Origin of the sequence: Bradyrhizobium sp. 141, assembly GCF_023074055.1 — a bacterium.
Lineage (GTDB): Bacteria > Pseudomonadota > Alphaproteobacteria > Rhizobiales > Xanthobacteraceae > Bradyrhizobium.
In genome coordinates, this window is the sequence record NZ_JADPKR010000025.1 from 113,981 (window position 1) to 229,323 (window position 115,343).

Here is a 115,343-nt window from a genome sequence, read left to right on the forward strand (position 1 = left end):
GGGCTCGCCACCGTGACCTATCTGTTCGATGGCGCGATCATGCATCGCGACAGCGAGGGCAATGTCCAGGAGATCGCACCCGGCGCGATGAATTTGATGACGGCCGGGCGCGGCATCGCCCATTCCGAGCGCACGCCGGATGCACAGCGCGCCTCGGGCCAGAAGATGCTCGGCTTGCAGAGCTGGATCGCGCTGCCGGCGGGATCCGAAGAGATCGCGCCGTCATTCCAGCACTACGGCGCGGGCGATTTGCCGATGATCTCCGAACGCGATTTTACCGCGCGGGTGATCGCAGGCTCGTCCTTCGGCATCGCCTCGCCTGTCACGATGGTGTCGCCCTGGTTCTACACCGAGGTCACGGCGGTCGCGGGCGCGAGCGTACCGCTCGATCCCGATCATGAGGAGCGCGCGATTTACGTGGTGGAGGGCGAGGTCGAGATCGCGAACGAGCGCTATGAGGGGCCGCGGCTCCTGATCTTCCGGCCCGGCGACCGTATCACGGTGAAGGCGCTGAAGGCGACGCGGATGATGTTTCTCGGCGGCGATGCACTGGAGGGCCCGCGCCACATCTGGTGGAATTTCGTCTCCTCCAACAAGGAGCGGATCGAACAGGCCAAGCAGGACTGGAAAACCGGCCGCTTCGCCGCAGTTCCGCAGGAACATGAGTTCATTCCACTGCCGGAATAGGCTAATCCGGTTTCCGGCTGCGCCATCAGACGCGGCCGGATGTCCTGCCTGAAAGTCTTGCCTGAAAGCCTTGTCTGCGAAAGATTTGCCGATGACCACCATGCTCTCCAGCGACCTGCCCCTGACCAAGACCGGACGCGGCAAGGTGCGCGATATCTACGACGTCGACGGCGACCGCCTGCTGCTCGTCACCACCGACCGCATCAGCGCCTTCGACGTCGTGATGGGCGAGACCATTCCGATGAAGGGGGCGGTGCTGACCCAAATCAGCGCCTGGTGGTTCAACGAACTCGAAGGCGTGGTGCCGCATCACATGATCAGCGCCGACACCGACGCAATCATCGCCGCCGTGCCGGCCTTGAAACCGCACCGCGCCGAGATTCTCGGCCGTGCCATGCTGTGCAAGCGCACCACAGTATTCCCGATTGAGTGCGTGATCCGCGGCTATCTCTCGGGCTCTGCCTGGAAGGAGTACGCAGCTTCCGGCACGCTCGCCGGCGAGAAGCTGAAGGCCGGCCTCGTCGAGAGCGAGAAGCTGGAGCCTTCGATCTTCAGCCCGGCGACCAAGGCCGAGAGCGGCCATGACGAGAACATCACCATTGCGAAGATGCGCACCGTGGTCGGCGACGAGGTCGCCTACACGCTGGAGAGCATGACGCGCGCGATCTACACGCTCGGCGAGGAGCTGGCGCGCGAGCAGGGCATCATCATCGCCGACACCAAATTCGAGTTCGGCCGTGACAAGGACGGCCGCATCATCCTGATCGACGAGGTGATGACCCCGGATTCCTCGCGCTTCTGGGCGGCCAGTGCCTACAAGCCGGGCCAGCCGCAGGCGAGCTTCGACAAGCAACCGCTGCGCGACTATCTCGACGTCGAGCGCCGCGCCAGCCGCTGGAACGGCGACGCCCCGCCCCCGCCGCTGCCGGCGAGCGTGGTGGACGCAACCAGCAAGCGGTACCTGGAGGCGTATCGCCGCGTGACGGGGAAAGAGCTGAAGATTTAGGCGCGGCTGCTGCGTCTGGCTCCGTCATTGCGAGGAGCCCTTGCGACGAAGCAATCCAGACTGCCTCTGCGGATGGATTTCTGGATTGCTTCCGCCTTCGCCGAAGGCTTCGGCGGACAAGTCGCTTCGCTCGCAATGACGCGGAGGGACCGGTGCGTCTGTCCCCTATCCCCAATCCGGCTTTGTCGGCCCATCCGCCTGCCGCATATGATCGGCCGTTCACACGGGGCACACGCAGAAACTGTCAGATACTTCATAGTACCAAGAATCCAGTTGCGTTAAGCCCGCAGTCGTCTACGTCTCAGACTGACTTTTCAGGAGCGAGCGCAACGGCGTGACCGATCCAGCAATTATTTTCAGTCCGGCTGCTCGATTCAACCCGGCCGTCAAGCGTGCGCTGAATGACATATTGGGCGGCAGCGCTGCCAGCGTCCTGACCGTCACGTTCGGGCTGTCCTATTCGCTGCTGATATTCGCTGGCCCGCTGTCGCCCTATCTGTCCTACGGAATCGCGGCGACCTTCATCAGCTCCGCGGTGCTTGCCGCCGCCATCGCGCTCGGCAGCTCCCTGCCCTTCGCGATTGCCGCACCCGACAGCTCGACCGCCGCGGTGACGGGAATTTTGATGGCCTCGCTGGTCGAACGCATCGCGGCGGCCGATCCGTCGGCGCCGCTGCTCTCACCCGTCCTGACCACGCTCTGCTTGTCAACTGTGCTGACTGGCGTCGTCTTGTGCGGATTGGGCCTGACGCGGATGGGCCGGGCGATCCGCTACGTACCCTATCCCGTGGTAGGCGGCTTTCTCGGCGCCACCGGGCTCTTGATCGTCACGGGCGCGATCCGGGTGATCACCGACCATCCCGTGCAGCTCGCCACGCTGCCGCGCTTCGCCGACGGCGTCGCATTGTCGGAGCTGGGCGCGGCCTGCGCCATGGCGCTGGTGCTGTATCTGACCTGGCACCGCTCGCGCAGCCCGTTCGGACTGCCGGTCATCCTGGTCGGCGGCGTGCTCACGGCGCATCTGGCGTTCTGGATCTCCGGCATCTCGCCCGACGAAGCCCGCGCGCTCGGCTGGACGTTCCGGCCGCCGCCGGCTGCCTCCTTCATGGTGCCCTGGCACGCCGACGGTTTCATTCAATATCCCTGGTTCGCCGTACCGGACCTGCTCGGCAATCTCGTCGCCGTGATTTTCGTCACCGCATCCAGCACGCTGTTCAACACCACCGGCATCGAGGTGGCCGTGCATCGCGAGGCAAACCTGGAGCGCGAGCTGAACGTCACCGGCACGGCCAACATGCTGACCGGCGTGCTCGGCGGCTATTCCGGTTGCGTCTCGGTGAGCCGCACGATCCTCAATTTCTCCAGCGGCGGCCGCGGCCGCTTGTCCGGCCTCACCGCCTCGGCGTTGTCGCTGCTGATCCTCGCGATCGCGCCCCAACTGCTCGGCTACATCCCGAAATTCGTGCTTGGCGGATTGTTGCTCTATCTCGGCGCCGACCAGCTGCACAAATGGATCGTCGAATCGCGCAGGCGGCTTTCGGAGCTCGAATATCTCTCGCTGATCGCGATCATCGTCATCATCGTCACCTGGGGCTTCGTGCCGGGCATCCTGATCGGCGTGATCATCGGCTGCGCGACCTTTGCCTTCAGCGCGGCGCGGGTGGAGTCGATCAAGTACAGCTTCGACGGATCCGAATACCGCTCCTCGCTCGACCGCTCGCGTGACGACCAGGAGGTGCTGCTGGCCCATGGCGGCAACATCCAGGGGCTCAATCTGCAGAGCTATCTGTTCTTCGGCTCGGCCAACCGGCTCTACCAGCACGTCAAGCGACTGCTGCAGGCGCGCCCGGAGTGCCGCTATCTGCTGTTCGACTTCAAGCTCGTCACCGGCGTCGATTCGTCGGCGGCCTACAGCTTTGCCCAGATCAAGCGCAGCGCGGCCGATCTCGGCGTCGAGCTGATCCTGGTGCACCTGTCGGCCGCGACCGAGAAGGTGCTGCGCTCCAGCGATTTCGTCGGCGAGGGCGTCACCATCATCCCCGAACTCGATCATGCGCTGGAATGGTGCGAGAACGAGATCATCGCACAGCATCAGGGCCTGGTTCAGGAAGAAGCCAGTCTGCGCGGCTGGTTCACAGGGATACTCGACAGCGAGAACGATGCCGACCATCTGATCCGCCGCTGCCAGCGCATCGAGGTCGAGGCCGGCGAGATCATCGTGCAGTCCGGCGATCCCGCCGATTCCATGCATTTCATCCTGGACGGCCGCGTCGGCATTATGGTGCCCGCCGAAGACGATCGCACCACCCGCGTGCGCAGCCTCGGCCGTTACACCACGATCGGCGAGATGGGCCTGGTGTCGCATTCGCCGCGCAGCGCCACGATCCAGGCCGAGGTCGACAGCGTGCTCTACGTGCTCAACACGCATCAGTTCGACGCGATCCGGGACGAGGACCCCGCACTCAGCCACAAGCTACTGACGTATTTCGTGTCGGTGATGGCCGAGCGGCTGACATTCGCAAACCGCACCATCGCGGTGCTGCGGCGGTGATGGGCTCGTAGCCCGGATGGAGCGAAACGCAATCCGGGATCTCGCGATGAGCTGAGAAATCCTGATTTCGCGGAAATTGTCATGGGGCGGCGCTTTGCGCCGACCTTTGGCTCCAACTGGGCTGCGATCTCGACTCCATTGATCCAGATCAAACCGGGAGCCAACGATGAAAGAAAGCTGACCACCTCGGCTTGATACAACAACGAGGGAGATTGCCATGAGGCTGGTCGGCACCAAGCAAACGTTACTTTTTGCAGCCGTTCTGGGCTGCGGAATTTTCGGCTCGACCAACTGGTCAAACGACGCCGGCATCGCGTTCGGCGTTCCAAGCGCTGAAGCCAGGGTCGGCCGGCCGGCAACTCCCGCGAGCGTTGCCGGCGTCGCCCGTCGAACCACGCGACGCGCGGTCGTAGGGGGAGCGGCTGTAGGTGCGGCAGCTGCCGGCGCAGCATGCGTCCGCGTCTATGTGAACGGCGCCTACGTGTGCCGCTGATGCCATTCGCGCCGGCGAATTCAATCGCCGGCGCGCATCGCCGATCGCCGGGTTAGACCCCCGCCATCATCACGTATTTGATCTCGACATATTCTTCCATGCCGTGACGCGAGCCTTCGCGCCCCAGGCCGCTTTCCTTGACGCCGCCGAAGGGCGCGACTTCGGTGGTGATGAGGCCGGTGTTGACGCCGACCATGCCGGACTCCAGCGCCTCGGCGACGCGCCAGACACGGCCGAGATCACGGGAGTAGAAATATGACGCCAGGCCAAACGGCGAGGCGTTGCACATCGCAATGACGTCGGCCTCGTCCTTGAAGCGGATCACCGGCGCGAGCGGACCAAAGGTTTCCTCCTGCGACACCAGCGAGTCCGACTTGACGTCGGCCAGCACCGTCGGCTCGAAGAACGAGCGTCCGAGCTCGCTGCGCTTGCCGCCGGTGACGATTTTGGCGCCGCGCTTGACCGCATCCGCAATGTGGCGCTCGACCTTGTCGACCGCCTTCATGTTGATGAGCGGGCCCTGGGTGACGCCGCTCTCGGTGCCGTCGCCGATCTTCATCGCGGCGACCTTCTTCGACAGCTTCTGCACGAACTCGTCGTAGATCTTGTCCTGGGCGTAGAGGCGGTTGGCGCAGACGCAGGTCTGACCCATGTTGCGATATTTCGAGACGATTGCGCCTTCGACCGCGGCGTCGATGTCGGCGTCGTCGAACACCACGAAGGGCGCATTGCCGCCGAGCTCCAGGCCAAGCCGCTTCACGCCGACGGACGCCTGCTGATAGAGGATCTTGCCGACCGCGGTCGAGCCGGTGAAGCCGACGAAGCGCACCGCCGGATGCTCGCACAGCACCTTGCCGATCGGCGGCGCGTCACCCGTGATGATGTTGAGCACACCCTTGGGGATGCCGGCCTTCTCGGCGAGCACGGCCAGCGCCAGCGCCGACAGCGGCGTTTCATTGGCGGGCTTGAGCACGACGGTGCAGCCGGCCGCGAGCGCGGGTGAAACCTTTCGGGTGATCATCGAGTTCGGAAAATTCCACGGCGTGATGGCGCCGCAGACGCCGCTCGGCTGCTTGATCGCGAGCAGGCGCGCATCGGGCCGCTGCGTCGGGATGGTCTCGCCATAGACGCGGCGGGCTTCCTCCGCGAAGAACTCGATATAGGCGGCGCCGATGTCGACCTCGCCGAGCGCCTCCGAAAGCGGCTTGCCCTGCTCGGAGGTGAGGATCAGCGCGAGGTCTTCGCGATTGGCGATAATCAGTTCGAACCATTTGCGCAGGATGTTGGAGCGCTGCTTGGCGGTATGCTTGGCCCAGGCCGGGAACGCGCGCTCGGCGGCTTCGACCGCCTTGGTCGTATCATCAGCACCAAGCTGCGGAACTTTGGCGAGCTCCACGCCGGTCGCGGGATTGTTGACGGCGAAAACCGGCGAGCCGACCCAGGCGCCGTCGATGTAGCAGGCCTCTTTCAGCAGCGAAGGGTCCTTCAACCGGTCGCGCAGATTGGACGAGGCTTGCGTGGCGCGTGCGGCGGCGGTCGGTGTCATGGCGGACTCCCTGAGGGCGATCGGATCGGCCCGGAATATAGGGATAAGCAGCGCGCAATGCACCGCCCCGTAACGCACATCTGCTGGGGGGCTAAGTTGGGAGCGGCGAACTTATTGTTTGAGCATGATCTTTCCGGAAAACCGCTGCACACTTTTCCGGATCATGCTCTACGCCGCGCCGCTCATATAGGTCTCACGCCGGCCGATCATGCGCTCGGCCGCGGCCTTGGCGTCGGCCTTCGACGACGTTGCGCACGTCCGATATTCGAGATCGGGAACGTCGGACGGGTTGCGGCGGCCGAACCAGTTTTTCGAGCCGACCGGCAGCAGCGCCAGGGATTGCGCCAGATTGTCGACCGCACCGAAGGAATAGAGTGCGCCGGTGCCGGCGATGCGCACCTCGTAGATGCCGGGCGAAATCGGCGCCTCCAGATTCTCGCCCCGTCCGGGACGGGGATAGCGCTTCCATTCGCTCCAGGTCGAAATCATCTGAGATCCCCTCGCGGCCGTTCAGCAGCCGCCAATTTGCATCAAGTCTTAACGTCGGCCGCCGATTGGGCCGAGTGCTGAACGCCGCAACGCACAAAATGTTTCAGGTGCTTCAAACACGTGAAGCATATCGCCAGAGCCCATCCACGGTCACGGCGAAGTACGGCCTTCCACCGCAGATTGTGACGGAGTGTTGCCGTTCGGCCCGTCCGTCGTCCTGCGTGGAGCATGGACCGTCAAGTCACGACATCGCGACCACCGATGGCATCCGGACGCGCTTGCCGCGCGGGGCGTGCGGGAGGACAATCGATCACTTCCAACAATAATCAAACCGGAGGAAACACGCATGCAGAGCAAAGCTGAGATCGACGAGATCCTGCGCCAGAAGAGCGACGCCAAGGAGATTCCCGGCGTCGTCGCGATCGCCGCCAGCGGTAACGACGTGCTGTATCAGGGCGCGTTCGGCAAGCGCGACCTGTCCAAGCCCGATGCGATGACGGCGGATAGCGTGTTCTGGATCGCCTCGATGACGAAGGCGGTGACCTCGGCAGGCGCGATGCAGCTGGTCGAGCAGGGCAAGCTGTCGCTGGATGCGCCGATCGGCGAGGTGTTGCCAGATCTCGCCAACCCGCAGGTGCTCGAAGGCTTCGATGCCAAGGGCGAGGCGAAGCTGCGGCCGGCCAAGCGGCCGATCACGCTGCGCCAGCTCATGACCCACACCGCCGGCTTCTGCTACAACATGTGGAACGGCGATCTCGCGGTCTATCTCGACAAGAACGGCATTCCCGCCATCACCACTTGCCAGAACGCGGCGCTGAAGACGCCTGTCATGACCGACCCCGGCACGCGCTGGGAATACGGCACCAACATCGATTTCGTCGGCAAGGCTGTCGAAGCTGCCAGCGGCAAGCGGCTCGACGCTTACCTGCGCGACAATCTGTTCAACCCGCTCGGCATGAGCGACACGGCGTTCAAGATCACCGACGACATGCGCAAGCGCCTCGTCGGCATGCATGCGCGCGGCGAGGACGGCCAGCTCGCATCGATCCCGTTCGAGCTCGAGCAGGAGCCGGAATTCCACATGGGCGGGGGCGGCCTCTACGCGACGGCGGCCGACTACATCAAGTTCACCCAGATGATCCTCAACAAGGGCCGCGGCAACGGCAACCAGGTGCTGAAGGCCGAGACGGTCGCGACGATGGGACAAAATCACATCGGCGACCTCGCCATGGGCAAGATGACCACGGCGGCACCGATGTACACCAACGATGTCGACCTCTACCCGGAGCAGGTGAAGAAGTGGGGCCTCAGCTTCATGATCAACACCGCCAAGACCGCGGAAGGACGCAGCGCAGGCAGCCTCGCCTGGGCGGGCCTCGCCAATACCTATTATTGGATCGACCCGGCCCGCGACGTCACCGGCGTGATCCTGATGCAGCTATTGCCGTTCGCCGACGCGAAATGCCTGGAAGCGTTCGCGGGATTTGAGCGCGGGGTCTATGCCGGGCTCGATACGGGAAGCGGACAGAAGGCGGCGTGAGAAACTGACCGTCATGGCCGGGCTTGTCCCGGCCATCCACGTCTTACCGCGGCACGTAGAACGTGGATGCCCGGGACAAGCCCGGGCATGACGACCGAAGGCGACCGCGCCGACTGTCTTTGACGAAAGGACTTTGAATTGACTGATAAAGCGGACAGCTACGTTTGCGGCATCTCGGACGCGCCGCTGCTCGGCGACACCATCGGCCGCAGCCTCGACCAGGCCGCGCAGCGCTGGGGGACCCGCGAAGCGCTGGTCTCTCCCAGCCACGGCGTGAGATGGACATGGCGAGAATTCGCCGAGCGGGTCGATGCGCTCGCCGCCGGCTTTCTCGCGCTCGGCCTCGAGCGGGGGCAGCGGATCGGAATCTGGTCACTGAACCGGCCAGAATGGACGCTGACCCAGTTCGCCGCCGCCAAGGCCGGCCTGATCCTGGTGACGATCAATCCCGCCTATCGACTCAGCGAGCTGGAATTTGCGCTGAAGAAGGTCGGCTGCGCGGCGATCGTCACCGCGACCGCGTTCAAGACCAGCAACTACATGGAGATGCTCAACACGCTTTTGCCGGAGCTGTCAGCCGCCAAGCCAGGGCAGTTGCAGGCGGCACGGCTGCCGGCCCTGCGCAATGTCATCCAGATCGGCGGCCCGGCAGCATCAGGCACGATCCCGTTCGAAGAAGTCGCCCGCATCGGCCGAGCGGAGCATCACGAGCAACTCGCGGCGCTCGGCGCCGCCCTGCAATTCGACGACCCCGTCAACATCCAGTTCACCAGTGGCACGACGGGATCGCCCAAGGGGGTGACGCTGACCCATCACAACATCCTCAACAACGGCTATTTCACCGGACGCGCGATGCGCCTGACCGAGCAGGATCGCATCTGCATTCCCGTGCCGCTCTACCATTGCTTCGGCATGGTGATGGGGAATCTTGCTTCCGTCACACTCGGCACGACCATGGTTTATCCCGGCGAGGGGTTCGATCCACTCACGACGCTGCGTACGATCGAACAGGAGAAATGCACGGCGCTCTACGGCGTGCCGACCATGTTCATCGCCGAGCTCGATCATCCCGAATTCGCCAGCTTCGACCTGAAGTCACTGCGCACCGGCATCATGGCCGGCGCGCCCTGCCCGATCGAGGTGATGAAGCGCGTCAACACCGAGATGAACATGCGCGAGGTCACCATCGCCTATGGCATGACCGAGACCAGCCCGGTCAGCTTCCAGAGCGCGACGGACGACCCCCTGGAGCGCCGCGTCTCCACGGTCGGACGGATCCATCCGCATGTCGAGGTCAAGGTCGTCGATCTCGAGGGCAGGATCGTCAAGCGCGGCGAACGCGGCGAGCTGTGCACCCGCGGCTACAGCGTCATGCTGGGCTATTGGGAAGAGAGCGAGAAGACCGCCGACGTGCTCGATGCGAACGGCTGGATGCACACCGGCGACCTCGCCGTCATCGACGATGAGGGCTATTGCAACATCGTCGGCCGCATCAAGGACATGGTGATCCGCGGCGGCGAAAATCTCTATCCGCGCGAGATCGAGGAGTTTCTCTATCGTCACCCCAAGATCCAGGACGTGCAAATCTTCGGCGTGGCGGATAGCCGCTATGGCGAGGAGCTCTGCGCCTGGGTCCGCGTCCGATCGGGCGAGACGCTGACCGCAGAGGAGGTCCGCGCCTTCTGCGAGGGCCAGATCGCCCACAACAAGATCCCGCGCTACGTGGAGTTCGTTGACGAATTCCCGATGACGGTGACGGGAAAGATCCAGAAGTTCCTGATGCGCGATGCCGTGGAGCAGCGGCTGGGGCTGAAGGCGGCGAAGACGGCGTGAGCCTCGCTGTCATTGCGAGGAGCACTTGCGACGAAGCAATCCAGAATCTTTCCGGGGAGGGAGACTGGATTGCTTCGCTACGCTCGCAATGACGGCTGGGAGAGAGCGACGTCCTTAAACCGTCAGCCCGCGCTGCCCGGCGAGCTCCTTCAACGACACCAGCGGGCGGGCGCCGATGTGCTGAATCACTTCGGCGGCCGCAAGCGCGCCGAGCTCGCCACACTGCTTGTACGCAAGATTGCGCGCGAGGCCATACAGGAAGCCCGCGGCGAAGAGATCGCCGGCGCCGGTGGTGTCGATCACCTTGTCGACCGGGAAGGCCGGCGCAGCGACGGCATCTTCCGACGACACCACCATGCAGCCCTTCTCGCTGCGGGTGACGATTCCGAGATTGACGTCGTTGCGCAGCTGCTTCAGCGCGGTGTCGAAATCCGAGGTCATGTAGAGCGAGTGCAGCTCGGACTCGTTGGCGAACACGATGTCGACGGTGCCGTTGCGCATCAAGGCCAGGAACTCGTCGCGATAGCGATCGACGCAGAAGGAATCCGACAAGGTCAGCGCCACCTTGCGCTTGGCATCATGGGCGATCTTGGCCGCCTTGACGAAGGCCTCCTTGGCGTTCTTGGGGTCCCAGAGATAGCCTTCGAGATAGACGATTGCAGCGCCGGCGATTTCGGCCGGATCGATATCGGCGGGCGACAGATCCTGCGCCGCGCCGAGATAGGTGTTCATGGTGCGCTCGCCGTCATCCGTGACCAGGATGTAGGAGCAACCGGTGGCGGGACCGTCCGTCGCGGCGGGCGTGTTGAAGGCGACGCCGGCAGCGCGGATATCGTGGACGTAGAGCTTGCCGATCTGGTCGTCCTTGACCTTGCCGACATAGGCGGCACGTGCCCCCAGGCTGCCGATGCCGACGATGGTGTTGGCGGCCGAGCCGCCCGAGACTTCCGTGGCCGGACCCATGTCCTTGTAAATGGCCGCTGCCCGCGCCTCGTCGATCAGGGACATGCTGCCCTTGGTCATGCCGTGCTTGGCCAAAAAGGCCTCGTCGGTCCTGACCAGCACGTCGAACAGCGCGTTGCCGATGCCGAGAACGTCATATTTCACGTCAGCCATTCACCTTGATCCTGTTTGGCGGATTGCGATCCCTGCGGAAATCCGCTTCCTGTCGGCCTGAAATCTGGCTCGCGGCCTATCACGACCGGCCCCAAGCGGGCAAGCAACGGTATTATGTAAGTCCGATGATCCGCTCCTTCCTGACCGTCTCGACGGGAACGCTGGCCTCGCGGTTGCTGGGCTTTGCCCGCGATTCCCTGATCGCGGCGCTGCTCGGCACCGGCGCCGTGGCGGATGCGTTCCTGGCGGCCTTCCAGCTCGTCAATGTGGTGCGCCGCCTGCTCAGCGAGGGGGCGCTGAACGCGGCACTGATTCCGGCATGGCTGCGTGTCAGGGACCGCGATGGCGCGGCGGCCGCGGCGGCGTTCGCCGGACGCTTGCTCGGCACGGTCAGCGCCGCCCTGATCGCGATCTCGATCCTGATCGCATTGTCGATGCCGCTGATCATCACGGTCATCGCGCCCGGCTTTCTCGGCAGCGGCACGCTCGACCTTGCGGTTCAGAACGCGCGGCTGATGCTGCCTTATCTTGCCTTCGCCGGCCCCGTCACTGTGCTGATGGGCCTGCTGAACGCGAAAGGACGCTTTGCGCTCACGGCGTTCTCGCCGCTGCTGTTCAACATCGCCTTGATCGCCGCGATCGCTGTGCTCCTGGTCGGGCACACCGATGCGGCTTTCGCGGCGTGGGCGCTGGCGGCGACCGTCGGACTTGCCGGCCTGCTGCAACTCCTGATGCTGCTGTCGCAGCGAAGTGCGCGCCTCGCCACTCCCCTGCGCATGAGTTTCGACAAGGAGATGCGCCGCTTCTTCGCCAAGGCCATTCCCGGCATGATCGCAAGCTCGGGACCGCAATGGCTGATGGTGGCCGGTGCGATCATCGCATCCGCGACGCCGTCCGCTGTGTCCTGGCTCTATTTCGCCAACCGGCTGATCGAGCTGCCGCTCGGCATCGTCGGCGTCGCCATGGGCACGGTGCTGGTGCCCGAGTTGACGCGGGCCACCGCCAGCTCCGACCGCGAGGCGGTTGCGCATGCGGAATCGCGCGCGCTGGAGCTTGCGACGGGGCTGGCGCTGCCCGCCACGCTCGGCCTGATCGTGCTGGCCGAGCCGATCGTGCGGCTGCTGTTCGAGCATGGCGCGTTCGGCGCGGATGACAGCGCGGCGACCGCGCACGCGCTGATGTGGCTGGCGCTTGGCCTGCCCGCCCACGTGCTGATCAAGGCGCTGTCGCCGGCCTTCTATGCCCGCAGCGACACGATGACGCCGCTGCTCGCCACGGCCAAGGGCTTCGTGGTTGCGGTCGCGCTCGCGGTTCTCCTCGGCCATGTCTTCGGCACGAGCGGGATCGCCGCGAGCATCGCGGCCGGCGCCTGGAGCAGTGCGCTCTCATTGCTCCGCAAAGGCACGGCCGAGTTCGGCTTCTCGGTCGATGCCACCGCCCGCAAGCGGCTGCCGCGGATCGTGCTCGCCGCAGCCGCCATGGGCGCCCTGCTCTGGCTCACCGTGGGCCTCGTGCCTGCCGAGACCCATGGCTTCATCAAGTTCATCGTGCTGGGCGCGCAGATCGCGGCCGGAATCGCCGTCTACGGCCTGCTCCTGCAGATCCTCGGCGCGGCCTCGTGGCGCGAGGCGGTTAACGCGTTGAAACGGCCCACCTAGACCGCGAGCCCAGCGAAATACCCTTGACGGGGCAGCGCCGCTGTTGGAAACGACGGCCGAATACCTTCCAGGAAAGCTGACCATGGCATTCGTTGAACGGGTCTTTTCGGGCGTCCAGCCGACGGGCAATCTGCATCTCGGCAATTACCTCGGCGCGATCGTCAACTTCGTGAAGATGCAGGAAACCCACAACTGCATCTATTGCGTCGTCGACATGCACGCGATCACGCAAGGCGTCGACGTCTGGGGCGGCCCGGCCGAGCTCACCCGCAACACCCGCGAGGTCACCGCGGCGTTCATCGCCGCCGGCATCGATCCCAACAAGCACATCGTGTTCAACCAGAGCCAGGTCTCGGGCCATGCCGAGCTCGCCTGGATCTTCAACTGCGTCGCGCGCATGGGCTGGCTCGGCCGCATGACCCAGTTCAAGGAGAAGGCCGGCAAGGACCGCGAGAACGCGTCGGTCGGGCTGTTCGATTATCCCGTGCTGATGGCGGCCGACATTTTGCTCTACCGCGCAACTCACGTGCCCGTCGGCGAGGACCAGAAGCAGCATCTCGAGCTCTCGCGCGACATCGCGCAGAAATTCAACAACGACTTCGGTGACTCGATTCGCGCCCAGGGCGCCAATGACGGCCTGTTCTTCCCGCTGCCGGAACCCTTGATCACGGGCCCGGCGACGCGCGTGATGAGCTTGCGCGACGGCACCAAGAAGATGTCGAAGTCGGACGCGTCGGACAATTCGCGCATCAATCTGACCGACGACGCCGACACCATCGCGCAGAAGGTCCGCAAGGCGAAGACCGATCCGGAGCCGCTGCCATCAGAGGAGAAGGGCCTGGAAGCCCGCCCCGAAGCCGACAATCTCGTCGGCATCTTCGCCGCGCTCTCCGGCCGTTCCAAGGCCGACGTGCTGCGCGAATTCGGCGGCGGCCAGTTCTCCAGCTTCAAGAACGCGCTGGTCGAGCTGTGCGTCACCAAGCTCGCGCCGATCGCCGGCGAGATGAAGCGCCTCGTCGCCGACCCCGGCCATATCGACACGATCCTGAACGATGGCGCCGACCGTGCCCGCGCCATCGCCGACGAGACGATGAAGCTCTCCAAGGATATCGTCGGCTTCATCTACCGGCGCTAGAGACGGTCGCGCCGGCGCGCCAGTCGCATCTCCTCTCCCCAACGCTGCGGGAGTGTGGCAGCATGCCGTCCCTGCACATTCCGGGACATGCATGACCAGCAAGCGACTTTGCTTCGAGCCGGGTCACAAGCCCAAATGCCTCGTCATCGTCGATGACACCGCCGAATGGGATCGCGCGGTCTACTATGCCAGCCGCTGGGCGATCCGCGCCGGCGGCGGCGTGGTGATGCTGCGCATCATCGAGCCCAATCAGCAGAGTCAGGAATGGCTGGGGGTCGCCGACATCATGCGCGCGGAGGCGCAGGAAGCAGCGGAGGCCGCGCTCGACCGCGCCGCCGGCCGGGCCAACGGCATCGCCGCGATCACACCGGAACGGGTGATCCGCGAGGGCGCGCCGATGGAACAACTGCTCGCCGTGATCGACGAGGACCCCGACATCGCCATGCTGGTGCTCGCCGCCAATCCCGGCGCGGAAGGGCCGGGCCCCCTGGTTGCGCTGCTCGCGCATGCGGTGGGGACGTTCCCGATCCCGGTAACCATCATTTCCGGCGCGCTGAGCGACGGAAGCGTGGATTCGCTGTCGTAGGTATCCCGATCTGATAGGCGGCAATTGGGGCTCGTCATGCCCGGGCTTGTCCCGGGCATCCACGTTCTTCGCGGGACCAGGCAAGACGTGGATGGCCGGGTCAAGCCCGGCCATGACGCCGCGGAGATTTCAGCACCCTAACCCGCTGATATGACAACGAAACACCCTCCTCGCCCCTTGATCGTGCGTTCGCCGTCGCCATCTGCTAGTGGATAGGGCACGCGCCGGCCTTGAACCGGCGACGTCTGGAGAAAACCATGTTCATTCAAACCGAAGCCACCCCCAATCCCGCCACGCTGAAGTTCATTCCCGGCCGCGTCGTGGTCGACGGCAGCCCGATGGAATTTGCCAGCCGCGAATCGGCCACGCGCTCGCCGCTCGCCGAAAAGCTGTTCGAGGTACCCGGCGTCACCGGCGTGTTCTACGGATCGGACTTCATCACCGTGACCAAGGCGAACGGTGAATGGCAGCAGCTCAAGCCCGCGATCCTCGGTGCCATCATGGAGCACTACATGTCCGGCGCGCCACTGCTCGCCGACGGCGCGGCGCAAGGCGATGCCGATCTCGACGACGAGGACGAGTTCTTCGACGAGGCCGATGCCGAAACAGTCGACATGATCAAGGACCTGATCGAGACCCGTGTGCGGCCGGCGGTTGCCAATGACGGCGGCGACATCACCTTCCGCGGCTTCAAGGACGGCATCGTCTATCTCAACATGAAGGGCGCCTGCTCCGGCTGCCCGTCATCGACCGCGACGCTCCAGCACGGCATCCAGAACCTCTTGAAGCATTTCGTGCCCGACGTGGTCGAAGTCCGGCCGATGTAGGAGATGCCGTAGGGTGGGCAAAGCGAAGCGTGCCCACCGTTTCTTTCGGCGACAAAAGTGGCGGGCACGGCGCAAGAGCGCCTTTGCCCACCCTACGAAATGCGGCGCGATCAGGGGCTACGAATTGTGAATGACGAATGGCGGATAGACGGTTGGTTCGCTAGACTGCTCCCCATTCGCCACTCGCCATTCGCTTTTCCATGCTGATCCTCGCCATCGATACTGCGCTCGACGCCTGCTCCGTCGCCGTGCTGGACACCGACGCCGGCGAGCTCCTCGCGCAGGAGCAGCTTCTCATGAAGCGCGGCCACGCCGAGGCCCTGATGCCGATGATCGCGCGCGTCATGCAATCGGCCAATCTCGCCTTCACCTCGGTCGACCGCATCGCGGTCACCGTCGGACCCGGCAGTTTCACCGGCCTGCGCGTCGCAATTTCGGCGGCGCGCGGCCTTGCGCTCGCGGCCGAGCGACCGGCGATCGGCCTCACCACCTTGTCGGCCTATGCCGCCGCCATCGTCGGCCAGAGCAAATCGGCGCCCGTGATCTCGGCGATCGACGCGCGGCACGACCACGTCTATTTCCAGATCGTCGCCGGCGACGGCAGCCAGCTGGTGCGACCGAAGGTCGCCAGCATCGACGAGGCGATCGCGGCGTCGCAATTCGGCGCGCCGCACCTGGTCGGCAATGCCGCAGGAATCCTCGCCGAGCGCTGGCCGAAGGATATTCCGCAGCCGGTCGCGGTCGACGCGCAGGCCGCGCCTGACATCAGCTGGGTCGCATGGCTCGGCGCTGCGGCCGATCCGGCGACGAATCCGGCGCGACCGTTCTATCTGCGCGCGCCCGACGCCAAGCCGCCGGCCCAGCCGCCATTTGCAGCACAAGCCGCAACCTCATGATGAGATGGCTGTCGGAATGGTGGCACGGCGGCACCGCCGCCGTCGAGCCCGCATCCGCGCGCGATGCCGCGCGGTTGGCGCAGCTTCACGGCGCCTCCTTCGCGCGCGGCTGGGGCGAAGGCGAGTTCGAGAGTATGCTCAGCGAGCGCAACACGCTGGTGCATCGCTTGCGTCTCGGCCGCAGGACGATCGGCTTCGCGGTGTCGCGGATCGGCGCGGACGAGGCGGAAATCCTCTCGATCGCGGTGGACGAGGCCTATCGCGGCCGCGGCCTCTCCCGCACGCTACTGATGACCCATCTCGGCCACCTCGCAGGGCGCGGCGTGCGCACAATTTTTCTCGAAGTCGAGGAAAATAACCAGCCGGCGCGGCGGCTCTACGATCGAGCCGGATTCATGGTGGTCGGGCGCCGCGAACGCTACTATAAGCAGCCGGACGGGGAACATTTGAACGCCCTTCTGATGCGACGTGACTTGTCGTAACATCGGTGGCAGAAAGCGCCCCGCCAGGCAGACAAACCATGACCGTACTGAAACCTTCTTCCGCATCCAAGGCGTCCGGCATCGAGGCGCGCTGTGCCGCCACCGGCATGCGCATGACCGAGCAGCGCCGCGTCATCGCCCGCGTGCTCGCGGAGGCGATCGATCATCCCGATGTCGAGGAACTGTACCGGCGCTGCGTCGCCGTCGACGACAAGATCTCGATCTCGACCGTGTATCGTACCGTCAAGCTGTTCGAGGACGCCGGCATCATCGAGCGCCATGATTTCCGCGAGGGCCGCGCGCGCTACGAGCAGATGCGCGATAGCCATCACGACCACCTCATCAACCTGCGCGACGGCAAGGTGATCGAGTTCACCTCCGAAGAGATCGAGAAACTCCAGGCCGAAATCGCTCGCAAGCTTGGCTACAAGCTGGTGGATCACCGGCTCGAACTCTATTGCGTCCCACTCGACGACGACAAGCCGACGTCCTAGTTGGGCATGATCTCGTCGGAAAACCGCTCCACACTTTTCCGGATCATGCCTTAGTGCCCATCGACCTCATCATCTTCGATTGCGACGGCGTGCTCGTGGACAGCGAGGTCATTTCCTGTCGCGCGCATGCGGATGTGCTGACGAAGCACGGCTATCCGATCACGCCGGAGCAGGTGTTCGCGCGCTTCCTCGGCCGCTCGACGCGGCAGGCCAATCTCGAGATCGAATCCGAGCTCGGCCGCAAGCTGCCCGAGGCCTATCACGGCGAGCTGCAGGACGAGTTGTTCCGCGCGTTCGAGGCCGACCTCGAAGCGATCCGCGGCATTCATGACGCGCTCGATGTGGTGCCTCAACGCGTCTGCGTCGCCTCGAGCGGCTCGCATCAGCGCATGCGCGTCAGCCTGGGGAGCACCGGCCTCTACGAGCGCCTCGCGCCGAACATCTTCTCGGCCTCGCAGGTGAAGAACGGCAAGCCGGCACCGGACCTGTTCCTGTTCGCGGCGAACGAGATGGGTGTGCCGCCCCAGCGCTGCGTCGTGATCGAGGACAGCCTGGCCGGCATTGCCGGCGCGCGGGCGGCGGGAATGACCGTATTCGGCTTTTACGGGGGCAGCCATTGCCGCGACGGCTATGCCGAGACGCTGCGCGAGGCTGGCGCCGATCTGCTCTTTGCCGACATGCATCAGCTGCCGGAGCTGGTCCGGCGGGTCGAGGCGGACGCTTTGGCGGGCTGATTTCGGCTGATTGCCGTCATTCCGGGACACGCGCGCAGCGCGTGAACCCGGAATCCGGAGATTTTGGCGCGAGATTCCGGGTTCGTGCTGCGCGCGCCCCGGAATGACGGCGCAAATGTCCCATTCGCTGGATTTTCGCGCCTCCAGCCTATATCTGAAGGCCGTCCTCCATCTCAATTCCGGGTTCCATGACGCCGCCGCGCAAGCTGCACATCAAATCATATGGCTGCCAGATGAACGTCTACGATGCCCAGCGCATGGTGGACACGCTGGCTCCGGAAGGATTCGTGGAGACGGCCAGTGCCGAGGAGGCCGACCTCGTCATCCTCAATACCTGCCATATCCGCGAGAAAGCCTCGGAAAAAGTCTATTCCGAGCTCGGCCGCCTGCGCGTCGCCAAGGACGAGGCCGCGCGCGGGGGCCGCACCATGCAGATCGCGGTTGCGGGCTGCGTGGCGCAGGCTGAAGGTGAGGAAATCGTGCGCCGCGCGCCTGCCGTGGACGTCGTGGTGGGACCGCAGAGCTATCATCATCTGCCGGAGCTGTTGAAGCGCGCCGGCGACGAAGGCCGGGCAATCGAGACCGAGTTTCCGGCCGAGGACAAGTTCGGCTACCTGGCCCAGCCCAAGCCCGCAGCGATCCGCGCGCGCGGCATTTCCGCTTTTGTCACGGTGCAGGAAGGTTGCGACAAGTTCTGCACCTTCTGCGTGGTGCCCTACACGCGCGGCGCCGAAGTGTCGCGCCCTGTCGCGAAGATCGTCGATGACGTGAAGCGGCTTGCCGACAACGGCGTGCGCGAGCTCACGCTGATCGGGCAGAACGTCAACGCCTATCATGGCGAGGGACCGGACGGGAAAGCCTGGCCGCTCGGCAGACTGCTCGAGCATCTGACGACGATTCCCGGCATTGCGCGGCTGCGCTATTCGACCAGCCATCCCCGCGACGTCGACGACAGTCTGATTGCAGCCCATCGCGATCTCGGTGCCCTTATGCCGTTCGTGCACTTGCCGGTGCAGTCGGGGTCGGACCGCATTCTGGCGGCCATGAACCGGAAACATACCGCCGATGATTACCGGCGGGTCATCGACCGTTTCCGCACCGCGCGCCAAAACATTGCTTTTTCGTCGGATTTCATCGTCGGCTTCCCCGGGGAAAGCGAGCAAGATTTTCTCGCCACCCTCGCGCTTGTCACGCAAATCGGCTACGCTGCGGCTTATTCGTTCAAATACTCCGCCCGGCCGGGAACGCCGGCCGCGGACATGCAGGAGACGGTGTCCCCCGCCGAGATGGACCAGCGATTGGAGCGGCTCCAGGAACTGATCGACAGCCAGCAATCGGCCTTCAACAAGGCTGCGATTGGCTCAACGGTCGACGTGCTGTTCGAACGTCCGGCGCGCAAGGACGGCCAGATCGTCGGCCGCACCGCATTCCTCCAGCCCGCTCACGTGATGGCCTCGCCCGACATCATCGGACACATCCTGCCTGTCAGGATCGACAGCCTCGAGCGCTACAGTTTCCTCGGCGAGCTCGCCACACCGCGCACCGCGCGCGAGCCCGCTTTATCGCAAGCCAGTGGAGCCTGAACCCTTGCCAAAAAGCGCATCGGATTCGTCTTCTATCGCTCCCAGCCGCAAATTTGACCGCGACATGCAAGTTCCGCCCGAGACCCAGGTCGTCATCGACTTCGACGACAACCGCGCCGCTTCGGCGCTGGTCGGCCCCTACGGCCAGCATCTCGCGCAGATCGAGCGACGGCTCGGCGTCGTCGTCGATTCCAAGGGCAACCACATCACCATCGGCGGCACGCGCGACGGCTGCGACGCCGCACGCCGCGTGCTGGAGATGCTCTACGCGCAGGCCGTGAAGGGCCAGGATCTCGACCAGGGCGAGGTCGAAGGCGCGATCCGTGCCGTGATTGCCCAGGGCTCGCTGTTCGAGTTCGACGCCAAATCGGCCAAATCGGCCTTCGACAGCATCAATCTGCGCAAGCGCCCGGTGCGCGCCCGCACGGCCGCTCAGGACTCCTACATCCGCGCGCTCAAGCGCCACGAGCTGGTGTTCGGCATCGGCCCCGCCGGCACCGGCAAGACCTGGCTCGCGGTTGCGCATGCCGCGCAGCTGTTCGAGCGCAAGGAGGTCGACAAGATCATCCTGTCACGTCCGGCGGTGGAAGCCGGCGAGCGGCTCGGCTTCCTGCCCGGCGATCTCCGCGAAAAGGTCGATCCTTATCTTCGTCCGATCTACGACGCGCTCTACGACCTCATGGATGCGCGCATCGTCGAGCGCGCGCTCCAGACCGGCGAGATCGAGATCGCGCCGCTCGCCTTCATGCGCGGCCGCACCCTCACCAACGCAGCCATCATCCTGGACGAGGCGCAGAACACCACGTCGATGCAGATGAAGATGTTCCTGACGCGCCTCGGCGAGAACAGCCGCATGATCGTGACCGGCGATCCCTCGCAGATCGACCTGCCGAACGGCCAGACTTCGGGCCTGGCCGAAGCGACCCGCCTCCTGGGCGGCGTCGAGGGCATTGCCCAAGTTCATTTCAAAGCCGAGGACGTGATCCGCCACGAACTCGTGGCGCGGATCGTCGCCGCCTACGAAGGTTCGCCGCAGCGGCCGGCCGCCGGCCAATCCTGACGAGGCAACAGTCGGACCCCAGAGGGCGCGGACACGGGCCCTTTTCGTCCCAGACAACACAATGTCCCATCCCAACCTTCCCATGACCGAGGTCCTCGTCGTCGCCGATTGCTGGCAGCGCGAGCCCGATTCCGAAGCCGTGATCCAGCGCGCCGTTGCGGCCGCCGCCGAGAGTGTCGACGAAGACGTTGCCGACGCGGAAGTGGCCGTGATGCTGACCGATGATGCCGGCATCCGCACCCTCAACAGCAACTGGCGCGGCATCGACAAGCCGACCAACGTGCTGTCGTTTCCCGCGCTCCAGCCGGAGGGTGAGTGGAAGCCGGGCGATGCGCCGCGCATGCTCGGCGATATCGCGATCGCCTACGAGACCATGCGGCGCGAGGCCGACGAGGAACAAAAGCCGTTCGACCACCATTTGAGCCATCTCGCCGTGCACGGCTTCCTGCATCTGATCGGCTACGATCACGAGAACGAAGTCGACGCCGGGGAGATGGAAGCGCTGGAGACGCAGATCCTGGCTCACCTTGGAATTCCCGATCCCTATGCAGAGCGCGCAGGGACGCACTGAGATGCCGGATTCCGACCCAATTCAGGACAACCCGCGCCATACGGCCAACCTCCCCGCCGTGGTGACCCAAGGCGAAGTGATGCGCCCGACCGCGGAAGGATGGCTGCTGCGCGCCATCCGGACGCTGTTCGGCTGGAAGGCGGGATCGGTGCGCGACGACCTCCAGGTCGTGCTCGATGCGACGACGCCTGGCGACTCCGGCTTCTCCGCGGTCGAGCGCACCATGCTGCGCAACATCCTCGGACTGCACGAGCGCCGCATCGCCGACGTCATGGTGCATCGCGCCGACATCATCGCAGTGAAGCGCGACATCCCGCTCGGCGAGTTGATGGACCGCTTCGAAAGCGCCGGCCATTCGCGCCTCGTGGTCTACAACGAGACGCTCGACGATCCCGTCGGCATCGTCCACATCCGCGACCTGCTCGCCTTCATGACCGCGCGTGCCCGCGTGTCGGAAGCCACCAAGACCAAGCGCAAGAAGCCGCTGCCGGCCGGGCTCGACCTCCGCGCCGTCGATCTCGCGCTGCCTCTCGAGGATGCGCGCATCATCCGCAAGCTGCTCTACGTGCCGCCATCGATGCGGGCGATCGACCTGCTCGTGCAGATGCAGGCCACGCGCATCCATCTGGCGCTGGTGGTCGACGAATATGGCGGCAGTGACGGGCTGGTTTCGATCGAGGACATCGTCGAGCAGATCGTCGGCGAGATCGACGACGAGCACGACAGCGACGAGCCGCCCTCGATCGTACGCCTGCCCGACAACGCCTTCATCGCCGACGCTCGCGCCAGCCTCGACGACGTCCGCTCGGTGATCGGCGAGGATTTCGTCACCGGCGAAGCCGGCGAGGAGGTGGAGACGCTGGGCGGCTATCTCGTCAGCTTCGTCGGGCGTCTGCCGGTGCGCGGCGAGGTGATCTCGGGCCCCGGCAATTACGAGGTCGAGGTGCTCGATGCCGATCCGCGGCGCGTCAAGCGGCTGCGCATCGCGACGCGCAAAGAGCGTCCCGCCCCGCGCACCCAGCGCGAGAGCCGGCGTCGCGAGGCCGCGCCGGACAGCGGTCAATCGCCGGCCAATGACACGCCCAGCCCGCCGCCGAGCGACGGGACCGGCCAACAGTGAGTCCGTTCCAGCGACTTCGGCAGATTGCGCTTGCCATCATCCTCGCCTGGGGATGGAAGCGCGCCGTCATCGCCATGGCGGCCGGAGCACTGTCGGTGCTGGCACTGGCGCCGTTCAACCTCTTCCCGGTGCTGTTCATCACCTTCCCGGTGCTGGTCTGGCTGATCGACGGCACTGGGGCCGGACGATATCGCGGTGTCCCGGCCGCGGCGCTGACCGGCTACTGGTTCGGGCTCGGCTATTTCGTGCCCGGCCTCTACTGGATCGGCTACGCCTTCTTCGTCGATGCCGATGTGTTCGCCTGGCTGACGCCGTTCGCCGTGCTCGGCCTGCCGGCCTATCTGTCCATCTTCACGGCCATTGGCTTTGCGCTGGCACGCCTGCTCTGGACCAAGGACGCCACGCGGGTGCTTGCGCTCGCGGCAAGCCTCACCGTCAGCGAATGGTTGCGCGGCCACGCGCTGACCGGCTTTCCCTGGAACGCGTTCGGCTATGCGCTATCCGAGCCGCTGCCGCTGGCGCAGACGGCGTCGCTGATCGGCCTGTGGGGCATGACGTTCCTGACGGTTGCGATCTTCGCGAGCCCCGCCACGCTGATCGACCGCACGTCCGATCGTCGCCTGCCGTGGCGCGTGTCGGCGGCGGCAATTGCGCTCTTGCTTGGCATGAGCATCTTTGGCGCGATCCGCCTGTCGCTGCATCCGACCACGATGGTATCAGGCGCCAAGTTGCGCCTGATGCAGCCGAACCTGCAGCAGGACGCCAAATTCAACTACGCCGCCAAGACGGAGGTGATGAAAAAATACCTGGCGCTGTCGGACCGCGCCTCCGGCCCGCAATCGACCGGCGTGCGCGATGCCACGATCCTGATCTGGCCGGAATCCGCCTTTCCGTTCTTCCTGACCCGCGAAGCCGACGCGATGGCACAAATCGCCGAGCTATTGCCGAAAGGCACCGTGCTGATCACGGGTTCGGTCCGCGCGCCCGACCTGCCGCGGGGCACGCCGATCACGCGTGCCTATAATTCGATCTACGTCATCGATCACGACGGCAGCGTGCTCGCTGTGTACGACAAGTTGCATTTGGTGCCGTTCGGCGAATTTCTTCCTTACCAGGCGCTGATGGAGAAGCTCGGTTTCGAGCAACTGACGCGTGTGCGCGGCGGCTTCATTCCCGGCACGGTGCGGCATGCGCTGCCGGTACCCGGTGCACCGCCCGCGCTACCCCTGATCTGTTACGAAGCCATCTTTCCCGGCGAAGTGGCCGGACGCAATGAGCGTCCGGGCTGGATCGTGAACCTCACCAATGATGGTTGGTTCGGCATCTCGACCGGCCCCTATCAGCATCTGGAGCAGTCGCGGATGCGCGCGATCGAACTCGGATTGCCGCTGGTTCGCTCCGCCAATACCGGCGTTTCCGCAGTGATCGATCCGGTGGGCCGCACCGTCGCCAGCCTCGGTCTCGGCATCGAAGGCATTTTGGATGCAAGCCTGCCCGCCGCGATCCCGCCGACCATCTATGCGCGGGTGGGCGATGTGCCCGCCGCCATGCTCGTCGCGCTAGCCGTGGTTCTGGCCGTCCGGCGGCGTGTCGCCAAGCCGCATCGCTGATTGCAGCCTCGTCAGCAACGCGGCCGGAAACTTTTGACAACCGCAGTCCCACGGTTGACAGACTGCACGCGGGCTCCCCATTCTGCGCCGGCTGCAAAAGACAGTGGTGCGTTGCTAAATTTCTCCGCAATGTTTCCCAATAAGAGGGTTTGATTTGACGATGCTTGCACCTGAGGCATTCCTAAAGATTGCGCTGAGGGTGGTGTTTGGAGGGCTGAGGAAATGTCGAAAGCGCCCAACCCTGTTGACAAATATGTCGGCAGTCGCGTGCGTATGCGCCGCATCATGTTGGGCATGAGCCAGGAGAAGCTCGGTGAAGCTTTGGGCCTGACTTTCCAGCAGATCCAGAAGTACGAGAAGGGCACCAACCGGGTCGGCGCGAGCCGCATCCAGCAGATCGCCGAGATTCTCCAGGTACCCGTGTCGTTCCTGTTCGAAGGCGGTCCGAGCGGCGTGCCGGGTCCGAACGGCTTCAGCGAAGGTGCCTCGCCCTCTTACGTGTCGGACTTTCTCGCGACCTCCGAAGGACTTGCCTTGACCAAGGCGTTCACGCGAATCACCGACTCGAAGATGCGCCGCTCGATCGTCGATCTCGTCGAGCAGATCGCGGCTCGCGAAGGGCCCGACAAGCGCTGACGCGCCTTCTCAATGGCGATTTGAGACCGCGTCAAATCTGGCCTATGTCGTCATTTATGGCCGCGCCTTGATGCGCGTCCGCTTCGATGATGCGATTCAAAGGCACAGATGCGTCCATGGCCAGCTCCAATTGGTTCGATTCCCAAACTATTCTCGATGGCATCCGCCGCTGGGTGGAGGTCGAGACGCCGACGGAAGCGCCTGAACAGGTCAACAGGCTGGTCTCCATGGTCGCGGACCAATACCGCGATCTGCCCGTCACCCTGGAGCGCATCGCCGGCGTCGATGGCTGCGGCGATCATCTCCTGGCGCGGTCGAATTGGGGCCAGGACCGGCCGGGCATCCTGGTGCTGAGCCACCTCGATACCGTTCATCCCATGGGATTCATCGAGCGCCTGCCGTTCAAGGTCGAAGGCGACGTCGCGTTCGGTCCGGGCATCTACGACATGAAGGGCGGTGCCTACATCGCCCATCACGCCTTTCGCGCGCTGTGCGCGACGGCCGAACGCTCGCCGCTAGGCATCACGCATTTGTTCACCTCCGACGAGGAGATCGGCAGCCCCACCTCGCGCGCACTCATCGAGCAGGAAGGGCGCAACGCCAAATACGTGCTGGTGACTGAACCGGCGCGTGACGGCGGCAAGATCGTCACCGGACGTAAAGGCGTCGGACGCTTCCGCGTGCTCATCAAGGGCGTGCCGGCGCATGCCGGCTCCCGGCCCGAAGACGGCCGCAGCGCCGTCCGCGAGCTCGCCAACGTCATCCTGGCGCTGGAAGGGATGAACGACCTCGCGCGCGGCGTCAGCGTCAATGTCGGTGTGGTGCGCGGCGGCACGCGCCCCAACGTCACGCCGGAAGAGGCCTATGCCGAAGTCGATCTGCGCGTACTGAGCCTCAAGGACGCCGACGAGTTCGTCGGCAAGATCCTTGGGCTGACGTCGAAGACCGAAGGCGTCACCGTCGAGGTCACGGGCGGGCTCAATCGGCCGCCTTACGAGAAGAGCAATGCAGGCGCCTCACTCTACGAGCATGCGAAGACGGTTGCCGCCGAGATCGGCTTCGAGCTGATCGACACCCATACCGGCGGCGGCTCGGACGGCAATTTCACCGCCGCGCAGACCGCAACGCTCGACGGACTCGGCGTCGACGGCAAGGGCGCGCACACCCATTATGAGCAGCTCTATATCTCGTCGCTCGCACCGCGCGCGCGGCTGCTCCATCGCCTGTATCAGACGCTGCGATGAGCGAGCGCAAATCAGACCCCGATCGCGAGGACAGCGAGCGCGCCTTCTTCGGGCGCCGCAAGGGCCACAAGCTCAGGCAGCACCAGGCCGAGCTGGTGGATCATCTGCTGCCGCATCTTGCGCTCGACATCGACGGCGAAACGCCAGCGAACGCCCGCGAGATCTTTGACCCCGCAGCCGAAGATGTGCGGCTCGAGATCGGCTTCGGCGGCGGCGAGCATCTCGCGGCCGAGGCACAGAGCTTCGCCACGACGGGCTTCATCGGCTGCGAGCCTTATGTCAACGGCATGGCAAAGATCCTCGCGCAGATCGAGGCCGCCAACATCGGCAACATCCGCCTGTTCGCCGGCGATGCCGCCGAACTGCTGGCCTGGCTGCCGAAAGCATCCCTGTCTCGGATCGACCTGATCCATCCCGATCCCTGGCCGAAGCGGCGGCACTGGAAACGGCGCTTCGTTCAGGACAGGACGATCGCCGCGATGGCGCGCGTGCTGAAGCCGAACGGCGAATTCCGCTTCGTCTGCGACATCGACGATTACTGCGCCTGGACGCTGTCGCATCTTGCGCGTTCGCAGGATTTCGTCTGGCTTGCCGAACGCGCCGACGACTTCAGGCAGCCATGGGACGGCTACACCATGACGCGCTACGGCCGGAAGGCCGCACGCGAAGGACGTAAGGCCGCGTATTTGCGGTTCAGGCGAGTGTAGATTTCTTGTGCGCCCCACCCGCGATCGTCATGCCCGGGCTTGTCCCGGGCATCCACGGACTTTGCCTCGTGCACACAGAACGTGGATGGCCGGGACAGGCCCGGCCATGACGGCAAGACCTGAACTTGGCTAGATCGTCCGCCGGTTGCGCCAGAAATTCACGACGCGCTCGGCGGTCGTCGGCATCAGGCGCGTGAAGTTCACGCGGGCGGCCTCGATGTCGGCATCAGCAGGCGTGCGGTGCGGACCGTACCAGAGCAGGACGAGCGCGCGCACCGTGGGCCAGCCCAGATTCAGCACGCGGCCGATGATGAGAATCGGATCGTAGCGGTCGCCTGCGACCAGGCGATCGAGAACCGAAAGACGGACGCCGGACATCGCCGAGAGCGAAGCGATCGATTCCTCGTATTTGTGCGCCTTGGCAAAGCCCAGCAGCGCGCTCTCGCCGAGATGGCCCTCGCGATGCAAGGTGAGGACCGTGCGCTGTGCCCCTGAGAAATCGCGCCGCGGCCCCGGCGGCAGCGCGGCCTCCTCGATCGCCGCCATCGCGCGCTTGATCTCGACCTGGCGGGCGGGGTTGACCACGCTGGAGAGGCGCCGGCGGATGACGTCGAGCGTCCCATCGAGAAGCTCTTTCAGGTGCTCGCCCGAAAGGTCGCGGCGCTGACCGATCTTGAGTGTCAGCACACCGTCCTGCGCCGCGCGCTTGATCATCTCGGAATAGCTGCTCGGCGAGAACACCGCGCCGGCATTGCCCGCGGCGCGGCGCACCACGTCGCGATCGCCGCGCTCGACCAGCACGTCGGTGATCTCAGCCGACAATGCGGGCCGCTCCGTCATCGCCAGAAGATGGCCCTGGCCCTTCAGCCGCGCGATCTCGACCAGAGCGGAATCATCGAGCACGGGTGAGCGGCGCAGCACGGGGGCCGCCACCATGATCTCGTTTTCGCGCGCGAGTTGATTGACCAGGTGCGGCGGCGCGTTGTTCAGGCGCGAGAAGCGCTCGGCCAGGTCAACGCGCGAGGCAAGCTCCGCATGCGGCACGAGATCGATCAGAAGATTGTCGAAGAGATCGATGAGTTCGGGACGAAGGTTGGCGGAATCCTGGAAGAACAGTTCGGAGATGGCGCGCGCGATCTCGCCGCGTCGCCGCGGATCGCCGCGTTTGACGATATCGTCCAGTCCGGGAATGAGCGACGTGGCAACGGTCATGAAAACAACTCGATCAGGGCACGCCGCGGGTGCGCCCTTGGTCCAAGCCGCCCCACAATCAGGGAATTTAGCCCCCCGAGGTGAAAGAAGCGTTAGGCCCGGGACGCCGCGAATCGGGCGCAAAAAGCCCCATTTGACCCGCGATGGGCCTTGTCCGGGGAGACAGAAAGCGCTATATCAGCGCCAATTCATCTTCTCATACGATCCGCGTAGTGAGAGTGGGCCCGAAAGGACCCGCTCTTTTTTATTACCTGAACGCGGCTTGGCGGAAGATGCGGCCCGACGCGTGTCGGGAGAGTTCCGAAGCGGGCTTTGAAATCTTAACCAAGCCTTAACGCAAGCCTTATTCAAACGAGCGCCTTGACCCCTGATATGACCGAACCGAACCCTGGTTCCACCGATGCCGAATTGCTGGCCGAGCCGAGGCTCGTGGTCGAGCCGGGCGCGGCGGCACGGGTGTCCGCGGTCGCAGCGCCGGTGCTCGAGGGCATGGGCTACCGCCTGGTGCGGATCCGCATTTCCGGGGAAGCCGGCTGCACTGTGCAGATCATGGCCGAGCGGCCGGACGGCTCGATGCAGCTCGAGGATTGCGAGGCGATCTCGCGGGCGCTGTCGCCCGTGCTCGATGTCGCCGACCCCATCGATCGCGCCTATCGGCTGGAAATCTCCTCGCCGGGGATCGACCGGCCGCTGGTCCGCCGTTCCGATTTCGAGCGCTATTTTGGCCATCTGGTGAAGATCGACATGGCTGTTGCCCATGAAGGGCGCAAGCGGTTCCGCGGCAGGATCGGTCCCGTCGAAGGCGATCGCGTGCATCTGCATCGCGACGACGTCAAGGCGGCCGAGGATCCCGACGTGCTCCTGACGATGGAGGATATCGGCGAGGCCCGGCTGGTGCTGACCGACGAGCTGATTGCGGAATCGATGCGCCGCGGCAAGGCCGAGGAGCGCCAGATGCGCCGCGATCTCGGCCTTGAGCCGCCGCAGGCGCCGCACGCCAAGATCAGCGAAAAGACCACCAAGAACACCAAGCCGAAGAAGAAGCCGGCACCGACCAATACGAAGAAACATCGCCTGGCCGCCGAACGCGCGCGACGGGGCGAGATCGAGCCTGACGAAGGAGACTAGCCATGGCAGTCAGCGCCAATCGACTTGAATTGCTCCAGATCGCCGACGCCGTTGCGCGCGAGAAATCCATCGACCGCGGCATCGTCATCGCGGCGATGGAGGATGCCATCGCCAAGGCCGCGCGCGCACGTTACGGCAGCGAGACTGATGTTCATGCCGAGATCGACCCGAAGAAGGGCGAGCTGCGGCTGTCGCGCCACATGCTTGTGGTCGAGAAGGTCGAAAACCACTCCAACCAGATCTCGCTTGTGGATGCGCAGCGCGCCAATCCCGGCGCCCAGGTCGGCGACACCATCGCCGACACCCTGCCGCCGCTGGAATATGGCCGTATCGCCGCGCAATCGGCCAAGCAGGTCATCGTACAGAAGGTGCGCGAGGCCGAGCGCGATCGGCAATACCAGGAATTCAAGGACCGCATCGGCGACATCGTCAACGGCGTCGTCAAGCGCGTCGAATATGGCAGCGTGATCGTCGACCTCGGCCGCGGCGAAGCCATCATCCGCCGCGACGAGATGCTGCCGCGCGAAGTGTTCCGCAACGGCGACCGTGTCCGCGCCTACATCTTCGACGTCCGCCGCGAGACCCGCGGTCCGCAGATCTTCCTCTCCCGCACCCATCCGCAGTTCATGGCGAAGCTGTTCGCGCAGGAAGTGCCGGAAATCTATGACGGCATCGTCGAGATCAAGGCGGTCGCCCGCGATCCGGGCTCGCGCGCCAAAATCGGCGTGATTTCCCGCGATTCCTCGGTCGATCCGGTCGGCGCCTGCGTCGGCATGCGCGGCTCGCGCGTGCAGGCCGTGGTGAACGAATTGCAGGGCGAGAAGATCGACATCATCCCCTGGTCGCCCGACATCGCGACCTTCGTGGTCAACGCGTTGGCGCCGGCCGAAGTGTCCAAAGTCGTCATCGACGAAGACCGCGAGCGCATCGAGGTCGTCGTGCCTGATACCAACAACCAGCTCTCGCTGGCGATCGGCCGCCGCGGCCAGAACGTGCGTCTGGCCTCGCAGCTCACCGGCTGGGACATCGACATCCTGACCGAGCAGGAGGAATCGGAGCGCCGCCAGGCCGACTTCGAGAACTCCACCCGCGTCTTCATGGAATCGCTCAACGTCGACGAAGTGGTCGGCCAGCTGCTGGCGTCCGAAGGCTTCACCTCGGTCGAGGAACTCGCCATGGTGGACCTCAAGGAACTCGCCGGCATCGAGGGTTTCGACGAGGAGACCGCGCAGGAGCTCCAGAGCCGTGCCCGCGAATATCTCGAGCAGCAGGAAGCGGAGATCGAGGCCAGGCGCAAGGAGCTTGGTGTCGAGGACGCCGTCAAGGACGTGCCCGGCGTCACCTCCAAGATGCTGGTGAAGTTCGGCGAGAACGACATCAAGACGGTCGACGACCTCGCGGGCTGCGCCACCGACGATCTGGTCGGCTGGACCGAGCGCAAGGAAGGCGGCGAGCAGACCAAATTCCCAGGCGCCCTCGACGGCATCGATATTTCCCGTGACGATGCCGAAGCGATGATCATGCAGGCCCGCGTCAAGGCCGGCTGGATCACCGAGGCCGATCTCGCCAAGCCCGCAGAAGAGGCTGAGGCGACCGAAGATCAGCCGGCTTAAGGACGAAGGAGGATGTCGCCCGGATGCTCACCGATACTGACCCCGAACTCGACCATGGACCGCGGACCGAAAGGTCCGCGACCATGCGGATGTGCGCGGTCAGTCGGCAGGTCCGGCCGATCGACGAGCTGATCCGCTTCGTCATTTCGCCGCAAGGCGACGTGGTTCCAGATCTCAAGCGCAAGCTGCCCGGACGCGGCATGTGGCTCACAGCCTCCCGCGGGGTGGTTGCGGAAGCCGTGCGGCGTCACCAATTTAGCAAGACCTTCAAGCGCGAGCTGCGCATCCCCCAGACGCTTCCTGCCGACATCGAGGCGCTCCTGGTCCGGAGCGTGACGGAAGCCCTTGGGATCGCCGCCAAGGCCGGCCAGGTTGTGGCCGGCTTCGGCAAGGTCGAAAGCGCCCTTGGGGAAGGCACGGTCGAGGTCCTGATCCACGCCAGCGACGGGGCCGCGGACGGAATCCGCAAATTGGACATGCTGGCGCGTCAAAATACCGGAAATCGCGGCGCCAAGCCGCAGATTCCCGTCGTTACCGCACTGAAATCGTTAGAATTGGATTTGGCACTGACCCGGTCAAATGTGATACATGCTGCCGTGCTCGCGGGCCCGGCGAGCAAGTCATTCCTGTCACGTAGCCAGATGCTGGTCCGATACCGGATGGCGGACGCTGACAAGACTGCCGAAAAGCCCGGCCAGGATTTCTGAGAGACAACCACGACCCGATAGGACGGTGCGGCAACGCACAACGTTAACAAAGATCAGGATTAGGACTGCTGAATGGTTGATACCAAGACCCCTGACGACAAGAAGCTGAGCGTTCCGAGCAAGACGCTATCGCTCAAGCCGCGCGTCGAAACGGGCACTGTACGTCAGAGCTTCAGCCATGGCCGCAGCAAGCAGGTCGTGGTCGAGAAGCGCGGCAAGCGCCGCATCGACGGCAGCCCCGAGCCGCAGGCTCCGACGGTCGTTGCAAAGCCGACACCGGCCGCGCCCACGCCCGCTCCGTCGCGCCCTGCGCCGCCGCGCAACGCCGGCTCCGGCGTGGTGCTGCGCACGCTGACCGAGGACGAACGCTCCGCCCGCGCCAGCGCGCTGGCCGATGCCAAGGTTCGCGAAGTCGAAGAGCGCCGCGTGGCCGAGGAAGAGGCGCAGCGCCGCGCTGTTCGCGAAGCCGCCGAACGCGCCGACCGCGAGGCCGCCGAATCCCGCCGCAAGGCCGAGGAAGAACGTCACCGTCACGAGGACGAAGCCAAGCGCAAGGCCGAGACCGAAGCCAAGAAGCGTTTTGGCGAAGGCGAACAGCCGCAATCTGCGCCGCGCCCCGCGGCGGCAGCCCCGGCTGCCCCTGCACCGCGCCCCGGCGCGCCCACGGCGCGGCCTGGAACCGCGACGGGACGCCCGGGAACGACGACGGCACGCCCTGGAACCACCACGCAGCGGCCGGCCGGCGGACCGGTGGGTCGCGCGCCCGCGGTCGCGGCCGGACCGGACGAGGACGATGGTCCGCGCCAGATTCGTCGCGGTCCCGGCGGCGCCGCGCGTCCCGTGGTCGCCCCCAAGCCCACCCACAAGCCCGGCCCGCAGAAGGAGCGCGGCCGCCTGACGGTTGTCACGGCGCTCAATGCCGATGAGGTGCGCGAGCGTTCGATCGCCTCGTTCCGCCGCCGTACCCAGCGCCTGAAGGGCCACGCCTCGAACGAGCCGAAGGAAAAGCTCATCCGCGAGGTGGTCATTCCGGAAGCGATCACGATCCAGGAACTCGCCAACCGCATGGCCGAGCGCGCGGTCGACGTCATCCGCATGCTGATGAAGCAGGGCGCGATGCACAAGATCACCGACGTGATCGATGCCGACACTGCCCAGCTGATCGCCGAAGAGCTCGGCCACACCGTCAAGCGGGTTGCCGCCTCCGACGTTGAGGAAGGCCTGTTCGACGCCATCGACGATTCCACCGACACCGAGACACGCTCGCCTGTCGTGACCGTGATGGGTCACGTCGACCACGGCAAGACCTCGCTGCTCGACGCGCTCCGTCATGCCAACGTGGTCTCCGGCGAGGCCGGCGGCATCACCCAGCATATCGGCGCCTATCAGGTGGTGTCGCCCGAGAGCGGCAAGAAGATCACCTTCATCGACACGCCCGGCCACGCCGCGTTCACCGCGATGCGCGCCCGCGGCGCCAAGGTCACCGACATCGTCGTGCTGGTGGTCGCGGCCGATGACGGCGTGATGCCGCAGACGATCGAAGCCATCAACCACGCCAAGGCGGCGCGGGTGCCGATCATCGTTGCCATCAACAAGATCGACAAGCCCGACGCCAAGCCCGAGCGCGTGCGCACCGAGCTTCTCCAGCACGAGGTGCAAGTCGAATCGTTCGGCGGCGAAGTCGTCGACGTCGAAGTGTCCGCCAAGAACAAGACCAATCTCGACAAGCTGCTCGAGATGATCGCGCTCCAGGCCGACATTCTCGACCTCAAGACCAATTCGGAGCGTCCGGCCGAAGGCACCGTGATCGAGGCCAAGCTCGATCGCGGCCGCGGCCCGGTCGCGACCGTGCTGGTCCAGCGCGGCACGCTCCGGGTCGGCGACATCATCGTCGCAGGCGCCGAGATGGGCCGCGTCCGCGCGCTGATCTCGGATCAGGGCGAGACCGTGCAGGAAGCAGGTCCGTCGGTGCCGGTCGAAGTGCTCGGCTTCAACGGTCCGCCGGAAGCCGGCGATCGTCTCGCCGTGGTCGAGAACGAAGCCCGCGCCCGCCAGGTCACCAGCTATCGTGCGCACCAGAAGCGCGAGAACGCGGCTGCCTCGATCTCCGGCATGCGCGGCTCGCTCGAGCAGATGATGTCTCAATTGAAGACCGCGGGCCGCAAGGAATTCCCGCTGATCATCAAGGCCGACGTGCAGGGCTCGCTGGAAGCGATCCTCGGCTCGCTGGAGAAGCTCGGCACCGACGAAGTCGCAGCCCGCATCCTGCATGCCGGCGTCGGCGGCATCTCGGAATCCGACGTGACGCTGGCCGAAGGCTTCAACGCCGCGATCATCGGCTTCTCGGTTCGTGCCAACAAGGAGGCCGCTGCGGCCGCCAAGCGCAACGGCATCGAGATCCGCTACTACAACATCATCTACGATCTCGTGGACGACGTGAAGAAGGCGATGAGCGGCTTGCTCGCGCCGACCTTGCGCGAAACCATGCTCGGCAATGCCGCCATCCTGGAGATCTTCAACATCTCCAAGGTCGGCAAGGTCGCCGGCTGCCGTGTCACCGACGGCACCGTGGAACGCGGCGCCAATGTGCGCCTGATCCGCGACAACGTCGTCGTGCACGAAGGCAAGCTGTCGACGCTGAAGCGCTTCAAGGACGAAGTGAAGGAAGTCCAGTCCGGTCAGGAATGCGGCATGGCCTTCGAGAACTACCACGACATGCGTGCCGGTGACGTGATCGAGTGTTACCGCGTGGAGACGATCCAGCGCTCCCTGTAAGTCCAAATCTTACCGAAGCGCCCGGATCTTTTTGAGCTGAAATTGCGGGAGTGCGATGGCCGGATTTTTTCCGGCCATCCACCCCTCTTCGTTTCAACAGGACAAATGACAATGCCCGTGTCCCAAACACGGGCATGACGAGGTGATTTTCGAGAATGCCACGCCATCATCAGAAGAAGAGTTCCGCACCAGGCGGGGGCTCGCAACGCCAGTTGCGCGTCGGCGAGCAGGTTCGCCACGCGATGGCCGAGATTCTGGCGCAAGGCAATGTGCATGATGCGGATCTCGAAGGTCACATCATCACCGTGCCGGAGGTGCGGATGTCGCCCGACCTGAAGCTCGCGACCGTCTACGTGATGCCGCTCGGTGGCCGCGACACCGAGATCATCATCGCTGCGCTCGAACGCAACAAGAAGTTCTTGCGCGGCGAGGTCGCGCGGCGCGTTAACCTGAAATTTGCACCTGACCTTCGCTTCCGCGTCGACGAGCGATTCGACGAAGCGGAACGGATCGAGAAGCTTTTGCGAACACCTGCGGTGCAGAAGGACCTCGAACAGGACTTGGAACAGAATCCGGATACGGATCGGGAAGAAGAACAATGACGATGGACCCGGCTCACGGCACGATCGGCGGCGAAGAAGCCGATCAGCGCGACGTGCAGAAAAATAATTTTGCGGACGTCGGCGGCCATTCTCAGCCGCATCAGGAGCCGCGCCGCGTCAACAACGATCCGCGTGCCAATAACAAGCAGAAGGGCAACCAGGTTCGCCGCGACCGGCGCGACGTCCATGGCTGGGTCGTGCTCGACAAGCCGATCGGCATGACCTCGACGCAGGCGGTTGCGGTGCTCAAGCGCTTGTTCAACGCCAAGCGCGCCGGACACGCCGGCACGCTCGATCCGCTCGCCTCGGGCGGGCTGCCGATCGCGCTCGGGGAAGCCACTAAGACCGTTCCCTTCGTCATGGACGGCCGCAAGCGCTACCAGTTCACGGTGTGCTGGGGCGAGGAGCGCGACACCGACGACATCGAGGGCCGGGTCACCGCGACCTCGGACCAGCGTCCGACCCGGGAGGCCATCCAGGCCCTCCTGCCCCGCTTCACCGGGGTGATCGAGCAGATCCCGCCGCGCTATTCCGCGATCAAGATCCAGGGCGAGCGCGCCTATGACCTCGCCCGCGACGGCGAGGTCGTCGAACTGGCCGCCCGTCCGGTCGAGATTCACCATTTAACCCTTGTAGATCAACCGGATAACGACCGGGCCGTGTTCGAAGCCGAATGCGGCAAGGGCACCTATGTCCGCGCCCTCGCCCGCGATATGGGCCGGATTCTCGGCACTTTCGGCCATATCTGCGCGCTGCGGCGGACCCTGGTCGGCCCATTTGGCGAAAACGACATGATTCCACTGGATCAGCTGGAGGCTTTGTGCGATAGAGCCGCGTCCGGCGAGGGTAGCCTCGCGGACGCGCTTATGCCCGTTGAGACCGCGCTGGACGACATCCCGGCACTGGCCGTCACTCGGGCTGATGCGGCAAGGCTCCATCGGGGCCAGGCCGTTTTGTTGCGCGGACGGGATGCGCCCACTTGTAGCGGCACAGTCTATGTCACGGTGGCAGGCCGGCTTCTCGCGCTTGCTGAAGTCGGCAATGGCGAAATCATCCCCAAGCGTGTGTTCAACCTGACCGGCTTGACTGCCTCAACCGGTCGCAACGAGAGAAATTGACGATGTCGATTGCCGCAGAACGCAAAGCGGAAGTCATCAAGACGAATGCTAACAAGGCCGGCGACACCGGCTCGCCCGAGGTTCAGGTCGCGATCCTGTCGGAACGCATCAACAACCTCACCAACCATTTCAAGACCCACGTGAAGGACAACCATTCGCGTCGCGGCCTCTTGAAGCTGGTCTCGACCCGCCGCTCGCTGCTCGACTACCTCAAGAAGCGGGACGAAGCGCGGTACAAGGCGCTGCTCGAGAAGCACAACATTCGTCGCTAACAGTTCTTGCGCGCGCCAACGGCGCGCGTTTTCGCACGTGGCTTCGAACGAAAGCGCCTATTTTAAGCTTTTTGATCGAGGCTGCGCGCACGTCGGATGCGAGCCGTTGACGGCTGGCATCCGGGGCACGATCGGCGAAGACCGCGGTTCGGTGTTCGCATTCGTGCCGACTGAAAGTCCAGCAGCAATCCGGCGGCTGGGCACAACGGGCAAGGCGCCCGTATGACCCGAAAGGATGGACGCCATCCGAAATCCAAAAACCATGGCAGGATCGCAGGACGCTGATCACCCGCTTCGATCAGCGCCCCGCAATCTTGCGCATGGTTTTTGTTTTTCGAGAGCCGTCCCTTCTTTCGAGAACCCATGAAAGAAGACATCTATGTTCAATAAGCATTCAGTCGAGATCGACTGGGGCGGACGCCCTCTCAAGCTGGAAACCGGCAAGATCGCCCGCCAGGCCGACGGCGCCGTCGTCGCCACCTATGGCGAGACCGTGGTGCTCGCCACCGTCGTCGCGGCGAAGGCGCCGCGCGAAGGCGTCGACTTCCTGCCGCTGACCGTCGACTACCAGGAAAAGACCTACGCTGCGGGCCGCATTCCCGGCGGCTATTTCAAGCGCGAAGGACGTCCGACCGAGAAGGAGACGCTGGTCTCCCGCCTGATCGACCGTCCGATCCGTCCGCTGTTCGTCGACGGCTGGCGCAACGAGACCCAGGTGATCGTCACCGTGCTTTCGCATGATATGGAAAACGACCCCGACATCGTCGCGCTGGTGGCCTCGTCGGCGGCGCTGACCCTGTCGGGCGCACCGTTCAAGGGCCCGATCGGCGCGGCCCGCGTCGGCTTCGCCAATGACGAGTTCATCCTCAACCCGACGCTCGACGAAATGGTCGACACCCAGCTCGACCTCGTGGTCGCCGGCACTGCCGACGCCGTGCTGATGGTGGAATCGGAAGCCAAGGAACTGAACGAAGAGATCATGCTCGGCGCGGTGATGTTCGGTCACCGTCATTTCCAGCCGGTGATCAACGCGATCATCGAGCTCGCCGAGAAGGCCGCCAAGGAGCCGCGCGAAGTCACCACAATCGACAATTCCGCGCTCGAAAAGGAAATGCTCGGCATGGTCGAGCAGGAGCTGCGGGCCGCCTACGCCATTCCGGTCAAGCAGGATCGCTATGCCGCGGTCGGCAAGGTCAAGGAAAAGGTGATCGCCCATTACTTCCCCGAAGGGCAGGAGCCGAAATACGACAAGCTGCGCATCGGCGGCGTGTTCAAGGAGCTCGAAGCCAAGATCGTTCGCTGGAACATCCTCGACACCGGCAAGCGCATCGACGGTCGCGACAGCAAGACCGTGCGCAACATCGTCGCCGAAGTCGGCGTGCTGCCCCGCGCCCACGGCTCGGCGCTGTTCACCCGCGGCGAGACCCAGGCGATGGTCGTGACCACGCTCGGCACCGGCGAGGACGAGCAGTACATCGACGCGCTTTCGGGAACGTACAAAGAGACGTTCCTGCTGCACTACAATTTCCCTCCCTACTCGGTCGGTGAGACCGGTCGCCTCGGCGGCACCAAGCGCCGCGAGATCGGCCATGGCAAGCTGGCCTGGCGCGCGATCCACCCGGTGCTGCCGCCGCACCACGAATTCCCCTACACCACGCGCGTGGTGTCGGAGATCACCGAGTCGAACGGCTCGTCCTCGATGGCTTCGGTCTGCGGCGCTTCGCTCGCGTTGATGGATGCCGGCGTGCCGTTGAAGCGGCCGACCGCGGGCATCGCGATGGGCCTGATCCTCGAAGACAAGCGCTTCGCGGTTCTCTCGGACATCCTCGGCGACGAGGACCATCTCGGCGACATGGACTTCAAGGTCGCCGGCACCGAGCAGGGTATCACCTCGCTCCAGATGGACATCAAGATCGAGGGCATCACCGAAGAGATCATGAAGGTCGCGCTCGCCCAGGCCAAGGATGGACGTATCCACATCCTCGGCGAGATGGCCAAGGCGCTCACCAACGCCCGTGCCGAGCTCGGCGAATACGCGCCGCGCATCGAGACCTTCAAGATCGCCACCGACAAGATCCGCGAAGTGATCGGCACCGGCGGCAAGGTGATCCGCGAGATCGTCGAGAAGACCGGCGCCAAGGTCAACATCGAGGACGACGGCACCGTGAAGGTCGCCTCCAGCGACGGCGAGGCGATGAAGGCCGCGATCAAGTGGATCAAGTCGATCGCGTCCGATCCGGAAGTCGGCCAGATCTATGACGGCACCGTCGTCAAGGTGATGGAGTTCGGCGCCTTCGTGAACTTCTTCGGCTCCAAGGACGGCCTCGTCCACATCAGCCAGCTCGCTTCGGCGCGCGTGCAGAAGACCTCCGACGTCGTCAAGGAAGGCGACAAGGTCAAGGTCAAGCTGCTCGGCTTCGATGACCGCGGCAAGACCCGCCTGTCGATGAAGGTCGTCGACCAGACCACCGGCGAAGACCTCGAGGGCAAGGGCGGCGACGGCGAGAAGGCTCCCCGCGAAGCCGCTGGCGAGTAATCGCACCGCACATCAGACACACGAAGGGCGGCCTCTCGGCCGCCCTTTTTGTTTGTTTGTGCTCGCTCCGGCGATCTGCGCTCCCTCTCCCGCTTGCGGGAGAGGGTCGGGGAGAGGGTGTCTCCCCGGAGAGACTCCCGATGAGGAGACCCTCACCCGCGCCTCCGGCGCGACCTCTCCCGCAAGCGGGAGAGATGAAGTGCCTCAAACCGCGATGTCGTACCGGTCGAGGTTCATCACCTTGGTCCAGGCCTTGGCAAAATCCAGCACTAACTGCTGCTTGGAATCCGACGTGGCATAGACTTCCGCGTAGGCCCGGAGCTGCGAGTGCGCGCCGAAGATCAGGTCGACGCGCGTGCCGGTCCACTTCACCGCATTTGTCTTGCGGTCGCGGGCTTCGTAGGTGCCGTCAGCTGCCGGCGTCCACTGCGTGCCCATGTCGAGCAGGTTGACGAAGTAGTCGTTGCTCAGCGTGCCAACCTTCGCGGTGAGGACACCGTGCTTCGAACCATTCGCATTGGCGCCGAGCACGCGCAAGCCGCCGACCAGCGCCGTCATCTCGGGGCCGCTCAGCTTGAGAAGCTGGGCGCGATCGACGAGGGCTTCTTCCTGCTGCAGGAACTGATGCTTCTTGCCGACGTAGTTGCGGAAGCCATCGGCCCGCGGCTCGAGCGGCGCGAAGGACTCCGCGTCGGTCTGCTCCTGCGAAGCATCCATGCGGCCCGGCGTGAACGCAACCTTCACGTCGACGCCGGCATCCTTCGCGGCCTTCTCGACCGCGGCGGTGCCGCCAAGGACGATGAGATCCGCGAGCGAGACCTTCTTCGCGCCTGACGACGCGTTGAAGTCCTTCTGGATCGCTTCGAGCTTGCCGAGCACTTTCGAGAGCTGAGCCGGCTGGTTCACCTCCCAATCCTTCTGCGGGGCAAGGCGAATGCGCGCGCCATTGGCGCCGCCACGCTTGTCCGAGCCGCGGAACGTCGAGGCCGACGCCCAGGCGGTCGAGACCAGCTCCGAGACCGAGAGGCCCGAAGCCAGGATCTTGGTCTTCAGCGCAGCGATGTCCTGGTCGCTGACCAGCTCGTGGTTCAAGGCCGGAATCGGATCCTGCCAGATCAACGTCTCCTTCGGCACGAGCGGGCCGAGATAGCGCTGGATCGGACCCATGTCGCGATGGGTCAGCTTGAACCAGGCGCGGGCGAAGGCGTCCGCGAACTGAGCCGGATTCTCCAGGAAGCGACGCGAGATCTTCTCGTAGGCGGGATCGAGGCGCAGCGAGAGGTCGGTGGTCAGCATCGTCGGCCGATGCTTCTTCGACTTGTCGAAGGCGTCAGGAATGATCGCCTCGGCGCCCTTGGCCGTCCACTGCTGCGCACCGCCCGGGCTCTTCGTCAGCTCCCATTCGTACTTGAACAGGTTCTCGAAGAAGTTGTTGCTCCACTTCGTCGGCGTCGTCGTCCAAGTCACCTCGAGGCCGCTGGTGATGGAATCTCCAGAGTGGCCCGACGCGTGCTTGCTCTTCCAGCCGAGGCCCTGATCTTCCAGTGCGCCCGCTTCCGGCTCCGGGCCGACCAGCGAGGGATCACCCGCGCCATGGGTTTTGCCGAAGCTGTGACCGCCGGCGATCAGCGCGACGGTTTCCTCGTCGTTCATCGCCATGCGGGCGAAGGTCTCGCGGATGTCCTTTGCCGCGGCGACCGGATCCGGCTTGCCGTTCGGGCCTTCCGGATTGACGTAGATGAGGCCCATCTGCACCGCGCCGAGCGGCTCGGCGAGCTGACGCTCGCCGCTGTAGCGCTCATCGCCGAGCCAGGTGCCTTCGGGACCCCAATAGAGCTCTTCAGGCTCCCACACGTCGGCGCGGCCGCCGGCGAAGCCGAAGGTCTTGAAGCCCATCGATTCCAGCGCGACGTTGCCGGCCAGCACCATCAAATCGGCCCAGGAGATCTTGCGGCCGTATTTCTGCTTGATCGGCCACAGCAGACGGCGCGCCTTGTCGAGATTGGCATTGTCGGGCCAGCTGTTGAGCGGTGCGAAACGCTGCTGGCCGGCGCCGGCGCCGCCGCGGCCGTCGGTGGTGCGGTAGGTGCCCGCGCTGTGCCAGGCCATGCGGATCATCAGGCCACCATAATGACCGAAGTCGGCTGGCCACCACTCCTGCGAGTCGGTCATCAGAGCGGTGAGGTCCTTGATGACCGCGTTCAGGTCGAGCGTCTTGAATTCCTTGGCATAGTCGAAGTCCTTGCCCATCGGATCGGACAGGTTGGAATTCTTATGCAGCATCTCGATGCTGAGCTGCGTCGGCCACCAGTCGCGGTTCGCCGGCACGCGTTTTCCACCCGAAAACGGGCACTTCGAAGTGTCGTCCATGAATACCTCCTCTGGTGGCGTCGAACTCGCGCCTTTGACCAGGTAGAACCACTCTAAGCGTCGCGTCCTATCAGGTAAAGTTGACTTTAATGATCGCTGCGATAGGATTTTCTGATGATCAACGTGACGCTGCGCCAGCTCCGGTACTTCGATGCGCTGGCGCGTCATGGTCATTTCGGCCGCGCGGCCGAGTCCTGCTCCATCTCGCAACCGGCCTTGTCGATGCAGATCAAGGAGTTGGAGGAGACGCTCGGCGGCTTGCTGCTGGAGCGTAGCGCCCGGCAGGTGGCGCTGACCCGGTTCGGCGAGGAGCTCGCACAACGCGTCCGCGACATTTTGCGCTCGGTCGATGAGCTCGGCGATTTCGCCCGCGCCTCGCAGGATCGCTTCGCGGGCCGGCTGCGCATCGGCATGATTCCGACGATCGCGCCCTATCTCCTGCCCACGATCACCAAGAATCTCACGCGCCTGCATCCGGAGCTCGACATCCGCGTGCGCGAGACCATGACGCCGCGGCTGATCCAGGAGCTGGTGGAGGGACGGCTCGACACCGCCATCGTGGCGCTGCCGGTGTCAGAGCCCTCGCTGACCGAGGTCGCCCTGTTCGAGGAAAAATTCCTGCTGGTCCGGCCGGGCGCGGATGAGGGAACGCCGGCGCCGTCGCGCGAGATGATGCGGGAGATGCGGCTGTTGCTGCTCGAGGAGGGGCACTGCTTTCGCGATCAGGCGCTGTCGTTCTGCAACATGCAATCGGCGCCGCCGCGCGAGATGCTGGACGCCAATTCGCTGTCGACGCTGGTCCAGATGGTCAGCGCCGGCATCGGCGTCACCTTGATTCCGGAGATGGCGGTGCCGGTGGAGACGCGATCGGCTTCGGTCTCGCTCGCGCGCTTCCGCGACCCCGAGCCGTCCCGCACCATCGGCATGGTCTGGCGCAAGACCAGCCCCTTGGCCCGGCAGCTGCTGCAGATCTCCGAAGTGGTGTGCCTGTCGGCCGGCAAGGCGCCGCGTCCGGCCGCGTGCAATCACCGGACCTGAGCGCCGGATGTCGCATCCGCTCATTCGCCCCGCCCGCGCAGACGAATACGATGAGGTCGGCCGCGTCTGGATGGAGAGCTGGGTCTCGACCGGCCTCGGCGAGGCCAGCGACTTCCTGCTGGCAAATCTGCGCGCGCGCATCCGGCGCGAGATCGAGGACGGCTGGAGCCTGTTTGTCGCCGACGATCAAGGCACGATCGCCGCCATGCTGGCTCTGCATTTGCGGATGCTCTATCTCGACATGCTCTTCGTCGCGCCGGCCTATCAGGGCCGATCGCTCGGCCGGCAATTGCTCGCCTTCACCCGCACGCAAATGCCTGATGAGATGTACCTGCGTTGCGTCCGCGAGAACGAAAAAGCCTGGCGCTGGTACGAGCGCGCAGGTTTTGTGTTCGAGAAGGAAGAGATTGAGCCGTCGAATGGGTTCGTGATGAAGTACTATCGGTGGAAGCGGCAGCGACCGATTGGATAGACGGCGACCTCCGGGTGCAGCTTGCGGTTGTCACAGTCCCACCCTAGTGTGGGTCATCCGACGACCTCCTGTTTCTGATCCCCCTGGAATCCATGTTTCGATTTGCTGCCTCATTGCTCGTCCCATTGTCCCTTCTGGCTTCGGCATCAGCGCAAACTCCTCCCGCAACCTCCGCGTCTCCCGCAGCGGCCGCACCGGCAAAACCAGCTGCCAAGAAGGCCACGCCGAAGGCCAAACCGGTGGCGAAGCAGCCGGTCGCGGTCGAGAGCGGCCCCTGCAAGCTCGGCGTGATCTCGGTGATCGGCGAGCGCTACTCCGTCCAGAAATTCGGACTGACCATTTTCGAGAACGAGGAGGCCGAAATCCCCATCGACTGGGGTCTCGACGATCTCGTGTTTGCGCGGGTGAAAGCCGCAACGGGCGGCGATCCCGGCGTTCGCAGGATCGCCTACCCCAAGGGAGCCTTCGAACCCTTCTATCATCCGAAATCGCGATTCATTCCCGATCCTAACGAACGCCTGCCGGCGATCGTGCGCGGCATCACGCCGAACGTGAGCTGCGATCGCTATCTCGTTGCGACCACGTACAAGGGAGAATTGCCGGGCAGCCGCATGATGTTGAATGGCATCGGCACATTCAATCAAGGGCTCGGAAATCTGATCCGGCATTCGCACTTGTTCGCGAACATCTCGATCAACCTGATCGACGGCCGGAGCTACGAGGAGATCAAGCGCCCCTTTGTGAATTTCGGCGCGAACTTCGCCGCAAGTATGCGACTGACCGAAGACCCGCTTAACAAGCTCGACAATGACCAGTTCCCCAACCCGCCCGCGACGGCTTCGAGCAGCGCGATCCTGCGCGAGAAAACGCGGGCGCTCATCACCGACAGGCTCGATCGGGGGCTTCCCGGCTATCTGAAGCAAGACTGATACGCGCTCATTCGCGTCGACCAAGATGTTGACGACCGAACACTGCATCGGGCCAACCGTAGTGCGTTGCGATTTCGATACAGACACGCGATGAATGGGCCTCGCCCCGCCTCACGCCGATGGAAGGTCCCCCGCCATGATCAAGCTCTATTGGTCGCCCCGCTCGCGCTCGTTCACGACACTCTGGCTGATGGAAGAGAGCGGCCTTGCCTATGAGCGCGTGCTGACCGACATCTCGACCGGCGCGCAGAAGGCGCCGGAGTTTCTCAAGGTCAATCCGATGGGCAAGGTTCCGGCGCTCGCCGACGGCGACGTTGCACTCGGCGAAGCCGCCGCGATCTGCGCCTACATTGCCGACCGCTATCCCGAGACGAAGCTGGCGCCACTCGTGACCGATCCGCGCCGTGGGCGGTATCTGCAATGGCTGTTCTTTTCGCCGGGCTGCATCGAGCCCGCCATCATCCAGATCTTCACCAAGATCGAGATCCCGACCTCGACCGCCGCCTGGGGCAGCGCGACGCAGGTCTTCGACGTGCTGGAAGCCGCGCTCGCCAAGGGGCCCTGGATCCTCGGCGAGGAATTTTCGGCCGCCGACATCACGATCGGATCGGGCCTGAACTTCGCGGTGCGCCTGTTCAAGATGGTGCCGTCACGTCCCGCCTTCGATGCCTATCTCGCGCGCTGCATGGCGCGGCCGGCGTTCCAGCGTGCGGAAAAGGTCGCGGCGGGTTGAAGCAGCTCTCGTAGGGTGGGCAAAGGCGCCTTCGCCGTGCCCACCATCTGAAATCATTGAGAGACGGTGGGCACGTCGCTTGCGCTCCTTTGCCCACCCTACGGAATCTGCGAACGGTTCATTCCGCCTTCAGATCGTCGGGCCTCGGCATCAGGACGATGTTGTAGCCGGAATCGACATAGTGGATCTCGCCGGTCACGCCGCCGGACAGATCCGACAGCAGATACAGCGCCGAGCCGCCGAGCTCGTCGAGCGTGACGCCGCGGCGGAGCGGCGAATGCTTCTGCATGTAAGCGAACATCGCGCGCGCCTCGCCGATGCCCGAGCCGGCGAGCGTGCGGATGGGGCCTGCGGAGATTGCGTTGACGCGGATGCCGCGGGGTCCGAAATCGGAGGCGAGATAGCGCACCGAGGCTTCCAGCGCCGCCTTGGCCACGCCCATCACGTTGTAGTTCGGCATCGCGCGCTCCGAGGCCCCGAAGGTCAGCGTGATCATGCTGCCGCCCTCCGTCATCAGCTCTGCGGCGCGCTTTGCGACTTCCGTGAACGAGAAGCAGGAGATCACCATCGTGCGCGAGAAGTTCTCGCGGCTGGTGTCGGCGTAGCGGCCCTTCAGCTCGTTCTTGTCGGCAAAGCCGATGGCGTGGATCACGAAATCGAGCTTGCCCCACTTTTCGCGCAGCACATCGAAGGTGGCATCGACACTTGCGATGTCCTCGACATCGCAAGGCAGCACCAGATCGACCCCGAGCTGCTCGGCCAGCGGCTTGACGCGCTTGCCCAGCGCCTCGCCCTGGAAGGTGAAGGCAAGCTCGGCACCGTGGGCATGCAGCGTCTTCGCCATGCCCCAGGCGATCGAGTGATCATTAGCGATGCCCATGATCAGACCGCGCTTGCCTTTCATCAAACCTTCCATCTCGCGACTACCTTCCGCTTTCGTCATGCCCGGGCATAGCCGTCTGAAGGACGGCGTCGATTCGCTCGCCTATGACCCGGGCATCCACGCCCTTCAGCGCCTGAGGCTAAGACGTGGATGGCCGGGACATCTGGCGCGAAGACGCGCTTCGCGCTTTTGCCCGGCCATGACGAGAAATTACCAACACGTCCGCGAGGACGTCACGCATCCAGCCGGCTGAATACCAGCGTGGCGTTGGTGCCGCCGAAGCCGAAGGAGTTCGACAGCACGGTGCCGATCTTGACGTTGTCGATGCGCTTGCGCACGATCGGCATGTCGGCGAAAACAGGATCGAGCTCCTGGATGTGCGCGCTCTCGCAGATGAAGCCGTTATTCATCATCAGCAGCGAGTAGATCGCCTCCTGCACGCCGGTAGCGCCCAGCGAGTGGCCGGTCAGCGCCTTGGTGGCCGAGATCGGCGGGCACTTCTCGCCACTTCCGAACACCCGACGGAGCGCGTCGATCTCCGGGGGATCGCCGGCCGGCGTCGAGGTCGCGTGGGGATTGATGTAGTCCACCTTGGTCTTCACCGTCGACATTGCCATGCGCATGCAGCGCTCGGCGCCTTCACCCGATGGCGCGACCATGTCGTAGCCGTCCGAAGTCGCGCCGTAACCGACGATCTCGCCGTAAATGCGGGCGCCCCGCGCCTTGGCATGCTCGAGCTCTTCCAGCACCAGCACGCCGGCGCCGCCGGCGATGACGAAGCCGTCGCGGTTGACGTCGTAGGGACGCGAGGCCGTGGCAGGCGTGTCATTGTACTTCGAGGACATCGCGCCCATGGCGTCGAACAGCACCGACAGCGACCAGTCCAATTCTTCACAGCCACCGGCGAAGATGACGTCCTGCTTGCCGATCTGGATCGTCTCATAGGCATTGCCGACGCAATGATTCGACGTCGCGCAGGCCGAGGAGATCGAGTAGTTCACGCCCTTGATCTTGAACCAGGTCGCAAGCGTCGCGGAGGCCGTGGACGACATCGCCTTCGGCACTGCAAACGGTCCGACGCGCTTCGGTCCCTTGGTGCGGGTGATGTCGGCGGCTTCGACGATGGTGCGGGCGGACGGGCCGCCGGAGCCCATGATGATGCCGGTGCGGATGTTGGAGACTTCGTCAGGCGACAGACCGGAATCCTGAATCGCCTGCTCCATCGCAACATGATTCCACGCCGCGCCCTGACCGAGGAAACGCATGGCGCGGCGGTCGACCACCGTCGCGGGATCGAGCGTCGGCGCGCCTTGCACCTGCGAACGAAACCCTAGCTCGGCATGTTTCTCAGCCCGAGAAATGCCCGACTTCGCCTCGTGAAGGCTCGCAAGCACTTCCTGGGTGTTGTTTCCGATCGACGAGACGATGCCCATCCCGGTGACCACAACCCGCCTCATGACAGCCTCGCCCTGCTCGTTGTCTTGCTCGTTCTCTTCGTGGTGATGCGCTCAGCCCAGGCTCGTGCCCTGCTTGAACAGGCCGACCTTCAGGTCCTTGGCGCGATAGATAATCTGGTCATCGACCGAAAGCCATCCGTCGGCAATCCCGAGCACCAGCTTTGAACGCATCACGCGCTTGATATCGATGTTGTACACAACCTTGCGCGCCTCGGGCAGCACCTGGCCGCTGAACTTTAATTCGTTCAGACCAAGCGCGCGCCCCCGACCTTCGCCCCCGGTCCAACCCAGATAAAAGCCGACCATTTGCCACAGCGCATCGAGGCCGAGGCAGCCGGGCATCACCGGATCGTTCTTGAAGTGGCAGCCGAAGAACCAGAGGTCGGGCTTCACGTCGAGCTCGGCGCGCACCACGCCCTTGCCAAACTCCCCGCCGGTCTCGCTGATTTCCGTGATGCGATCGAACATCAGCATCGGCGGCAGCGGCAGCTGGGCATTGCCCGGGCCGAACATCTCGCCACGGGCGCATGCCAGCAGATCTTCGTATTCGTAACCGTTGCGCCTGTTCAGCATGCACGAGCCTCTGTTTGAATTCCGATTGAGCGGCGTTCTTTGGCGAAAATGGGCCCCGTCTCGGTCGGAGAGCAACGCCAATGCCATAGTCAGGCGCGACTCCCGCATGCCCCGGATGGACTGCCGACCGGGCCTCCATGCCCGGCTGCGCCAAAAATTGGCTAAGCGGAACCGCGCGCTCTCTAACACAGGCCATTTCGGGTGGCAAAGCGCATCCATGAAGGTAAAATGACGCGATCCCGGCCCGGTTCCAAGTCTGATTAGAACCCCTCTAGTTGCGAGAAACTTGCATCTGCATCTTTCTGTTCTTATATTGCAGATAGATATTGTTCACGCGTGCCCGAAATCTGGAAATGAGCGAGAATATAACGCCCCGTCACGACGACGACGTCCATTCCGCAGCCCTGCTGTCCGGCCGCCAGCCGGCTTTGACCGGCTGCCCCTGGCATGACGTCAACGAAATGCTCCAGTCCGCCGGGCTGCGTCCGACGCGCCAGCGCATGGCGCTCGGTTGGCTGTTGTTCGGCAAGGGCGCACGGCACCTCACGGCTGAAATGCTCTACGAGGAAGCAACACTGGCCAAGGTTCCGGTGTCGTTGGCGACCGTCTACAACACCCTGAACCAGCTCACCGATGCCGGTCTGCTCCGCCAGGTCAGCGTCGACGGCACCAAGACCTATTTCGACACTAACGTCACCACCCACCATCATTACTACCTCGAGAACAGCCACGAGCTGGTCGACATTGAGGATCCGCATCTGGCGCTGTCCAAGATGCCGGAGGTGCCCGAGGGTTATGAGATCGCGCGCATCGACATGGTCGTGCGCCTGCGCAAAAAGCGCTGAGATTTCTCTAAGCTGAGAAGATCGTCATGGCCGGGCTTGTCCCGGCCATCCACGTTTTTGGAGCAGGCGAGAAGCGCGTGGATGCCCGGGACAAGCCCGGGCATGACGGTGGGGCGAACGCTTCGCCCGCCTCCGGCTCAATTCACCTGCTCGTCCGAATACACGCCCCAGAGGCGCTCCTGCTGGATCCAGCCGTCGAAGCCGTTGCCGGTGACGCGGCACCAGTTTGCAGTGCACTTCTTCACCTGGGTGACGACGCCGGCCTGGAGCTTTGCTGCAACGGCGCTGTCGAGATCGGCACGATCGTAGATCGGGGCGAGCTCGTCCTTGTGCTTCATGGTGACGACCGCGGTGCGGCGGCCCGACAGCAGCGAGTGATAGACCCAGCCCTCGGCGCCCTCGGAATCGCGCACCCGGCGCCAATTCTCGAACTCGGCGGTGATTTCGACCGGCAGACCGGCACGGGTGTAGACCCAAGCCACGTCATTGTCCTTGGTCGGGCCGGCGCGAACATTGACGTGATCCGATTTGAGGCTGACGTAACGCGGCACCGGCAGGCCGCTGGTGGTCTGCGGGGTATTGTCCTTGGCCGATTGCGAGGGGCCGACCGAGGCGCTCCACCAGGTGCAGACAAGCGCCATCACCGAACAAAAACGCCCCAACGCCATCAACCCGTCTCCTGTCGAGGACCCGGCCTTGCCGGACCCTCACCCCAAAATTCCAAACCCTGCCGCGTAGATCCCGACCCGCCCCACGCGGGTGTTCCCCAAGCCTGGCCCGTGGTTCTTGTCTTGGCCCGGCCTTCTGCTAGAGAGGACGGGCACTTGAACAACCAGTTTGCCCCGATTTTCCGGCCGGAAATCTCGGGAGAGCTTGGAGGAAACGCCGGGGACGGACACGGCAAGGGCAGTGTCGAACAACCGGGTTAATGAGGCCTCAACGGCCGGCCTTTGGCGACAGAGGCGGTCTGCGACGCCTCATGAGAGCAGGACATGTCGGTGAAGAAAAAGCCCCTCGTCGTGGTGACGCGCAAGCTGCCGGATTCGATCGAGACGCGGATGCGCGAATTGTTCGACGCGCGGATCAATCTCGAGGACACGCCGATGTCCGCCGAACAGATCGCGGAAGCCGCGCGCACCGCCGACGTGCTGGTTCCGACCGTCACCGACCATATCAGCGCCGACATCGTCAACCAGCCCGACTGCAAGCTGCGCCTGATCGCCAATTTCGGTAACGGTGTCGACAATATCGACGTCGAAGCCGCGCACGCCCGCGGCATCACCGTCACCAACACGCCGAAAGTTCTGACCGAGGACACCGCCGACATGACCATGGCGCTGATCCTCGCCGTGCCCAGGCGGATGATCGAAGGCGCCTCGATCCTGACCGAAGGAAAACCCTGGCCCGGCTGGTCGCCGACCTGGATGCTCGGCCACCGCATCGGCGGCAAGCGGCTCGGCATCATCGGCATGGGCCGCATCGGCCAGGCGGTCGCGCGCCGCGCCCGCGCCTTCGGCCTGCAGATCCACTATCACAACCGCCGTCCCGTGGCGCCAAAGATCGCCGAAGAGCTTGGCGCGACCTATTGGGAAAGCCTCGACCAGATGCTGGCGCGGATGGACATCATCTCGGTGAACTGTCCGCATACGCCGGCGACCTATCATCTGCTCTCGGCGCGCCGGCTGAAGCTGATCCGGAAAGACGCCTATATCGTCAACACCGCGCGCGGCGAGGTCACCGACGAGGACACGCTGATCAAGCTGATCGAAGGCGGCGAGATCGGCGGCGCCGGGCTCGACGTCTACGAGCACGAGCCCGCGGTCAATCCAAAACTGGTGCGGCTCGCCAAGGCCGGCAAGGTGACGCTGCTGCCGCATATGGGCTCGGCCACGATCGAAGGCCGCGTCGAGATGGGCGAGAAGGTGATCATCAACATCCGCACCTTCCTCGACGCGCACAAGCCGCCGGATCGCGTGCTGCCGAGCATGCTCTGAAGACTTAAGACTAGCCGCGTCCCAAGCTCTCCGTCCTCATCCTGAGGAGCCGCGAAGCGGCGTCTCGAAGGATGGCCACAGGCGATATCCGGGCTTTCATGGTTCGAGACGCGCATTCCGCGCTCCTCACCATGAGGATCCACTATCTGCGCGTTTCGCGCTTGCGCCAGTCGGCGACGAAATCGATGAAGGCGCGCAGCGCGGGCGGCGTCTGGCGTCGGCTCGGGTAGTACAGGAACGGGCCCGGGAACGGTTCGCACCAATCCTCCATCAAGCTGACCAGCGTGCCGGACTTCAGGGCATCGCCGACATAGCCATCGAGCGTCGCCCAGATGCCGACGCCGTCGAGCGCGGCGCGCATGGCAAGGTTCATGTTAGTCGAGATCAGTTTTGCGGGCGGATCGACCTTCACGACCTGGCCGGCCTTCTCGAACTCCCAATCGTGCATGACGCCGCTCGAATAGCGGGCGCGGATGCAATCGTGGTCGAGTAAGTCCTTCGGATGAAGCGGCTTGGCGCGGCGCGCGACGTAATCGGGCGAAGCCACCACCACGTAGCTCTGCGGTCCACTCAGCGGGATCGCCACCATATCCTGCGCGAGATGTTCGCCATAGCGCACGCCGGCATCGAAGCCGGCACTGACGATGTCGACGAAGCCGCTTTCAGAGACGATGTCGAGGTCGACCTGTGGATAGACGCTAAGAAACGGCCCGACCATCGGCGCCAGCACGAGATCGACCGCCGGCGGCGGCGCATTGATGCGCAGGCGGCCCGAAGCGACCTCGCGCAGGCCCCGCACCTGATCGAGCGCATCGCCGACATCGCGCAGCGCCGGCGCCACCCGCGACAGCAGCAGCTCGCCCGCCTCGGTCAGGGCAACGCTGCGGGTGGTGCGGTTCATCAGGCGGACGCCGAGGCGCTCCTCCAGGTCTCGCAGCCGCTGGCTAAGGCTCGACACAGACACACGAATTTCGACCGCGGCACGCCGGAAATTGCGGGTGCGGGCGACGGCCACGAAGACATCGAGATCGCGCAGGTCGGGCTCAGTCATTGTTCGCCAGTGTGAACAAGCCGTCCTAGATTGTCCAGCTTATCGGCGCAATCGGGCCGGTGCATATCTGGCCTGGTCACGCGGCGCAATCAGCCGCCTTTTCGAGGAGAGCCATCATGGAACAGCGCAAACTTGGTTCAACCGGCCCTACCGTCTCCGCCCTCGGCCTCGGCTGCATGGGTATGTCGGAGGTCTATGGCCCCGCGGATCGCGACGAGAGCATCGCCACGGTCCATGCGGCAGTCGACGCCGGTATCACGTTGCTCGACACCGGCGACTTCTACGCGATGGGTCACAACGAGATGCTGGTTCGCGAGGCGCTGAAGGATTTCTCGCGCGACAAGGTGCAGATCAGCGTCAAGTACGGCGCGCTGCGTGGTCCCGCCGGCGAGTTCGCCGGAATGGACACCAGGCCAACCGCGACCAAGAACTTCCTCGCCTATTCGATGCAGCGGCTCGGCACCGACTATATCGACATCTATCGCCCCGCGCGGCTCGACCCCAGCGTTCCCATCGAGGAGACCATTGGCGGCCTCGCCGATCTCGTGAAGGCCGGCTACATCAGGCATATCGGCCTGTCCGAGGTCGGCTCCGACACCATCCGCCGCGCGCATGCCGTGCATCCGATCGCCGATCTCCAGATCGAATATTCGCTGATCGAGCGCGGCATCGAGCGCGATATCCTCAAGACCTGCCGCGAGCTCGGCATCGGCATCACGGCTTACGGCGTGCTCGCGCGCGGACTGATCAGCGGCCACTGGACCAAGGACAGCGGCAAAGCCGGCAGAGACCACCGGCTGATGACGCCGCGTTTCCAGGGCGCGAACCTCGATGCCAATCTCGCGCTCGTCGAATCGCTTCGCACGGTTGCGAACGACGTTGGAGCAACGCCGGCGCAGGTCGCGATCGCCTGGGTGGCGGCGCAGGGCAAGGAGATCGTGCCGCTGGTCGGGGCGAGAACTCGCAATCGTCTCACCGAGGCGTTCGGCGCGACCAGGTTCACGCTGACACAGGCCCATCTCGCTGCGCTGGCAAAAGCCTTCCCGCCGGATGTGGCTTCCGGCACGCGCTACGCCGCCGAGCAGATGGCGCATCTCGACAGCGAGAAACCGGCCGCGGCGTAACCGCGGCAATCAGGCGCGATGGGCGCTGAGGTCGGTGACCACGGGCCCATCGCCGTTGAGCGGGTTGGCCGGATCGCGCGAATAGCGCAACGTCTCGAAGCGCATCGCGCGCGCATCGATCATCAGGAGGCGGCCGACCAGGCCGTCGCCGAAACCGACGATCTCGCGGATTGCCTCCAGTGCCATCATCGAGCCGAGCACGCCCGCCAACGCGCCCATGACGCCGGCTTCCGCGCAGGCCGGTACGGTGCCGGGCGGCGGCGCCTCCGGAAACAGGCAGCGATAGGTCGGATTGAATTCGCCCTGCTCGTTCGTCTCATGCGCGCGGATGGTGGTCAGCGAGCCGTCGAAGGTGCCGAGCGCGGCGGTAATCAGCGGCCTCTTCGCGAAGAAGCAGGCGTCCGAGACCAGATAGCGTGTCGAGAAATTGTCGGAGCCGTCGAGCACGAGATCGTAGTCGCCGATCAGGCTGAGCGCATTGTCGGCATTCAGCCAGGTGGCATGGCCGACGAAACGGACATGCGGATTGAGCGCCGCGATCCGCTCGGCGGCGCTCTCGACCTTGTGCCGGCCGATGTCGGGCGTCGTGTGGATCACCTGGCGCTGCAGGTTGGACAGCGACACCACGTCGTCGTCGACCACACCGAGCGTGCCGATGCCGGCGGCGGCCAGATACATCAGAGCGGGCGCGCCGAGCCCGCCGGCGCCGATCACCAGCGCGGAGGCCTGCTTCAGCGCGGCCTGGCCGGGACCACCGACATCGCGCAGCACGATATGACGGGCATAACGTTCGAGTTCGTCCGGGCTCAGCATCGTCGTCCGTTCCTCTCAACCCTCATGGTGAGGAGCGCGGAACGCGCGTCTCGAACCATGAAGGCCCCGTTCTCGCCTGTGGCATCCTTCGAGACGCGGCCTTCGGCCGCTCCTCAGGATGAGGACCTGGGTGCCTGGCTCGGCTCTTGGCCTGAACCACCGCTACATTGTTCGCGACCAACGAGATGTGCTTCAATGGCATTGCGTTCAATGGGCTGGTTGGATTTGTCATGAGATCGATGCTTGCGGCAACCTTGATGTTTGCGGCTGCCACAGGCGCGAACGCCCAGATGACGGCGCCACAAATCCCCGGCTCCACCCCGAAAACGGTTCAGACCGTTCCGGTCAAGCCTCCCGCAATGCAGACGCCATCGGCGACGGCCGATGCCATGGCAAAAGCAGAGCGACTGTCGCTGCAGTCCGACCTCGCCTGGGTCGGCCGGTATAATGGCGCCATCACCGGCGACGTCAGCGAACGCATGGTCAACGCCATCAAGGAATACCAGAAGGCCAAGGGCGGCAAGCCGACCGGCGTGCTCAATCCGCAGGAGCGCGCCGCGCTCGCCGAGGCGGCGCGAAAGAAGCAGGACAGCGTCGGCTGGAAGATCGTGACGGAGCCGACCAGTGGCGCCCGGCTTGGCATCCCCTCAAAACTGGTGCCGCAGCAGGCGAGCGACGCCAACGGCTCGAAATGGACCTCGCCGACTGGAACCGTGCAGGTGCTGCTCAGCCGCCGCAAGGAGGCGAACCCGACCGCGGCGAAACTCGCGGAGCTGGAGAAGGAGCCGTCCGGGCGCAAGGTCGACTACACCGTGGTGAAGCCGGACTTCTTCGTGCTGTCGGGCTTGCAGGGTCTGAAGAAGTTTTACGTCCGCGGCAGCTTCAAGGGCGACGAGGTCCGCACCATCACGATCCTCTACGACCAGGCGACCGAGAACACGGTCGAGCCGGTCGTGATCGCGATGTCGAGCGCCTTCAATGCATTTCCGCCTGGGCCGCAGGTCGGGCCGCCGCCGCGCAAGACCGTCGAGTACGGCACCGGAATCGTCGTCAGCGACGATGGCGCAATTGTTGCTGACCGCCTCGTCACCGACGGCTGCCTCGCGATCACGATCGCCGGCCATGGCAGTGCCGACCGTGTCACTGATGACAAGGAGCGCGGTCTCGCGCTGTTACACATCTACGGCGCACGCGGCCTGAAGCCGTTCAGCCTTGCTGGCGGCGTGGCAAAGACGAACGTGGATGTCGTCGGCATCGCCGATCCGCAGAACCAGGGCGGCTCGGGCGGCGTGTCGATCGTCAAGGCCGCACTGACGCCAGTCCCGAGCAGCCAGTCCATGCTGTCCCCGCCGCCGGCAGTTGGGCTTTCCGGTGGTCCGGCGATCGACGGCGACGGCAGGTTCGCCGGCATTGCGCTGTTGAAGCCAGCAATGGTGGCGGGACCCGCGACATCAGTGCCGGCGTCGCAGGCCGTGATGGTGTCCGCGGACGCGGTGCGTGATTTCCTGAAGGCGAACGATGTCGCGGCGAATGGCACGTCGACGGACGCGAAAGCCGCTGTCGTCCGCGTGATCTGCGTGCGGAAGTAAGGCAGCCAAAATCACCAGGCTCTCGTATCCCGGACGCGGCTATGAATGCCGCTCCGCTGAGCCGGGGCACCAGATCAACTAAGCCGCGAGCATCGTCACACGTACCACTACGGGTCCAGTAATGGTACGGATTCGCTGGCATTCCCTGTTCCGCCATCATCGCTACTGCTGATTCGGACTCCGCGATCCCCCTTTGGATCGGGCCGGCACGTCCTGAGCGAGAAGAGCTCAGCATCGAGATCGATGCACGTTCGCGTGGCGTATTCCTGACCCAGGCACTCCAAAGGATTGATCTTCAAATGCACACGATCGTACTGGCCACCCAAAAGGGTGGCAGCGGGAAGAGCACGCTGGCCATCGGCCTCGCGCTCGCAGCCAAGCAAGCCGGCTTCACCGTCCGCCTGATCGAGACCGACCCGCAGGGCACCCTGTCCAACTGGCAGCGGCGCCGCACCGCCGATGATCTCGTCGTCGAGCCGATCTACCATGCCGCCGACATCGCGCCGCGCCTGAAGATGCTGGCCGACAGCGGCCTCGAGCTCGCGATCGTCGACACTGCCGCCGGCCTCAGCGCCGCGACCACCGCGGCGATCCGTCATTCCGATCTCTGCCTGATCCCGGCCCGCCCGAGCGTCGCCGACATCGAGGCGACCGCCTCGACACTCAGCGTCGCGCGCGCCTGGAAGCGGCCCTACAGCTTCGTGCTCAACCAGACGCCGATCCGCGGCCAGCGCATCGACAACGCCGCCAACACCCTCGCCGAAGAAGCCGCGCGCGATCTCACGGACGTGCTCGCGCGCCCGCTGATCGTGATGCGCAACGATCACCAGGACTCGCTCGCGAGCGGCCTTGCCGTGAGCGAATTCGCGCCGAACGGCAAGTCGGCGGACGAGATCCGCGGCCTCTGGCGCTGGATCGAAGCCCGGCTCGAGCTCGCTGCGACAACCGGTGTCCTGATCGGCCAAGTGATGTCAGCTGCGGACGGCATGCTGCATGCCGGCGCCGAGCTTTCGGTGGACGAGACCACCACGCTGGCGTCCTGAGCGGGACGATCGCTCAGACGGCAGTTGGCCCTTCACCATCCGGAAGGGCCCCAGCGACGAAGCAATCCGGCTACCAGCTCGGCCGGATTGCTTCGCTGCGCGTTTTGCGGAATGCTCTATCCACCCGTCATTGCGAGGAGCCCTTGCGACGAAGCAATCCAGAATTCCTCCGCGGAAAGATTCTGGATTGCTTCGCTGCGCTCGCAATGACGGAGCAACATCTTGCGGTCCGGCGCTCCATCCGGGCTACGGCGCTACGTCACTTCTGACATTTCGGGCACCAGAACGTCGAACGTCCGTTCTGGGTGAAACGCTTGATCGTGCCGCCGCAGCGCGGCGTAGTGCACTTCTGGCCTTCGCGATCATAGACCTTGAAGGAATGCTGGAAATAACCGAGCTCGCCCGAGGTCTGGCGATGGTCGCGCAATGACGAGCCTCCGGCCTTGATGGCGTCGTTCAGCACGGTGTGGATCGCACTGACTAATCGCTTGGCATGATCGGTCGGCGCGCCGCCGGCAACGCCTTTGCGCTGTCCGGCCTTGGTCGCGAGCGTCGCGGCGATCCGGCGCGGCGACAGATGCGAGCGATGCAGGGCTTCGCAGACATAGATGTTGCCGAGCCCGGCGACCACGCGCTGGTCGAGCAGCGCCGCCTTCAGGCTCGTGGTCTTGCCGGCGCAGGAGCGCGCCAGCATCGCGGCATCGAACTCGTTGCCGAGCGGCTCGGGGCCGAGCCCACGCAGCAGCGGCTCTTCTTCAAGCGCGCTGCGTGCGATCACTTTCATGTAACCGAAGCGGCGCGGATCGTTGAAGACGATGTCGGCGCCGGAGGACATCCGAAACAGCACGTGGTCGTGCGCGGAATCCTTGGCCTTCGGATAGTGAAACTCGCCGGGCTGCACATCGTTGTCCGGCTTGATGACACGGAACGAGCCCGACATGCCCAGATGCATCAAGAGCACGTCGCCGGAGGCGAGGTCCGCCATGAGATATTTTGCACGGCGGCCGAGACCCGTGACGACCTGGCCCTTGAGCCGGGCCACGAAATCCGGCTGGAACGGAAAGCGCAGGTCGGGCCGGCGGGCCTCCGCATTGAGGATTTTCGCACCCTCCATGACAGGCTGAAGGCCGCGGCGGACGGTCTCGACTTCGGGCAATTCAGGCATGGTCAGGCATTCACCTTATGAGGGCGGTGTGATAGCGCCATTGCGGCGGGCGCGCTATGGTCCGCCCAGTGGAGTAGAGTAATGGATCGGCCGGGCGAAACCACGCATTTTGGCTTCAGGGACGTCCCCCTCGGGGACAAGCAGACGCTGGTGAACGACGTGTTTCGCAGCGTGGCCTCGCGCTATGATCTGATGAACGATTTGATGTCCGGTGGCCTGCACCGGGTCTGGAAGGACATCATGATCACCGCGCTCGACCCGCCCAGGAGCGACCGGCCGTTCGCGTTGCTCGACGTGGCCGGCGGCACCGGCGACATCTCGTTCCGCGCCGCCAAGGCGGCAGGTACAGGCTTCCATGCCACCGTCTGCGACATCAACACCGACATGCTCGCGGTCGGCCGCGAGCGCGCCGTCAAGCGGCATCTCGAAACCCGGGTCGATTTCGTCGAAGGCAATGCCGAAGCGCTTGGCTTCGCCGATCGCCGCTTCGATGCCTATACGATCGCTTTCGGCATTCGCAACGTGCCCCGGATCGATCTGGCGCTGCACGAGGCCTATCGCGTGTTGAAGCCCGGCAGCCGCTTCCTCTGCCTGGAATTCTCCAGCGTCGAGATGCCCGGGCTCGATCGTCTCTATGACCTGTTCTCGTTCAAGGTGATCCCGCCGCTCGGCCGCATGATCACGGGCGATGCCGAATCCTATCAATATCTCGTCGAATCGATCCGCAAGTTTCCAAAACCCAACGCCTTCGCCGACATGATCCGCGACGCCGGCTTTGCCCGCGTCAGCTGGCAGACATTGTCCGGCGGCATCGTCGCACTGCATTCGGGCTGGCGTTTGTGATCTCTGCCTTTAACCACATTGCGCGCCTGATCCGCGCCGCGTTCGTGTTTGCCCGCGAGGGCGTGTTCGGCTCGGTCGATCCGAGCCTGGTGCCGCCGCCGGGACAGCTCGCGCTGAAGCTGGCGCGCCTCGTCGAACGCCGCGGCACCAAGCACGGCCCGCGGATCTCGCGCGCGCTGACCCGGATGGGCCCCGCCTATCTCAAGCTGGGGCAGTTCCTGGCGACGCGCCCCGACGTCGTCGGCGTCATCATGGCGCGCGACCTCGAAAGCCTCCAGGACCGCCTGCCGCCGTTTCCGCAGGACGAAGCCGAGGCCGCAATCGCGACCTCGCTGGAGCGGCCGCTGAAGGACGTCTTCGTGAGCTTCGGGCCTCCCGTCGCGGCCGCCTCGATCGCGCAGGTGCATCGCGGCGAAGTCTTGCGCGACGGGATCCGCACGTCAGTGGCGGTCAAGGTGCTCAGGCCGAACGTGGCCGCGCGCTTCCGCCGCGATCTCTCCGACTTCTTCTTCGTCGCACACAAGGCCGAGACCTATTCGGCGGAAGCGCGGCGGCTGCGCCTCATCGAGGTCATCAACACCATGTCGCGCTCGGTCGCCATGGAGATGGACCTGCGGCTGGAGGCGGCTGCGCTGTCGGAGATGGCGGAGAATACGCGCGACGACCCTGACTTCCGCGTGCCGACCGTTGACTGGGACCGCACCACGCACAACGTGCTGACGATGGAGTGGATCGACGGCATCGCGTTGAACGACCACAAGCGCCTGGCGGAGACGCAGGTCGACCTGCCCGATCTTGGCCGTAAGGTGATCCAGAGCTTTTTGCGGCACGCGCTGCGCGACGGTTTCTTCCATGCCGACATGCATCCGGGCAATCTGTTCCTCGACGACGCCGGCCGTCTCGTCGCGGTCGATTTCGGCATCATGGGCCGGCTCGGCATGAAGGAGCGGCGCTTCCTCGCCGAAATCCTGCTCGGCTTCATCACCCGCGATTATCGCCGCGTCGCCGAGGTGCATTTCGAGGCGGGCTACGTGCCCGCGCATCACTCGGTCGAGAATTTCGCGCAAGCCATCCGCGCCATCGGCGAGCCGATTCACAACCGCACGGCGGAAGAGATCTCGATGGCGCGGCTGCTGACGCTGCTGCTCGAGGTCACCGGCCTGTTCGACATGACGACGCGGCCCGAGCTGATCCTGCTCCAGAAGACCATGGTGGTGGTCGAAGGCGTGGCGCGCGGCTTCGATCCCAAGCTCGACATCTGGAAGATCGCCGACCCCGTGGTGCGCGAATGGATCGAGCGCAATCTCGGCCCGCTCGGCCGGGTGCAGGGGGCGCTCGCCGGGACCGGAGACATCGCGCGCGTGCTGATGCGCCTGCCGGAGATCGCCGAGCGATCGGTGAAGGTGCTCGAGCAGCTCGAGACCATGACGCGGGAGGGCATCAGGCTGTCGCCGGAGAGCATCGCCGCGATGGGACGGAGCGAGGGCCGCAAGAACCGCTGGCGCACCGTCGCGCTCTGGATCATCGCCGCGACCTTCATCGGCATCCTGATCGCCGTCCGGAATCTATGATTGCACTGCAATCATACGAATGATAGCATCGCTATCATTCCGTGCTGGAGGGCGCCATGGCAAGCCTGACCATCCGCAAGCTCGACGATAACGTCAAAACCTATCTGCGACTGCGCTCGGCCAAGAACCGCAGGTCGGTCGAGGAGGAGGTCCGGGTCATCCTGCGGGAGCTGATCGAGGGCCGCGAGGAGCCGCTGACGCCGTTTTCGGCCCCGCCAGTCGCGTCCAACGCCCTTACGCCCCAGCGCACCGGCGCCCTTCCCGAGGCCAGTGTCACCCTGATCATCGGCGGCGGCATCGCCGCCTACAAATCGCTCGACCTGATCCGCCGGCTGAAGGAACGCCGCATCGAGGTCCGCTGCGTCCTGACCAAGGCGGCGCAGCAATTCGTCACGCCGCTGGCCGTGAGCGCACTGTCGCATGAGCGCGTCTATACCGACCTGTTCGACCCCCAGAGCGAGTTCGACGCCGGCCATATTCGCCTCGCGCGCGATTGCGACCTGATCGTGGTGGCGCCCGCGACCGCCGATCTGATGGCCAAGATGGCGAACGGCCATGCCGACGATCTCGCCAGCGCCATCCTGCTCGCGACCAACCGCAAGGTGCTGCTGGCGCCGGCTATGAACCCGCTGATGTGGAACAATACGGCGACGCGCCGCAACGTCGGCTTGCTCCAGCGTGACGGCGTGGTGCTGATCGGGCCCAATTCCGGCGAGATGGCCGAAGCCGGCGAGTCCGGAACCGGCCGCATGTCGGAGGCGATCGAGATCGCCAACGCCGCCGAGCGGCTGCTGCGGCCGCCGGTGCCGAAGCCGCTTGCCGGCAAGCGCGTGCTGATCACCGCAGGTCCCACGCACGAGCCGATCGATCCGGTGCGCTATATCGCCAACCGCTCCTCCGGCAAGCAGGGCTTTGCCATTGCCGCCGCCGCGCAGGCAGCCGGCGCCGAGGTGATACTGGTGAGCGGTCCCGTCGATCTCGGCGATCCCCAGGGCGTGACGGTGAAGCATGTGGAATCGGCGCGGCAGATGCTGGAGCAGGTGCAGGCTGCGCTGCCCGCCGACATCGCGATCTTTGCCGCCGCCGTCGCCGACTGGCGCGTTGCCAATGAAGGCGAGCAGAAGCTGAAGAAGACCTCGGCCGGCATGCCGCCGCTTCAGCTGGTCGAGAACCCCGACATCCTCGCCACCATCTCGAAGCTGACCGACAAGCGCCCGCCGCTGGTGATCGGCTTTGCCGCCGAGACCGAGCACCTCATCGACAACGCCAAGTCAAAACTCGCGCGCAAGGGCTGCGACTGGATCGTCGCCAACGACGTCTCGCCGGCGACCGGCGTGATGGGCGGCGACCGCAACACGGTGCATTTGATCAGCCGCAAGGACGACGAGAAGGACGGCGAGATTGCAGTTGATTCCTGGCCGGTGATGACCAAGGAACAGGTCGCCATCGAACTGGTCGCGCATGTCGCAAGAAGCGTGACCGACAAATCCCGGGAGCCGGCAACTTGAGCACAAAGGTCACTGTCGAACTGCAACGCCTCGCCCATGCCGACGGCCTGCCAATGCCGGCCTATCAGACCGCGGAGGCCGCCGGCCTCGACCTGATGGCGGCGGTTCCTGACAACGAGCCCGTCACGCTCGCGCCCGGCCAATATGCGCTGGTGCCGACGGGGCTCGCGATCGCCTTGCCGCCCGGCCACGAGGCCCAGGTGCGGCCGCGCTCGGGGCTTGCGGCCAAGCACGGCGTCACCGTGCTGAATTCGCCCGGCACGATCGACGCGGACTACCGCGGCGAGATCAAGGTGATCCTGATCAATCACGGCCAAGCCGCCTTCGTGATCAAGCGCGGCGAGCGAATCGCCCAGATGGTGATCGCGCCCGTGGTGCAGGCCGCCCTGGTTCCCGTGACCACCTTGTCGACGACCGATCGCGGCGCCGGCGGCTTCGGCTCGACCGGCCGCTAGCTGAGCTGCGAGTTGGATGCACCTCTCTCGCTTGCGGGAGAGGTCGCGGAGCGAAGCGACGCAGGTGAGGGTTCTCTCCTCTAGGGGAATGTCCCGCTGTGGAGACACCCTCTCCCCGACCCTCCCCGCAAGCGGGGGAGGGAGCGCACCTTCATCGCGGCGCGCGCGCAGCGCTAACGCACGGCAGTTCCAGCCGAATCATCCCGAAGAACGACGTGAACTGGAACATCGCGCCCGCATTTTTGGGGAGCCGCGTTTACGTTCACGATCTGGACTCTTACCGGCGGAGTCACGGTGAGGGTATTGTCTTTTGATTCGCGCGCGACGGGGGTCGTCGCGCGCAAATCCGTGCGATCTTGGGGCAACTATGTCAGGCGTGATCGTGTCGATGCGTCGGACGCTGCTGTCGTGCACATCGCTCGTGCGCAACGGCTTGTTGGGAGGCGCTCTTGCAGCGCTGCTGCCGGCTGCGCCGGCCGAGGCCGCCGACCTCATCGACACCCTCTCCATCATGCTGGATTTCAACCGGCAGGAACTCGCGGTGCTCGCCACCGCGCTGGCCCTGCTCGGCTTCTCTGTGATGGCCGCGATCCTGTTGATGCGCACGCGCGTGCGCACGGCCAAGAACGAGGCGCGGCTGCGCGCCCGAATCGGGGAACTCCAGCTCCAGGCCGACCGTTTCGGCGCGCTGCTGTTCGCCGAGCCGCAGATTCTGATCTCCTGGCCGGCCGGCGACAACCGCGCGCAAATCTCGGGCGACCTCTCCATGGTGCTGCCGCGCGACTCTTCCCCGCAGCGCGTGCTCGCATTCGGAACCTGGCTGCCGCCGGAACCTGCGCTGCAGATGGATCATGCGGTCGATGCGCTGCGCGACCGCGGCGACGGGTTCCAACTGACGCTGACCACCGCGCATGGCCACACGCTGGAGGCCATCGGCCGCGCCATCGGCGGCCAGGCCATTGTCCGGATTCGCGAACTCTCTGGGCTCCGCCGCGATCTGGCCGAGACCAATCTGCGCTACAACGCGCTCTCCGACGAGACCGAGATGCTGCGCGGCTTTGCCGCCGCCGCACCCTGGCCGATCTGGGCCAAGGGCGAGAACGGCGCGCTGACCTACGCCAACCCGGCCTATGTCCGTGCCACCGAGGCGAACAACGTCACCGACGCGCAGGAGCGCAAGCTCGAGCTGCTCGACAGCGCCGACCGCACCGCGATGGAGCGGGGACTGAAGGACGCGGCCAATTTCAACGCGCGGCTGCCGATCGTGATCAGCGGCGAGCGCCGAATCTACGACGTGCGCGCCGTCAATGTCGGCAGCGGCAGCGTCGGCGTCGCCATCGATGCCAGCGAGGCGGATGCGCTCAGCTCGGCGCTGGTGCGGATGGCGGAGGCGCATCGCCGCACGCTCGACCAGCTCTCCTCCGGCGTTGCCGTGTTCGACGGCCAGCGGCGCCTTGCGTTCTACAACGATTCCTATCGCCGGCTGTGGGACCTCGACCGCAACTTCCTCGACGCCAATCCTGATGATTCCAGCGTGCTCGACCAGCTCCGCGCCGCGCGCAAGCTGCCGGAGCAGCCGGACTTCCGCGCCTGGAAGTCCAAGTTGCACGAGGCCTATCGCGCGGTCGAGACCACCAAGGACACCTGGTACCTGCCCGACGGCCGCGCGCTCTCGGTCGTCACCACGCCGAATCCGGAAGGCGGCGTCACCTATCTGTTCGACGACGTCACCGAGAGCCTTGAGCTCGCCCGCCGCTTCGACGGCATGATCCGCGTCCAGCGCGAGACGCTGGACAGCCTCGCCGAGGGCGTCGCCGTGTTCGGCAGCAACGGCAAGGCGCAACTGTTCAACCCGGCCTTCGTCCGGATGTGGAAGCTGTCGAGCGATGCCATGCGCGACGAGCCGCATATCCAGACCGTCGAAGGCTGGTGCCACCAGCTGTTCGACGACCCCGCGGTCTGGCGCCAGATCCGCGAGGCCGTCACCTCGATCGAGAGCCGCGCCGACGTTCCGCTGAAGCTGGAACGCAAGGACGGCAGCGTGCTCGACGGCATGATCCGGCCGCTGCATGACGGCGCGACCATGCTGACGTTCCAGGACATCACCGACACCGAGAACGTCGAGCGTGCGCTGCGCGAACGCAACGAGGCGCTGGAGGCCGCGGACCAGATGAAGGTGGATTTCGTCCACCACGTCTCCTACGAGCTGCGCTCGCCGCTCACCACCATCATCGGCTTCGCGCACTTCCTCAGCGATCCCTCGACCGGGCCGCTGACGCCGAAGCAGGCCGAATATCTCGACTACGTCACCAAATCGACCAATGCGTTGCTGGCGCTGACCAACAACATCCTCGATCTCGCCACCATCGACGCCGGCGCCATGAAGCTGGAACTCGGCCCGGTCGACGTCAGCAAGACCATCGAGCTTGCCGCCGAGGGCATTCAGGACCGGCTTGCCACCGACCGCATCCGCCTCAAGGTCGAGATCGCGCCCGATATCGGCAGCTTCATCGGCGACGAGAAGCGCGTGGTGCAGGTGCTCTATAACCTCCTCGCCAATGCCGTCGGGTTTTCTCCACAGGATTCCACCGTCGGCATCAGCGCGCGGCGCACCGAGCGCAGCGTGGTCTTCACAGTGACAGATTCGGGACCTGGAATACCTGCCGACATGAAGGACAAGGTGTTCAACTGGTTCGAAAGCCGCTCGCAGGGCTCGCGTCACCGCGGCGCCGGGCTCGGCCTGTCGCTGGTGCGCTCCTTCGTCGAGCTGCATGGCGGCAAGGTGCGGGTGGATTCGATCGTCGGCCGGGGCACGGTCGTGATCTGCGATTTCCCGACCGACCAGGCGGCGCATCGCGACGCCGCCGAATGACCGAACCCGTCACATTCTCCGTCGCGCTTCACAACGAGACGGCCACCGCACAATTGATGGCCGACCTCGCGCTGCTGGTCGGCCCCGGCGACGTCATCACCCTCACCGGCGATCTCGGCGCCGGCAAGACCGCGGCGGCGCGGAGCCTGATCCGCTATCTCGCCGGCGACGATGCGCTGGAAGTGCCGAGCCCGACCTTCACGCTGGTGCAGAGCTATGAGCTGCCGCCTTTCCCGGTGCTGCACGCCGATCTCTACCGCGTCGAGGACGAGCGCGAGCTCGAGGAGATCGGGCTGTCGCCACTGCCCGATGCCACCCTCGTCCTGATCGAGTGGCCGGAGCGTGCGCCGTCGGCAATGCCTCAAGACCGCATCGACATCGCGCTGACGCACCGTCCGGCGCTGGGCTCGAACGCACGCGCGGCCGACATCACCGGCTACGGCAAGGGTGCCGCGCAAGTCGCGCGGCTGAAGGCGCTGCGCGAATTCCTCGACGCCTCCGGTTACATGAATGCGACGCGCAAGCGCATGGCCGGCGACGCTTCGACCCGCTCCTATGCACGCCTCCTGCGCGGCGACGAGATCGTCATCCTCATGAACTTTCCGCAGCGGCCCGATGGTGCTGCGATGTACAACGGAAAGTCCTACAGCGCGGCGGTGCATCTCGCCGAGAATGTCAAACCCTTCGTCGCCATCGACGAAGGCCTGCGCGCCCAGGGCATCTCGGCGCCCGCGATCCATCATTCCGATCTCGACCATGGCTTTCTGATCACCGAGGATTTCGGCAGCGAAGGCGTGATCGAAGGCGATCCGGCGCGGCCGATTGCCGAGCGCTACGAAGCTGCGACCGACGTGCTGGCCACGCTGCACGCCAAGACGCTGCCGGACACCCTGCCGCTGGCGGGCCAGAGCTATGATATCCCGGTCTTCGACATCGACGCGCTCTTGATCGAAATCGGCCTGATGCCGGAATGGTATCTGCCCGACCGCAACGCGCCGCTGAGCGAAGCGGCCCGCGCGGAATTTTTCGCGATGTGGCGCGAGCTGCTGAGGAAGCCGCTGGCGGCGCCGAAGACGTGGGTCATCCGCGATTACCACTCGCCCAATCTGATCTGGCTTGCCGATCGCAGCGGCATCGCGCGCGTCGGCGTGATCGATTTCCAGGACACGGTGCTCGGACCGCAATCCTACGATGTCGTCTCGCTGCTCCAGGACGCCCGCATCGACGTGCCCGAGACGGTCGAGCTGACGCTGCTTTCGCGCTACATCAAAGCACGCCGCGCGAACGATGCAGGCTTCGACGCCGCCGGCTTCGCCGAGCTTTACGCCCTCATGTCGGCGCAGCGGAACACGCGCCTGCTCGGCACCTTCGCCCGCCTCAACCGCCGCGACGGCAAACCGCATTATTTGCGTCACCAGCCGCGGATCTGGACCTATCTTCAGCGCTCGCTGGCGCATCCGGCGCTGAACTCCTTGCGCGACTGGTATCTCGCCAACGTCCCACCGCCGCAGGCCTGATTTGGGCCCGATTTACCGGCTGTTAGCCAAGACGTCGGTATTCTGGCGGCGAGACAGCCGGATCATTACGGGGCTGGAGCGGGCACATGGCGGTAAAGACGGACCAGCGCGGCAACAGCCGGGTTGTTTTCGAGCGCGGGATTTCGGCCCAGATGATGGGGATCGACGGCACCTGGCGGCGCGACTGCACCATGGAGGACGTCTCCGAAACTGGCGCCAAGCTGACCATCGACGGCTCGGTGGAAGGGCTGCATCTGAAAGAGTTCTTTCTGCTGCTGTCGTCCACCGGCTTGGCCTACCGGCGCTGCGAGCTTGCCTGGGTCAATGGCGACCAGATCGGCGTCAACTTCCTCAAGCTCGGCGACAGGAAGAAAAAGGCGCGTTCCACAGCCGTCGGGGCATGATGGCAACACCCGTCGTACAACCGTCACGGCGGCTGTTTAAGGCGGTTGAGATGCGGTGCGGCTGATCGAACCTCGTGTTAGGATTGCTGCGAACGCGAAAGGTCTGAGAAAGCGAAGGATGTCCGTCAAACCGACCAAAGCCATGGTGCTCGCCGCAGGGTTCGGCCTGCGCATGCGTCCGCTGACGGACAAGATGCCGAAGCCGATGGTGCCGGTGGCCGGCCAGCCGCTGCTCGACCATGTGCTCGACAAGCTCGGCCAGGCCGGCGTGGCCGAGGCCGTGGTCAACGTGCATTACCTGCCCGACCAGATCATCGATCACACCGCATCGCGCCAGCATCCGCGCGTGACCATCTCCGACGAACGCGACCAGGTGCTGGGCACCGGCGGCGGCGTGGTCAAGGCGCTGCCTCTGCTCGGCGATGCGCCGTTCTTCCACATCAATTCCGATACGCTGTGGATCGATGGCGTGCGATCGAACCTGACGCGGCTCGCTGAAAACTTCGACCCTGAGCGCATGGACATTCTGCTCCTGATGGCGCCGACCGCGACCAGCATCGGCTATAGCGGCCGCGGTGATTACGGCATGCTGCCCGACGGCGCCCTGCGCAAGCGCAAGGAAAAAGAGGTCGTTCCGTTCGTCTATGCCGGCGCGGCGATCCTGTCGCCGTCGATCTTCGAAGGCGCACCGGCGGGCGAATTCTCGCTGACAAAGATGTTCGACCGCGCCAACGAGCAGGAGCGGCTGTTCGGCCTCCGCCTCGACGGCGTCTGGATGCATGTCGGCACGCCTGATGCGGTGCATGCGGCGGAAGAGGCGTTTCTGGAGAGCGTGGCGTAGGGCGGCCCCAAACTCGGTGCCGTAGGGTGGGCAAAGGCGCACTTGCGCCGTGCCCACCATCTCTCTCGATCGCAAAAAAGCGTGGGCACGCTTCGCTTTGCCCACCCTACGGCACCTGTCCTGGTCTCGCGAACAGCGGGGACGACTTCTTCCCAGCCCATGACCATTTGAGCCCACCTCCCTATATTGGCGCCTGATTCCCGAATCAGGCAGCTCATGCGCGTTTTCAGCGTTCCCATCTCGGTTCCGTTCCTGCGCACGGTCGTCGCGGCCCTGCTCGAGGGACGGCTGGTCGAGGGATTCGAGGCGCGCAAGGAACCGGCGCGGCTGGCGGACGCCACGCTGTACCTGCCGACCCGCCGCGCGATGCGCGTCGTCCGCGAGATCTTCCTCGAGGAGATGAAGGCCGACGCCGTGGTGCTGCCGCGCATCGTCGCGCTCGGCGACATCGACGAGGACGAGCTCGCTTTCGCCGACGAAGCCGAGCAATTTTCCGGCGCGACGCCGCTCGACATTCCGCCGCGGCTCGGAGAGCTCGAACGGCGGCTGACGCTGGCGCAGCTGGTCGCCGCCTGGGCCAAGGGCCCGGTGCTGGCGCCGCTGGTGGTCGGCGGCCCCGCTTCCACGCTTGCTCTCGCCGGCGACCTCGCACGCCTGATCGACGACATGGTCACGCGCGGCGTCGACTGGAATGCGCTCGACGGCCTCGTGCCTGATAACCTCGACCGCTATTGGCAGCACTCGCTCGAATTTTTGCGCATCGCGCGCATCGCCTGGCCGGCTCATCTCGCCGAAATCAAACGCATCGAGCCGGCGGCGCGGCGCGATCTCCTGATCGCGGCGGAAGCCAAACGCCTGACTGCGCATCCCAATGGCCCCGTGATCGCGGCGGGCTCGACCGGCTCGATGCCCGCAACGGCGAAATTCCTGCACGCTGTCGCATCGCTGCCGCATGGCGCCGTGGTGCTGCCGGGGCTCGACACCGACCTCGACGACGATGCTTGGCGGAGCATCGGCGGCATTCGCGATGCGCTCGGCAAATTCGCGGAGCACCCGGCCTCGAACCATCCGCAATATGCCATGAATGCGCTGCTGGATCGGTTCGGCATCAAACGCAGCGACGTCGACATCCTTCAGCCGCCGGCAGAACGCGGCCGCGATCTGCTCGCCTCGGAATCGATGCGGCCCTCGGCCAAGACGGAAGTCTGGCACGACCGGTTGAAGCAGCCGGATGTCGCCACCAAGATCGCGGGCGGCATGACGAACCTTGCGGTCGTCGAAGCCCCTAATCCTGAAATGGAAGCCCTCGCGATCGCCATCGCAATGCGCGAGGCGCGGCATCTCGACAAGTCGGCGGCGCTGGTGACGCCCGATCGTGCGCTGGCGCGACGGGTGATGGCTGCGCTGACGCGATGGGATCTCGCGTTCGACGATTCCGGCGGCGACGTGCTGATGGAAACCTCGGCCGGTGTTTTTGCCCGGCTCACCGCGGAGGCCGCGACCAACGGGCTGGAGCCACCGACGCTGCTGGCGATGCTGAAGCATCCGCTGTGCCGGCTCGGCCGGCTGCCCGGCGCGTGGAAGGCGGCGATCGAGGGACTCGAGCTCGCGGTCTTGCGCGGCACACGGCCACCCGCAGGCACGGCCGGCCTGTTGCGTGAATTCAACCGCTTCCGCGACGAGCTAGCAAAGCTGTGGCGCAGCGAACCATCCGCACTGCATCGCGCCGAGCCGCGTGCGCGGTTGAAAGCGGAAGACCTCGACCTCATCCAGGCGCTGATCGATGCTCTGCAAAGATCATTGGCGCCGATCGAAAGCTTGGCGTCATCGAAGCCGTATGACTTCGCCGAGCTGGCGCATCGCCACCGCGAGATCATGATCGAGCTGTCGCGCGACGAGCAAGGCATTCCACTGGCCTTCGAGGAGCGCGAAGGCCTCGCGCTCGCCAGTGCCTTCGACGATCTCCTGCGCGGCGGTACGACCAGCGGATTGATGGTGCCGCTGCCCGACTATCCTGATGTGTTCCAGACCGCGTTCGGCGATCGCGCGGTACGGCGGCGGGATAAGCCCGGCGCGCGGCTCCAGATCTACGGTCCGCTGGAATCGCGCCTGATGCAGGCCGACCGCATCATCATCGGTGGCCTGATCGAAGGCGTCTGGCCGCCAGCACCACGGATCGACCCCTGGCTCAGCCGGCCGATGCGGCACGAGCTCGGTCTCGATCTGCCGGAGCGGCGCATCGGCCTCTCCGCCCACGATTTTGCCCAGCTGCTCGGCGGTGACGAGGTGATCCTCACCCATTCCGCCAAGGCCGGCGGCGCGCCGGCGGTGGCTTCGCGCTTCCTGCACCGGCTGGAGGCGGTTGCCGGCGACGATCATTGGAAGGCGGCCGTTCGCGCCGGCGAGAAATACGTGCAATTCGCCGGCGCCCTCGACCAGCCCGCCGAAGTCAGGCCGATCAAGCAGCCCGAGCCGCGGCCGCCGCGCGCGGTGCGACCGCTCAAAATGTCCGTCACCGCGATCGAGGACTGGCTGCGCGATCCCTACACGATCTACGCCAAGCACATTTTGCGGCTCGACGCACTCGATCCCGTCGACATGCCGCTGTCAGCCGCCGACCGCGGCTCGGCCATCCACGATGCACTCGGCGAATTCACCGAAACCTACGCCACGCGTCTGCCGGACGATCCCGCCCGCGTTCTGCGCGCGATCGGTGAAAAGTATTTTGAGCCGCTGATGGAGCGCCCCGAGGCGCGAGCGCTGTGGTGGCCGCGCTTCCAGCGCATCGCGCGCTGGTTCGGCGAATGGGAGACCGTGCGCCGCGAGGCGATCGAGGCGATTGCCGCGGAGACCCGCGGCGAGATCTCGATCCGGCTCGACAATGCGCGCACTTTCTATCTGTCCGCGCGCGCCGACCGCATCGAGCGCCGCAACGGCGGCGGCTATGCCATTCTCGACTACAAGACCGGACAGCCGCCGACCGGCAAGCAGGTCCGCATGGGCCTGTCGCCGCAGCTGACGCTGGAGGCCGCGATCCTGCGCGAAGGCGGCTTTCCCGATATCGATGCCGGCTCCTCCGTGAGCCAGCTCGTTTATGTCCGTCTCAGCGGCAACAATCCGCCGGGCGAGGAGCGCATCCTCGAGCTCAAATTCAAGCAGGGCGACGAGCCGCAGCCGCCGGATACGGCGGCCGCAGAAGCGCGGACAAAGCTGGAGGCGCTGATCCGTGCGTTCGAGGACGAGAATCAGCCGTACACCTCGCTGAACCTGCCGATGTGGACGAACCGCTACGGCGCCTATGACGACCTCGCCCGGATCAAGGAATGGTCCGCGGCCGGCGGATTGGGGATCGAGGAATGGTGAAGGCACCGCGCCCCATCCCCGACGAGGTGCGCGCGCGGCAGGCGCGTGCGTCCGATCCGACCGCGTCGGCCTTCGTGTCGGCCAATGCCGGCTCGGGCAAGACACATGTGCTGGTGCAGCGCGTGATCCGCCTGCTGCTATCAGGCGTGCCGCCGGAAAAGATCCTCTGCATCACCTTCACCAAGGCCGCCGCCGCCAACATGGCCGAGCGCGTGTTCACCACGCTTGGTCATTGGGTGACGCTCGACGACACCGCGCTCGACGCGGCGATCAAGGCCGTCGGCATTCCGTATCCTGATCGAACGTTGCGCCGCAACGCGCGAAAACTGTTCGCCTGCGCGCTGGAGACGCCGGGCGGGCTGAAGGTGCAGACCATCCACGCGCTGTGCACCCGCCTGCTCCAGCAGTTTCCGTTCGAGGCCAACGTGCCGGCGCGCTTCGCCGTGATCGACGAGCGCGACCAGACCGACATGATGGAGCGCGCCAACCTGAAGGTGCTGCTGGAGGCCGCGCGTGACCCGGAAAGCCTCACCGGCCGCGCGCTGTTGACGGCGATGGCCAGCGCCGCCGACGTCACCTTCAAGGAGGTCGTGCGCGAGGCGTGTCTCAGCCGCGATCACTTCATGGCCTGGACCGACGAGGCTGGCAATGCCGGGGCGGCGGTCGAACAGATGGCAGCTGTGCTGGGCGTCGATGCGGGCGACCGGATCGAGGACGTCGAGACCGAGATTCTCGACGGCCCGTTCCTGCCGCGGTCGCGCTGGGACGATATCGCCTTTGCGCTGGAAGACGGCAGCAAATCCGACAACGACCAGGCCGGCCGGCTGCGCGAAGCAAAAGTCTTTTCCGGCAGCGCGCAGGTCGATGCCTATCTCTGCGTCTTCCTCACCGACGAGAAGCTGCCGCGCAAGGCGGTGCTGACCAAGAAGTTTTGCGATCACAACCCGTCCGTCGCCCGCCTTTTCGAAAACGAGGCGCAGCGGCTCGGTGAGCTGATCGAGAAGCGCCGCGCTGTGACCATGCGCGATCGCACCGCGGCCCTGCTGCACATCGCAACCGCTGCCGCCCAGAACTATCGCCGCGAGAAGCAGGAGCGCGGGCTGCTCGATTATGACGACCTCATCGACAAGACGCTGGCGATGCTGAACCGCGTCGCCTCGGGCTGGGTGCATTACAAGCTCGACCGCGGCGTCGATCACGTCCTGATCGACGAGGCCCAGGACACCAGTCCGCGACAATGGGACATCGTCGCCCACATCATCTCGGAGTTCACGGCCGGAGAAGGCGCGCGCGAAGGGCTGAACCGCACCATCTTCGCCGTGGGCGACGAGAAGCAATCGATCTTCTCGTTCCAGGGCGCTGACCCGCGCGAATTCGATACGCGCAAGCGCGAGTTGGACCGCAAGTTCAAATCTGCCGGGCTGAAGTTCGACCCGGTCGCGTTCACCTATTCGTTCCGATCCGGCGCCGCGATCCTGCACTCGGTCGACCACGTCTTCCGCGATCCCCAGATCTACAAGAGCATCCATTCGATTGACATCGGCCACCCCTTGCACAATTCCCTCAGCGATGCCGGTCCAAGCGTCGTCGAGCTCTGGGATCTCGCGGAAGCCGACGACCGACAGGAGATCGAGGGCTGGCGCGCGCCGTTTGACGGCGTCGCCGTCACCAGCCCCGAGGTCAAGCTCGCACGCCGCATCCAGGCCGAGATCAAACGGCTGGTCGAGAGCGGCACGCTGACCGGGCACGAAGGCGAACGTCGTCCGCTACGCTATGGCGACATGCTGATCCTGGTGCGCCGGCGCGGCAACGCCTTCGACGCGGTGATCCAGGCGCTGAAGCACGCTGGCGTCCCGGTCGCCGGCGCCGACCGGCTCAAGCTCACCGAGCATATCGCGATCATCGATCTGATGAACCTTGCGGACGCGCTGCTGCTGCCGCAGGACGATCTCGCGCTCGCGGTGGCGCTGAAAAGCCCGCTGTTCGGGCTCGATGACGACGATCTGTTCCAGCTCGCCTTTGACCGCAAAGGATCGCTGCGCCGCGCGCTGGGCGACCATGCGGGCACAAGCGAGATATTCGCGACCGCATTGCGCCGTCTCGAGGCCTGCGAGATTCGTGCCCGCCACGAAACTCCGTTCGCCTTCTACGCTTGGCTGCTCGGCGGCGACGGCGGTCGCGCGCGCATCCTGCGCCGGCTCGGCCACGAGGCCAACGACGCGCTCGACGAGTTCCTGGAGCTGGCGCTGAACTACGAGCGCAAGGCGCCGGCCTCGCTGCAGGGTTTCATGGCCTGGCTGCGCTCGGCCGATACCGAGGTGAAGCGCGACATGGAGATCTCGCGCGACGAGGTGCGGGTGATGACCGTGCACGGCGCCAAGGGCCTGGAAGCTTCCGTGGTGTTCATGGTCGACACCACCTCCTCGCCTGCGGATTCGCAGCGACTTCAACTGATCCACGTCCCGCGCGGCAATGGCAGCGAGGTCGTGGTCTGGGCCGGGCGCAAGGCGGACGATCCCAAGCCGGTCGCCGAGGCGCGCACCGCGATGCTCGAGGAGACCGAGGATGAGTATCGCCGCCTGCTCTACGTTGCGATGACGCGCGCGGCGGATCGGCTGATCGTGGGGGGCTGTCTGCCGGGCAACAGGAAGGCGGTCCGCAAGTTGAGCTGGTATGACCTGATCGACACCGGCCTCGCTGGCGCGGGCCTGGACAAGCAGGTCATCGAGACGCCGCTCGGCAAGGTGACGCGATTCGCCCGGCCGGAGGATGCCACAGCGCTCGGCACGCCCGCGACGTCCGTGGACCAGACCGTCGCCCTGCCCGATTGGTTGCGGGCGCCGGCCCCGCACGAGACCGCCGACGACGATCCGGTGCGTCCCTCCGGCCAGCCGGCTGAGGAGGGACGCGCGGTGCGATCAGGCGAATCGGTCCAGTCCCGCGCCCTCGCATTGCAGCGCGGCACGCTGGTGCATCGGCTGCTGCAATCCCTGCCCGACATCGCCGTTGAGCGGCGTCACGAGGCCGCGCTCGGCTTCATGGCCCGCAACGCCGCGGACTGGCCGGAGGCCGACCGCACCGCTTTGGCCGACAAAGCGCTCGCCTTGATCACCGAACCGCGTTTTGCGCCGGTCTTCGCTGCCGGCAGCCGGGCCGAGGTCGCCATTGTCGGCAAGTTGGAGCGGCCGGGCCGCACGCCGGCGCTGGTGTCGGGGCAGATCGACCGGCTGGTCGTGCGTCCGGATGAGGTTTTGATCGTGGATTTCAAGACCAACCAGGCGGCACCCAAAAGCGCGGCTGAGGCGCCTGCCGCCTATGTCCGGCAGCTCGCGCTGTACCGGGCGGTGCTGTCGCGGCTTTATCCCCAAAAGCCGGTCAGGGCCGTCCTGCTCTGGACCGAGGCCCTTGAATATATGGAGATTTCAGCCCCCGCGCTGGACGCGGCGCTGGCATCCCTTCATCTCGGTGTGAGCGTCCTTGACCCGGCAAGGAGCCGTTCATAGGTTGACCGCATGATCCCGGGCGCGATTCCAGGTCGCGCCGATTCTTTCAACGAGTGAGGTACTCCAATGGCGGTTAGCAAGGTTTCCGACGCCGATTTCGAAGCCGAAGTGCTCAAGGCGAACGGCCCCGTGGTCGTCGATTTCTGGGCCGAATGGTGCGGCCCCTGCCGCATGATCGCACCCGCCCTCGACGAGATCGCCGGCGCGATGGGCGACAAGGTCAAGATCGTGAAGCTCAATGTCGACGAGAGCCCGAAGACCGCTTCGAAGTATGGCGTGATGTCGATCCCGACCCTGATGATCTTCAAGGGCGGCGAGATGGCCTCCCGTCAGGTCGGCGCCGCGCCGAAGGCGAAGCTGCAGCAGTGGATCACCTCCGCAGTCTGATCGGCGCCGCATCCAGTTATTTTTCGACAACGGCCGGCGAAATGCCGGCCGTTTGCGTTGATGGGACGTGTTCAGCGTATGACGAGTCCCGCCCTTGCCAGCCCCTCCCGCGAAGCGCGCCCGAAGATCAACCTCTCTCGTCGCGATGGAGGCGCGTTCGGTCGACGAGATCCCGCGCGGCAAGGAGTGGCAATACGAGCCGAAATGGGATGGCTTCCGCTGCCTGCTGTCGCGCAACGGCAGCGACGTCGATCTGCGCTCCAAATCCGGCGAGGATCTCGCGCGCTATTTTCCCGAGATCGTCGCGGCCGCCTTGAAGCTGAAGGCGGATCGCTTCTCGCTCGACGGCGAGATCGTCGTGCCTCAAGGCAAGAGCTTTTCCTTCGACGCGCTCCTGCAACGCATTCATCCGGCGGCGAGCCGCGTGAAGAGACTCTCGGAGGAGACACCGGCGCTGTACCTCGTCTTCGACCTGCTCGCGACGTCCCGGGCGAAAGGTCTGGCTGAGAAGACGCTGAGCGAACGACGGCCGGCGCTGGAAGCTTTTGCGAAGGCCAATCTCAAGGGCAGCATCTTCCGTCTCTCACCGTCGACAGCGAGTTACGCCACGGCCCAAAAATGGCTGGCGCAATCCGGCGGCGGCTCGGACGGCGTCATCGCCAAGCGCGTCGACCTGCCCTATCAGGCCGGAAATCGCGACGGCATGCAGAAGATCAAGAAATTCCGCAGCGCCGATTGCGTGGTCGGCGGCTTCCGCTATGCCACCAACAAGATCGCGGGCCGGAAGGTCGTCGGCTCGCTGCTGCTCGGACTCTATGACGATAGCGGCTTGCTGCACCATGTCGGCTTCTCCTCGGCGATCAAGGCCGAACAGAAACCGGCATTGACCGACCGCCTGGAGGCGCTGATCGGCGAGCCAGGCTTCACCGGGAACGCGCCGGGCGGACCGAGCCGGTGGTCCACGGAGCGTTCGGCGAAATGGTGCCCGCTGAAGCCGAAGCTCGTGATCGAGGTCTGCTACGATCATTTCAGCGGCGAACGTTTTCGCCACGGCACCTCGATCCTGCGCTGGCGCCCCGACAAGGCACCGCGGCAATGCACCTTCGAGCAGCTGAAGCAGAAGGTGGCGGATCCGATGAAGCTGTTGAAGTGAATTGCTACCCGAGCCATCCTGTCGCAATCGCCTGCGCCAGTTCCGGCTGACGGTTGCGCCGCGCCAGCGCGGCCATGGCCTCGTGATCATAGGCGACGTGGCGGAACGTCACTTGCCAGGCTCCATTCGTCAGCTCGAGGAGTGCATAACGCGCGTGCGGCGTACCTGCCTCCACCACATGCGGATATGGATGCTTGTCGCGAAAGCCGGGGCTGCCGACGCTGCCGGGATTGACGATCAGCCGGCCGTCGCGCAGGCGCACGGCACGGGCGAGATGGGTGTGGGCGCAGAGGATCAGGGACTGCATGATGCCTTGGGCGAATTGCTCGATCCTGTCGAGCGACGACAGCGCCACCGCACCGTCGGGATGCACGGTGTCGAGCCAGTAGACTTCGTCGTTGTCGGGCGTCGCGTGGCAGAGGAAAACCTGCCCGCGGAAGATCCGCGTCATCGGCTGTGCCCGCAGCCAGCCGAGTTGCGCAGTATCGAGTTGCGCATGGGCAGGACGATCCCACGAGCCCATCTTCTCCGGCGGACGGTCGAGCAGATAGCGGTCGTGATTGCCGAGCACGTGCACAGCGTCGAGCTGCATCAGGATCTCGATGGTACGGCGCGCATCGAGCGGGCCGCTCAGCATGTCGCCGAGATTGACGATGTCGGCGATGCCTTGCGCACGGATGTCGGCGAGCACAGCTTCCAGCGCGAGATGGTTTCCGTGGACGTCGGCAATCGCAGCAAAACGCATTGTTGTATCCCCACTCTCGTGCCCCGGACGCGGCGCAGCGCGTCTCCCGCGGTGCGCTGCAGAGCCGGGGCCCATCTCGCCGCACTAGGCCGTGTCGCCTTCTGGGTCCCGGCTCTGCGCAGCAACGCTAAGGGCGTTGCAGCGCGTCCGGGACACGCGAGCTCTCATGCAGGAGGCGTGCCGTTCAGCCCCAGCACATGGCCGGCGAGATACAGCGAGCCGGTGATCAGGATGCGCGGCGGCACCTCGTAGGCGAGCTTCGCCAAGGCGCGCAGCGCGGCTTCGACGCCCGAGACGGTCTCGACGCGCATGCCGAGGCTGCGCGCGGCGTCGGCGAGGCGGTCGACCGGCATCGCGTTCTCGGTATCAGGGATCGGCACCGCGATGATGTGACGGGTGAGGCCGGCGAAATTGGCGAGAAAGCCCTGCGCATCCTTGTTGGCCATCATGCCTGCGATAACGACCAGCGGCCGCGACACCCGCTCCTCGAGGTCGCCAAGCGCGGCAGCCGCGACGCGGCCGCCTTCGGCATTGTGGCCGCCGTCGAGCCAGATCTCAGAGCCCTGCGGCCCGAGAGCAAGCAGCTCGCCGGAGGTGATGCGCTGCATCCGCGCCGGCCATTCCGCGCCGACGATACCGGCCTCGAACGCTGCCTGATTGATCTTGAAGCTCGGAACGGCGCGCAGCGTCGCGATTGCAAGGCCGGCATTGTCGAACTGGTGGCGACCGAACAGGCGTGGTGCTGGCAGATCCATCAGGCCGCGATCGTCCGAATAGACCAGACGTCCGCGCTCGACATTGACGTGCCAGCTCTCGTTCGCGGCAAACAGCGGCGCGCGCATGCGCCTGGCCTGCGCCTCGATCACGGCCATCGCCTCGCTCGTCTGCTCTGCGCAAACCACGGGCACGCCGCGCTTGATGATCGCCGCCTTCTCGCCGGCGATCGACGTCAACGTATCGCCAAGGAAGTCCATGTGATCCATGCTGATCGGCGTGATCACGCAAGCCGCCGGCGCGTCGACCACATTGGTCGAATCGAGCCGGCCGCCGAGCCCGACTTCGAGCAGCACCACGTCGGCCGGGTTCTGTGCGAACAGAAGGAACGCGGCCGCCGTCTTCAGCTCGAACAATGTCGCGGCTTCGCCGGCATTGACACGTTCGACCTCTTCGAGTGCCGCACGCAACTCGTCGTCGCCGACGAGCACGCCGCCGCCGACGCGGCCGAGCCGGAAGCATTCGTTGATGCGGACGAGATAAGGCGAGGTATAGGCGTGGACGCGCAAGCCTGAGGCTTCCAGCGTCGCGCGCAGATAAGCGAGCGTCGAGCCCTTGCCGTTGGTGCCGGCGATGTGGATCACCGGCGGCAGCTTGCTTTCAGGGTGCCCGAGCCGCTCGAGCAGACGGTGCATCCGCTCCAGCCCGAGATCGATGCGTTTCTGATGCAGGGCCGACAGCCGCCCGATCAGTTCGCCGAGCGGCGGCTTCTCGCTGTCGGAGGACGCGTTCACGCGTGGGGCGCAGCCGGCGCCGTCTCAGCGGCCGATACGATCTGGGCCGGGCTCGTGACGGCCTGCGTCGGCTTCGATGCGCCTTCCTGTGCCGGCGCCTTGGTCAATAGACGGCAGAGCCGCGCCAGGGTCGGGCGCAGCTCGTGGCGATGCACGACCATGTCGACCATGCCGTGCTCCTTGAGATACTCGGCACGCTGGAAACCTTCCGGGAGCTTTTCACGGATGGTCTGCTCGATGACGCGCGCGCCGGCAAAGCCGATCAGCGCGCCGGGCTCGGCGATCTGCACGTCGCCCAGCATCGCGTAGGACGCGGTGACGCCGCCCGTGGTCGGGTTGGTCAGCACGACGATGTAGGGCTGCTTCGCCTCGCGCAGCATCTGCACCGCGACCGTGGTGCGCGGCATCTGCATCAGCGACAGGATACCCTCCTGCATGCGCGCGCCGCCGGATGCGGCGAACACGATGAACGGTGACTTCTTCTCGACCGCAAGCTCGAGCCCGCGCACGATGGCTTCGCCCGCGGCCATGCCGAGCGAGCCGCCCATGAAATCGAAATCCTGCACGGCGACGACGGCGGCGGAGCCTTCGAGCTTGCCGTAGCCGACCTTGATCGCGTCGTTGAGATTGGTCCGCGCCCGCGCATCCTTGATGCGGTCGACGTATTTCTTTTCATCGCGGAACTTGAGCGGGTCGGGCGTCACTTCGGGCAGCGCGACGTCGAACCATGTCTCGTTGTCGAAGATCGACTTCAGGCGCGCCACCGCGCCCATGCGCATGTGGTAGTTCGAGCCGGGGATGACGAACTGGTTGGCCTCGACGTCCTTGTAAAACACCAGCTGCCCGGAATCCGGGCACTTGATCCACAGATTCTCCGGCGTCTCCCGCCGCAGCATGTTGCGGATCTTCGGCCGGACCACATTGGTAAGCCAGTTCATGGTTTGCTCCGATGTGCGAACCCGCCTTGCGGATCGCCTGAAGGGATATATGGCGGCCGGGCCTCCGCCCGGCAAGCCGCCGTGTCGTCCGCGTTAGAGCATGATCCGGAAAAGTGTGAAGCGGTTTTCCGACAAGATCATGCTCAAACTAAAGAGCTAAAGCGGAATTATGGCCTATTCCGCCGCCTGCTGCGCGCCCTTGACGCCCTGGGCCAGGGCCGCGGTCAGCTCAGCCACTGCGTTAACGGTTTTGCCGGTCGCCCGTCCCTCGGCATCAAGGCTGTTCTTGAGCGCATCGACCAGCGCCGTGCCGACGACGGCACCATTGGCATGGGAGGCAATGGCGCGTGCCGTCTCCGGCGTGCGGATGCCGAAGCCGACGCAGACCGGCAGCTTGGTGTGCCGCTTGATGCGGGCCACAGCCTCGCTCACGGCGGTGGTATCAGCAGCGGCCGCGCCGGTGATGCCGGTGATCGAGACGTAGTAGACGAAGCCCGAGGTGTTGGCGAGCACGGCGGGCAAACGCTTGTCGTCGGTGGTCGGCGTCGCCAGGCGGATGAAGTTGAGGCCGGCCTTCATCGCGGGCAGGCAGAGCTCGTTGTCCTCTTCCGGCGGCAGATCGACGATGATCAGACCGTCGACGCCGGCGCTCTTCGCATCGACCAGGAATTTGTCGACGCCGTAGATGTAGATCGGGTTGTAGTAGCCCATCAGCACGATGGGCGTTGCGTTGTCGTCCTTGCGGAAGCCACGCACCAGCTCCAGCGTCTTCTTCAGCGTCATGCCGGCCTTGAGCGCGCGCAGCCCCGCGGCCTGGATCGACGGGCCGTCGGCCATCGGGTCGGTGAAGGGCATGCCGATCTCGATCACGTCGGCGCCGGATTTCGGCAGCGCCTTGATGATTTCGAGCGAGGTCGCGGGATCGGGATCACCGGCCATCAGGAAGGTCACGAAGGCCGAGCGGCCCTGCTTCGCAAGCTCGGCAAAACGGGTGTCGATACGCGTGGTCACTTCTTGCCCCTCAGGATGTCGCCGACCTGCGGGACGTCCTTGTCGCCGCGGCCGGAGAGGTTGACGACCATCAGGTGATCCCTCGGCCGCTTCGGTGCGAGCTCCATCACCTTGGCGATGGCGTGCGCGGGCTCGAGCGCGGGAATGATGCCTTCGAGCTTTGACAGCAGCTGGAACGCGGCGAGCGCCTCGTCATCGGTTGCTGAGAGATAATTCACGCGGCCGACCTCGTGCAGCCAGGAATGCTCAGGGCCGATGCCGGGATAATCGAGACCGGCAGAGATCGAATGCGCGTCCTGAATCTGGCCGTCGGCGTCCATCAGGAGATAGGTGCGATTGCCGTGGAGCACGCCGGGACGGCCGCCTGCGATCGACGCCGCATGCAGTTGCGTCAGGCCGTGACCTGCGGCTTCGACGCCAAAGATTTCGACCGAGGGATCATCGAGGAACGGATGGAACAGGCCCATCGCATTCGAGCCGCCGCCGATGCAGGCGACCAGCGAATCCGGCAGGCGGCCTTCGATCTCCTGCATCTGCGCCTTGGTCTCGTTGCCGATGATCGACTGGAAGTCGCGCACCAGCGTCGGATAGGGGTGCGGTCCCGCCACCGTGCCGATGCAGTAGAACGTGTTGTGCACGTTGGTGACCCAATCACGCAGCGCCTCGTTCATGGCGTCCTTCAGCGTGCGCGTGCCCGATTGCACCGGCATCACCTTGGCACCCAGCATCTCCATGCGGATAACGTTGGGCTGCTGCCGCTCGACGTCGACGGCGCCCATATAGACCACGCATTCGAGACCGAAGCGCGCGCACAGCGTCGCGGTGGCGACACCGTGCTGGCCCGCACCGGTCTCGGCGATGATGCGCTTCTTGCCCATGCGCCGCGCCAACATGATCTGGCCGAGCACGTTGTTCACCTTGTGCGAGCCGGTGTGGTTGAGCTCTTCGCGCTTGAGGTAGATCTTGGCGCCGCCGAGATGCTCGGTGAGGCGCTCGGCGAAATAGAGTGGCGACGGCCGGCCGACATAGTTCTTGAGATAGCCGTTCATCTCGGCCTGGAACGCCGGATCGGCCTTGGCCTCGGTGTAGGCCTTGTCCAGGTCGAGGATCAACGGCATCAGGGTTTCCGCGACGAAGCGGCCGCCGAAATTGCCGAAATGGCCGCGGTCGTCGGGGCCGCTGCGATAGGAATTTGGCTTGGCGATGTTCATCTGACGCTCAACTCTTGACTTGCATCTTGGGTGGCGCGCGCGGCGCGGATGAAGGCCTTGATCATTTCGGGATCCTTGACGCCGGGCGTGCTCTCGACACCCGAGGACACGTCGACGCCGCCGGCGCGGGTGACACGGAGCGCCTCGGCGAGGTTGTCGGCGTGAAGCCCGCCCGAGACCATGTAGGGCAGCGTCAGATCAAGCTTTTCGAGCAGGTGCCAGTCGAAGGGCTCCCCGAGGCCGCCGGGCCGCGTCGCGTCCTTCGGCGCGCGCGCATCGAACAGGATGCGATCGGCGACCGCGGCATAGCCGGGCAGCACGGCGAGATCGGCAGACGTTGCGACCGGGACCGCCTTCATCACCGGGCGGCCGAACCGCTGCTTGATGTCGCGCAGCCGTGCCACGCTCTCCTTGCCATGGAGCTGGAAAATGTCCGGCGACAGCGCGTCCATGATGTTGTCGAGCGTCGCATCGTCGGCATCGACGGTGAGCGCCACCTTGAGCGCGCGCCCCTTCACCTCGCGGCCGAGGTCACGGCCGAGCTCCAGGGACAGGTGTCGCGGCGACGGCGCAAAGAACACGAACCCCACCATGTCAGCGCCGGCGTCGAGCGCGATTTCAAGCGTCTCGCGCGTGGACAGGCCGCAGATCTTGACGAGCAGGGACATGGTCTCAAAGCAAATGGAGGCCGCCAGGCGCGGCCGGAAAACGGGGCTTTCGGTTGCGGCCGCTTCTACAACGTCGCGCGCTGCTTGTCTCGCCCGATGGGCCCGTAAAGGCCGACCCCCGAGGGGACCGGGAGGCGGTGGGACTCGGGCCTTGCCGCAGCCATTTGGGCCCGCAGGTCGGCCAGCTCTCCCCTGGCCGCCCGTGCCTCCGCCTCGTGGCGGCGCGCCGCGCGCCGCCAGCGCCGCTGGCCGACCCAGACGGCAGAGCCGCCCGCGAAGACCCCGAGGGCGGCGACCAGTATCAGGAGCAGGAACAGCGGCAGCGTGACCGACAATGACGGGTCGTTCGCAATGAAGGGATCGAACGAGACTGTGATGAAGTGCCGGTTGGCCACCGCGAAGGCCACCAGGATCAGGCCCAGCGGAATCACGATCAGCGCGGTCAGGAACTTTCGCATCTCGCTTCGCTCGCCTTGAATCGAGTTTCCGGCCGCATCTCGCGCGACCGCAGGAAACCCTGACGCTAGACTCAGTCTGGCGCGCCGGGATCCGGATGGTCGCGGTTCAGCCGCTCGCGCATTTCCTTGCCGGTCTTGAAGAACGGAACGCTCTTCTGATCGACGGGCACATGAGCGCCGGTACGCGGATTGCGCCCGGCGCGTGCAGGGCGATGCTTGACCGAGAAGGCACCGAAGCCGCGCAGCTCGACGCGATCACCGCGCGCGAGGGCCGCTACGATCTCTTCGAGAATCGCATTCACAATGTTCTCGACATCCCGCTGGTACAGATGCGGGTTGTGCTCGGCGATACGCTGAACAAGTTCGGATTTGATCATCGAGAGATAGGACCCGGAAGCGTGCGGATGACCATTTCCGTGAAAATACCTTGATCTGTCAAGACGCTAAATCAAGGTTGAGCGTCGTGAAAATGCGTGACAAATGCCAAAAAAGCGGGCTGCCCCGACGCCCGTCAGACGGGAAAACCCTGAGGCGCTCGCCCAGTTCCCTCAGTTTGAGGCGGCCGGCTGCCACAGGGCCAGCATTCCATCCATTCCGAACCGATCGACCGCCTGCGCAACGCCGGTTTGCCCAATTTGATGCGCAATCGAGCCCAAACCGAGCGCTTCCAGCGTGATGGCTGCCGCACTCTTGAGGAACGGCAGATCGCCAAAGCGCGGCTCGAGCTTGTAATCGCGCACAGAGAGCCCCTTCTTGACGCCCTTCTGCTCGACCAGCCAGGTCACCGCGGCCTTCTCGTCGCCGATCTGATCGATCAGCTTGAGGTCGATTGCCTGGCGCCCCGTGAAGACGCGGCCGTCGGCCACTTTCTCGAGCTGCGTGTCATCCATGCCACGCCGTTCCTTCACCAGCCCCCTGAACCAGGCGTAGGAATCCTTCACCAGCGCGTCGAGCGCGGCGCGCGCCTCGGGGCTGGTGGGCTCGAAACCGTTGGGCGCGGCCTTCAGCGGCGACGACTTCACCTCCTCGACCTTGACGCCGATGGTCTTCAGGAGCTCCGAGACGTTGGGATATTGGAACAGCACACCGATCGACCCGACCAGCGAGCTCTGCTGGGCAATGATGTGGTCGCTGGCAATCGCCGTAATGTAGCCGCCGGAGGCAGCCAGGCCCTCGACGACCACGACGAGCGGCTTCTTCGCCTTCAACCGGACGAGCGAATCGTAGAGCTGCTCGGAGCCGGCAGTGGTGCCGCCCGGCGAGTTGATGTGAACGATGACCGCGGCGGCCTGCGAATTCTCCAGCCGCTCCAGCGCCTGCGTGCGATCGGAATCGCTGCGGATCAGGCCCTCGATGTGGACCCGCGCGATCGAGCCAGCGGATGCGAACGTGCCGCGCGCGCCTGGCGTCGCAATCAGCGCAAAGCTTGCGATCGCCGCGATCGCGATCAGCGCGGCCATGACGCGCCAGAACGTCAGCTTGCGACGGATCCGGCGACGATCGACGATGATGTCCGAATCGAGCGACATCGAGATATCTCCAAATGAAAGGCCGGGCGCGTTGTGCCGTCACGGCGTGACCAACGGCTTATCTGGATACATCAATTGCGGCGCAATTTGAAGACAACAAGGCTGTGACTGCGTAGCCCGGATGGAGCGAAGCGTAATCCGGGGAAGTCGATCCGCGAGGTGAGAATCCCGGATTTTCGCTTCGCTCCATCCGGGCTACAGGCGGCAACTACGAGCAACACACAAAAAAGCCCCGGCTCACGCCGGGGCTTTGATGTCAGCGAAACGCAGGTTTCGCTTACTTGCTGTCGCGGTTCTTGAGCGCGGTGCCCAGGATGTCGCCGAGCGTCGCCCCCGAATCGGAGGAGCCGTACTGCGCGATGGCTTCCTTCTCCTCGGCGACTTCGAGCGCCTTGATCGACACCTGGACCTTGCGGGCCTTCTTGTCGAACTGGATCACGCGGGCATCGACCTTCTCACCGACGGCAAAGCGTTCGGCGCGCTGGTCGTTGCGGTCACGGGCGAGCTCCGAGCGCTTGATGAAGGTCGAGAAGTCGGTACCGGTGATCTTCACCTCGATACCGCTTTCCTTCACTTCGAGCACTTCGCAGGTCACGACCGCGCCCTTCTTGACATCGCCCGGCTCGGCGAAGGGGTCGCCTTCGAGCTGCTTGATGCCGAGCGAGATGCGCTCCTTCTCGACGTCCACATCGAGCACCACGGCCTTCACCATGTCGCCCTTCTTGTAGTTGTCGATCACCTGCTCGCCCGGAAGCTTCCAGTCGAGGTCGGAGAGATGGACCATGCCGTCGACGTCGCCCTCGAGGCCCAGGAACAGGCCGAACTCGGTCTTGTTCTTGACCTCGCCCTCGACCGTCGAACCGGTCGGGTGACCTTCGACGAAGACCTCCCAGGGGTTGCGCATGGTCTGCTTGAGGCCGAGCGAGATGCGGCGCTTGACGGAATCGACTTCCAGCACCTGCACGTCGACTTCCTGCGAGGTCGAGACGATCTTGCCGGGGTGCATGTTCTTCTTGGTCCACGACATCTCGGAGACGTGGATCAGGCCTTCGATGCCCGGCTCGAGCTCGACGAACGCACCGTAGTCGGTGATGTTGGTGACGCGGCCGGTGAAGCGGGCACCCAGCGGGTACTTGGCTTCGATGCCCTGCCACGGATCGTCCAGCAGCTGCTTCATGCCCAGCGAGATGCGGTGCGTCTCGTGGTTGATCTTGATGATCTTGACCTTCACGGTCTGGCCGATCGAGAGCACCTCGGTCGGATGGTTGACGCGGCGCCACGCGATGTCGGTGACGTGGAGCAGGCCGTCGATGCCGCCGAGATCAACGAACGCACCGTAATCGGTGATGTTCTTGACCACGCCGTCGATGACCTGACCCTCTTCGAGGTTCTGCACCAGCTCCTGACGCTGCTCGGCGCGGGTCTCTTCCAGCACGGTGCGGCGGGACACGACGATGTTGCCGCGGCGGCGGTCCATCTTGAGGATCTGGAACGGCTGCGAGTTGTTCATCAGCGGCGCAACGTCGCGGATCGGACGGATGTCGACCTGCGAGCGCGGCAGGAAGGCCACGGCACCGTCGAGATCGACGGTGAAGCCGCCCTTGACCTGGTTGAAGATGACGCCGTTGACCTTCTCGTTGCTCTGGAACGCCTTCTCGAGCTTGCCCCAGCTCTCTTCACGGCGCGCCTTGTCGCGCGACAGCACGGCTTCGCCGAGGGCGTTCTCGATGCGATCGAGGAACACTTCAACCTCGTCGCCGACCTTCAGTTCACTGTCACGGCCGGGGCCGGAAAATTCGCGCAGGGCGACGCGGCCCTCGGTCTTCAGGCCGACGTCGATGACGGCCATGTCCTTTTCAATTGCAACCACCTTGCCCTTGACGACGGAGCTTTCCTGCAGGTTGCCGCCTGCGAAGGACTCGTCGAGCATCGCGGCGAAATCGTCGCGCGACGGGCTATAGGTATCAGCAGAAGTCGAAGCCATTTGTTCTCCAGTTGCGGATGTCGTGCCGGCCGTTGGGTTCATGGGCGCATCGCACACGCAGTGTCGGAAGGTCCGCAAAACCTTCGAGCGACCGCTCGGTGCTCCGGCCTTGGAGGCGGAGCAGCGGAAGCGGGCCGGCAGAGGCCCGCGCGTTCGATACGTGGAAAATCTTTGTCCGGAGCCTGGATCGCGCCGGTCCCGAACAGGGAGCTGACGTATCGACCTCAAAGAGCGGGAGCGGGCGCTTCCTCCAATGACGGCGGCGGCTTAACCCCGCGACCGGCCCGCTCGGACAGCCTCGATAATGTCGATGGCGGCCCGGACGCCGCCTTCTATATCCAGTTGGGAGTTATCTAGCAAGTAAGCATCCGGGGCCGGTTTCAAAGGCGCGATCGGGCGGTTCTTGTCGCGTTCGTCGCGCTGGATGATATCGGCGAGCACGGCGGCCTCGTCCGCCTCTTCCCCCCTCGCCTTGGCCTCCATGGTCCGGCGGCGGGCGCGGACCTTGGGGTCGGCGACGACGAAGATCTTTACGTCGGCGTCCGGGCAGATCACGGTTCCAATGTCCCGGCCATCAAGCACGGCGCCGGGCGGATCGGCGGCGAATTGCCGCTGGAAATTGACCAGGACCTCGCGAACCCTGGGGATCGCCGAGACAATCGAGGCGCCCTCACCGGCCTTCTGGGTCTTCAGGGCGGGATTGCCGAACTTCTCGGGATCGAGCTCCAAGGCGGCCTGCACCGCAGCCGCCTCGTCGTTGAGATCCTGCCCGGACTGCATCAGCGCATAGGCCACCGCGCGATAGATCACGCCGGTATCGAGATGACGATAGCCGTAATGGTGCGCAAGACGCTTGCCGAGCGTCCCCTTGCCCGAGGCCGCGGGCCCGTCGATGGCGATGATCATGAAAACTCGGCCCCTAGCGAACGCATCATCGGAATGAAGTCCGGAAAGCTGGTGGCGATGAAGGCGGTGTCGTCGACGCTCACGGGCTGGTCGGAGGCGCAGCCCATCACCAGCGCGGACATCGCGATGCGATGGTCCATGTGGGTGGCGACGAGGCCGCCGCCGGGAACGTGGCCACGGCCTTCGACGATGAGATCGTCGCCGGACACCTCGACCTTCACACCGTTGACGCGCAGCATGTCGGCGGTTGCCTCCAGGCGGTCGGATTCCTTGACGCGCAGTTCGTGCAAGCCGCGCATGATGGTGGTGCCTTCGGCGAAGGACGCCGCCACCGCCAGCACCAGATATTCGTCGATCATCGAGGGCGCACGCTCCGGCGGCACCTCGACGCCGCGCAGTTTCGAGGCCCGCACGCGCAGCTGCGCCATCGGCTCGCCGGTGTCCCCGCGCACCTCGCTTTCCTCGATGGAAGCGCCCATCTCGCGTAGCGTGGTGAACAGGCCGGTGCGCAGCGGATTGGTCATGACGTCGGACAGGACGACGTCGGAGCCCTCGACGATCAGCGCTGCGACCACCGGGAAAGCGGCCGAGGAGGGATCGGCGGGCACCACCACGGTGGCGCCGTGCAGCTCGGGTTGGCCCTTGAGCGTGATACGGCGGCCATGCACGCCCTCCCGCGCGGAGGAGATGTCGGCGCCAAAATGCTTCAGCATCAATTCGGTATGGTCGCGGCTGGCTTCGGTCTCGATGACGGTCGTGGTGCCGGGTGCGGCGAGGCCCGCCAGCAGCACCGCCGACTTGATCTGGGCCGAGGCGACCGGGGTCGTGTAGGTGATCGGCAGCGGATCGCGCGCGCCCTGGAGGGTCAGCGGCAGCCGACCGCCCTCACCACCAGAAATGACCTTCGCGCCCATCTTTTCGAGCGGATCGAGGATCCGGCGCATCGGGCGGCTGCGCAGCGAGGCATCGCCGTCGAACACCGCCGAGATCGGGCAGCCAGCCACGGCACCCATCACCAGCCGGCAGCCGGTGCCGGAGTTGCCGAAATCCAGAGGCGCCTTGGGTGGGGCGAAGCCCGCGACGCCGACGCCGTTTAGCTTCCAGGCGAAATCACCGGTGCGCTCGACCTTGGCGCCCAGCGCCTGCATGGATTTGGCGGTGTTGAGGACGTCCTCGCCCTCCAGAAGACCCGAAATCTTGGTCTCGCCGACCGCGAGCGCACCCAGGATGAGGGCCCGGTGAGAGATCGACTTGTCCCCGGGCACCCGTACTTTCCCGGTCAGGGGACCGCTGGCGCGAGACTGAAGCGGCCTCGGTTGGTCGGAATGAGTCAAGATTGTGTCCTTGGATGAGCCCTGAGGGGACTGCGGCGCAGGTACCACATGGTCCGGGCCCCGTCACGGGCATGTCGTTCTCCCGTAATGCGCTATTGACAGCGGGCCGCCAACTAGCCAAGTGAAACACCGCTTTTCAGACATTCCCAGGATTCCTGCCGTGGCCAAGTCCGAACTCGGAACTAAACGTATTTGCCCGACCACGGGCAAGAAGTTCTATGACCTCAACAAGAATCCGGTGATCTCGCCCTATACCGGCGAAGTGGTGCCGATCGCCCCGGTGGCGCCCGCGCGCGTGCCCCGCGGCGCCGAAGCCCGGCACACGGCGACGGCGGACGCCACGCCGGAGCCGGCGGAGGTCGAAGAGGTCTCGCTCGAGGAGGCCGACGCCGAGGAGAACACCGGCAAGGTCAAGGCTGCCGTGCCCGAATCCGAGGACGACATCGAGGCCGACGAGACCATTGACGACGACGATGACGATGATTCGACCTTCATCGCCGACGACGAAGAGGGCGACGAGGACGTGACCGACATCATTGGTGATGTCGGCGGTGATGAAGAGACTTGAGATCAGCCCTGATCTGTGAAAAAGGGTGCACCGCGCGAGTCACCAGGGCTCGCCGGTTGGGGTGAACCACCAGGGTTCATCCCGCGAGGACTAAGGGGCCATAGCTCAGCTGGGAGAGCGCTTGCATGGCATGCAAGAGGTCGGCGGTTCGATCCCGCCTGGCTCCACCAGCCTTCGCTGGCTTCGCCAGCTACGGCTCGGCAAGCCCTCTCGTAGCGAAGGCTGCCGCGGCGTAGCCCGGAGGGCGAAGCCGGGCTTCATCAGATCAAGAGCGGATGTAAGCTCTCCCTCTACAGTTGGGGGAGCATTCCGTGAAATACGTCTACATTCTTGAGAGCCTCGATTCCCTCCACTTCTATGTCGGGATTACCGACGACGTGCGCGCCCGATTGACGAAGCACAATGCTGGCGAGGTAGCTCACACCTCGAAATACGGACCTTGGCGTCTTAAGACTTATATTGCGTTCAGCAACGAGAAGCAGGCAATCGCGTTCGAAAGGTACCTAAAGTCAGCGTCCGGCCGCGCGTTCGCCAAGAAGCGGCTCTAACCGCCCCTACTCCCCAATCACCGCATTCAGCCGGTCCCGCAGCGCGACGATCTCGTCCTTCATCGCAACCAGTTCCGGCACCGAGCAGTCCGAGGCCGCCAGGATCGACTGCGGCACATTGCGGGCTTTTTCCTTCAAGGCGTGTCCCTGCGCCGTCAGCGCGATCAGGACCTGACGCTCATCCTCGCTCGAGCGGGTGCGCCTCACGAGATGGGCGGCCTCCAGCCGCTTGAGCAGCGGCGTCAGCGTGCCCGAATCCAGGAACAATCTTTCGCCGATGTCCTTGACCGGGACGTCGTCGCGCTCCCACAGCACCAGCATGACGAGATATTGGGGATAGGTCAGGCCGAGCCGGTCCAAAAGCGGCTTGTAGACGCGGTTGAACGCATGCGCGGCCGAATAGACCGCAAAGCAGATCTGGTTGTCGAGCCGCAGCGGCGCGTCCGCTGCAGATGATTTTCGAGGCATGGAGAATCTCTCGGGTTTGTCTCATTCTGGGGCCGCGCGCGGCCACATTCAATTGCGAACAATTAAATGTGAGACTTTGCAATTTCAATTGCGCACAATCTAATTGTCTGCGATATGGATTGCACCCCATCGAAACCCAGGGAGACGACAATGTCCGTGAACGTCCTCTACAAGACCAGCGCCAAGGCCACCGGCGGCCGCGACGGCCATGCTGCAACCCTTGACGGCGCGCTCGACGTCAAGCTGACCACGCCGAAGGAGCTCGGCGGCGGAGGCGGCGCCGGTAACAATCCCGAGCAGCTGTTCGCGGCCGGCTATGCCGCCTGCTTCATCGGCGCGATGAAGTTCGTGGCCTCGCAGGGCGGTCCCAAGGTTCCGGCCGACGCCTCCGTGACCTCGACCGTCGGCATCGGTCCGCGCTCGGAGGGCGGCTTCGGTCTCGACATCGATCTCGCCGTCTCGCTGCCGGGCCTTGCCCGCACTGAAGCCGAGGCGCTGGTCGAGAAGGCGCACCAAGTGTGCCCCTATTCCAACGCCACGCGCGGCAATGTCGACGTTCGCCTGACGGTCGTCTGATCGGAACGGCGGATTGGCTGGCCCGGGATCCCCCTCGGGCCGGCCGCTTCCGTTTGTTTTACCACGCCGCGGGATTGACCGGCGGCGGCGCATACGGCCCTACGCGCGGGGCCATTGCTGGCATGCACGAACCTCGCTAGGCCTGTGATCGAACATCGACACAGGGAAGCGAAAGCATGAGTTCGGAAGCCGCCACAGGTGCCATGAGCGGACTGCGCGTCATCGATCTCACGCGCGTGCTCGGCGGTCCTTACTGCACTCAGATCCTCGCCGACCATGGCGCCGACGTGATCAAGATCGAGCCGCCTGCGGGCGACGAGGTGCGCGAATGGGGCCCTCCCTTCCACGAGGAGGACGCGGCCTATTTCATCGGCATCAACCGCAACAAGCGCTCGATCGGTCTCGACCTCGCCTCCGAGGGCGGCCGGATTGTGCTGCTGAAGATGCTGGAGATCGCCGACGTCCTGATCGAGAATTTCAAGCCGGGCACGCTGGAGAAATGGGGCATCGGCAGCGAGGTGCTGCGCGAGAAATTCCCGCGCCTCGTGCACTGCCGGATCTGCGGCTTCGGCGCCGACGGTCCGCGCGGCGGCAATCCCGGCTATGACGCCATCATCCAGGCCATGACCGGCATGATCGCCGCGACCGGCTCGCCCGAGAGCGGGCCGATGCGGATCGGCGTGCCCTTGGTCGACATCACCACCGGACTCTATGCGGCGATCGGCATCCTGATGGCACTGTCGGAGCGGCAGCGCTCCGGCAAGGGCCAGTTCCTGGAGACGACGCTGTACGAGACCGGTCTTGCCATCATGCATCCGCACACCGCGAATTATTTCATGCATGGCAAGCCGCCGTCGCTCACCGGCAACGAGCACCCGAACCTCGTGCCCTACGCGATCTTCCCGACCAAGACCGACGACATCTTCATCGGCGTCGGCAATGACGGCACCTTCCGCAAGCTCGCCAAGGAGATCGGCAAGCCCGAGCTCGGCACCGATCCGCGCTTTGCCCGCAACAAGGACCGCATCGCCAACCGCGAGGCGCTGCGTGCCGAGCTCGCCGCCGTGTTCAGCCAGCACGAGGCCGAGCCGCTGTGCAATCGCCTGCTTGCCGCGGGCCTGCCTGCAGGGCCCGTGCAGAAGATCGATCAGGCGTTGACCAACCCGCACACGATCGCGCGCGGGGATATTATCGAGAAGGACTGGTACAAGGGCGTCGCGTCGCCGATCCGGCTGGACCGCAGCAAGCCGAGCCTGCGCCGGCTACCGCCGAAATTCAGTCAGCACTCCCAGGAAGTGCTGCGCGAGTTCGGCTACTCCAAGGCCGAGATCGACGCGATGGTCGAAAAGGGCACGGTCTGCGGCCCCGAGCGCAAGCGCTAGGGCGAGAACTAGATCGAGCGTCAACGGTGGTGCGCTCCCTCTCCCGCTAGCGGGAGAGGGTTGGGGAGAGGGTGTCTCCACAACGGGACAATTCCCTAGAGGAAAGAACCCTCACCCGCGCCTTCGGAGCGACCTCTCCCGCAAGCGGGAGAGGTTTTCGAATGCGTGGCCCGAGCTTTCCACATCTGAGCAATGCCGCACTGCGGCGCGGGCACGTCAGTGCACTGCGAACGGCGGAGGCTGTCCCTTCGCCTTCGCCTATTTTCCGGCTTCCCTTTTGCAGCGCTTGCCGCTTTCGTTTCGGCCGCTTACACAGTCATGTGAACGTCATATGGCACTGCTAGCGCAAGCGCTTCTTTAGTGACGGGCAAGGGAGGTTTTCTTGATGGCTCTTCGACATTTTGGTGCGGCTGCCGCTGTTGCGGTCACGGTTGGCCTGACGGCCTCGCCGGCCTTCGCTGTGACGGAAATCCAGTGGTGGCATGCGATGACCGGCGCGAACAACGACGTCATCGTCAAGCTTGCCAACGACTTCAACACGTCGCAGAGCGACTACAAGGTGATCCCGACCTACAAGGGCAATTACGCCGACACGATGAATGCGGGCATCGCCGCGTTCCGCGCCGGCAACGCCCCGCACATCATGCAGGTGTTCGAGGTCGGCACCGCCACCATGATGGCTGCGACCGGCGCCGTGAAGCCCGTTTACAAGCTCATGGCCGACGCGGGCGAAAAGTTCGATCCCAAGATCTACCTGCCCGCCATCACCGGCTACTACTCGACCTCCAAGGGCGAGATGCTGTCGTTCCCCTTCAACTCGTCCTCGACCGTGATGTGGGTCAATCTCGACGAGCTGAAGAAGGCCAATGTCGAGGTCCCCAAGACCTGGCCCGAAACGTTCGAGGCGGCCAAGAAGCTCCATGACAACGGTCATGCGACCTGCGGCTTCTCCAACTCGTGGGTGACCTGGGTCAATCTCGAGCAGCTCTCCGCCTGGCACAACGTGCCGCTCGCCAGCAAGGCCAACGGCCTCGACGGCTTCGACACTGTGCTGGAGTTCAACGGACCGCTCCAGGTCAAGCACCTCGAGAAGCTGGTCGAGCTCCAGAAGGACAAGACCTACGATTACGCCGGCCGCACCAACACCGGAGAAGGCCGCTTCACCTCGGGCGAATGCCCGCTCTACCTGACCTCGTCGGCCTTCTTCGGCAACGTCAAGGCGCAGGCCAAGTTCAACTTCACCGCCGTGCCGATGCCCTATTATCCCGACGCAAAGGGCGCGCCGCAGAACTCGATCATCGGCGGCGCTTCGCTCTGGGTCATGGGCGGCAAGCCGGCCGAGGAATACAAGGGCGTCGCAAAATTCCTGACCTTCCTCTCGGACACCGATCGCCAGGTCTACATCCACAAGGCCTCGGGCTACCTGCCGATCACCAAGGCGGCCTATGAGAAGGCCAAGGCGGAAGGCTTCTACAAGGATCAGCCCTATCTCGAGACCCCGCTGCTCGAGCTGACCAACAAGGAGCCGACCGAGAACTCTCGCGGCCTGCGCCTTGGCAACATGGTTCAGCTCCGCGACGTCTGGTCGGAAGAGATCGAGCAGGCGCTCGCCGGCAAGAAGACCGCCAAGCAGGCGCTGGACGCGGCCGTCGAACGCGGCAACACGATGCTGCGCCAGTTCGAAAAGACCGCCGTCAAGTGAGGCGATCAGCGGCAGGCCGCTAACCCGGCCTGCCGCTCTGGGGCATCATGCAAAAGCAAGCCATTTTCCAATCGAAGCTATTGCCTTACGCGCTGGTTGCGCCGCAGCTCGCGATCGTCCTGATTTTCTTCTACTGGCCGGCCCTGCAGGCCGTGATCCAGTCCTTCCTGCTCCAGGATGCGTTCGGCCTTTCGACGAGCTTCGTCTGGTTCGACAATTATCTCGAGCTGCTGAAGGACCGCGCCTATTTCGAGGCGATCGTGCGGACCTTCTTCTTCTCGTTCGCCATCGCTGTGTCGTCGCTGTCGTTTGCGCTGCTGCTTGCCGTGATGGCGGACAAGCCGCTGCGCGGTTCGATGCTCTACCGGACGCTGCTGATCTGGCCCTATGCGGTGGCACCGCCGGTCGTCGGCGTGCTCTGGATCTTCATGCTGCATCCCTCGCTGGGTGTGCTCTCGCGATACTTGCGCGCCCTCGGCATCGACTGGAATCCGATGCTCGACGGTGACCAGGCCGCTGCGCTGATCATCCTCGCCGCCGCCTGGAAGCAGATCTCCTACAATTTCCTGTTCTTCCTCGCCGGCCTGCAAAGCATCCCGCGAAGCGTGCTCGAGGCCGCCGCGATCGACGGCGCGCGCCCCATGCGGCGGTTCTGGACCGTGACGTTTCCGCTGCTGTCGCCGACCATCTTCTTCCTGCTGGTCGTCAACATCGTCTACGCCTTCTTCGACACGTTCGGCATCATCGACACCATGACCCGCGGCGGTCCCGGCACGTCGACGGTCACGCTGGTCTACAAGGTCTATTCCGACGGCCTGCTCGGCGGCAATCTCGGCAGCTCGGCGGCGCAATCGGTGATCCTGATGATCATGGTGATCGTGCTGACCGGAATCCAGTTCCGCTTCGTCGAACGCAAGGTGACCTACTGATGGTCGAGGAAGAGGGCTTCCGGCGCTACGTCGCCCACATCATCCTCTGGATCGGGATCGCGATCGTCGCGTTCCCCGTCTACATCGCGATCGTCGCCTCGACCCAGGACAACGCGCTGATCGCCAACGGGCAAATGTCGCTGCTGCCCGGCGGGCATTTCCTCCAAACCTATTACCAGACCATCTTTGTCGGCACGAGCGGCTCGACCCGCGAGCCGGTCGGCAACATGATGCTGAACTCGCTGGTGATGGCGCTGCTGATCGCGGTCGGCAAGATCGCGATCTCGATCATTTCGGCCTATGCGATCGTGTATTTCCGATTTCCGTTCCGGATGCCGATCTTCTGGATCATCTTCATCACTTTGATGCTGCCGGTCGAAGTCCGCATCTATCCGACCTACAAGATCGTCGCCGATCTGCACATGCTCGACAGCTATGCCGGCCTGTCGCTGCCGCTGATCGCCTCGGCCACCGCGACGCTGCTGTTCCGCCAGTTCTTCATGACCGTGCCGGACGAGTTACTGGAAGCCTCGCGCATCGACGGCGCCGGTCCCTTCCGCTTCTTCTGGGATACGCTGCTGCCGCTGTCGCGCACCAACATGGCCGCGCTGTTCGTGATCCTGTTCATCCTCGGCTGGAATCAATATCTCTGGCCGCTGCTGATCACCACGCGCGACGACATGCAGACCATCCAGATCGGCATCCGCAAGATGATCACCACCACCGACGCGTTGACCGAATGGCCGATCGTGATGGCGACCGCCGTGCTCGCGATGCTGCCGCCGGTCTTCGTCGTCGTCGTCATGCAGAAATTGTTCGTGCGCGGCCTGGTCGAGACGGAGAAGTAGAGAGTTATGGCGAACGTCACCCTGCGCAGCGTCCGCAAGACTTATCCCGGCGGCTTCGAGGCCATCAAGGGCGTCGACGTCGATGTCGGCGACGGACAATTCTGCGTGCTGGTCGGCCCCTCCGGCTGCGGCAAGTCCACGCTGCTGCGCATGGTCGCGGGGCTCGAAACGGTCACTGGCGGCGAGATCGACATCGGCGGCCGGATCGTCAACCAGGTCGAACCCGCCGATCGCGACATCGCGATGGTGTTCCAGAACTACGCGCTCTATCCGCATATGAGCGTCTACAACAACATGGCCTACGGCCTGCGCAACCGCGGCATGGCGGAAGCCGAGATCAAGTCCCGCGTCGAGGAAGCCGCGCGCGTGCTCGAATTGTCGCCGATGCTGGAGCGCAAGCCGCGCCAGCTCTCGGGCGGCCAGCGCCAGCGCGTCGCCATGGGCCGCGCCATCGTGCGCCAGCCGAAGGTGTTCCTGTTCGACGAGCCGCTCTCGAACCTCGACGCCAAGCTGCGCATCGCGATGCGCGTCGAGATCCGCAAATTGCAGCGCCGGCTCAACACCACGTCGATCTACGTCACCCACGATCAGCTCGAGGCGATGACGCTCGCCGACATTCTCGTCGTGATGAATGGCGGCCAGGTCGAGCAGGTCGGCAATCCCCTGGCGATCTACGAAAAGCCGGCGACCACCTTCGTCGCCTCCTTCATCGGCGCACCGCCGATGAATTTGATGTCGACACGCCCCGAGGAGATCAAATCACAGCTCGGGGGCAGTGCGTCTGACGTTGGCATCCTCGGCATCCGCCCGGAGGATTTCGTCATCACCGACCAGACCCCGGCCGGCGGCGTCGCTTTGCCGCTGACCGTGGAAGCGATCGAGCGCGTCGGCGCCGAAACCTTCGTCTACGGCTCGCGTGAGCAGGAAGAGCAGCGCGTCGCCGCCACGCCCGGCGAGCTGCCGCCCGGCGAGATCATCGTCCGCATTCCCGGAACCGAGGCCCCCGCCATCGGCGCGAAAATCCGGGTCGCGGCGGTGCGGGCAAAGCTGCATCTGTTCAGCGGTGACGGGCGGACGCGGATCGAAGCCTGAGGGTTCCTAGGCCTCGCAACTCAAAAAATGCGAAAACAACCCCATGCACAGTAGAAGGGCCTTGTTTTCGTTGGGATAAATCGCGCCCCAAATTCGTCATGCCCGGGCTTGTCCCGGGCATCCACGTTCTTCGTGCGTAAGAAAGATCGTGGATGGCCGGGACAAGCCCGGCCATGACGATGTGGAAGCGATTGGATGAAAGCAAATCGGATCACATGTGGGAATGACGCCTGTGCAGTCTCCCGCTACCTGCTTGAACCAACATGGGAACATGCCCATATTGCTGACCAAGGGGTGCCGCTTGCGGGCCCTGATGCACCAAAGTCGCTTCGAGAGGACTTTGTAAACTATGTCTCGTGTTCCAACGCTCTCCAGTCCGTTCCTTCTGGGCTTCGACGAGATCGAGCGCGTGCTCGATCGGGTCGTCAAAGGCGCCGACGGTTATCCTCCCTACAATATCGAGAGGTGCGGCGGCGCGGACGGCCAGCCCGAGCGCTTACGAATCACGCTGGCGGTCGCAGGATTCACGCGCGACCAACTCGATGTAACCATTGAGGAAAACCAGCTCGTGATCCGCGGGCGGCAGCAGGACGACAAGTCCCGGCAATACATCCATCGCGGCATCGCCGCGCGCCACTTCCAGCGCACCTTCGTGCTGGCGGAGGGGATGCTGGTGCTGGGTGCGGATCTGAAGAACGGGCTGTTGTCGGTCGATCTTGCCCGGCCTGAACCGGAGAGGATCGTTAAGACAATCGCTATCAATGAGCACGAATAATGGAACGAGTAGCGGACTCGACCGCTTAGTGTTCCAGAGGAGTCGAGACCATGAGTGAAGGTCACGTTGCGTTCGAATACGAAGCCAAGAATGTCTCGCCCGAGACGCTGGCAACCCTCGGCGAAGGTCATATCGCCTATGTGAAGCAGATCCGTTCCGAGGATGTGCCGGGCCTGTTTCCCGAAGCGCCGAAAATCGCGCCGGGCCTCAAGCTCTTCGCGCTCCACGCCGCCGACGGCACGCCGATCATGCTGACCGACAGCCGCGAAGCCGCGATCGCCAACGCCTGGAGCAACGAGCTGCAAGCGGTGAGCGTGCACTGAGGACGCGCACGTCGCACGAATAGGGTTTTGGCGGGCATGCCTTCGCAGGAAGGCGTGCCCGTTTTCATTTTGGGCGATGATGTTGCCGCGCCGTCATTGCGAGGAGCGAAGCGACGAAGCAATCCAGAATGCCTTCGCGGATGGATTCACCACTGTCTCGCACATCACTTCACAAATCCGAGCCCTTCACGCGCCGTGTCCACGGCCCATTTGTCGGTCGGCGGCAGTGCGAGCACGCTGTTGAAGTCGGCGCGCGCATGCTTGGCATCGGACATCATCATGTAGAGAAGGCCGCGATTGACCAGGACATCCTGGTTGTTGGGATCGAGCCGAAGCGCCTCGTTGTAGTCGGCGAGCGCGCGATCGTGCTGTCCGAGGTCGCGAAACACGCCGGCGCGATCGGTATAGACCTGCGAATCTCGCGGCTGTAGCCGAATCGCTTCGTCGAAATCGGCAAGGGCCCGTTTATCGTCGCCCTTCCTGTGCAGGACAACGGCGCGAACGCGATAGGCCTTCTGGAAAGACGGCGTGATTCTCGTGACGTCATCCAACTCCCGGATGGTGCCGTCGGTGTCATCCTTGTTCAGGAACACAATGGCCCGGCAATAATGGCCGCCGGCACTTCCGGGCTCGAGACGAACGGCGCTGTCGCAGTCTTCCAGGGCTGCATCGATCTCGCCCTTGTTGAGACGAATGTTGCTTCGCAGTTCGTAGGGCCAGGCAGCGGCTGGATTCCGCTGCATCGCCTCGGTGTAATCGGCGGCGGCGCGATCGGCGGCGCCCTTCACCGCATAGACCTGCCCGCGCATCATGAGCGCACGGTAGGCCTGCTTGGGGCTGCGTTCGATGGCCTCGGTGAAGCCGGCGATCGCGAGATCGAAATCGCGGTGGTTAAAATATTCCTCGGCGCGCGAGGTGTAGGGCGCGCCATAGTCGGGATCGAGGCGGATGGCCTCGTTGTAGTCGGCCATCGCGCGATCGCGGTCGCCTTTGGCGGAATAGGCGCGGCCGCGGCAATGATAGGCACGCCCGAAGTTCGGGTCGATCCGGATCGCAGCGCTGCAATCGTCGAAGGCGCGATTCCAGTCCCGCTTGAGATAGTAGGCTTCTCCCCGCAGCTCGTAAGCCGCCGCATTCGCCGGCTCCGCCGCGATGATCGCGGTCTTCTCAGCGATGACGCGATCGTTGGATGCCTCGTCAGCATGCGCCACGGCCGTCACAGCGATCGTGACCGAGCAAAGCAGACCGAAAACCCGGCCGATCGAACCGCAAATCATGTGTTGAAAATTCCTGCGCCGAATCCCTGCCGGACGCGTGCGGAATCCGATCGACAGCGCCCGGCCGTGAAATTAAGTCGCAGACGTTGCGGGGTGGGTTCGAACGGGCGGGAGGCCTTACGCCGCGGTCGCCGGCGGCAGGGCCAGCACCGAATAGATCGCCTGGGCATCGCGCGAGGCGCGGAGTTTTTTGGCGATGTCCTGGTCGCGCAGGAGGCGGGCGATGCGGGCGAGCGCCTTGAGGTGATCGGCGCCGGCGCCTTCGGGGGCGAGCAGCAGGAAGACCAGATCGACCGGTTGGCCGTCCATCGATTCGAAATCGATCGGGCGGTCGAGCCGTGCGAACAGGCCAAAGATCTTTTCGAGCTTGGGCAGCTTGCCGTGCGGAATGGCAACGCCGTAGCCGACCGCTGTGGTGCCGAGCTTCTCCCGCTGCAGCAGCACCTCGAACACGGAGCGCTCGTTCTGGCCGGTCAGCTCGGCGGCCTTGGCCGCAAGCTCCTGCAAGGCCTGCTTCTTGCTGTTGACCTTCAATGCCGGGAGAATCGCCTCGGGTGCGACCAGATCGGTAATCGGCATGGAGGCTTTCCGAGGTGAATTAAACCGTCAGGTTCCGATTTGGCCAGCTTGATAGACCAAGCTGAGCCGGCGTCAATAACATGAAGCAGGAGGGGGACTTAGCCAAGGTCCTGCCAAGTCCAGATGTGGGGGGCTTCTACTCCAACGCAATCCCGGTGCCAACTCCCGCGTGCGGCTTTGCCACGGTCATTGTTAAGGGCCGGGATCGTACGGACCCCCGCCTCGGCCTAGCCGCCCGCCTTGCCGTCCACCTTGGCCCCCGGCGGATCGATCCAGCCCACATTGCCGTCCGCCCGGCGGTAAATGATGTTCACCCGGCCCGACGAGCCATGCTGGAAGACCAGGCAAGGCGCTCCGCTGAGATCGAGTTCCATGACCGCCTCGCTGACCGACAGCGGCCTTAGCGAGGTGGTCGCCTCGGCGATGATAACGGGGCTGTAGCCGGTGACCTCGTCCTCGCCCTCCGGAGCCTCCAGCACGTAGCTCGTCGCATCGAGCGCAGCCATCGCCTCGGAGGCGACATGGGCCTTGCGGGCGGAGCGGTCCTTGAGGCGATTCTTGTAGCGACGCAGCCGCTTCTCGATCATTACCAGCGCCTGGTCGGCGCTGGCATAGGCATCCGGCGCGTTCGAATCGGCTTCCAGCGTGATTCCCGAATCGAGATGCAGGGCGCAATCGGTGCGGAAGCCGAAGCCGTCCTTGCTGAGCGTGATGTGGCCGGAATAATTGCCGTCGAAATATTTGCGCAGCACCTCGTCGGTGCGGTCGGCGACGCGGCCGCGCAGGGCCTCACCGACGCTGATGCTCTTGCCCGAAATCCGAAGAGTCATGGGATGCCTCGCTTGGTTTGCTCCTCAGCTGCGACGACGAATCATCGCAGTTGAAGTCGTTCCCTGCGCATGATCTCCCCACGAACCCTTTCCGCGTTTGTCGGGAGAGGAAACCGCTGTGCACTTTTCCGGATCATGCGCGTGCCTGGATCGGTTGCAAAGGGGAGCCGAGAGTAGCGCGATTTCGCGCCAGCGCAATCAGGCCGGTTCGGGATTGCGGGAACGATCGGACAAGGCGGTGGAGAGGACGTTACCAAGAGCGCTCTGCTTGTCGCGGCGGCGTTGCACCGAAGAGGGTATGCGCATGGCTTCGCGGTACTTCGCGACCGTGCGGCGGGCAATATCAATGCCCGAGGCGCGCAAGCGTTCCACGATGGTATCGTCCGACAGGATCGCCGCGGGCGCTTCCGAATCGATCAGCTGCTTGATGTGATGGCGAACGGCTTCGGCAGAATGCGCCTCGCCGCCGTCGGCGGAGGCGATCGAGGCCGTGAAGAAATATTTCAACTCGAATGTGCCGCGATTTGTCGCCATGTATTTGTTGGCGGTGACGCGCGACACCGTGGATTCATGCATCTGAATGGCGTCGGCGACGGCCTTCAGATTGAGCGGCCGCAGGTGCGCCACGCCGTGGGTGAAGAAGCCGTCCTGCTGGCGCACGATCTCGGTTGCAACCTTCAGGATGGTGCGGGCGCGCTGGTCGAGCGCGCGCACCAGCCAGGTCGCGTTCTGAAGCGCGTCGGTGAAATAGGACTTGTCGCCATCCTTGCCGATCTTCTTCGACAGCTGGGAATAGTAAGTCTGATTGACCAGCACGCGCGGCAAGGTGTCGCTGTTGAGCTCGACATGCCAGCCGCCGTCAGGACCTGGGCGGACATAGACATCAGGCACCATGGTCTGCAGACGCGCCGAGCCGAACTTCATGCCGGGCTTGGGATTGAGGCGGCGGATCTCGCCGATCATGTCGGCGATGTCCTCGTCGTCGACGCCGCAGATCTTGCGCAAGGCCACGATGTCGCGCTTGGCGAGGAGATCGAGATGCTCGACCAGGGCCTGCATTGCGGGATCATAGCGGTCGAGCTCGCGGAGCTGGATCGCAAGGCATTCGCTGAGAGATCGCGCGCAGACGCCGGGCGGATCGAATTTTTGCAGCACGGCAAGGACGCCCTCGACGTCGGCTTGCGATGCGCCAAGGCGCTCGGCGGCCTGGCCGAGATCACCCGGCAGATAGCCGGCCTCGTCGACGAGGTCGATCAGGTACTGGCCGATCATGCGCTGCGCAGGACCAGTGAAGGCGACCGAGAGCTGCTCGGCGAGATGGTCCGACAGGGTCAACTCCGCGGCGACGAAGGCTTCGAGATTGTAGTCCTCATCGCCGGAGGCGCCGCCGCCCCATTCGGTATAGGTGGTCGGCGCGGCGTCCTGGGCGTTGCGCGCCGCAGCCTCGGCCGGCTCCTCGGAGAAGACGTTGTCCAGGCCCGTGTCCAGTGTCTGCTCGATCTCGGCGCGGGTGCCGAGATCCTTGCTCATCCATTCTTCCTGGCCCGGCTCGAAGCCTTCCGCACTGCCGCCAAAGCCGTCGTCACCCTGACCGTCACCTTGGCCGCCGGCCTCGTCGCCATCGCCGTACTGACCGGCATCAGTGGGGGTCTCGCCCGCGGGGGCCTCGTCATTGGCCCGTTCCAGCAGGGGGTTACGCTCGAGCTCCTCTTCCACGAACGTCGTGAGATCGAGATTGGACAATTGCAGCAGCTTGATCGCCTGCATCAACTGCGGCGTCATGACCAGCGACTGCGATTGCCGGAACTCTAATCTCTGCGTAAGCGCCATGAAGCAAGAACCGATCCAAAAAGTTGGTCCGATTTTTGCTTATCCTAGTCCAGGCCCGATGTACACGTCTTGACGAACGCAAAAACGGCTAGAGGCGGAATTCCTCGCCAAGGTAAAGGCGGCGCACGTCCGGATCGGCGACGATCTCATCCGGACTCCCCTCGGTCAAGATTTCGCCGGCATAGACGATGTAGGCGCGATCGGTGAGGCCGAGCGTCTCGCGGACGTTGTGGTCGGTGATGAGCACGCCGATGCCGCGATTGGTGAGATGGCGGACGAGGTCCTGGATGTCGCCGACGGCGATCGGGTCGATGCCGGCGAAGGGCTCGTCGAGCAGCATGTAGTTCGGACGTGTCGCCAGCGCACGCGCGATCTCGACGCGGCGCCGCTCGCCGCCGGAGAGCGCGATCGACGGCGATTTGCGCAGCCGCGTGATATTGAATTCATCGAGCAGGGAGTCGAGCTGCTGCTCGCGCTTCTTGCGCGAGGGCTCGACCACTTCGAGCACGGCACGGATGTTCTGCTCGACGGTGAGGCCGCGGAAAATCGAGGCTTCCTGCGGCAGATAGCCGATCCCGAGCCGCGCGCGCTGATACATCGGGAGTTTCGTGACATCGTGGCCGTCGAGCTCGATCGCGCCGCGATCGGCCTTGATCAGCCCGGTGATCATGTAGAACACGGTGGTCTTGCCGGCGCCGTTCGGACCAAGCAGGCCGACCGCTTCACCGCGGCGCACATAGATGCTGACGCCGCGCACCACCTGGCGGCTGCCGAAGGCCTTTTCCACGCTATGCACGGCCAGAAAGCCCGGCCGCTTCAGGAGCTGCGGCGCCCCCGCGCCATTGGGCCTGCCGGCAGCCCTGACGGGGTGAACAGCCTGCGGACGCGGCTCGGCTTGGTAGTCGGCTTGATAGTCGTCCTGGTAATCACCCTGGAACTGGTCGGGCGCATGCAACGCCTGGTCACGGGCCATCGGCGGCGCGTCCCGGATCGGGCTGGTCACGAGCCCGCCGACGCTGTCATTGAGCGCGGTGATGTCCTGACGCGCAAATCCTGGCCGGCCGCGCTTGGCGGGGCGCCGACGGAACATGCTGAAGAGATCGACCATCCCCGCCTTTTAGCCTTTCGCGACGATCCTGCGCGAATTCGCGCGATCTGCCGCACCGGCCTTTCGATTCGCCGACGCAGCATGAGTGAAGGGATGTCTCATGCCCAGTGAAACACGCCCGAAAAGCGGCGGACCCCGCTTCGATAGCCCTGCGCGCTAGATACAGTCTCGCCGGCCAAGCTTCAACCTCGGTTCGGGAGCATCCGAACCAAGTTGTTGAATTCATTTTGGTTTACTTGCACCAGGCAATTGCAAGGGCGGCGCCCCGCCGGGCTTGCCCGAACCGCAATCGTTGCCGCCCTGCGGCAGCAGGGCCTGAACCCGGCCGTTGTCGGATTCCACCCGCGACACGCCGGTCGTCATGTCGACCATCAAACGGTCGCCGCGCAGCACGTTCTTGCACTGCGTCAGAACCACCTGGCCGCCACCGCCGAGCATGGTGATGAGATTGGTTCTGGTATCGAACACGGCGGTCTCGCCGGTTACCACCTGATCCTTCTGGGTGACCACGACGTTGCCGCGCGCCTCCAGCCGCTTGATCGAGGAACTGCCGCCCGGACCCGGCTGCGCCGACTGCATCGGCGCCGACTTCGCGCCCTTCGCCGCCGGCTGCGGCGTCGCGGGCTTGTCCGCGCCCGAGTCGTAAAACACCACCAGCGTCTTCGAGGTCATGGTGGTGTCGCCCTGCACGACCTTCACATTGCCGGCGAAGGTCGCCTCCTTCTTCTTGTCGCGCATCTCGAGCGAGGCGGCTTCGATCTGGATCGGCTGGTCGCGGTTCTGCGAAAAGCCCTGCATCGCGTTGGGCACGCCCTGCATCGTGCTCTGCGCGATGGCCGCACCGCCAGCGACCAGCGCGATACCGACCGCAAGTGCAGCCGCGCTGATGATGGCGCACCGCTTGTTGTCGCTGCGCGAAAAAGGCTTGGTCATGAAAATCATCTTGAGTTGGCAGATTTGTTCTGAGGCGTACGTGTCTTCGCCGGCGGCGCGGGCTCGGGTGGTGCAGGCTGCGCGGCGGCGGGCTCCTCCAGCTTGTCCAGATGCATCACCACATTGCCCTCGAAGCGGATGACGTCGCCGCCTTCGGTGATGCGTAAGCGGTCAGCGGTCAGCGTGCCGTTGGTCAACTTGACGTCGACATGCTCGTCCGAGGAGACCGTGCCCTTGTTCATGTCGACGAAGGCAGAGTTCAGCCGCGCCTCATAGCCGGTGGAGGTGCGCAGGAAGATGTCCTTGTGCAGATCGAGCTGCTGCTGCTTGTTGTCGAAGCGGCCGGTGCGGGCATCGAGGAACAGGGTGGATTGATCCTCCATCAGCACTTTCGCGCGCAGGTCCTTGAGATCGACGTGATCCGGGTCGGTGATGTCCTGGGTCGCGGTCTTGGCCCAGAGCTCGTAGGGGCGCTGGTCCGGCGTGAAGCCGGCCAGATGCGGCGACTCCATGGTGATCTTGGTGCCCGACACCACCATGTTTTCGACGGTGAGCGGCAGCTCCGGAATCCGGAATTTGTTGAAGAACGCGATGTAGATGATCACGGCCATGGCCACGACCACCATCGCCGGCACCGAGACGCGCAGAATCCGCACCAGGCGGCTGTGGCGCGCCGCGCTGGCGAACTTCGCCGCAAGCGCGGCGTCGTAGGTGGGATTGTGGGCCGAATTCACCTGGGTTCCTGAGGTGTCGCTCGCCTGTTCCGGTTGAAGGGCGCCCCATTGTACCCGGCGGCGCCAAAATATGCAGCCCGCGACAGGCTGTTACGAAAGTGTCCGAAACGGGGCGACAACTCCGTCCAAGAGGGCTCAGGAGTGCGCGAAAATGTCCTCTTCCTCCCAGCCCTGGAGATCGAGCAGGGCACGGGTCGGCAGGAAATCGAAACAGGCCTTGGCCAGCTGAGTACGGCCTTCCCGCACCAGCATGGCGTCGAGCCGCTCGCGGAGGGCATGCAGATGCAGCACGTCGGAGGCGGCATAGGCGAGCTGCGGCTCGGTCAGGCTGTCGGATCCCCAGTCGCTTGACTGCTGCTGCTTGGAGAGGTCGACATTGAGCACCTCGCGCACGAGGTCCTTGAGGCCATGGCGGTCGGTATAGGTGCGGATCAGGCGGGAGGCGATCTTGGTGCAGTAGATCGGCCCGGTCATGACGCCAAAAGTCTGGTACAGCACCGCGACGTCGAACCGCGCAAAGTGGAAGATCTTGGTGATCTCAGGATTGGCCAGCAGCGCCTTCAGGTTCGGCGCGTCGGTGTGCCCCTTGGGGATCTGCACCACGTCGGCGCTGCCGTCGCCTGGCGAGAGCTGCACCACGCAGAGCCGGTCACGGTGCGGGTTCAGCCCCATGGTCTCGGTATCGATCGCCACCGCTCCGGTGTAGCGGGACAGGTCCGGCAGGTCGCCGCGATGCAGGCGTACGGTCATGGCGTTTCAAAACCTCGGGTCGGATCGGTGCGTCGGCACAATAACGAATTCGGATTGCCCGCGATGTAGCCATTGCCGGCGAGCCGCGCAAGCACGGGGTTCGGTCAGATTGCCGCCAGCATGATGCAGATCATCGCCGCGACCGTGATGCGGCTGGCGCCGTCGCGGAAGGTGTAGAGAATCGGATCATCCGGCATCTCGCGGCGATGCGCCATCATCAGGGCGCGGCCGAACCAGTAGAGCAGCAGCGGGTTGAGCAGCCACAGCATCCAGGGCCGGCTGTACAGCGGCGTGACCGCGCTCGAGGAGACGTAGAGCGAGAACACGGTCACCGCGTTCATCGCGCTCGCCGCCGCCATCGCGGCGATGACATGCAGATCGGTGACGCGATAGTCGCGGTTGGAAGGATCGGCAAGGCCCGCGCTCTCGCGCATGCTGAGCTCGCTGAAGCGCTTGATCAGCGCCAGCGAGGTGAACACGAACAGCGAGAAGATCAGCAGCCATTCCGACAGCACCACGCCGACGCCGACCGCGCCGGCCACGATTCGAAGCGTGTAGAGACCGGCGAGCGTGACGATGTCGACCAGCATCTTGCGCTTGAGCACGAGCGAATAGGCGATCGTGGTGGCGAGATAGCCCCCGAGCACGCCGAGGAACAGCGGCGAGATGCAGAGGGAGGCGGCGACCGCGAACAGCCACAGCGCGGGGATCGCAAGCAGCGCGGACGAGATCGGCAAGTCGCCGGCCGCGAGCGCGCGATGGCGCTTGGTCGGATGCTGCCGGTCGGCCGAAAGATCGAGAAGATCGTTCATCAGATAGGCGCCGGACGCGCAGGCCGAGAACGCCAGGAACGCCAGCAGCGCGGAGCCGAAGCTGGCAAGGTTCAGCTGATGCGCGGTGATGACAGGCACGAACACCAGCGTGTTCTTGGCGTATTGATAGACGCGCAGCGCTTTCGCCCAGGTCTTGAAGCCGGCTCTGCTTCTGTCGCGATTTTCGACGTGGTCGATGGAGGCACGATCGAACGGCAGGCTGCCCGCAGCGAGGTCGGCCGGCGTCACCACGCCGTCGAAGCCGAGATGCGTCGCGATACCGGCGGCATGCTCGGCGAAACGATGCGCGACCAAGTAGATCTTCTCGCCCCGCGCCCGCGCCGCCAGCGCCCGGTTCAGCAGGTCGGAATCATAGGGCAGATGGGCGTAGTCGATCTCGGCCCGCGCCAGGATGTCGGTGAGCGCCGCCATGCCCGGTCGCCCGCCGGCACCGAAGCGGGCGAGCATGAGGGCGGGCCGGCTGAAGAGCGCTTCCATCAGCAGCTCGGAGCGCAACAGCGCGCCTTCGAGATCGATGACGAGCGTCCGCACAGCCACCGCCGTTGCCGACGGCGTGGACGCGCCAGAATCATACTGCCGGGCAGGCTGCTCCATCCGAAAAACGCTCTGACTTGCCGCAAACTGACCGGCCCAAAGGGATGGCCGGGGAGCAGGGAAATGGACGGCCGCGAGCCTAGGAGGCATTCGCTAAGGGCGGCTTAATTCAGCCGTAGCAGGGAAAAGCGGGTGAGCGCCGGGCCCAATCGGTCTGCCCGGCTGTTGCAGGGATCCCACAACCTCGCGCCGCCCTCACATTCCGGCACGATCTGCGCCGTGCGCCCCGTGAAAATCGTCCCTGCCCACCCCATCTGCCAGTTTCCTCCCCGCTTCCGACGAAATCGAGACCCATGACCGAACAGACGCTCGCTGCGCCTATCGACGATCCATCGGAGCGCCCGCGCGGCTTCTCGCGCTACCAGGCGCTTCTCATTGCGCTGCTCGCGTTCACGCAGTTCACGATCATCCTCGACTTCATCATCATGTCGCCGCTCGGCGCCATCCTGATGCCCGCGCTCGACATCACGGCGGGGCAATTCGGCGTCGCGGTGTCGGCCTACGCGTTCAGTGCGGGCATTTCGGGGGTGCTGGCCGCCGGCTTTGCCGATCGCTTCGATCGCAAGCGCCTGCTGCTGTTCTTCTATGTCGGCTTCACGCTCGGCACCATGCTCTGCGCCGCGGCGCCGAACTACCACGTGCTGCTGCTCGGCCGGATCGTGACCGGATTGTTCGGCGGCGTGATCGGCTCGGTCGTGCTGGCCATCGTCACCGATTTGTTCGCGCTGCATTTGCGCGGCCGCGTGATGGGCTTCATCCAGACGGCCTTCGCCGCGAGCCAGGTGCTCGGCATTCCGGCCGGGCTGTTTCTCGCCAATCACTGGAGCTGGCATGTCTGCTTCATCGCGATCGTCATCGTGTCGATCGCGGCGATCATCATCATCGCCTTCGCGATGGAGCCGGTCGATGCGCATCTGAAGCTGAGGCAGGACAGAAACCCGTTCCGCCACCTGGTCGCGACGATCGGTGAGCCGCGCTACACGCTGGCCTTTGCCGTCACGACATTGCTGGCGACCGGCGGATACATGCTGATGCCGTTCTCCAGCGCCTTCACCGTGCACAATCTCGGCATCGACCTCACGCATCTGCCGACGATCTACCTCGTCTCCGGCCTGTTCAGCATCGTCACGGGGCCGCTGGTCGGCAGGGCGAGCGATGCGTTCGGCAAATACCCGACCTTCGTCTTCGGCTGCGTGATGACCGTGGTCATGGTGCTGATCTACACCCATCTCGGCCCCGTCTCGCTCGTGACCGCGATCACCGTCAACGTGCTGATGTTCGTCGGCATCTTTTCACGGATGATCCCGTCGCAGGCCCTGATGTCGGCAATCCCCGATTCCACCCAGCGCGGATCATTCAGCGCGGTCAGCGCCTCGCTCCAGCAGCTCTCCGGCGGCCTCGGCTCGGTGCTCGCCGGCGCGATCATCGCGCAAGGGCCCGACGGCTCGCTGATCCATTTCGACCGGATCGGCTACGTCGTCGTCACGACGACGATCGTCACGCTGGTGATGATGTATTTTGTGCAGAAGGCGGTGCGGGAGCGCGCGGGGAAGCGGGTGGTGTGAGGGGCGGGCCGACCTGCTCACCAGGGGACCATAGCCGCGTCGATGCATGGATCGCCGGTGGCCATCTCGACTGATCGGAAGCGGCCCCATTTTGCGTCAAAACTTGCAAAATGGTGCCCAGGAAAGGATTGCATCGGCCAAAAATTTACGACCGTGTTATCAACGACTTAACCGTTACCGGCCTTTAGCATGTTACACAGCTTCGTGACAAGCTTTCCCCGCATCCAAGCAATTTTCTCCATCAAGGCGTTTAGCCCGCCTCCCCAGTTTGAAAGGTCATTTCGAAGCGAGGGCGGTGGGGATATGGACGCCGATGATAGACAGCACATCCGATGCACGTTATGCGTGTTGCGCAGGCTGGGGAGAGAAACGGATAATGGCGCTTCACGTGCGGCCGGACCATTTACCCGAGATTATCTATGATAAAATCCAGAGGGACCTATCCCCCGAATTGCTAAGAAATAACCTCTTAGATGCATGCGAGGCTGCGGGCGAAGCCAGCATGATTGCCGAGTTCGATGCACATTGTGAGCGCAATCCTCTTGCTGGAGGCAGCGTCGCGTTGTCACCGGGTGAGTTGTTGGGTCACGTAAAGCCGGAGCAGAGAACAATTGCTCACGTTGCACGAGAGCTTAGTATCGATCCGGCGGAGGTAGCGTCGTTGTTCCAGGGCTTGGCCGGTGAGCTGACCAAGGTTGATAACGAATTGGCATCGGAGTGGTTTACCGAAGAGATCGTCAATGGGCAGGGTCAGCGCATAAGTCTCGCACGAAGAATTGCTTGGCTTTTTCGGACAGACCCTCCCGCCCAAGATCCTTTCCTGTGTGACGTCGAATGCTTACCCTGGAATCTTGGGCTGCCGGTTTGTGCGAATCTTCCCGGTAGAACCCCGCCCTCCGCAAGCCTGGACTGCATCGGATTTCGCGTGCCGGCTTCTTGCGTCACCAACGCAAGCCAACCGACCGTCTTTGATGCGGGCTTCGAGGCCGCCCTGCACTACTGGTCACCCGGCGGCAAGACTGTCCCTCATCCTCATCGCCCCGTTGGTTGTTCGGGAGCGTTCGATGAAATCGTAGCGGAAACACCTATGTTACGAGAGGTGTCGTCGGAATTCGTACGCTTTAAGAGCAAAGTCTCGTGATGGCCAAAGAACGGAAAAACAATCTGACCATGACGATCCAAGTCGCCATCAACGATCACGTGGCTGGGGTGGAGGACCCAAAAGGCTTCTCCAAACTGGACGTGCTGTTGGCGACTCTCGTCGACGGGCAAATACCCAAAGATCTCTTGGAGGCTTCCCTTCTGCAAATCTTGCCGAACGTCCAGCCTGCCGGCGAGAGGGCGTGGGAAGCCTTGCGATTGATCGTTGAAGGCGCAAAGATCAAATCAGCCACACTTTCGACCGCTGTAATGCGGGTTCTTGATCAACAAAAAGAACCTTCGGATGGCCTTGCGCGATTCCAAGCTTTCTTAGTCGTTAGGGCTTTGGGTGGTACGTTAGTGCGTCGTCGGTTGGATGAAGAGCGCACGCTCTATTCCGAGCATCGTCCGCTCTGGGTCGATCTTGTCGTCTCCTCCCTGAAGGGGATGCCCGATCACATCGTTGCGCTCCTCGAACAACAGGCGAGCCAAGGGGCAGCACAATTCACTTGGCGAGATATCATCCGTCGCTTGCCATTCCTGTTTCGCTTGTTGGGCGATGACTTCAATCGAGCCATTGTCCGGATAACCCACGCGATCCCGGACGCGGCGGGCAAAGCAAAGCTCGCTGCAATCGTAAATAAGTCTTTCAACATCAACCCGCTTGTTGAGCAGAACCCGAACTTAGAAGATCAACAGGCGCCCCAAAAGAAGTTCGGCCGATTTTCACGCTTGACCCGCTCTGCAGCCCGAGGGGCGCGTGCGTCGCACAGCATGGACCGCGTGTTTAAGGACGTGTTGTCAGCCGGCATGTCCGACTTGAGGAATCAAAAAAATATTCAGGCGGCCTACGGAAATCATCCATGAGGCCCCGCCTAGGCTCAGACGCCTTCTTAGGCTTCACGCCGTTCGGCAAGGCGTCGAACATCATCCTTGATGGATGGTTCGCTGCAGCTCGGTTATTTACTGAGACGCTTCCTACTGAATGGGAGAATGATCATTTTGTTGAATCTGTGAGCGATTGCTTCTCTGGGCTTGGTCGACTCGCGACCTTTAATGATCCACACCTCGCTCAGGGGCCTTACGGAAGTGTTCGTCGCACACGAAGTGACAGCAAGCGACGGGCGGTGATCACCCGACCATACTTGCTACTTGCGAATGACTTTAACGAAGAAGCCGTGTTTCACAGTCTTTATGCCGTCGAGACCGATGGCACGGATAGTTTTAATCGGCCGAGGCAACTACTCTTTTCTCCACTCTACTTTCTAAGACGGATGTTAACGTCGCCGGAATTTCTCACTAGCGATGCTTATGCGCACGCAATCATTCGCGCTGAGATTTTTTCACTTAGCTTGGGCTGGCCTGTGCGGCGCCGGCAAGAAGGATCTGCCGAAGACCAGATAAAGGAAATAATCGGCTTCGAGCGCGTCGCGGGCTCGTTGCATAAGGCTGAAGCCTATCGCAGCAACGGAGACACCTTCTATCTGGCGGATCAAACCGACGTAGTCGTCGGCCATTTGCTCGCCTCTCTCGGCATGGCTTACTATTCTTTTGCGCCAAATTCTTCGACATATACTTCGAAGAGATCGCACGAATTTCCTATTTGGGGCCGTGATAGTTATGTGGCTGGGAAAGAGCTAGCACCCGCTGATGGGATGACATTCGAGGTTCGCTTTATCGACAACATCGAGCGACTGCCATCTGCATCGTCCTTGATGAACTTGCTCGATGGAATCCCGATCCCTATCCCCGGTGCTGACGCTATCTTTGCAGGCGGACTGCGTCTTTCGAAGGCAAGAGGTGTCGTCGCTCGCGTATCAGGCGCATCGGGCACCGGCAAAACAAGTCTGGCGCTGGGGATTGCCACCGCACTCGCCCCGCTAGGAACGCGCACTTGCTATCTATCATGCGAAGAAGATCCACGCGATCTCGCTCAGCGTATCCTTACGCTCACGCCGCCATTCATCGCCCGCACCTCAAGTTTCGCTGGTCGCGAGTTTTCAGACTGGTTTGCAGCAATTCATCTCGACAGCTCGGACCCCGAAGAGAATCGTGAGCAGATTTTCAACTTCATACAGCACGTACAATCCACGGCCGAACAAAATGGCATAGATCTTACTGAAGATCGCTCGCCAGGCTACACGCCCTTCTTTGTTGTTTTGGACGGCGTTCACGAGCTAATTAATCGACCGGCTTTGGAGGGATCCGACGAAGTCGGTGACATGCGAGAGCTAGTAGAAGCTTTTCGCAAGCTGGGCGTGTTCGTCATGATCTTAACGGCTCAAACTGGAGAAAGAGCGCTCCAGGAGCTGGACTACCTTGTCGATGTCGTTCTCACGCTGGAGCACGAAGATAGATCCAGTATCGCACAGGAGCCCAAGCGAAAGTTGGTGCTTCATAAAACCCGCCTCCAGCACTCGTGGCCGGGAGCTCACCATCTACATATCTCGAAGCGTGACGGCATAAAGCTCTATCCGCAGTTACCCGCTCAACTTGAACAATTTGCCGGATGGCGATGGCAGGCAATTCGCCGCTCCCGCTATTTCGATATGCTGCTAACCGGAATCCGGCTCGGAACGCCATTGAAGGACGTTCCGCCACTCGTTCGCATCTACGAGAAATCTCAGGTCCTGATCTCGGGGAAGGGTAGTTCCGGTAAGGCTGGTTTCGGCCTGAAGCTGTTAGCTTCGCCAATGATCTCAGAGGACGACAGCGAGCCTGACGTCGGATTGTTTGACGCCGATGGCGTTCGCATGAATAAGCGCCGGATCCTGGTAATCTCGTTTCTATATCCGCCCGAATACTACCAAGGCTTGCTGGAGAAGATTGTTCAGCAAACGGCAGATCAACTGTCTTTCGAAACGCAAGAGGCCGAGGTCGAGACCTTGTCTTTCTATCCGGGTTTTGTCACGCCGGAGGTCTTAGTTTCTAAGATCGTCACAAGGCTTAAGTCCGCCGACCTTCAAGGAATTCCTTTCCACGGCGTGCTGATTGATGGTCTTCATAACGTTTTTCTTCAATTTCCGCGCCTGCAGGAGAATGTACTGTTCTGGCCTGTTTTGTACGAAACCTTTCGCGTCCTCGGCCTCACAGTCGTGACCACTCACACGCATTTCGCGGTTAAGGGCATGGACGCCAATCCGCTCTATGGTGCAGACGTAAATCTAGTCACTCACCGCATCGCGCCTCTGCTCCAAGCAATCGTGAACGCGGCGGATTTCTATCTGAACATTTCGCAGCCCGCTGAAGACCAAATCATTAGTTCGCCCATCGAGTTGGTCAGCGCCCTCGCCCAGCCCATTCGACAGCAGCCCTATTTCTGGAATTCACAGGCGCTGATGGTAGAAATCCGCTCCCGGCGTTAACTTCGCCCGCGCGGCGACTATGTGCGCGATTTTTGGAGAATAATAAGAGTTTCAGCAAGACCGGGCTTACCTCCCTGCTGAGGGGCGACTCTCATGGATCGGAACGGCTCTTGGCTCAGCACCTCGAATCCAAGTTCTGTTGCCAAAGCGCTCAAGATCGGGGCCGTGGGAATTTTCACGCCAGCGTATCTGCTCTCACCTACGACCATGAATACCTTACCCCGGACCGAGAGCCGGTCGTAGATCGCATGCAAGACGGTGCGCATGTCAGCAAAGTAGGCACCGATCATTGCAGGAATATCTCTGTGCCACAGCTCATTGCGCTGATGGTGAAGCTTTGCCAAGACAGAGCTCAGAAGTTTAGAGCCCTTAGGAGGAGCCTCGTAAGAGCGTTGTAACTGAACATGGGAGCTTAGAGTTCTTGCTCGCAGCTCGGCATTGCTGTCCTTGGAATGCAGATATCCAAGAGTCCAAAGTTCGACATTATACACGTCAGTGTAGTCCGCCGAGTTCGGATAGGGCGGAGAGAACACGGCAAGATCGACGGGCTCTGACTTGGTCGTGAGCGCACGCGCGTCGCCTCGCAATATCGAATAATCCCGTACGGGACGAGTTCCGAACCGCTTAAGATCTGCCTCCGCGCCGTGTACGAGTTCTGAAAATAGACGGTCAACGTCTTGAACTTTTATCACGCGGTCCCGCCAGCCGCCTCTATAGCGTCGTCCTTTCCCGCTGACAGTGACGTTGCTGACAGGAATTGCCACAGACGCGAGCAAGACTCTGAACAGTCGCCGAAGCTGCTCATCGCGAACTAGATCGATTGCAAATCGAAACTGAAAAAGTCTCTTGAGGATTGCTCGCTTATAGATGAATTTCGAATCTAAACCGGGCTCTACAAATGTGGCCGGCGCATTACGTTTGAACTCGTTCAACGCCGCCGTCACCTCCATATCATCAACCCTCGCGATCAACCTATTAAACGCGCCTCGAAGGGCGGGCAGATGGTAGGTGCTCAACTTTGCTTCAATAAGGTCGCTCAAATATGGATTGACCTCAATGGTCGTCGGGCGAATACCAAGAAATTGACAAGCAAGCGCAGACGTTCCGGAGCCCCCAAAGGGGTCGAGGCAGGTAGCGACACGAATATCGCTCTCGCGTACAGCCCTAGCAATCAGCTCAGGAGGGAAAGCCTCTTTGAAATGCCTCCACCCCTGGAACGGAATTTCAGGTGCGCCCGCATTCGTTCCTATCGATGCGATCGATCGGTTTCCTAGCCAGCTTTCAAATAAATCTACCGACCCGGAAATGCTCAGAGCCGAAAGCTTTCCCTCAATTTCAATACTATCAATTGCTTGCATGTCATTTGGCCTGCCCTGGACAACCTTAGCGAGCCCGCGAGGTTGGGCAAGGGAAAAAGCCCTTGCAGCCATCGTTGCAAGTAAAACGCTGTGGGTCCTCCGGACTCGGCCACCTATCGCGAGCTATCGCTGCTCAATGGAAATTGGCTCTAGCCAAAGTGGCTGGCAGCCCCGGCAGTTATTCAAATGGGGTCTCTTATCTTAGACGTGACCTTGTGGCGGCGGCCTTAAGATTCCCCCCATGCCCCTCCTAAATCTCCAACGTTGGGCCCATCTTTAGTGGCTCACGCGTGCGCATATAACGCTGCGCTTCTGCCGGACACTGAGTCCTTTTGACTCACTCAACTCCTCTTGCCAGGCGATTCCCTCGAAAAATATGGTGACAACGCTCGTTGACTAAGTTTTTCGCGAGCGACCATCGAGAGGAAATTGCCGTGAAGCGCAAGTTCATTGCCTACTATCGCGTATCCACCCCTAAGCAGGGCCGCTCTGGATTGGGCCTAGACGCTCAGAGAGCCGCTGTGGCCAAGTCAGTTGCAGACGGACCCGCGAACATCATCGCTGAGTTCACCGAGGTCGAGAGCGGACGGCGCAACAACAGGCCTGCCTTGGAGGAGGCACTCACCGTAGCACGCTTGCACCGGGCGACCCTCGTGGTCGCGAAGGTGGACCGGCTGACCCGCTTAGTGGGTTTCCTAGAGCGGCTGCTGGAGGCGGGGGTGGACGTGCGGTTCGCTGACCTCCCTGCCATCGAGGGTCCCACCGGGCGCTTCATGCTGCAACAGATGGCAGCAGTCGCGGAGCTAGAGGCGGGCCTCATCTCTGCACGCACCAAGGCAGCACTGGCGGCAGCTAAGGCACGGGGACAGCGGCTCGGGGGGCACCGAGGAGGAAGCTTATCCAGCGAGGCAAGAAGACGGGGGAGGGACAGTCAGTCGAGCCTCGCGGATAGAAGAGCACAAGACCTAGGCCCTGTATTGAAGCAGCTGAGGGCGCAGGGGATCGCCTCGCCTACGGCAATCGCAAGAGCATTGACCGCACGTGGCATCCCCACGGCAAGAGGTGGCACCAATTGGTCGGGGCCTCAGGTCAGGTTGATAGAAGCACGGCTGGCCCGGTCGGGCGGCTAATGTCTGCCCCCGAGGCAGTGATAGAGCCACTGAGTACAGGGAAGGTAGTTTGGGTGTTTTACCCGAACTGAGCTTCTGGAAAATGTCGCTAACTGGAAATGGAGCTAGCGATATGAGCCTGACGAACAAGCCGTTTGTTTTCGAAATTGAATATACAACTGACATTCCTCGCCGCATCGGCCGCGGTCAGGATGGCGATCCTATCTATGCTCCACTTTCCGCGGCGGATTGGAAGGCGTGCCTTCGGTACTTCGAAGCCGTCGAGAGCTTTCTTGCCGGTAGAACCACTCGGATGCCCGCACTTGGAGCCGTGGCTAAAATCGCGCATGGCACAATCCTCAGCATCAAGATCGATCGCGCGAAAGAAGACCTCTTCGGCCCTAAGGCTTTCGTTGTCATCAAAGACGACGATAGACCGAGGGAAAGGCGGCGCCCCCGCATATTCGATCCGATCTATGTGCCAGCCCTTCTAATGCTGGCCGCCGCCGGAGGTAGCTTCCGATTCAACGACTCCAAATCGAAGCGCGACGCGCGAGGTCAACTTCTCAGGGAGGATGATCGCAGGTTCTACGTTAGCTTCGGTCGAAGAGCGGGACAGAATGTCCGCGTTTTAAGGATCATTTCCGACCCTCGCCCCGGCCAGCAAGTACATCGGAGTATCCGCCAGTTTGACGCGAATTATCATTATGATCATCGAAAGAGCACAATGGCCTTGCGCCTCGATGACTCCGCTCGATCAACTCAGCATTCC

102 protein-coding genes and 1 tRNA gene (2 of these 103 running past the window's edge) are annotated in these 115,343 nt (G+C 64.2%); 68 read left to right on the forward strand and 35 right to left on the reverse strand.

Annotated elements, in window-relative coordinates; genetic code table 11:
- From IVA81_RS07900 to IVA81_RS07915, 4 genes are all read left to right on the forward strand, one after another.
- Positions 1-687: the 3' portion of a pirin family protein gene (locus IVA81_RS07900; RefSeq protein ID WP_247314421.1), read on the forward strand. It extends 231 nt beyond the left edge of the window; the window shows 687 of its 918 coding nt (coding positions 232-918); its start codon lies off the left edge, out of view; the stop codon is at positions 685-687.
- Between the two features lie 91 nt (positions 688-778).
- Positions 779-1,693, forward strand: coding sequence for a phosphoribosylaminoimidazolesuccinocarboxamide synthase (locus IVA81_RS07905; RefSeq protein ID WP_247314423.1), 915 nt, complete (start codon positions 779-781; stop codon positions 1,691-1,693).
- Positions 1,694-2,027: 334 nt separating this feature from the next.
- Complete coding sequence (locus IVA81_RS07910) at positions 2,028-4,244, forward strand: SulP family inorganic anion transporter (protein WP_247314424.1); 2,217 nt, start codon at positions 2,028-2,030, stop codon at positions 4,242-4,244.
- Between the two features lie 217 nt (positions 4,245-4,461).
- The gene (locus tag IVA81_RS07915; RefSeq protein ID WP_247314427.1) at positions 4,462-4,737 is read left to right on the forward strand and encodes a hypothetical protein; all 276 of its coding nucleotides are present in this window, start codon (positions 4,462-4,464) and stop codon (positions 4,735-4,737) included.
- Between the two features lie 52 nt (positions 4,738-4,789).
- Here IVA81_RS07915 and IVA81_RS07920 read toward each other — a convergent pair whose 3' ends face one another.
- Positions 4,790-6,283: an NAD-dependent succinate-semialdehyde dehydrogenase gene (locus tag IVA81_RS07920; RefSeq protein WP_247314429.1), complete on the reverse strand. Its 1,494-nt coding sequence runs from the start codon at positions 6,281-6,283 to the stop codon at positions 4,790-4,792.
- Positions 6,284-6,451: 168 nt separating this feature from the next.
- Positions 6,452-6,772: a hypothetical protein gene (locus IVA81_RS07925; protein ID WP_094894365.1), complete on the reverse strand. Its 321-nt coding sequence runs from the start codon at positions 6,770-6,772 to the stop codon at positions 6,452-6,454.
- Between the two features lie 346 nt (positions 6,773-7,118).
- Here IVA81_RS07925 and IVA81_RS07930 point away from each other — a divergent pair, with 346 nt between their 5' ends.
- Both IVA81_RS07930 and IVA81_RS07935 read left to right on the forward strand, forming a co-directional pair.
- On the forward strand, positions 7,119-8,312 hold the full coding sequence (locus tag IVA81_RS07930) for a serine hydrolase domain-containing protein (protein ID WP_247314431.1): 1,194 nt from the start codon (positions 7,119-7,121) through the stop codon (positions 8,310-8,312).
- Between the two features lie 138 nt (positions 8,313-8,450).
- A complete protein-coding gene (locus IVA81_RS07935; RefSeq protein WP_247314432.1) occupies positions 8,451-10,145 on the forward strand; it encodes an AMP-binding protein in 1,695 nt (564 codons plus the stop codon).
- A 114-nt stretch (positions 10,146-10,259) separates the two neighbouring features.
- Here the strand turns inward: IVA81_RS07935 and IVA81_RS07940 are convergent, their stop codons facing one another.
- Positions 10,260-11,261, reverse strand: a complete 1,002-nt coding sequence (locus IVA81_RS07940; RefSeq protein WP_247314434.1) for an adenosine kinase — start codon at positions 11,259-11,261, stop codon at positions 10,260-10,262.
- Positions 11,262-11,386: 125 nt separating this feature from the next.
- Here IVA81_RS07940 and murJ point away from each other — a divergent pair, with 125 nt between their 5' ends.
- From murJ to trmB, 16 genes are all read left to right on the forward strand, one after another.
- Positions 11,387-12,919 carry a murein biosynthesis integral membrane protein MurJ gene (gene murJ / locus IVA81_RS07945; RefSeq protein ID WP_247314436.1) on the forward strand — a complete coding sequence of 511 codons (1,533 nt, stop codon included), beginning with the start codon at positions 11,387-11,389 and terminating at the stop codon, positions 12,917-12,919.
- 82 nt (positions 12,920-13,001) lie between these two features.
- Positions 13,002-14,054, forward strand: a complete 1,053-nt coding sequence (gene trpS / locus IVA81_RS07950; protein ID WP_247314438.1) for a tryptophan--tRNA ligase — start codon at positions 13,002-13,004, stop codon at positions 14,052-14,054.
- A 91-nt stretch (positions 14,055-14,145) separates the two neighbouring features.
- Complete coding sequence (locus IVA81_RS07955; protein ID WP_247314440.1) at positions 14,146-14,640, forward strand: universal stress protein; 495 nt, start codon at positions 14,146-14,148, stop codon at positions 14,638-14,640.
- Positions 14,641-14,897: 257 nt separating this feature from the next.
- Positions 14,898-15,467 (forward strand): NifU family protein, encoded by a 570-nt coding sequence (locus IVA81_RS07960; RefSeq protein WP_247314441.1) that lies wholly within the window; start codon positions 14,898-14,900, stop codon positions 15,465-15,467.
- 200 nt (positions 15,468-15,667) lie between these two features.
- Entirely contained in the window at positions 15,668-16,363 is a 696-nt protein-coding gene (tsaB, locus tag IVA81_RS07965; protein ID WP_247314443.1) for a tRNA (adenosine(37)-N6)-threonylcarbamoyltransferase complex dimerization subunit type 1 TsaB, read from the forward strand.
- Positions 16,360-16,845: a ribosomal protein S18-alanine N-acetyltransferase gene (rimI, locus tag IVA81_RS07970; RefSeq protein WP_346659376.1), complete on the forward strand. Its 486-nt coding sequence runs from the start codon at positions 16,360-16,362 to the stop codon at positions 16,843-16,845. Before tsaB ends, rimI begins: the two co-directional genes overlap by 4 nt.
- Positions 16,846-16,883: 38 nt before the next feature.
- Positions 16,884-17,339: a Fur family transcriptional regulator gene (locus tag IVA81_RS07975; protein ID WP_246930131.1), complete on the forward strand. Its 456-nt coding sequence runs from the start codon at positions 16,884-16,886 to the stop codon at positions 17,337-17,339.
- 53 nt (positions 17,340-17,392) lie between these two features.
- Positions 17,393-18,073, forward strand: coding sequence for an HAD family hydrolase (locus tag IVA81_RS07980; protein WP_247314446.1), 681 nt, complete (start codon positions 17,393-17,395; stop codon positions 18,071-18,073).
- Positions 18,074-18,261: 188 nt separating this feature from the next.
- Complete coding sequence (gene miaB, locus IVA81_RS07985; RefSeq protein WP_247314448.1) at positions 18,262-19,656, forward strand: tRNA (N6-isopentenyl adenosine(37)-C2)-methylthiotransferase MiaB; 1,395 nt, start codon at positions 18,262-18,264, stop codon at positions 19,654-19,656.
- A 64-nt stretch (positions 19,657-19,720) separates the two neighbouring features.
- Entirely contained in the window at positions 19,721-20,716 is a 996-nt protein-coding gene (locus tag IVA81_RS07990; protein WP_246930139.1) for a PhoH family protein, read from the forward strand.
- Between the two features lie 61 nt (positions 20,717-20,777).
- Positions 20,778-21,287 (forward strand): rRNA maturation RNase YbeY, encoded by a 510-nt coding sequence (gene ybeY / locus IVA81_RS07995; RefSeq protein WP_247314450.1) that lies wholly within the window; start codon positions 20,778-20,780, stop codon positions 21,285-21,287.
- A 1-nt stretch (position 21,288) separates the two neighbouring features.
- Positions 21,289-22,407 carry a hemolysin family protein gene (locus IVA81_RS08000; protein WP_247314452.1) on the forward strand — a complete coding sequence of 373 codons (1,119 nt, stop codon included), beginning with the start codon at positions 21,289-21,291 and terminating at the stop codon, positions 22,405-22,407.
- The gene (gene lnt / locus IVA81_RS08005; RefSeq protein WP_247314454.1) at positions 22,404-24,017 is read left to right on the forward strand and encodes an apolipoprotein N-acyltransferase; all 1,614 of its coding nucleotides are present in this window, start codon (positions 22,404-22,406) and stop codon (positions 24,015-24,017) included. Before IVA81_RS08000 ends, lnt begins: the two co-directional genes overlap by 4 nt.
- Before the next feature lie 222 nt (positions 24,018-24,239).
- The gene (locus IVA81_RS08010; protein WP_183248336.1) at positions 24,240-24,653 is read left to right on the forward strand and encodes a helix-turn-helix transcriptional regulator; all 414 of its coding nucleotides are present in this window, start codon (positions 24,240-24,242) and stop codon (positions 24,651-24,653) included.
- An 86-nt stretch (positions 24,654-24,739) separates the two neighbouring features.
- Positions 24,740-25,897: a M20 family metallopeptidase gene (locus tag IVA81_RS08015; RefSeq protein WP_247314455.1), complete on the forward strand. Its 1,158-nt coding sequence runs from the start codon at positions 24,740-24,742 to the stop codon at positions 25,895-25,897.
- Entirely contained in the window at positions 25,894-26,604 is a 711-nt protein-coding gene (gene trmB, locus IVA81_RS08020) for a tRNA (guanosine(46)-N7)-methyltransferase TrmB (RefSeq protein WP_247314457.1), read from the forward strand. The genes IVA81_RS08015 and trmB overlap by 4 nt, the downstream gene beginning before the upstream one ends.
- A gap of 129 nt (positions 26,605-26,733) precedes the next feature.
- Here trmB and IVA81_RS08025 read toward each other — a convergent pair whose 3' ends face one another.
- Positions 26,734-27,816 carry a DUF2336 domain-containing protein gene (locus IVA81_RS08025; protein ID WP_247314458.1) on the reverse strand — a complete coding sequence of 361 codons (1,083 nt, stop codon included), beginning with the start codon at positions 27,814-27,816 and terminating at the stop codon, positions 26,734-26,736.
- A 372-nt stretch (positions 27,817-28,188) separates the two neighbouring features.
- On the opposite strand from IVA81_RS08025, the gene rimP reads away from it, so the two are divergent.
- The 8 genes from rimP to pnp all read left to right on the forward strand — a co-directional run bounded on the left by rimP (position 28,189) and on the right by pnp (position 38,567).
- The gene (rimP, locus tag IVA81_RS08030) at positions 28,189-28,944 is read left to right on the forward strand and encodes a ribosome maturation factor RimP (RefSeq protein WP_247314460.1); all 756 of its coding nucleotides are present in this window, start codon (positions 28,189-28,191) and stop codon (positions 28,942-28,944) included.
- 2 nt (positions 28,945-28,946) lie between these two features.
- A complete protein-coding gene (nusA, locus tag IVA81_RS08035; RefSeq protein WP_018319418.1) occupies positions 28,947-30,557 on the forward strand; it encodes a transcription termination factor NusA in 1,611 nt (536 codons plus the stop codon).
- A 23-nt stretch (positions 30,558-30,580) separates the two neighbouring features.
- Positions 30,581-31,264 (forward strand): RNA-binding protein, encoded by a 684-nt coding sequence (locus tag IVA81_RS08040; RefSeq protein WP_247314461.1) that lies wholly within the window; start codon positions 30,581-30,583, stop codon positions 31,262-31,264.
- A gap of 72 nt (positions 31,265-31,336) precedes the next feature.
- The gene (gene infB / locus IVA81_RS08045; protein ID WP_247314463.1) at positions 31,337-34,039 is read left to right on the forward strand and encodes a translation initiation factor IF-2; all 2,703 of its coding nucleotides are present in this window, start codon (positions 31,337-31,339) and stop codon (positions 34,037-34,039) included.
- A gap of 155 nt (positions 34,040-34,194) precedes the next feature.
- Positions 34,195-34,641, forward strand: a complete 447-nt coding sequence (gene rbfA, locus IVA81_RS08050; RefSeq protein ID WP_247314465.1) for a 30S ribosome-binding factor RbfA — start codon at positions 34,195-34,197, stop codon at positions 34,639-34,641.
- Positions 34,638-35,759 carry a tRNA pseudouridine(55) synthase TruB gene (gene truB, locus IVA81_RS08055; RefSeq protein ID WP_247314466.1) on the forward strand — a complete coding sequence of 374 codons (1,122 nt, stop codon included), beginning with the start codon at positions 34,638-34,640 and terminating at the stop codon, positions 35,757-35,759. Before rbfA ends, truB begins: the two co-directional genes overlap by 4 nt.
- Positions 35,760-35,761: 2 nt before the next feature.
- Positions 35,762-36,031 (forward strand): 30S ribosomal protein S15, encoded by a 270-nt coding sequence (rpsO, locus tag IVA81_RS08060; protein ID WP_008131787.1) that lies wholly within the window; start codon positions 35,762-35,764, stop codon positions 36,029-36,031.
- A gap of 379 nt (positions 36,032-36,410) precedes the next feature.
- On the forward strand, positions 36,411-38,567 hold the full coding sequence (pnp, locus tag IVA81_RS08065; RefSeq protein WP_247314468.1) for a polyribonucleotide nucleotidyltransferase: 2,157 nt from the start codon (positions 36,411-36,413) through the stop codon (positions 38,565-38,567).
- 204 nt (positions 38,568-38,771) lie between these two features.
- Here pnp and katG read toward each other — a convergent pair whose 3' ends face one another.
- Positions 38,772-40,937 (reverse strand): catalase/peroxidase HPI, encoded by a 2,166-nt coding sequence (gene katG / locus IVA81_RS08070; RefSeq protein WP_247314470.1) that lies wholly within the window; start codon positions 40,935-40,937, stop codon positions 38,772-38,774.
- Positions 40,938-41,051: 114 nt separating this feature from the next.
- On the opposite strand from katG, the gene IVA81_RS08075 reads away from it, so the two are divergent.
- From IVA81_RS08075 to IVA81_RS08090, 4 genes are all read left to right on the forward strand, one after another.
- A complete protein-coding gene (locus tag IVA81_RS08075) occupies positions 41,052-41,975 on the forward strand; it encodes a hydrogen peroxide-inducible genes activator (protein ID WP_247314471.1) in 924 nt (307 codons plus the stop codon).
- 7 nt (positions 41,976-41,982) lie between these two features.
- Positions 41,983-42,447, forward strand: coding sequence for a GNAT family N-acetyltransferase (locus IVA81_RS08080; RefSeq protein WP_247314473.1), 465 nt, complete (start codon positions 41,983-41,985; stop codon positions 42,445-42,447).
- Positions 42,448-42,686: 239 nt separating this feature from the next.
- A complete protein-coding gene (locus IVA81_RS08085) occupies positions 42,687-43,376 on the forward strand; it encodes a hypothetical protein (RefSeq protein WP_247314475.1) in 690 nt (229 codons plus the stop codon).
- Between the two features lie 136 nt (positions 43,377-43,512).
- A complete protein-coding gene (locus IVA81_RS08090) occupies positions 43,513-44,109 on the forward strand; it encodes a glutathione S-transferase family protein (RefSeq protein ID WP_247314477.1) in 597 nt (198 codons plus the stop codon).
- Positions 44,110-44,227: 118 nt separating this feature from the next.
- On the opposite strand, the gene fabI is transcribed toward IVA81_RS08090, so the two are convergent.
- The 3 genes from fabI to fabA all read right to left on the reverse strand — a co-directional run bounded on the left by fabI (position 44,228) and on the right by fabA (position 47,022).
- The gene (gene fabI, locus IVA81_RS08095) at positions 44,228-45,025 is read right to left on the reverse strand and encodes an enoyl-ACP reductase FabI (RefSeq protein ID WP_247314481.1); all 798 of its coding nucleotides are present in this window, start codon (positions 45,023-45,025) and stop codon (positions 44,228-44,230) included.
- Between the two features lie 200 nt (positions 45,026-45,225).
- Positions 45,226-46,449, reverse strand: coding sequence for a beta-ketoacyl-ACP synthase I (gene fabB / locus IVA81_RS08100; protein WP_247314483.1), 1,224 nt, complete (start codon positions 46,447-46,449; stop codon positions 45,226-45,228).
- 51 nt (positions 46,450-46,500) lie between these two features.
- Positions 46,501-47,022, reverse strand: a complete 522-nt coding sequence (fabA, locus tag IVA81_RS08105; RefSeq protein WP_247314611.1) for a bifunctional 3-hydroxydecanoyl-ACP dehydratase/trans-2-decenoyl-ACP isomerase — start codon at positions 47,020-47,022, stop codon at positions 46,501-46,503.
- A 353-nt stretch (positions 47,023-47,375) separates the two neighbouring features.
- On the opposite strand from fabA, the gene irrA reads away from it, so the two are divergent.
- On the forward strand, positions 47,376-47,867 hold the full coding sequence (gene irrA / locus IVA81_RS08110) for an iron response transcriptional regulator IrrA (protein ID WP_247314484.1): 492 nt from the start codon (positions 47,376-47,378) through the stop codon (positions 47,865-47,867).
- A 137-nt stretch (positions 47,868-48,004) separates the two neighbouring features.
- Here irrA and IVA81_RS08115 read toward each other — a convergent pair whose 3' ends face one another.
- Positions 48,005-48,535, reverse strand: a complete 531-nt coding sequence (locus tag IVA81_RS08115) for an SH3 domain-containing protein (protein ID WP_247314486.1) — start codon at positions 48,533-48,535, stop codon at positions 48,005-48,007.
- A 324-nt stretch (positions 48,536-48,859) separates the two neighbouring features.
- Here IVA81_RS08115 and IVA81_RS08120 point away from each other — a divergent pair, with 324 nt between their 5' ends.
- Positions 48,860-49,861: a D-glycerate dehydrogenase gene (locus tag IVA81_RS08120; protein WP_247314488.1), complete on the forward strand. Its 1,002-nt coding sequence runs from the start codon at positions 48,860-48,862 to the stop codon at positions 49,859-49,861.
- A gap of 142 nt (positions 49,862-50,003) precedes the next feature.
- On the opposite strand, the gene IVA81_RS08125 is transcribed toward IVA81_RS08120, so the two are convergent.
- Positions 50,004-50,912 carry a LysR family transcriptional regulator gene (locus tag IVA81_RS08125; RefSeq protein WP_247314490.1) on the reverse strand — a complete coding sequence of 303 codons (909 nt, stop codon included), beginning with the start codon at positions 50,910-50,912 and terminating at the stop codon, positions 50,004-50,006.
- A gap of 116 nt (positions 50,913-51,028) precedes the next feature.
- On the opposite strand from IVA81_RS08125, the gene IVA81_RS08130 reads away from it, so the two are divergent.
- Positions 51,029-52,036: an aldo/keto reductase gene (locus IVA81_RS08130; protein WP_247314492.1), complete on the forward strand. Its 1,008-nt coding sequence runs from the start codon at positions 51,029-51,031 to the stop codon at positions 52,034-52,036.
- A 9-nt stretch (positions 52,037-52,045) separates the two neighbouring features.
- On the opposite strand, the gene moeB is transcribed toward IVA81_RS08130, so the two are convergent.
- Positions 52,046-52,849: a molybdopterin-synthase adenylyltransferase MoeB gene (gene moeB, locus IVA81_RS08135; protein ID WP_247314494.1), complete on the reverse strand. Its 804-nt coding sequence runs from the start codon at positions 52,847-52,849 to the stop codon at positions 52,046-52,048.
- 230 nt (positions 52,850-53,079) lie between these two features.
- Between moeB and IVA81_RS08140 the strand changes: the two genes are divergently transcribed.
- Together IVA81_RS08140 and IVA81_RS08145 are read left to right on the forward strand one after the other, a co-directional pair.
- Positions 53,080-54,438 (forward strand): peptidoglycan-binding protein, encoded by a 1,359-nt coding sequence (locus IVA81_RS08140; RefSeq protein ID WP_247314496.1) that lies wholly within the window; start codon positions 53,080-53,082, stop codon positions 54,436-54,438.
- 299 nt (positions 54,439-54,737) lie between these two features.
- Positions 54,738-55,481 carry a ParA family protein gene (locus tag IVA81_RS08145; RefSeq protein WP_247314497.1) on the forward strand — a complete coding sequence of 248 codons (744 nt, stop codon included), beginning with the start codon at positions 54,738-54,740 and terminating at the stop codon, positions 55,479-55,481.
- Positions 55,482-55,740: 259 nt separating this feature from the next.
- On the opposite strand, the gene mutM is transcribed toward IVA81_RS08145, so the two are convergent.
- Positions 55,741-56,646 (reverse strand): bifunctional DNA-formamidopyrimidine glycosylase/DNA-(apurinic or apyrimidinic site) lyase, encoded by a 906-nt coding sequence (mutM, locus tag IVA81_RS08150; RefSeq protein WP_247314499.1) that lies wholly within the window; start codon positions 56,644-56,646, stop codon positions 55,741-55,743.
- Positions 56,647-56,727: 81 nt separating this feature from the next.
- Here mutM and ubiE point away from each other — a divergent pair, with 81 nt between their 5' ends.
- The 12 genes from ubiE to IVA81_RS08210 all read left to right on the forward strand — a co-directional run bounded on the left by ubiE (position 56,728) and on the right by IVA81_RS08210 (position 75,063).
- Complete coding sequence (gene ubiE / locus IVA81_RS08155) at positions 56,728-57,489, forward strand: bifunctional demethylmenaquinone methyltransferase/2-methoxy-6-polyprenyl-1,4-benzoquinol methylase UbiE (protein ID WP_247314501.1); 762 nt, start codon at positions 56,728-56,730, stop codon at positions 57,487-57,489.
- Positions 57,486-59,060, forward strand: coding sequence for a 2-polyprenylphenol 6-hydroxylase (ubiB, locus tag IVA81_RS08160; RefSeq protein WP_247314502.1), 1,575 nt, complete (start codon positions 57,486-57,488; stop codon positions 59,058-59,060). The genes ubiE and ubiB overlap by 4 nt, the downstream gene beginning before the upstream one ends.
- 56 nt (positions 59,061-59,116) lie before the next feature.
- A complete protein-coding gene (coaBC, locus tag IVA81_RS08165; RefSeq protein ID WP_247314504.1) occupies positions 59,117-60,568 on the forward strand; it encodes a bifunctional phosphopantothenoylcysteine decarboxylase/phosphopantothenate--cysteine ligase CoaBC in 1,452 nt (483 codons plus the stop codon).
- Complete coding sequence (gene dut, locus IVA81_RS08170) at positions 60,565-61,023, forward strand: dUTP diphosphatase (protein WP_247314506.1); 459 nt, start codon at positions 60,565-60,567, stop codon at positions 61,021-61,023. The genes coaBC and dut overlap by 4 nt, the downstream gene beginning before the upstream one ends.
- A 367-nt stretch (positions 61,024-61,390) precedes the next feature.
- Positions 61,391-63,895, forward strand: coding sequence for a PAS domain-containing sensor histidine kinase (locus IVA81_RS08175; protein WP_247314508.1), 2,505 nt, complete (start codon positions 61,391-61,393; stop codon positions 63,893-63,895).
- Positions 63,892-65,412 carry a tRNA (adenosine(37)-N6)-threonylcarbamoyltransferase complex ATPase subunit type 1 TsaE gene (gene tsaE / locus IVA81_RS08180; protein ID WP_247314510.1) on the forward strand — a complete coding sequence of 507 codons (1,521 nt, stop codon included), beginning with the start codon at positions 63,892-63,894 and terminating at the stop codon, positions 65,410-65,412. The genes IVA81_RS08175 and tsaE overlap by 4 nt, the downstream gene beginning before the upstream one ends.
- Before the next feature lie 86 nt (positions 65,413-65,498).
- A complete protein-coding gene (locus IVA81_RS08185) occupies positions 65,499-65,816 on the forward strand; it encodes a PilZ domain-containing protein (RefSeq protein ID WP_247314512.1) in 318 nt (105 codons plus the stop codon).
- A 118-nt stretch (positions 65,817-65,934) separates the two neighbouring features.
- Complete coding sequence (locus tag IVA81_RS08190) at positions 65,935-66,657, forward strand: nucleotidyltransferase family protein (RefSeq protein WP_247314514.1); 723 nt, start codon at positions 65,935-65,937, stop codon at positions 66,655-66,657.
- 216 nt (positions 66,658-66,873) lie between these two features.
- Entirely contained in the window at positions 66,874-70,020 is a 3,147-nt protein-coding gene (gene addB / locus IVA81_RS08195; RefSeq protein ID WP_247314516.1) for a double-strand break repair protein AddB, read from the forward strand.
- A complete protein-coding gene (addA, locus tag IVA81_RS08200) occupies positions 70,014-73,523 on the forward strand; it encodes a double-strand break repair helicase AddA (protein WP_247314518.1) in 3,510 nt (1,169 codons plus the stop codon). Before addB ends, addA begins: the two co-directional genes overlap by 7 nt.
- Before the next feature lie 66 nt (positions 73,524-73,589).
- Complete coding sequence (gene trxA / locus IVA81_RS08205) at positions 73,590-73,910, forward strand: thioredoxin (RefSeq protein ID WP_008540017.1); 321 nt, start codon at positions 73,590-73,592, stop codon at positions 73,908-73,910.
- Positions 73,911-74,055: 145 nt separating this feature from the next.
- The gene (locus tag IVA81_RS08210) at positions 74,056-75,063 is read left to right on the forward strand and encodes an ATP-dependent DNA ligase (protein ID WP_247314613.1); all 1,008 of its coding nucleotides are present in this window, start codon (positions 74,056-74,058) and stop codon (positions 75,061-75,063) included.
- Positions 75,064-75,067: 4 nt separating this feature from the next.
- Here IVA81_RS08210 and IVA81_RS08215 read toward each other — a convergent pair whose 3' ends face one another.
- The 12 genes from IVA81_RS08215 to aroA all read right to left on the reverse strand — a co-directional run bounded on the left by IVA81_RS08215 (position 75,068) and on the right by aroA (position 87,355).
- Positions 75,068-75,808 carry a metallophosphoesterase family protein gene (locus IVA81_RS08215; protein ID WP_247314521.1) on the reverse strand — a complete coding sequence of 247 codons (741 nt, stop codon included), beginning with the start codon at positions 75,806-75,808 and terminating at the stop codon, positions 75,068-75,070.
- Positions 75,809-75,972: 164 nt separating this feature from the next.
- Complete coding sequence (locus IVA81_RS08220) at positions 75,973-77,316, reverse strand: folylpolyglutamate synthase/dihydrofolate synthase family protein (RefSeq protein ID WP_247314523.1); 1,344 nt, start codon at positions 77,314-77,316, stop codon at positions 75,973-75,975.
- Positions 77,313-78,254, reverse strand: a complete 942-nt coding sequence (accD, locus tag IVA81_RS08225; RefSeq protein ID WP_247314525.1) for an acetyl-CoA carboxylase, carboxyltransferase subunit beta — start codon at positions 78,252-78,254, stop codon at positions 77,313-77,315. The genes IVA81_RS08220 and accD overlap by 4 nt, the downstream gene beginning before the upstream one ends.
- 174 nt (positions 78,255-78,428) lie before the next feature.
- Positions 78,429-79,265, reverse strand: a complete 837-nt coding sequence (gene trpA, locus IVA81_RS08230; protein ID WP_247314527.1) for a tryptophan synthase subunit alpha — start codon at positions 79,263-79,265, stop codon at positions 78,429-78,431.
- A complete protein-coding gene (gene trpB, locus IVA81_RS08235) occupies positions 79,262-80,476 on the reverse strand; it encodes a tryptophan synthase subunit beta (RefSeq protein WP_247314529.1) in 1,215 nt (404 codons plus the stop codon). The genes trpA and trpB overlap by 4 nt, the downstream gene beginning before the upstream one ends.
- The gene (locus tag IVA81_RS08240; RefSeq protein WP_247314531.1) at positions 80,473-81,144 is read right to left on the reverse strand and encodes a phosphoribosylanthranilate isomerase; all 672 of its coding nucleotides are present in this window, start codon (positions 81,142-81,144) and stop codon (positions 80,473-80,475) included. The genes trpB and IVA81_RS08240 overlap by 4 nt, the downstream gene beginning before the upstream one ends.
- 65 nt (positions 81,145-81,209) lie before the next feature.
- Positions 81,210-81,602 carry a lipopolysaccharide assembly protein LapA domain-containing protein gene (locus IVA81_RS08245; RefSeq protein ID WP_247314533.1) on the reverse strand — a complete coding sequence of 131 codons (393 nt, stop codon included), beginning with the start codon at positions 81,600-81,602 and terminating at the stop codon, positions 81,210-81,212.
- Between the two features lie 71 nt (positions 81,603-81,673).
- Entirely contained in the window at positions 81,674-81,979 is a 306-nt protein-coding gene (locus tag IVA81_RS08250; RefSeq protein WP_007598410.1) for an integration host factor subunit beta, read from the reverse strand.
- Between the two features lie 171 nt (positions 81,980-82,150).
- A complete protein-coding gene (gene sppA / locus IVA81_RS08255; RefSeq protein ID WP_247314535.1) occupies positions 82,151-83,131 on the reverse strand; it encodes a signal peptide peptidase SppA in 981 nt (326 codons plus the stop codon).
- Positions 83,132-83,408: 277 nt separating this feature from the next.
- Complete coding sequence (gene rpsA / locus IVA81_RS08260; RefSeq protein WP_247314537.1) at positions 83,409-85,115, reverse strand: 30S ribosomal protein S1; 1,707 nt, start codon at positions 85,113-85,115, stop codon at positions 83,409-83,411.
- 267 nt (positions 85,116-85,382) lie between these two features.
- Positions 85,383-86,021: a (d)CMP kinase gene (gene cmk / locus IVA81_RS08265; RefSeq protein WP_247314539.1), complete on the reverse strand. Its 639-nt coding sequence runs from the start codon at positions 86,019-86,021 to the stop codon at positions 85,383-85,385.
- Entirely contained in the window at positions 86,018-87,355 is a 1,338-nt protein-coding gene (gene aroA / locus IVA81_RS08270; RefSeq protein WP_247314541.1) for a 3-phosphoshikimate 1-carboxyvinyltransferase, read from the reverse strand. The genes cmk and aroA overlap by 4 nt, the downstream gene beginning before the upstream one ends.
- A 160-nt stretch (positions 87,356-87,515) precedes the next feature.
- Between aroA and IVA81_RS08275 the strand changes: the two genes are divergently transcribed.
- From IVA81_RS08275 to IVA81_RS08285, 3 genes are all read left to right on the forward strand, one after another.
- A complete protein-coding gene (locus IVA81_RS08275; protein WP_247314544.1) occupies positions 87,516-87,923 on the forward strand; it encodes a TIGR02300 family protein in 408 nt (135 codons plus the stop codon).
- Between the two features lie 94 nt (positions 87,924-88,017).
- A tRNA-Ala gene (locus tag IVA81_RS08280) sits at positions 88,018-88,093 on the forward strand.
- A 141-nt stretch (positions 88,094-88,234) separates the two neighbouring features.
- Positions 88,235-88,471 carry a GIY-YIG nuclease family protein gene (locus IVA81_RS08285; RefSeq protein WP_247314546.1) on the forward strand — a complete coding sequence of 79 codons (237 nt, stop codon included), beginning with the start codon at positions 88,235-88,237 and terminating at the stop codon, positions 88,469-88,471.
- Positions 88,472-88,477: 6 nt separating this feature from the next.
- On the opposite strand, the gene IVA81_RS08290 is transcribed toward IVA81_RS08285, so the two are convergent.
- Positions 88,478-88,939, reverse strand: coding sequence for a MarR family transcriptional regulator (locus tag IVA81_RS08290; RefSeq protein WP_247314548.1), 462 nt, complete (start codon positions 88,937-88,939; stop codon positions 88,478-88,480).
- A gap of 150 nt (positions 88,940-89,089) precedes the next feature.
- Here IVA81_RS08290 and IVA81_RS08295 point away from each other — a divergent pair, with 150 nt between their 5' ends.
- The 8 genes from IVA81_RS08295 (at position 89,090) to IVA81_RS08330 (ending at position 96,566) form a co-directional block, all read left to right on the forward strand.
- Positions 89,090-89,515, forward strand: a complete 426-nt coding sequence (locus tag IVA81_RS08295) for an organic hydroperoxide resistance protein (protein WP_014438743.1) — start codon at positions 89,090-89,092, stop codon at positions 89,513-89,515.
- A gap of 176 nt (positions 89,516-89,691) precedes the next feature.
- A complete protein-coding gene (locus IVA81_RS08300) occupies positions 89,692-90,897 on the forward strand; it encodes a CaiB/BaiF CoA-transferase family protein (protein WP_247314551.1) in 1,206 nt (401 codons plus the stop codon).
- A 385-nt stretch (positions 90,898-91,282) separates the two neighbouring features.
- Positions 91,283-92,599, forward strand: coding sequence for a sn-glycerol-3-phosphate ABC transporter substrate-binding protein UgpB (ugpB, locus tag IVA81_RS08305; protein WP_247314553.1), 1,317 nt, complete (start codon positions 91,283-91,285; stop codon positions 92,597-92,599).
- A 47-nt stretch (positions 92,600-92,646) separates the two neighbouring features.
- Positions 92,647-93,528 (forward strand): sn-glycerol-3-phosphate ABC transporter permease UgpA, encoded by an 882-nt coding sequence (gene ugpA, locus IVA81_RS08310; protein ID WP_247314555.1) that lies wholly within the window; start codon positions 92,647-92,649, stop codon positions 93,526-93,528.
- A complete protein-coding gene (gene ugpE / locus IVA81_RS08315; RefSeq protein ID WP_247314557.1) occupies positions 93,528-94,376 on the forward strand; it encodes a sn-glycerol-3-phosphate ABC transporter permease UgpE in 849 nt (282 codons plus the stop codon). The genes ugpA and ugpE overlap by 1 nt, the downstream gene beginning before the upstream one ends.
- Positions 94,377-94,382: 6 nt before the next feature.
- Positions 94,383-95,468 carry a sn-glycerol-3-phosphate import ATP-binding protein UgpC gene (locus IVA81_RS08320; protein WP_247314559.1) on the forward strand — a complete coding sequence of 362 codons (1,086 nt, stop codon included), beginning with the start codon at positions 94,383-94,385 and terminating at the stop codon, positions 95,466-95,468.
- 349 nt (positions 95,469-95,817) lie between these two features.
- The gene (locus tag IVA81_RS08325) at positions 95,818-96,243 is read left to right on the forward strand and encodes an Hsp20 family protein (protein WP_246926049.1); all 426 of its coding nucleotides are present in this window, start codon (positions 95,818-95,820) and stop codon (positions 96,241-96,243) included.
- A gap of 50 nt (positions 96,244-96,293) precedes the next feature.
- Positions 96,294-96,566 carry a DUF1150 domain-containing protein gene (locus tag IVA81_RS08330; protein ID WP_007598581.1) on the forward strand — a complete coding sequence of 91 codons (273 nt, stop codon included), beginning with the start codon at positions 96,294-96,296 and terminating at the stop codon, positions 96,564-96,566.
- A 164-nt stretch (positions 96,567-96,730) separates the two neighbouring features.
- Here the strand turns inward: IVA81_RS08330 and IVA81_RS08335 are convergent, their stop codons facing one another.
- From IVA81_RS08335 to IVA81_RS08375, 9 genes are all read right to left on the reverse strand, one after another.
- The gene (locus tag IVA81_RS08335) at positions 96,731-97,843 is read right to left on the reverse strand and encodes a tetratricopeptide repeat protein (protein WP_247314561.1); all 1,113 of its coding nucleotides are present in this window, start codon (positions 97,841-97,843) and stop codon (positions 96,731-96,733) included.
- Positions 97,844-97,960: 117 nt separating this feature from the next.
- Positions 97,961-98,422: a PTS IIA-like nitrogen regulatory protein PtsN gene (ptsN, locus tag IVA81_RS08340; protein WP_027514736.1), complete on the reverse strand. Its 462-nt coding sequence runs from the start codon at positions 98,420-98,422 to the stop codon at positions 97,961-97,963.
- 227 nt (positions 98,423-98,649) lie between these two features.
- On the reverse strand, positions 98,650-99,252 hold the full coding sequence (gene raiA / locus IVA81_RS08345) for a ribosome-associated translation inhibitor RaiA (protein ID WP_247314562.1): 603 nt from the start codon (positions 99,250-99,252) through the stop codon (positions 98,650-98,652).
- A gap of 198 nt (positions 99,253-99,450) precedes the next feature.
- A complete protein-coding gene (rpoN, locus tag IVA81_RS08350) occupies positions 99,451-101,082 on the reverse strand; it encodes an RNA polymerase factor sigma-54 (protein ID WP_247314564.1) in 1,632 nt (543 codons plus the stop codon).
- Positions 101,083-101,170: 88 nt separating this feature from the next.
- Entirely contained in the window at positions 101,171-102,190 is a 1,020-nt protein-coding gene (gene lptB / locus IVA81_RS08355) for an LPS export ABC transporter ATP-binding protein (RefSeq protein ID WP_247314566.1), read from the reverse strand.
- 222 nt (positions 102,191-102,412) lie between these two features.
- A complete protein-coding gene (locus IVA81_RS08360) occupies positions 102,413-103,123 on the reverse strand; it encodes an LptA/OstA family protein (protein ID WP_247314568.1) in 711 nt (236 codons plus the stop codon).
- A gap of 5 nt (positions 103,124-103,128) precedes the next feature.
- Entirely contained in the window at positions 103,129-103,857 is a 729-nt protein-coding gene (gene lptC, locus IVA81_RS08365; protein WP_247314570.1) for an LPS export ABC transporter periplasmic protein LptC, read from the reverse strand.
- 135 nt (positions 103,858-103,992) lie between these two features.
- Complete coding sequence (locus IVA81_RS08370) at positions 103,993-104,607, reverse strand: ribonuclease D (RefSeq protein ID WP_247314572.1); 615 nt, start codon at positions 104,605-104,607, stop codon at positions 103,993-103,995.
- Positions 104,608-104,711: 104 nt separating this feature from the next.
- Positions 104,712-106,034, reverse strand: a complete 1,323-nt coding sequence (locus IVA81_RS08375) for a UbiA family prenyltransferase (protein WP_247314574.1) — start codon at positions 106,032-106,034, stop codon at positions 104,712-104,714.
- Between the two features lie 293 nt (positions 106,035-106,327).
- Here IVA81_RS08375 and IVA81_RS08380 point away from each other — a divergent pair, with 293 nt between their 5' ends.
- The 4 genes from IVA81_RS08380 to IVA81_RS08395 all read left to right on the forward strand — a co-directional run bounded on the left by IVA81_RS08380 (position 106,328) and on the right by IVA81_RS08395 (position 112,104).
- Complete coding sequence (locus IVA81_RS08380; protein ID WP_247314576.1) at positions 106,328-107,599, forward strand: MFS transporter; 1,272 nt, start codon at positions 106,328-106,330, stop codon at positions 107,597-107,599.
- Between the two features lie 313 nt (positions 107,600-107,912).
- A complete protein-coding gene (locus IVA81_RS08385) occupies positions 107,913-108,740 on the forward strand; it encodes a hypothetical protein (RefSeq protein WP_247314578.1) in 828 nt (275 codons plus the stop codon).
- The gene (locus IVA81_RS08390; protein WP_247314579.1) at positions 108,737-109,606 is read left to right on the forward strand and encodes a hypothetical protein; all 870 of its coding nucleotides are present in this window, start codon (positions 108,737-108,739) and stop codon (positions 109,604-109,606) included. Before IVA81_RS08385 ends, IVA81_RS08390 begins: the two co-directional genes overlap by 4 nt.
- Entirely contained in the window at positions 109,603-112,104 is a 2,502-nt protein-coding gene (locus IVA81_RS08395) for an ATPase domain-containing protein (protein WP_247314581.1), read from the forward strand. The genes IVA81_RS08390 and IVA81_RS08395 overlap by 4 nt, the downstream gene beginning before the upstream one ends.
- Positions 112,105-112,121: 17 nt before the next feature.
- On the opposite strand, the gene IVA81_RS08400 is transcribed toward IVA81_RS08395, so the two are convergent.
- On the reverse strand, positions 112,122-113,462 hold the full coding sequence (locus IVA81_RS08400; protein WP_247314584.1) for a DNA methyltransferase: 1,341 nt from the start codon (positions 113,460-113,462) through the stop codon (positions 112,122-112,124).
- Between the two features lie 434 nt (positions 113,463-113,896).
- On the opposite strand from IVA81_RS08400, the gene IVA81_RS08405 reads away from it, so the two are divergent.
- Both IVA81_RS08405 and IVA81_RS08410 read left to right on the forward strand, forming a co-directional pair.
- On the forward strand, positions 113,897-114,592 hold the full coding sequence (locus IVA81_RS08405; protein WP_247314585.1) for a recombinase family protein: 696 nt from the start codon (positions 113,897-113,899) through the stop codon (positions 114,590-114,592).
- Positions 114,593-114,704: 112 nt separating this feature from the next.
- A protein-coding gene (locus IVA81_RS08410) for a hypothetical protein (protein WP_247314587.1) crosses the window boundary here: on the forward strand, positions 114,705-115,343 show its 5' portion. Its footprint extends 201 nt past the window's final position; 639 of the gene's 840 nt are visible here — the first part of the coding sequence; it begins with the start codon at positions 114,705-114,707; its stop codon lies beyond the right edge, outside the window.

Coding starts and splice junctions, on each gene's coding strand:
- IVA81_RS07905 (WP_247314423.1), top strand. CDS start 779: ATGACCACCATGCTCTCCAGCGACCTGCCCCTGACCAAGACCGGACGC.
- IVA81_RS07915 (WP_247314427.1), top strand. CDS start 4,462: ATGAGGCTGGTCGGCACCAAGCAAACGTTACTTTTTGCAGCCGTTCTG.
- IVA81_RS07920 (WP_247314429.1), bottom strand. CDS start 6,283: ATGACACCGACCGCCGCCGCACGCGCCACGCAAGCCTCGTCCAATCTG.
- IVA81_RS07925 (WP_094894365.1), bottom strand. CDS start 6,772: ATGATTTCGACCTGGAGCGAATGGAAGCGCTATCCCCGTCCCGGACGG.
- IVA81_RS07930 (WP_247314431.1), top strand. CDS start 7,119: ATGCAGAGCAAAGCTGAGATCGACGAGATCCTGCGCCAGAAGAGCGAC.
- IVA81_RS07940 (WP_247314434.1), bottom strand. CDS start 11,261: ATGGCTGACGTGAAATATGACGTTCTCGGCATCGGCAACGCGCTGTTC.
- murJ (WP_247314436.1), top strand. CDS start 11,387: ATGATCCGCTCCTTCCTGACCGTCTCGACGGGAACGCTGGCCTCGCGG.
- trpS (WP_247314438.1), top strand. CDS start 13,002: ATGGCATTCGTTGAACGGGTCTTTTCGGGCGTCCAGCCGACGGGCAAT.
- IVA81_RS07955 (WP_247314440.1), top strand. CDS start 14,146: ATGACCAGCAAGCGACTTTGCTTCGAGCCGGGTCACAAGCCCAAATGC.
- IVA81_RS07960 (WP_247314441.1), top strand. CDS start 14,898: ATGTTCATTCAAACCGAAGCCACCCCCAATCCCGCCACGCTGAAGTTC.
- tsaB (WP_247314443.1), top strand. CDS start 15,668: ATGCTGATCCTCGCCATCGATACTGCGCTCGACGCCTGCTCCGTCGCC.
- rimI (WP_346659376.1), top strand. CDS start 16,360: ATGATGAGATGGCTGTCGGAATGGTGGCACGGCGGCACCGCCGCCGTC.
- IVA81_RS07975 (WP_246930131.1), top strand. CDS start 16,884: ATGACCGTACTGAAACCTTCTTCCGCATCCAAGGCGTCCGGCATCGAG.
- miaB (WP_247314448.1), top strand. CDS start 18,262: ATGACGCCGCCGCGCAAGCTGCACATCAAATCATATGGCTGCCAGATG.
- IVA81_RS07990 (WP_246930139.1), top strand. CDS start 19,721: ATGCAAGTTCCGCCCGAGACCCAGGTCGTCATCGACTTCGACGACAAC.
- ybeY (WP_247314450.1), top strand. CDS start 20,778: ATGTCCCATCCCAACCTTCCCATGACCGAGGTCCTCGTCGTCGCCGAT.
- IVA81_RS08000 (WP_247314452.1), top strand. CDS start 21,289: ATGCCGGATTCCGACCCAATTCAGGACAACCCGCGCCATACGGCCAAC.
- IVA81_RS08010 (WP_183248336.1), top strand. CDS start 24,240: ATGTCGAAAGCGCCCAACCCTGTTGACAAATATGTCGGCAGTCGCGTG.
- IVA81_RS08015 (WP_247314455.1), top strand. CDS start 24,740: ATGATGCGATTCAAAGGCACAGATGCGTCCATGGCCAGCTCCAATTGG.
- trmB (WP_247314457.1), top strand. CDS start 25,894: ATGAGCGAGCGCAAATCAGACCCCGATCGCGAGGACAGCGAGCGCGCC.
- IVA81_RS08025 (WP_247314458.1), bottom strand. CDS start 27,816: ATGACCGTTGCCACGTCGCTCATTCCCGGACTGGACGATATCGTCAAA.
- rimP (WP_247314460.1), top strand. CDS start 28,189: ATGACCGAACCGAACCCTGGTTCCACCGATGCCGAATTGCTGGCCGAG.
- nusA (WP_018319418.1), top strand. CDS start 28,947: ATGGCAGTCAGCGCCAATCGACTTGAATTGCTCCAGATCGCCGACGCC.
- IVA81_RS08040 (WP_247314461.1), top strand. CDS start 30,581: ATGCTCACCGATACTGACCCCGAACTCGACCATGGACCGCGGACCGAA.
- infB (WP_247314463.1), top strand. CDS start 31,337: ATGGTTGATACCAAGACCCCTGACGACAAGAAGCTGAGCGTTCCGAGC.
- rbfA (WP_247314465.1), top strand. CDS start 34,195: ATGCCACGCCATCATCAGAAGAAGAGTTCCGCACCAGGCGGGGGCTCG.
- truB (WP_247314466.1), top strand. CDS start 34,638: ATGACGATGGACCCGGCTCACGGCACGATCGGCGGCGAAGAAGCCGAT.
- rpsO (WP_008131787.1), top strand. CDS start 35,762: ATGTCGATTGCCGCAGAACGCAAAGCGGAAGTCATCAAGACGAATGCT.
- pnp (WP_247314468.1), top strand. CDS start 36,411: ATGTTCAATAAGCATTCAGTCGAGATCGACTGGGGCGGACGCCCTCTC.
- katG (WP_247314470.1), bottom strand. CDS start 40,937: ATGGACGACACTTCGAAGTGCCCGTTTTCGGGTGGAAAACGCGTGCCG.
- IVA81_RS08075 (WP_247314471.1), top strand. CDS start 41,052: ATGATCAACGTGACGCTGCGCCAGCTCCGGTACTTCGATGCGCTGGCG.
- IVA81_RS08080 (WP_247314473.1), top strand. CDS start 41,983: ATGTCGCATCCGCTCATTCGCCCCGCCCGCGCAGACGAATACGATGAG.
- IVA81_RS08090 (WP_247314477.1), top strand. CDS start 43,513: ATGATCAAGCTCTATTGGTCGCCCCGCTCGCGCTCGTTCACGACACTC.
- fabI (WP_247314481.1), bottom strand. CDS start 45,025: ATGGAAGGTTTGATGAAAGGCAAGCGCGGTCTGATCATGGGCATCGCT.
- fabB (WP_247314483.1), bottom strand. CDS start 46,449: ATGAGGCGGGTTGTGGTCACCGGGATGGGCATCGTCTCGTCGATCGGA.
- fabA (WP_247314611.1), bottom strand. CDS start 47,022: ATGCTGAACAGGCGCAACGGTTACGAATACGAAGATCTGCTGGCATGC.
- irrA (WP_247314484.1), top strand. CDS start 47,376: ATGAGCGAGAATATAACGCCCCGTCACGACGACGACGTCCATTCCGCA.
- IVA81_RS08115 (WP_247314486.1), bottom strand. CDS start 48,535: ATGGCGTTGGGGCGTTTTTGTTCGGTGATGGCGCTTGTCTGCACCTGG.
- IVA81_RS08120 (WP_247314488.1), top strand. CDS start 48,860: ATGTCGGTGAAGAAAAAGCCCCTCGTCGTGGTGACGCGCAAGCTGCCG.
- IVA81_RS08125 (WP_247314490.1), bottom strand. CDS start 50,912: ATGACTGAGCCCGACCTGCGCGATCTCGATGTCTTCGTGGCCGTCGCC.
- IVA81_RS08130 (WP_247314492.1), top strand. CDS start 51,029: ATGGAACAGCGCAAACTTGGTTCAACCGGCCCTACCGTCTCCGCCCTC.
- moeB (WP_247314494.1), bottom strand. CDS start 52,849: ATGCTGAGCCCGGACGAACTCGAACGTTATGCCCGTCATATCGTGCTG.
- IVA81_RS08140 (WP_247314496.1), top strand. CDS start 53,080: ATGAGATCGATGCTTGCGGCAACCTTGATGTTTGCGGCTGCCACAGGC.
- IVA81_RS08145 (WP_247314497.1), top strand. CDS start 54,738: ATGCACACGATCGTACTGGCCACCCAAAAGGGTGGCAGCGGGAAGAGC.
- mutM (WP_247314499.1), bottom strand. CDS start 56,646: ATGCCTGAATTGCCCGAAGTCGAGACCGTCCGCCGCGGCCTTCAGCCT.
- ubiE (WP_247314501.1), top strand. CDS start 56,728: ATGGATCGGCCGGGCGAAACCACGCATTTTGGCTTCAGGGACGTCCCC.
- coaBC (WP_247314504.1), top strand. CDS start 59,117: ATGGCAAGCCTGACCATCCGCAAGCTCGACGATAACGTCAAAACCTAT.
- IVA81_RS08175 (WP_247314508.1), top strand. CDS start 61,391: ATGTCAGGCGTGATCGTGTCGATGCGTCGGACGCTGCTGTCGTGCACA.
- tsaE (WP_247314510.1), top strand. CDS start 63,892: ATGACCGAACCCGTCACATTCTCCGTCGCGCTTCACAACGAGACGGCC.
- IVA81_RS08185 (WP_247314512.1), top strand. CDS start 65,499: ATGGCGGTAAAGACGGACCAGCGCGGCAACAGCCGGGTTGTTTTCGAG.
- IVA81_RS08190 (WP_247314514.1), top strand. CDS start 65,935: ATGTCCGTCAAACCGACCAAAGCCATGGTGCTCGCCGCAGGGTTCGGC.
- addB (WP_247314516.1), top strand. CDS start 66,874: ATGCGCGTTTTCAGCGTTCCCATCTCGGTTCCGTTCCTGCGCACGGTC.
- addA (WP_247314518.1), top strand. CDS start 70,014: ATGGTGAAGGCACCGCGCCCCATCCCCGACGAGGTGCGCGCGCGGCAG.
- trxA (WP_008540017.1), top strand. CDS start 73,590: ATGGCGGTTAGCAAGGTTTCCGACGCCGATTTCGAAGCCGAAGTGCTC.
- IVA81_RS08210 (WP_247314613.1), top strand. CDS start 74,056: ATGGAGGCGCGTTCGGTCGACGAGATCCCGCGCGGCAAGGAGTGGCAA.
- IVA81_RS08215 (WP_247314521.1), bottom strand. CDS start 75,808: ATGCGTTTTGCTGCGATTGCCGACGTCCACGGAAACCATCTCGCGCTG.
- accD (WP_247314525.1), bottom strand. CDS start 78,254: ATGAACTGGCTTACCAATGTGGTCCGGCCGAAGATCCGCAACATGCTG.
- trpB (WP_247314529.1), bottom strand. CDS start 80,476: ATGAACATCGCCAAGCCAAATTCCTATCGCAGCGGCCCCGACGACCGC.
- IVA81_RS08240 (WP_247314531.1), bottom strand. CDS start 81,144: ATGTCCCTGCTCGTCAAGATCTGCGGCCTGTCCACGCGCGAGACGCTT.
- IVA81_RS08245 (WP_247314533.1), bottom strand. CDS start 81,602: ATGCGAAAGTTCCTGACCGCGCTGATCGTGATTCCGCTGGGCCTGATC.
- IVA81_RS08250 (WP_007598410.1), bottom strand. CDS start 81,979: ATGATCAAATCCGAACTTGTTCAGCGTATCGCCGAGCACAACCCGCAT.
- sppA (WP_247314535.1), bottom strand. CDS start 83,131: ATGTCGCTCGATTCGGACATCATCGTCGATCGTCGCCGGATCCGTCGC.
- rpsA (WP_247314537.1), bottom strand. CDS start 85,115: ATGGCTTCGACTTCTGCTGATACCTATAGCCCGTCGCGCGACGATTTC.
- cmk (WP_247314539.1), bottom strand. CDS start 86,021: ATGATCATCGCCATCGACGGGCCCGCGGCCTCGGGCAAGGGGACGCTC.
- IVA81_RS08290 (WP_247314548.1), bottom strand. CDS start 88,939: ATGCCTCGAAAATCATCTGCAGCGGACGCGCCGCTGCGGCTCGACAAC.
- IVA81_RS08295 (WP_014438743.1), top strand. CDS start 89,090: ATGTCCGTGAACGTCCTCTACAAGACCAGCGCCAAGGCCACCGGCGGC.
- IVA81_RS08300 (WP_247314551.1), top strand. CDS start 89,692: ATGAGTTCGGAAGCCGCCACAGGTGCCATGAGCGGACTGCGCGTCATC.
- ugpB (WP_247314553.1), top strand. CDS start 91,283: ATGGCTCTTCGACATTTTGGTGCGGCTGCCGCTGTTGCGGTCACGGTT.
- ugpA (WP_247314555.1), top strand. CDS start 92,647: ATGCAAAAGCAAGCCATTTTCCAATCGAAGCTATTGCCTTACGCGCTG.
- ugpE (WP_247314557.1), top strand. CDS start 93,528: ATGGTCGAGGAAGAGGGCTTCCGGCGCTACGTCGCCCACATCATCCTC.
- IVA81_RS08320 (WP_247314559.1), top strand. CDS start 94,383: ATGGCGAACGTCACCCTGCGCAGCGTCCGCAAGACTTATCCCGGCGGC.
- IVA81_RS08325 (WP_246926049.1), top strand. CDS start 95,818: ATGTCTCGTGTTCCAACGCTCTCCAGTCCGTTCCTTCTGGGCTTCGAC.
- IVA81_RS08330 (WP_007598581.1), top strand. CDS start 96,294: ATGAGTGAAGGTCACGTTGCGTTCGAATACGAAGCCAAGAATGTCTCG.
- IVA81_RS08335 (WP_247314561.1), bottom strand. CDS start 97,843: ATGATTTGCGGTTCGATCGGCCGGGTTTTCGGTCTGCTTTGCTCGGTC.
- ptsN (WP_027514736.1), bottom strand. CDS start 98,422: ATGCCGATTACCGATCTGGTCGCACCCGAGGCGATTCTCCCGGCATTG.
- raiA (WP_247314562.1), bottom strand. CDS start 99,252: ATGACTCTTCGGATTTCGGGCAAGAGCATCAGCGTCGGTGAGGCCCTG.
- rpoN (WP_247314564.1), bottom strand. CDS start 101,082: ATGGCGCTTACGCAGAGATTAGAGTTCCGGCAATCGCAGTCGCTGGTC.
- lptB (WP_247314566.1), bottom strand. CDS start 102,190: ATGGTCGATCTCTTCAGCATGTTCCGTCGGCGCCCCGCCAAGCGCGGC.
- IVA81_RS08360 (WP_247314568.1), bottom strand. CDS start 103,123: ATGACCAAGCCTTTTTCGCGCAGCGACAACAAGCGGTGCGCCATCATC.
- IVA81_RS08370 (WP_247314572.1), bottom strand. CDS start 104,607: ATGACCGTACGCCTGCATCGCGGCGACCTGCCGGACCTGTCCCGCTAC.
- IVA81_RS08375 (WP_247314574.1), bottom strand. CDS start 106,034: ATGGAGCAGCCTGCCCGGCAGTATGATTCTGGCGCGTCCACGCCGTCG.
- IVA81_RS08380 (WP_247314576.1), top strand. CDS start 106,328: ATGACCGAACAGACGCTCGCTGCGCCTATCGACGATCCATCGGAGCGC.
- IVA81_RS08385 (WP_247314578.1), top strand. CDS start 107,913: ATGATAGACAGCACATCCGATGCACGTTATGCGTGTTGCGCAGGCTGG.
- IVA81_RS08395 (WP_247314581.1), top strand. CDS start 109,603: ATGAGGCCCCGCCTAGGCTCAGACGCCTTCTTAGGCTTCACGCCGTTC.
- IVA81_RS08400 (WP_247314584.1), bottom strand. CDS start 113,462: ATGCAAGCAATTGATAGTATTGAAATTGAGGGAAAGCTTTCGGCTCTG.